Annotated in this window: 78 protein-coding genes, 4 pseudogenes and 3 CRISPR repeat arrays; of the genes and pseudogenes, 26 read left to right on the top strand and 56 right to left on the bottom strand. The window is 70.2% G+C overall.

All coding sequences use genetic code 11. The features are described 5' to 3' along the window. The first annotated feature begins 210 nt into the window (after positions 1 to 210). A complete protein-coding gene (locus ACIBSV_RS46195) occupies positions 211 to 351 on the top strand; it encodes a hypothetical protein (RefSeq protein ID WP_395873545.1) in 141 nt (46 codons plus the stop codon). A 2-nt stretch (positions 352 to 353) separates the two neighbouring features. Beyond that, positions 354 to 2,664 (top strand): annotated as a pseudogene (locus tag ACIBSV_RS46190) (Tn3 family transposase); the annotation flags it as partial. Positions 2,665 to 2,994: 330 nt separating this feature from the next. On the opposite strand, the gene ACIBSV_RS46185 reads toward ACIBSV_RS46190, so the two are convergent. Next, positions 2,995 to 3,393, bottom strand: a complete 399-nt coding sequence (locus ACIBSV_RS46185) for a VOC family protein (protein ID WP_395873544.1) — start codon at positions 3,391 to 3,393, stop codon at positions 2,995 to 2,997. A gap of 63 nt (positions 3,394 to 3,456) precedes the next feature. Here ACIBSV_RS46185 and ACIBSV_RS46180 point away from each other — a divergent pair, with 63 nt between their 5' ends. After that, complete coding sequence (locus ACIBSV_RS46180; RefSeq protein WP_395873543.1) at positions 3,457 to 4,422, top strand: helix-turn-helix transcriptional regulator; 966 nt, start codon at positions 3,457 to 3,459, stop codon at positions 4,420 to 4,422. 458 nt (positions 4,423 to 4,880) lie between these two features. Here ACIBSV_RS46180 and ACIBSV_RS46175 read toward each other — a convergent pair whose 3' ends face one another. The 4 genes from ACIBSV_RS46175 to ACIBSV_RS46160 all read right to left on the bottom strand — a co-directional run bounded on the left by ACIBSV_RS46175 (position 4,881) and on the right by ACIBSV_RS46160 (position 8,675). Further along, entirely contained in the window at positions 4,881 to 5,549 is a 669-nt protein-coding gene (locus tag ACIBSV_RS46175; protein ID WP_395873542.1) for a histidine phosphatase family protein, read from the bottom strand. A gap of 698 nt (positions 5,550 to 6,247) precedes the next feature. Further along, positions 6,248 to 6,544 carry a hypothetical protein gene (locus tag ACIBSV_RS46170; RefSeq protein ID WP_395873541.1) on the bottom strand — a complete coding sequence of 99 codons (297 nt, stop codon included), beginning with the start codon at positions 6,542 to 6,544 and terminating at the stop codon, positions 6,248 to 6,250. A 19-nt stretch (positions 6,545 to 6,563) separates the two neighbouring features. Further along, positions 6,564 to 6,899 carry a hypothetical protein gene (locus ACIBSV_RS46165; protein ID WP_395873540.1) on the bottom strand — a complete coding sequence of 112 codons (336 nt, stop codon included), beginning with the start codon at positions 6,897 to 6,899 and terminating at the stop codon, positions 6,564 to 6,566. A gap of 1,059 nt (positions 6,900 to 7,958) precedes the next feature. After that, positions 7,959 to 8,675 carry a helix-turn-helix domain-containing protein gene (locus ACIBSV_RS46160; RefSeq protein WP_395873539.1) on the bottom strand — a complete coding sequence of 239 codons (717 nt, stop codon included), beginning with the start codon at positions 8,673 to 8,675 and terminating at the stop codon, positions 7,959 to 7,961. Positions 8,676 to 9,367: 692 nt separating this feature from the next. On the opposite strand from ACIBSV_RS46160, the gene ACIBSV_RS46155 reads away from it, so the two are divergent. From ACIBSV_RS46155 to ACIBSV_RS46140, 4 genes are all read left to right on the top strand, one after another. Next, positions 9,368 to 10,390 carry a helix-turn-helix domain-containing protein gene (locus ACIBSV_RS46155; protein WP_395873538.1) on the top strand — a complete coding sequence of 341 codons (1,023 nt, stop codon included), beginning with the start codon at positions 9,368 to 9,370 and terminating at the stop codon, positions 10,388 to 10,390. Positions 10,391 to 10,682: 292 nt separating this feature from the next. After that, complete coding sequence (locus ACIBSV_RS46150; protein WP_395873537.1) at positions 10,683 to 11,153, top strand: hypothetical protein; 471 nt, start codon at positions 10,683 to 10,685, stop codon at positions 11,151 to 11,153. Positions 11,154 to 11,532: 379 nt separating this feature from the next. Further along, the gene (locus ACIBSV_RS46145) at positions 11,533 to 13,275 is read left to right on the top strand and encodes a PhoX family protein (protein ID WP_395873536.1); all 1,743 of its coding nucleotides are present in this window, start codon (positions 11,533 to 11,535) and stop codon (positions 13,273 to 13,275) included. A gap of 40 nt (positions 13,276 to 13,315) precedes the next feature. After that, complete coding sequence (locus ACIBSV_RS46140; protein WP_395873535.1) at positions 13,316 to 15,109, top strand: N-acetylmuramoyl-L-alanine amidase; 1,794 nt, start codon at positions 13,316 to 13,318, stop codon at positions 15,107 to 15,109. 105 nt (positions 15,110 to 15,214) lie between these two features. On the opposite strand, the gene ACIBSV_RS46135 is transcribed toward ACIBSV_RS46140, so the two are convergent. From ACIBSV_RS46135 to ACIBSV_RS46125, 3 genes are all read right to left on the bottom strand, one after another. After that, positions 15,215 to 15,484 (bottom strand): hypothetical protein, encoded by a 270-nt coding sequence (locus tag ACIBSV_RS46135; protein WP_395873534.1) that lies wholly within the window; start codon positions 15,482 to 15,484, stop codon positions 15,215 to 15,217. 785 nt (positions 15,485 to 16,269) lie between these two features. Beyond that, a complete protein-coding gene (locus ACIBSV_RS46130; protein WP_395873546.1) occupies positions 16,270 to 16,689 on the bottom strand; it encodes a PIN domain nuclease in 420 nt (139 codons plus the stop codon). A gap of 2 nt (positions 16,690 to 16,691) precedes the next feature. Further along, positions 16,692 to 16,898, bottom strand: coding sequence for a type II toxin-antitoxin system VapB family antitoxin (locus ACIBSV_RS46125; protein ID WP_395873533.1), 207 nt, complete (start codon positions 16,896 to 16,898; stop codon positions 16,692 to 16,694). Between the two features lie 406 nt (positions 16,899 to 17,304). Between ACIBSV_RS46125 and ACIBSV_RS46120 the strand changes: the two genes are divergently transcribed. After that, the gene (locus ACIBSV_RS46120; RefSeq protein ID WP_395873532.1) at positions 17,305 to 17,931 is read left to right on the top strand and encodes a hypothetical protein; all 627 of its coding nucleotides are present in this window, start codon (positions 17,305 to 17,307) and stop codon (positions 17,929 to 17,931) included. A 1,138-nt stretch (positions 17,932 to 19,069) separates the two neighbouring features. Here the strand turns inward: ACIBSV_RS46120 and ACIBSV_RS46115 are convergent. The 5 genes from ACIBSV_RS46115 to ACIBSV_RS46095 all read right to left on the bottom strand — a co-directional run bounded on the left by ACIBSV_RS46115 (position 19,070) and on the right by ACIBSV_RS46095 (position 23,108). Further along, positions 19,070 to 19,567, bottom strand: a complete 498-nt coding sequence (locus ACIBSV_RS46115) for a hypothetical protein (protein ID WP_395873531.1) — start codon at positions 19,565 to 19,567, stop codon at positions 19,070 to 19,072. A gap of 279 nt (positions 19,568 to 19,846) precedes the next feature. Then, positions 19,847 to 21,319 carry an ATP-binding protein gene (locus ACIBSV_RS46110; RefSeq protein WP_395873530.1) on the bottom strand — a complete coding sequence of 491 codons (1,473 nt, stop codon included), beginning with the start codon at positions 21,317 to 21,319 and terminating at the stop codon, positions 19,847 to 19,849. Positions 21,320 to 21,729: 410 nt separating this feature from the next. Then, positions 21,730 to 21,858, bottom strand: coding sequence for a hypothetical protein (locus tag ACIBSV_RS46105; protein WP_395873529.1), 129 nt, complete (start codon positions 21,856 to 21,858; stop codon positions 21,730 to 21,732). Next, positions 21,851 to 22,468, bottom strand: coding sequence for a hypothetical protein (locus ACIBSV_RS46100; RefSeq protein WP_395873528.1), 618 nt, complete (start codon positions 22,466 to 22,468; stop codon positions 21,851 to 21,853). Before ACIBSV_RS46100 ends, ACIBSV_RS46105 begins: the two co-directional genes overlap by 8 nt. Next, positions 22,458 to 23,108: a TetR/AcrR family transcriptional regulator gene (locus tag ACIBSV_RS46095; RefSeq protein WP_395873527.1), complete on the bottom strand. Its 651-nt coding sequence runs from the start codon at positions 23,106 to 23,108 to the stop codon at positions 22,458 to 22,460. The genes ACIBSV_RS46100 and ACIBSV_RS46095 overlap by 11 nt, the downstream gene beginning before the upstream one ends. A gap of 147 nt (positions 23,109 to 23,255) precedes the next feature. Between ACIBSV_RS46095 and ACIBSV_RS46090 the strand changes: the two genes are divergently transcribed. After that, on the top strand, positions 23,256 to 24,062 hold the full coding sequence (locus tag ACIBSV_RS46090) for a helicase associated domain-containing protein (protein ID WP_395873526.1): 807 nt from the start codon (positions 23,256 to 23,258) through the stop codon (positions 24,060 to 24,062). A 45-nt stretch (positions 24,063 to 24,107) separates the two neighbouring features. Here ACIBSV_RS46090 and ACIBSV_RS46085 read toward each other — a convergent pair. Further along, positions 24,108 to 24,698 (bottom strand): annotated as a pseudogene (locus ACIBSV_RS46085) (transposase); the annotation flags it as partial. A gap of 359 nt (positions 24,699 to 25,057) precedes the next feature. After that, positions 25,058 to 27,565, bottom strand: coding sequence for a hypothetical protein (locus ACIBSV_RS46080; RefSeq protein ID WP_395873525.1), 2,508 nt, complete (start codon positions 27,563 to 27,565; stop codon positions 25,058 to 25,060). A 1,604-nt stretch (positions 27,566 to 29,169) separates the two neighbouring features. Here ACIBSV_RS46080 and ACIBSV_RS46075 point away from each other — a divergent pair. The 3 genes from ACIBSV_RS46075 (at position 29,170) to ACIBSV_RS46065 (ending at position 37,340) form a co-directional block, all read left to right on the top strand. After that, complete coding sequence (locus ACIBSV_RS46075) at positions 29,170 to 30,522, top strand: FtsX-like permease family protein (protein WP_395873524.1); 1,353 nt, start codon at positions 29,170 to 29,172, stop codon at positions 30,520 to 30,522. Between the two features lie 932 nt (positions 30,523 to 31,454). Continuing rightward, positions 31,455 to 31,595 carry a helicase associated domain-containing protein gene (locus ACIBSV_RS46070; RefSeq protein ID WP_395873523.1) on the top strand — a complete coding sequence of 47 codons (141 nt, stop codon included), beginning with the start codon at positions 31,455 to 31,457 and terminating at the stop codon, positions 31,593 to 31,595. A gap of 1,023 nt (positions 31,596 to 32,618) precedes the next feature. Next, complete coding sequence (locus tag ACIBSV_RS46065; protein ID WP_395873522.1) at positions 32,619 to 37,340, top strand: DNA-binding protein; 4,722 nt, start codon at positions 32,619 to 32,621, stop codon at positions 37,338 to 37,340. Between the two features lie 819 nt (positions 37,341 to 38,159). On the opposite strand, the gene ACIBSV_RS46060 is transcribed toward ACIBSV_RS46065, so the two are convergent. From ACIBSV_RS46060 to ACIBSV_RS46000, 13 genes are all read right to left on the bottom strand, one after another. Next, positions 38,160 to 38,411: a hypothetical protein gene (locus tag ACIBSV_RS46060; protein WP_395873521.1), complete on the bottom strand. Its 252-nt coding sequence runs from the start codon at positions 38,409 to 38,411 to the stop codon at positions 38,160 to 38,162. A 26-nt stretch (positions 38,412 to 38,437) separates the two neighbouring features. Beyond that, positions 38,438 to 39,871, bottom strand: coding sequence for a peptidoglycan DD-metalloendopeptidase family protein (locus ACIBSV_RS46055; RefSeq protein WP_395873520.1), 1,434 nt, complete (start codon positions 39,869 to 39,871; stop codon positions 38,438 to 38,440). 127 nt (positions 39,872 to 39,998) lie between these two features. Next, on the bottom strand, positions 39,999 to 40,394 hold the full coding sequence (locus ACIBSV_RS46050; protein WP_395873519.1) for a hypothetical protein: 396 nt from the start codon (positions 40,392 to 40,394) through the stop codon (positions 39,999 to 40,001). 254 nt (positions 40,395 to 40,648) lie between these two features. After that, positions 40,649 to 41,302: a hypothetical protein gene (locus ACIBSV_RS46045; protein WP_395873518.1), complete on the bottom strand. Its 654-nt coding sequence runs from the start codon at positions 41,300 to 41,302 to the stop codon at positions 40,649 to 40,651. Continuing rightward, complete coding sequence (locus ACIBSV_RS46040; RefSeq protein ID WP_395873517.1) at positions 41,299 to 43,125, bottom strand: type IV secretory system conjugative DNA transfer family protein; 1,827 nt, start codon at positions 43,123 to 43,125, stop codon at positions 41,299 to 41,301. The genes ACIBSV_RS46045 and ACIBSV_RS46040 overlap by 4 nt, the downstream gene beginning before the upstream one ends. Beyond that, positions 43,122 to 44,729 carry a hypothetical protein gene (locus ACIBSV_RS46035; protein WP_395873516.1) on the bottom strand — a complete coding sequence of 536 codons (1,608 nt, stop codon included), beginning with the start codon at positions 44,727 to 44,729 and terminating at the stop codon, positions 43,122 to 43,124. The genes ACIBSV_RS46040 and ACIBSV_RS46035 overlap by 4 nt, the downstream gene beginning before the upstream one ends. Next, positions 44,730 to 46,211 (bottom strand): SCO6880 family protein, encoded by a 1,482-nt coding sequence (locus tag ACIBSV_RS46030; protein WP_395873515.1) that lies wholly within the window; start codon positions 46,209 to 46,211, stop codon positions 44,730 to 44,732. Further along, the gene (locus ACIBSV_RS46025) at positions 46,208 to 48,775 is read right to left on the bottom strand and encodes a hypothetical protein (protein ID WP_395873514.1); all 2,568 of its coding nucleotides are present in this window, start codon (positions 48,773 to 48,775) and stop codon (positions 46,208 to 46,210) included. Before ACIBSV_RS46025 ends, ACIBSV_RS46030 begins: the two co-directional genes overlap by 4 nt. Further along, positions 48,765 to 49,508: a hypothetical protein gene (locus tag ACIBSV_RS46020; protein ID WP_395873513.1), complete on the bottom strand. Its 744-nt coding sequence runs from the start codon at positions 49,506 to 49,508 to the stop codon at positions 48,765 to 48,767. The genes ACIBSV_RS46025 and ACIBSV_RS46020 overlap by 11 nt, the downstream gene beginning before the upstream one ends. Then, the gene (locus tag ACIBSV_RS46015; protein ID WP_395873512.1) at positions 49,505 to 49,891 is read right to left on the bottom strand and encodes a hypothetical protein; all 387 of its coding nucleotides are present in this window, start codon (positions 49,889 to 49,891) and stop codon (positions 49,505 to 49,507) included. Before ACIBSV_RS46015 ends, ACIBSV_RS46020 begins: the two co-directional genes overlap by 4 nt. Then, positions 49,888 to 50,742, bottom strand: a complete 855-nt coding sequence (locus ACIBSV_RS46010; RefSeq protein ID WP_395873511.1) for a MinD/ParA family protein — start codon at positions 50,740 to 50,742, stop codon at positions 49,888 to 49,890. The genes ACIBSV_RS46015 and ACIBSV_RS46010 overlap by 4 nt, the downstream gene beginning before the upstream one ends. 188 nt (positions 50,743 to 50,930) lie before the next feature. Then, on the bottom strand, positions 50,931 to 51,311 hold the full coding sequence (locus tag ACIBSV_RS46005) for a hypothetical protein (protein WP_395873510.1): 381 nt from the start codon (positions 51,309 to 51,311) through the stop codon (positions 50,931 to 50,933). A gap of 106 nt (positions 51,312 to 51,417) precedes the next feature. Beyond that, entirely contained in the window at positions 51,418 to 52,488 is a 1,071-nt protein-coding gene (locus tag ACIBSV_RS46000) for a hypothetical protein (RefSeq protein WP_395873509.1), read from the bottom strand. A gap of 765 nt (positions 52,489 to 53,253) precedes the next feature. On the opposite strand from ACIBSV_RS46000, the gene ACIBSV_RS45995 reads away from it, so the two are divergent. Then, entirely contained in the window at positions 53,254 to 54,234 is a 981-nt protein-coding gene (locus ACIBSV_RS45995; protein ID WP_395873508.1) for a hypothetical protein, read from the top strand. A 20-nt stretch (positions 54,235 to 54,254) separates the two neighbouring features. Here the strand turns inward: ACIBSV_RS45995 and ACIBSV_RS45990 are convergent, their stop codons facing one another. The 3 genes from ACIBSV_RS45990 to ACIBSV_RS45980 all read right to left on the bottom strand — a co-directional run bounded on the left by ACIBSV_RS45990 (position 54,255) and on the right by ACIBSV_RS45980 (position 55,740). Further along, positions 54,255 to 54,545: a recombinase family protein gene (locus tag ACIBSV_RS45990; protein WP_395873507.1), complete on the bottom strand. Its 291-nt coding sequence runs from the start codon at positions 54,543 to 54,545 to the stop codon at positions 54,255 to 54,257. Between the two features lie 46 nt (positions 54,546 to 54,591). Further along, positions 54,592 to 55,128 carry a recombinase family protein gene (locus ACIBSV_RS45985; RefSeq protein WP_395873506.1) on the bottom strand — a complete coding sequence of 179 codons (537 nt, stop codon included), beginning with the start codon at positions 55,126 to 55,128 and terminating at the stop codon, positions 54,592 to 54,594. Positions 55,129 to 55,245: 117 nt separating this feature from the next. Beyond that, positions 55,246 to 55,740 carry a hypothetical protein gene (locus ACIBSV_RS45980; RefSeq protein ID WP_395873505.1) on the bottom strand — a complete coding sequence of 165 codons (495 nt, stop codon included), beginning with the start codon at positions 55,738 to 55,740 and terminating at the stop codon, positions 55,246 to 55,248. 99 nt (positions 55,741 to 55,839) lie between these two features. On the opposite strand from ACIBSV_RS45980, the gene ACIBSV_RS45975 reads away from it, so the two are divergent. From ACIBSV_RS45975 to ACIBSV_RS45960, 4 genes and pseudogenes are all read left to right on the top strand, one after another. Beyond that, complete coding sequence (locus ACIBSV_RS45975; RefSeq protein WP_395873504.1) at positions 55,840 to 56,646, top strand: DUF4253 domain-containing protein; 807 nt, start codon at positions 55,840 to 55,842, stop codon at positions 56,644 to 56,646. A 237-nt stretch (positions 56,647 to 56,883) separates the two neighbouring features. Next, positions 56,884 to 57,336, top strand: a complete 453-nt coding sequence (locus ACIBSV_RS45970; protein ID WP_395873503.1) for a DUF4158 domain-containing protein — start codon at positions 56,884 to 56,886, stop codon at positions 57,334 to 57,336. 1,215 nt (positions 57,337 to 58,551) lie between these two features. Continuing rightward, positions 58,552 to 59,130, top strand: a pseudogene (locus ACIBSV_RS45965) (Tn3 family transposase); the annotation flags it as partial. Between the two features lie 79 nt (positions 59,131 to 59,209). Beyond that, a pseudogene (locus tag ACIBSV_RS45960) lies at positions 59,210 to 59,975 on the top strand (Tn3 family transposase). A 711-nt stretch (positions 59,976 to 60,686) separates the two neighbouring features. Here ACIBSV_RS45960 and ACIBSV_RS45955 read toward each other — a convergent pair. From ACIBSV_RS45955 to ACIBSV_RS45920, 8 genes are all read right to left on the bottom strand, one after another. Then, positions 60,687 to 61,316: a class I SAM-dependent methyltransferase gene (locus ACIBSV_RS45955; RefSeq protein ID WP_395873502.1), complete on the bottom strand. Its 630-nt coding sequence runs from the start codon at positions 61,314 to 61,316 to the stop codon at positions 60,687 to 60,689. A gap of 139 nt (positions 61,317 to 61,455) precedes the next feature. Further along, a CRISPR array of direct repeats spans positions 61,456 to 62,519; the repeat unit is 27 nt; unit sequence GCTCACCCCCACCTGCGCGGGGACTTC. 1,227 nt (positions 62,520 to 63,746) lie between these two features. Continuing rightward, complete coding sequence (locus ACIBSV_RS45950) at positions 63,747 to 64,685, bottom strand: endonuclease/exonuclease/phosphatase family protein (RefSeq protein ID WP_395873501.1); 939 nt, start codon at positions 64,683 to 64,685, stop codon at positions 63,747 to 63,749. A gap of 132 nt (positions 64,686 to 64,817) precedes the next feature. Continuing rightward, on the bottom strand, positions 64,818 to 65,711 hold the full coding sequence (locus tag ACIBSV_RS45945; RefSeq protein ID WP_395873500.1) for a formyltransferase family protein: 894 nt from the start codon (positions 65,709 to 65,711) through the stop codon (positions 64,818 to 64,820). Beyond that, positions 65,708 to 66,034, bottom strand: coding sequence for a hypothetical protein (locus tag ACIBSV_RS45940; RefSeq protein WP_395873499.1), 327 nt, complete (start codon positions 66,032 to 66,034; stop codon positions 65,708 to 65,710). The genes ACIBSV_RS45945 and ACIBSV_RS45940 overlap by 4 nt, the downstream gene beginning before the upstream one ends. Before the next feature lie 794 nt (positions 66,035 to 66,828). After that, positions 66,829 to 67,809, bottom strand: coding sequence for a hypothetical protein (locus ACIBSV_RS45935; RefSeq protein ID WP_395873498.1), 981 nt, complete (start codon positions 67,807 to 67,809; stop codon positions 66,829 to 66,831). A 178-nt stretch (positions 67,810 to 67,987) separates the two neighbouring features. Continuing rightward, positions 67,988 to 68,821: an SAM-dependent methyltransferase gene (locus tag ACIBSV_RS45930; RefSeq protein ID WP_395873497.1), complete on the bottom strand. Its 834-nt coding sequence runs from the start codon at positions 68,819 to 68,821 to the stop codon at positions 67,988 to 67,990. Positions 68,822 to 69,215: 394 nt separating this feature from the next. Further along, on the bottom strand, positions 69,216 to 69,905 hold the full coding sequence (locus ACIBSV_RS45925; protein ID WP_395873496.1) for a hypothetical protein: 690 nt from the start codon (positions 69,903 to 69,905) through the stop codon (positions 69,216 to 69,218). Positions 69,906 to 70,234: 329 nt separating this feature from the next. Continuing rightward, positions 70,235 to 70,591, bottom strand: coding sequence for a hypothetical protein (locus tag ACIBSV_RS45920; RefSeq protein ID WP_395873495.1), 357 nt, complete (start codon positions 70,589 to 70,591; stop codon positions 70,235 to 70,237). An 840-nt stretch (positions 70,592 to 71,431) separates the two neighbouring features. Here ACIBSV_RS45920 and ACIBSV_RS45915 point away from each other — a divergent pair. From ACIBSV_RS45915 to ACIBSV_RS45905, 3 genes are read left to right on the top strand one after another with little or no spacing between them, the layout of a single operon-like run. Continuing rightward, positions 71,432 to 72,301 (top strand): helix-turn-helix domain-containing protein, encoded by an 870-nt coding sequence (locus ACIBSV_RS45915; RefSeq protein ID WP_395873494.1) that lies wholly within the window; start codon positions 71,432 to 71,434, stop codon positions 72,299 to 72,301. After that, complete coding sequence (locus tag ACIBSV_RS45910) at positions 72,298 to 72,525, top strand: DUF397 domain-containing protein (RefSeq protein ID WP_395873493.1); 228 nt, start codon at positions 72,298 to 72,300, stop codon at positions 72,523 to 72,525. The genes ACIBSV_RS45915 and ACIBSV_RS45910 overlap by 4 nt, the downstream gene beginning before the upstream one ends. Then, entirely contained in the window at positions 72,522 to 72,743 is a 222-nt protein-coding gene (locus ACIBSV_RS45905) for a DUF397 domain-containing protein (protein WP_395873492.1), read from the top strand. The genes ACIBSV_RS45910 and ACIBSV_RS45905 overlap by 4 nt, the downstream gene beginning before the upstream one ends. A 67-nt stretch (positions 72,744 to 72,810) precedes the next feature. On the opposite strand, the gene ACIBSV_RS45900 is transcribed toward ACIBSV_RS45905, so the two are convergent. The 5 genes from ACIBSV_RS45900 to ACIBSV_RS45880 all read right to left on the bottom strand — a co-directional run bounded on the left by ACIBSV_RS45900 (position 72,811) and on the right by ACIBSV_RS45880 (position 77,765). After that, positions 72,811 to 72,984, bottom strand: coding sequence for a hypothetical protein (locus ACIBSV_RS45900; protein WP_395873491.1), 174 nt, complete (start codon positions 72,982 to 72,984; stop codon positions 72,811 to 72,813). 364 nt (positions 72,985 to 73,348) lie between these two features. Further along, positions 73,349 to 74,173: a CRISPR direct-repeat array (repeat unit 29 nt; unit sequence CGGCTCACCCCCACCTGCGTGGGGACTTC). A 238-nt stretch (positions 74,174 to 74,411) separates the two neighbouring features. Then, complete coding sequence (locus ACIBSV_RS45895; RefSeq protein ID WP_395873490.1) at positions 74,412 to 74,981, bottom strand: PKD domain-containing protein; 570 nt, start codon at positions 74,979 to 74,981, stop codon at positions 74,412 to 74,414. 230 nt (positions 74,982 to 75,211) lie between these two features. After that, positions 75,212 to 75,775, bottom strand: coding sequence for a hypothetical protein (locus tag ACIBSV_RS45890; RefSeq protein ID WP_395873489.1), 564 nt, complete (start codon positions 75,773 to 75,775; stop codon positions 75,212 to 75,214). Between the two features lie 141 nt (positions 75,776 to 75,916). Continuing rightward, a CRISPR array of direct repeats spans positions 75,917 to 76,371; the repeat unit is 29 nt; unit sequence CGGCTCACCCCCACCTGCGTGGGGACTTC. 249 nt (positions 76,372 to 76,620) lie between these two features. Then, entirely contained in the window at positions 76,621 to 77,136 is a 516-nt protein-coding gene (locus ACIBSV_RS45885) for an ATP/GTP-binding protein (RefSeq protein WP_395873488.1), read from the bottom strand. 299 nt (positions 77,137 to 77,435) lie between these two features. Then, the gene (locus ACIBSV_RS45880) at positions 77,436 to 77,765 is read right to left on the bottom strand and encodes a hypothetical protein (RefSeq protein WP_395873487.1); all 330 of its coding nucleotides are present in this window, start codon (positions 77,763 to 77,765) and stop codon (positions 77,436 to 77,438) included. 1,454 nt (positions 77,766 to 79,219) lie between these two features. On the opposite strand from ACIBSV_RS45880, the gene ACIBSV_RS45875 reads away from it, so the two are divergent. Genes ACIBSV_RS45875 through ACIBSV_RS45865 form a run of 3 tightly spaced genes read left to right on the top strand, consistent with a single transcriptional unit; the run spans position 79,220 to position 80,499 of the window. Then, positions 79,220 to 79,759 (top strand): DUF6879 family protein, encoded by a 540-nt coding sequence (locus tag ACIBSV_RS45875; RefSeq protein WP_395873486.1) that lies wholly within the window; start codon positions 79,220 to 79,222, stop codon positions 79,757 to 79,759. 15 nt (positions 79,760 to 79,774) lie between these two features. Further along, on the top strand, positions 79,775 to 80,071 hold the full coding sequence (locus tag ACIBSV_RS45870; RefSeq protein WP_395873485.1) for a helix-turn-helix domain-containing protein: 297 nt from the start codon (positions 79,775 to 79,777) through the stop codon (positions 80,069 to 80,071). Next, positions 80,032 to 80,499: a Scr1 family TA system antitoxin-like transcriptional regulator gene (locus tag ACIBSV_RS45865; RefSeq protein ID WP_395873484.1), complete on the top strand. Its 468-nt coding sequence runs from the start codon at positions 80,032 to 80,034 to the stop codon at positions 80,497 to 80,499. Before ACIBSV_RS45870 ends, ACIBSV_RS45865 begins: the two co-directional genes overlap by 40 nt. 185 nt (positions 80,500 to 80,684) lie before the next feature. Here ACIBSV_RS45865 and cyaB read toward each other — a convergent pair whose 3' ends face one another. After that, positions 80,685 to 81,248, bottom strand: coding sequence for a class IV adenylate cyclase (gene cyaB, locus ACIBSV_RS45860; protein WP_395873483.1), 564 nt, complete (start codon positions 81,246 to 81,248; stop codon positions 80,685 to 80,687). A 15-nt stretch (positions 81,249 to 81,263) separates the two neighbouring features. Next, complete coding sequence (locus ACIBSV_RS45855; protein ID WP_395873482.1) at positions 81,264 to 81,773, bottom strand: hypothetical protein; 510 nt, start codon at positions 81,771 to 81,773, stop codon at positions 81,264 to 81,266. A 424-nt stretch (positions 81,774 to 82,197) separates the two neighbouring features. Between ACIBSV_RS45855 and ACIBSV_RS45850 the strand changes: the two genes are divergently transcribed. Continuing rightward, entirely contained in the window at positions 82,198 to 83,790 is a 1,593-nt protein-coding gene (locus tag ACIBSV_RS45850) for an ISL3 family transposase (protein WP_395779205.1), read from the top strand. 1,596 nt (positions 83,791 to 85,386) lie between these two features. Here ACIBSV_RS45850 and ACIBSV_RS45845 read toward each other — a convergent pair. The 6 genes from ACIBSV_RS45845 to ACIBSV_RS45820 all read right to left on the bottom strand — a co-directional run bounded on the left by ACIBSV_RS45845 (position 85,387) and on the right by ACIBSV_RS45820 (position 94,225). Next, a complete protein-coding gene (locus ACIBSV_RS45845; protein WP_395873481.1) occupies positions 85,387 to 87,324 on the bottom strand; it encodes an ABC transporter ATP-binding protein in 1,938 nt (645 codons plus the stop codon). Between the two features lie 342 nt (positions 87,325 to 87,666). Further along, on the bottom strand, positions 87,667 to 88,749 hold the full coding sequence (locus ACIBSV_RS45840; protein ID WP_395873480.1) for a hypothetical protein: 1,083 nt from the start codon (positions 88,747 to 88,749) through the stop codon (positions 87,667 to 87,669). Between the two features lie 4 nt (positions 88,750 to 88,753). Next, positions 88,754 to 90,802 carry a methyltransferase, FxLD system gene (gene fxlM, locus ACIBSV_RS45835; protein ID WP_395873479.1) on the bottom strand — a complete coding sequence of 683 codons (2,049 nt, stop codon included), beginning with the start codon at positions 90,800 to 90,802 and terminating at the stop codon, positions 88,754 to 88,756. A gap of 48 nt (positions 90,803 to 90,850) precedes the next feature. Further along, complete coding sequence (locus ACIBSV_RS45830) at positions 90,851 to 91,924, bottom strand: lanthionine synthetase C family protein (RefSeq protein ID WP_395873478.1); 1,074 nt, start codon at positions 91,922 to 91,924, stop codon at positions 90,851 to 90,853. Continuing rightward, on the bottom strand, positions 91,921 to 93,960 hold the full coding sequence (locus tag ACIBSV_RS45825; RefSeq protein ID WP_395873477.1) for a lantibiotic dehydratase family protein: 2,040 nt from the start codon (positions 93,958 to 93,960) through the stop codon (positions 91,921 to 91,923). The genes ACIBSV_RS45830 and ACIBSV_RS45825 overlap by 4 nt, the downstream gene beginning before the upstream one ends. A gap of 82 nt (positions 93,961 to 94,042) precedes the next feature. Next, positions 94,043 to 94,225, bottom strand: a complete 183-nt coding sequence (locus ACIBSV_RS45820) for an FxLD family lanthipeptide (RefSeq protein WP_395873476.1) — start codon at positions 94,223 to 94,225, stop codon at positions 94,043 to 94,045. 258 nt (positions 94,226 to 94,483) lie between these two features. On the opposite strand from ACIBSV_RS45820, the gene ACIBSV_RS45815 reads away from it, so the two are divergent. After that, positions 94,484 to 95,776 carry a helix-turn-helix domain-containing protein gene (locus ACIBSV_RS45815; protein WP_395873475.1) on the top strand — a complete coding sequence of 431 codons (1,293 nt, stop codon included), beginning with the start codon at positions 94,484 to 94,486 and terminating at the stop codon, positions 95,774 to 95,776. On the opposite strand, the gene ACIBSV_RS45810 is transcribed toward ACIBSV_RS45815, so the two are convergent. The 4 genes from ACIBSV_RS45810 to ACIBSV_RS45795 form a co-directional block, all read right to left on the bottom strand. After that, on the bottom strand, positions 95,762 to 96,394 hold the full coding sequence (locus tag ACIBSV_RS45810) for an HAD family hydrolase (protein ID WP_395873474.1): 633 nt from the start codon (positions 96,392 to 96,394) through the stop codon (positions 95,762 to 95,764). The genes ACIBSV_RS45815 and ACIBSV_RS45810 overlap by 15 nt on opposite strands. A 117-nt stretch (positions 96,395 to 96,511) precedes the next feature. Next, positions 96,512 to 97,204 (bottom strand): helix-turn-helix domain-containing protein, encoded by a 693-nt coding sequence (locus ACIBSV_RS45805; RefSeq protein WP_395873473.1) that lies wholly within the window; start codon positions 97,202 to 97,204, stop codon positions 96,512 to 96,514. A gap of 152 nt (positions 97,205 to 97,356) precedes the next feature. After that, complete coding sequence (locus tag ACIBSV_RS45800) at positions 97,357 to 97,650, bottom strand: hypothetical protein (protein ID WP_395873472.1); 294 nt, start codon at positions 97,648 to 97,650, stop codon at positions 97,357 to 97,359. A 96-nt stretch (positions 97,651 to 97,746) separates the two neighbouring features. Next, positions 97,747 to 98,295, bottom strand: a complete 549-nt coding sequence (locus ACIBSV_RS45795) for a hypothetical protein (RefSeq protein WP_395873471.1) — start codon at positions 98,293 to 98,295, stop codon at positions 97,747 to 97,749. Positions 98,296 to 98,862: 567 nt separating this feature from the next. Between ACIBSV_RS45795 and ACIBSV_RS45790 the strand changes: the two genes are divergently transcribed. Further along, complete coding sequence (locus tag ACIBSV_RS45790; RefSeq protein ID WP_395873470.1) at positions 98,863 to 99,372, top strand: hypothetical protein; 510 nt, start codon at positions 98,863 to 98,865, stop codon at positions 99,370 to 99,372. Positions 99,373 to 99,961 lie beyond the last annotated feature (589 nt).

The following is a 99,961-nucleotide window of genomic DNA, read 5'->3' as shown; positions in this document are numbered from 1 at the left end:
GCCATCAGAAACTTCGGCACCACACTCGCCCCCGAGCAGCCGAAACAGCACTGTTTGACCACTACTTACCCACCCAAAGCGGAACTTAGCACTAGGGGTCGTGAACGGTGGCCGTCCCGGAATCGGTCGTTTCCGGGACGGCCACCCGGTCGGGTCATTGTGGGGTTCCTGCCCGGGCGGATCGGCGACACGGCGCTGACACTTCGAGACATGGGCACGAACGCGGAGCGGCGCGAGAGCACGGTCGCCCGGCTGGAGCTTCTTCGCGAGGCGGGCGAGTTGTCGGCCGCGCACGTGCGGCTCGCCGCGCGCGGGTGCGAGGTGAGCGAGCGGACGGTGTGGCGGTGGTGACGATCGAGCGCGCGCCCGAGCCGCGCAGAACCGCCCTGTTGACGGCGGTGGTGCGCAACCTGGAGGCGCAGGCGGTCGACGACGCGTTGGACCTGTTCGCGTTGTTGATGGCGACCCGGTTGATCAGCCCGGCCCGCCGTGCGTCGGATCGGGATCGGTTGTCGACGTTGCCGCAGTTGGAGAAGGCGGCGCGCACGTTGGCGCGGGCCTCGAAGATCCTGGTCCAGGAGCTGGAGCTCGTCGAGGAGGCGGGGGCGGATCTGGACGTCGCCGCGTTGTGGGCGGCCGTGGAGGAGGCCGTGCCGCGCGCCGCGGGGTCGGGTGCGGTGGCCATCGTCGAGGTGTTGGTGTCCGAGGACGACGGCTCGGCCGAGGCGGCGATGCGCGAGAAGCTCTCGTCCCGGTACAACACGGTCCGGCCGTTCCTGGGGTTGTTGGGCGAGTCGGACGCGTTGGGCGCTGCCCAGGCCGGCCGCAAGGTGTTGCGGGCGGTCCGCGCGCTGCCTGCCTTGTCGCGGCGCCGGGTCAAGGAACGTCCGCTGCTGCCGCGCGAGGTCGACGCGGACCTGGTGCCGCCGATGTGGCGGCGCGCGGTGTTCTCCAACGCTCGGTTGGCGCCGGGCGCGGTTGACCGCGACGCGTACGTGGTGTGCGTGCTGGAGCTGCTGTATCTGGCGTTGAACCGGCGCGACGTGTTCGCCTCCCCCTCGCACCGCTGGTCGGATCCCCGCGCGCGGTTGCTGGACGGGGCCCGTTGGGAGGCGATGCGTGCGGACGTGCTCGCCGGTCTGGGCCTGGGCGCCCCGGTGGAGGAGCATCTGGGGCACCTGACACGGGCGTTGGACGCGGCGTGGCGGCAGATGGCCGAGCGCCTGGTCGAGGCCGGGGACGCGGCGAGGGTGGAGATCGTCGTTCCCGAGGGCGGCGGGCGGGCCCGGTTGTCGGTGGACAAGCTCGGCGCGGTGGGCGAGCCGGAGTCGTTGACGTGGTTGCGGACGACGACGAAGGCGATGCTGCCCAGGATCGACCTGCCGGACCTGTTGTTCGAGGTGCACGCGTGGACGGGCTTCCTCGACGCGTTCACGCACGTGTCGGGCCGGACTACACGGATGGACGACGTCGCGGTGAGTCTGGTGGCGGTCCTGGTGTCGGAGAGCTGCAACATCGGGTTGTCGCCGGTGGTGGACCCGAACGAGCGGGCTTTGACGCGTTCGCGGTTGTCGAGCGTGGACCAGAACTACATGCGCCCCGACACGCTCGCTGCGGCGAACGCGCTGCTGATCACCGCCCAGGGGCAGGTCGAGTTGGCGCGGATGATGGGCGGCGGGTTGTTGGCGTCGGTGGACGGGCTGCGGTTCGTCGTCCCGGTCAAGAGCATCAACACCGCTCCCTCGCCGAAGTACTACGGGTACAAGAGGGGCCTGACCTGGTTGAACGCGGTCAACGACCAGGTCGCGGGGATCGGCGCGATGGTTGTGCGCGGCACCCCGCGCGACAGCCTGTACACCCTGGACACGTTGCTGAACCTGGACGGCGGCATCCGCCCCGAGATGATCGCCACCGACCACGCCTCGTACTCCGACATGGCGTTCGGGTTGTACAAGATGCTGGGCTTCCGCTTCGCACCGCAGTTTCGCGATCTGGCCGACCAGCGGTTCTGGCGCGCGGAGACGCCCGTGCCCGAGGACGGGCAACCGGCGGGGGGCTACGGGCCGTTGGAGGCGATCGCCCGCCACCGGGTCAACCTGGGGCGGATCCGCACGCACTGGCCCGACATGCTCCGGGTGGCCGGGTCGCTGATCACCAACCAGGTCCGCGCCTACGACCTGGTGCGGATGTTCGGCCGCGAGGGCAACCCGACCCCGCTGGGGCAGGCGTTCGCCGAGTACGGCCGCATCGACAAGACCATGCACCTGCTCGCCCTGGTCGACCCGATGGACGACACCTACCGGCGCCTGATGAACCGCCAACTCACCGTGCAGGAATCACGCCACCGCCTGGCCCGCGCGATCTGCCACGGCGGCCGGGGACAGATCCGACAGGCGTACCGCGAGGGCCAGGAGGACCAGTTGGCCTGCCTGGTACTGGTCCTGAACGCGGTCGTCCTGTGGAACACCCGCTACCTGGACGCCGCGATCACCCGCCTCCGGGCCGAGGGGCACGACGTCAAGGACGAGGACGTGGCCAGGCTGTCGCCGCTCAAGGATCGACACGTGAACTTCCTGGGCCGTTACCGGTTCTCCTTCCGTGGCGACGAAGGGCGGCGAGGGCCTGCGTCCCCTGCGCGATCCCGAGGACACCGACGAGGAGTGAACCTCGCCGCGGGAGATGGCCGCGATTCCCGAACACGCGAACCATAAAGACGACAAGAGCGGCCCCCAGCGCAGAGCACAGCGGCCTGGCCACTGGAGACGTTGCTGCACGGAGGTTCGCCTTGATCTAGTGACAACTGGCATACGCGCAGGTCGGGGCGGTCTGTGGGCTTGAGGCAAGTAAGGCACGTTGGCCGAACCTCGGGCCAAGGTGTTTCGACCGGAACGCCTGCGTTCATGTGACTGCAAACGTTTCGGTCGAATCGTTTCGCACGGGAGTTCGCCACCTTGCGTGGGCGCGCGGCCGTGGTCGTCGGCCGACCGGTGATGCTCAGTCCTGCGTGGAGATGCAGAAGGGGTGGCCTGCGGGGTCCAGCAGGACCCTCCGCTGATCGGGGTGCGGTTGGACAGGGGGTTCCATGGCGCCCAGTGCCAGCATCCGTGCGTGCGCGGCGTCCAGATCGTCGACGCCCAGTTCCATGTGAGCCTGCTTGCCCTGGGACGGGTCCGGCCAGGTCGGACGCCGGTAGTCCGCCACCCGGATGAAGCCCAGTCCGGGTGAACCCTCCCGGCCGAGCAGGATGAAGTCGTCGCTGGAGTAGACGACGGGCAGGCCGAGCGCGGTGCCGTAGAAGCGGGCCAGTTCGGCGGGTTCCGGGCAATCGAAGTCGACGGACAGCAATCGGATCGCAGGTCCGAATGTGGATTCGGATGTGGGTTCGGTACTCATGGGGAGGACGCTATGACGGGACCAGGACAGTTCCGGTCCTGGTCATGGGGAACACTTCGGGATGTGATCAGCACCTCCGCCCGCCTGCTGCGACTGGTCTCGCTGCTGTCCACTCGACCGACGTGGACCTGCCGCGAGCTGGCCGAGCGGATGGCGGTCACCGACCGCACGGTCCGGCGGGACATCGCCCGGCTGCGGGAACTCGGCTACGGCATCGAGTCCGACCCCGGGCCCTGGGGCGGCTACCGCCTCGGCGGTGGCACCCGGGTGCCACCGCTGATCCTCGACGACGAGGAGGCGCTTGCCGTGGCCGTCGCGCTGCGAGAGGCCGCGCTCAGCGGCGTCCTGGGCGGCGACCAGGCCGCGCTGTCGGCGCTGTTGAAACTACGGCAGGTCCTACCGCCCCGGATCGCGGACCGGCTGGGGGAGATGGATGCGATCTTCGAACACACTCCCAGGCCCGAGGGGCGTCAGATCTCGCCCGGCGTGCTGCTGGAACTGGCCGCCGCCTGCCGTCGTGGCGAGCGCACCCGTCTTTCGTACCGCGACCATGCGGGGAACGCCACCGTCCGGGACATCGACCCCTACCGCCTGGTACACACAGGCCACCGGTGGTACTTCGTCGCCCGGGACGTGGCCCGGGACCAGTGGCGGACATTCCGGGCCGACCGGGTGGTACAGGTACAGCCGACCGGACATGCCGTCGAACTCGTCGACCCGCCCGACCCGGCGCTCCTCGTCTCCCGATCCATCGCGGGCGTCGTGTACCCGCTCTATGTCACAGTCCGGCTGGCGCACCCCATGGACCAGGCACTACGGCTGGTCCCGCCCACGATCGGCACCCATCACCCGGACGGCCCCGATGCCACCATCGTCGAAATCGGCGGCAACGACGCCGACCAGCTCGCCACATACCTCCTCGGCCTGGGCACCACGCTACGGGTCCTGTCACCGGACCGCGTACGGGAGGCGCTGCTGCGCCGTACCCGAGACCTGTTCGAGGACAACGGGGGCGGTCAGCCCCGGTAGCGGGCGTTGCGCCGGGTACGAGGCCTCAGCCGCAACCGGTGTCAGAGGGGCGCTCAGCTCCTTCGGACGGATGTGATCAGCGGGTGCCTTCAGGACCGGCCCGGACGGCGGGTCCGCGATGGCCGACCTGTAGAAGTCCTGGGTAGCAGCTGCGGTGGTGAGGATCTGTGCCGGTGCGCTCACCGGCACTTCGGCCGGTCGGCCGAAGCGGGGCTAAACAAGACCTTGGTTAGCCCCCCTTCGGTGCTCGACGGGGCATCCCGGCGCGTGACGCTGCCGTCGCCCAGCTCCTGATTGAGTCGGCAACACCTACTCGCGTGCGAGGTCGCTTATCAACATGACGCCGCAGTCGCGGACCCTGGCCCAGACATGGGCGGCGCAACCGCCCTGATCGTTGCTCGGGGGCGGGAGTATCGCGGATCGAGCCTTCCGCCACGAAGCGAATGGGCCGTAGGGCGTCAGGCGCCGAACTGCGTCCTCGACGACGCCTCGGCCTTCGACGGCAGCAGGTCCTTCGCGGGCTCGCTGTAGCCGACGGACACGATGCGGTCGCCCTCGTACGTGAACGTCGTCAGCGACGCAAGCGAGCACTGCCGCTTGCGCGGGTCGTGCAGCAGGCGCCGCCCCTCGATGTACGAGCGCACGATCCACACCGCAACCTGGTGGCTGACCAGTACCGCCTCGTGCCCGCGCGCCTTGTCGCGCGCCGAGTCCAGGGCCGAGGTCATGCGCACGACCTGGTCGATGTACGGCTCGCCCCACGACGGCTGGAAGGGGTTGCGCAGGTACTTCCAGTACCGCGGGTTGCGCAACGCGCCCGCGCCGACGCCGAATGTCTCGCCTTCGAAGTTGTTCTTCGCCTCGATCAGGCGCGGATCGGTCGCGACCTCAAGGTTGTGGCGGGCGGCGATCGGCGCGGCCGTCTCCTGCGCCCGCTCCAGCGGTGAGGCGGCGACGTATGTGATGTCGCGGTCGGCGAGGTGGTCTGCGACGTGCTCCGCCATCTTCACGCCCAGCTCGGAAAGGTGGTAGCCGGGCAAGCGGCCGTACAACACGCCCTCCGGGTTGAACACTTCGCCGTGGCGTATGAGGTGGACGACGGTAACGTCCTTGTCTTTCGCGGACATACGTCCCTCTCTCGGCTCTCGTCAGGATCCCGTGGCCTGCGCTGTGGCACGGCCGGCCGGGGCAGGGCATCCACGATACGGATCACCAGGACCGCTCCCGTCACGCATCGCCTGCTCGGGGTCGGGGATCGCCGCCGACGGCTCGATCATGACATCCGCGACGGGGCATCCACCCGGACCTCCGAGGCCGGCATCCGATCTCCCTCCCGCTCCGACCACGGCGGGAGCGTTTCGCGCGGGCACAATCTCAGGTCGGCAAGGTCCGGATGCCGGCCCAGATTCCACAGCCGAAGTTCTGTGCCCCGCTGCCTGGGAACCCATCCGAGTCGGTGTGCACCCTCGATCACCGCGGCAACCACTCCCGGCGTGATCACAGCCGACTGCTCGAAATTGGTCGACAGGCGTTGCCCCTCCTCTTCTGCGCGTTCGACAACAAGGACGATTGATCCACTATCGGGTGAAACCGCCCAGCGATAGCGCTCCCCGTCGACCACGATGACCCGTGTGCCCTCTTCCCAGTAACGGGCTCTCCCGGATGGGTCGTGCGGCGTGTTGGCCTGGCTCCTGAGGGAAGCCCCGCTTCGCGGAGCTGCGCTAGCTAGAGCTCACCCAAAGATGACCCCCGTACGGCGCCCGGGGACGCCCGGGCACCGGATCACCTACTCCTCGACAGCCGTGGCGTGGTCACGGCCTGCCGGTTATTCGAGGTAGCTTTCGTACGCGTAGAGGCCCGAACTTCTCATGTACCAGTAGTTGCCATAGTCGTTGATGCAGTAGTAGGTGATCAAGACCGATCCGCCGCCCCTGGAGACGACCGGGCTTCTGCCGTAGGGCTCAGTGTGCCAGGGCGTGTTTGATGCGAACTGCTGGTAACCGTTCCACTGGTAACAGTTGACCTGCACGGGTTGCGCGGCTGCGGCGGGCACAGCCAAGGCCCCCATCATCAATCCGATCCCGATCACAGCGCTGGCTAGAGTGCGCCGAATTGTCGTCACGGCCCTCCCCCTCCCGAGGTCAGCAATTATCGGTAGCACTGGTGTTCCCGCACCAGATCCACCCCGCGGCATCTGTGGACGTCTCGACGTAGTACCACAGGTTGCCGTACTGGTTCCGGAACGAGCCGTGCACCCAGAGGGGGTCACCCGGAGACGTGTAGACGACCTTGCCGCAGGTGGCCTCGTAGCAGTTCTTGACCCAACCGCCGTGCGAGAGGATGACCGGGACCGCAGCCGCCACGTCCTGTGTCGTGGACACATGCTCTCCGGCTGCCTGCGCGGGCAGGACCGGAGCGGCGACCACGAGCGCTCCGCCGAGACTCAGGGCGATCAGGGTGTTGCGAAGAATACGCATGGATTTCCTCTCCTACGACGAGCCGCTCACCAGATGCGGCCGTGTGGCGCGCAACTCCGGCAGCTGGATAAGTAATTCGTCGACGCAGCGGGCTGTGCCGTGACGGCCGTTTGGCCGGCTGCTGGGCACTGCACAGACTGCTGACCCATCGACAAGCGAAGCAACGAAAGTCGGCTGTCCCGGACAGCCCCCGACTGTCCGTGCCGGTCAGGGCCTTGTCCTGATCGCGACCCGGATAGACCGGATGAGTGTCTGGTGTTCCCTTTCCTTGTGAGTGCTGCACTGACCCGGAACCGAGAGTGAACGAGTTCACGAAGGCCGGCCCGCAGTCGGGGGGAATCGATGCTTGCCCGCAACCAGCGTGCCGAGAAGCGTTCGGGAAGTCGTTGTCGTGGCCTGCACGGTTCTTGTCCGTTCTCGCACGGCGTCGGAATTGTGAGGGTTTCGGTGCTCCCCGGGAGGTGTGCTGTACGCAGTTCGAAGGGTGCGGCTGAAGTTGGCGCCGTCGGTGAAACCCCACCGGGTCGCAACGGCCAGGACCGGGCGGGAGCGCAGGGCGGGATCGGCCGGATCGTGTCTGCGGCGTTCAAGCCGACTTCTGCGTCCAGTCGGCCAGTGCAGAACCCCCGCCGCCAGTGAACTCGATGTGGCTCGCCCTCCAGTGCGGGCCGCCTCCGAGCACATCACCCGTGTGCACTGCACCGAACCGGGCATCGTTCTCACGGCCGCCGACCTCCCGTGGAAGGACAATCACCGCCAGGCCACCCCGCAGGAACCGACGTATCCCGCCACCGACCCCCACGGCGCCGGCGGAATCCGGGTGGCGGCCCGGCGAGCATCGCCTCCACTCCGTGCTCCGCGAGCGGGCGGGCATGACCGGCGTGTTCGGCAGGGCGCCCGTTCAGAACTGAGACGGCGGGTGGTGCGCACGCACCCCGCCGTCAGACGCCGACAGGGGCAACGCCCGCGTCCGCCATGGCGGCCTGGATTCGCCCGGCATCCTCGTCGAGGAGTTGCGGGACCGCCGGGCAGACATTCGGGTTCTGGTGGGTGGCGGTTTCAGTGGTCGAAGACGTCGGCCAGGCGTCCTTCGAGGGGGGCCCGGCCTCGGGAGGCGGCTCGGTCTGCGAGAAGGCGCAGCTGTGCGGGGGTGAGTCCGGCCAGGTCGCGGAAGTCACGGTTCATGTGTGCCTGGTCGTGGTAGCCGCACGCGGCCGCCCGGTCGGCGAGCGACCGGCAGGCGTGGGGCGGCAGGGTGAGTGCCCGTTGGAACCGCAGGATCCGGCTGACGGATTGCGGTGGTAGTCCGATCTGTTCGCGGAAGAGCATTTGCAGTCGCCGTGTGCCGCGGCCGGTTGCGGCGGCCAGGTCCTTGACGGACAGCCGCCCGTGGCAGGCACGCAGGCGGCTCCACGCCTCGGCGACGACCGGCGACGGCGTCGGAGCGTCCGCCATCCGCCGCGCGAGGGCGTTCTCGACGACTCTCCAGCGGCCTTCCCAGTCCGGCACTGCGGCGAGTTGCTCGGTGAGCCCGGTCGACCAGCCGGCTCCCAGCACCGCATCCGGGTGCATGTGGTCGTTCGTCAGGTGGTGCAGCGGCAACCCCAGGCACATGTAGGCGCCGAGGGGTGTGAACTCCACCTCCACCGCCTCCGCGATGCCCGCGTATCCGCCCCTGATCGACGACGCCCGCAGACCGGCGAGCATCGCGTGCCACGTCGTGCGCGCCGCCGGCGCGCTCCGGCTCTCGTGGAACAGGTGGAGGGGATCTCCCATCCAAGGATCAACGTCACGGTGGCCGAGGGGAGCGTGAGCCTGACCGGTCCTCGCCGCGCGGTGCGATGACCTCTGTACATCACAACCTGGTCCCGTAACCGTTCGGAGGGGAGACGCTCCACGTACTCGCCACTGTTCCTCGATTCCATGGACATATCGACGACCTCCGTCCGCGACGCGTGCCGGTGCGCGCGTCGGTCGACTCTGGTCGGAGAGTGCGCCTTCGTACAAGTCGACCGCGCAGGGTTCAGAGCAATGTGGACACACCGCGCGGCGCCCGGCACAGCCGCTCCAGGACGCATCGCCGTGGAAGGAATGTTGGGCGGGCATGACTGCCGACGAACAGCGGCAGCGGTCCGACTCCGCCTGGTTGTGGCTCGGATATCGGGCGAGTGCCTCTTGTTCGCTCTCGTGACAACGATGTACCGGGATCGGGCGGCTCGGATCACCACGGGCGCGATGCTGTTGCGGCGTCATGCCCGGCAGGTGGCGTTTGACGTGGTCGGCGCCGAAAGACACGTTCCCGAGCGCGGTCCGCGGGATGACCGGGGCGCCGTACCGCCAACGCAAGGACGAACAGCGCCATTCCCTCGAAGAAGCCACGCCGTTCGTCCTTACCGCGGATGGACGAACGGCGTGGTTCCGTTGAGTGGGCAGCGAGAGAGAAGCGGCTCGACCGAATGGAGCGGGTGATGATCGAGAACACCTTCAGTACCGAGGACTTACCCAAGGAGGACCGTTGGGCGAGCTGGTACGAATCCGGCACCAGGTCTCATCTGCCGACGTTGATCCGCACCGATCATCAGGACGACTTCCGGGGCTCGATACGCCTGCTCGATCTCGGCTCCGTGCAGGTATCCACACTCACCTACAGTCCGTTACAGGTGAGGCGGACCCCCAAACTGATCCGGCAATCCGACCCGGACATCCTCTACTTCGTGTTCCACCGGCGCGGGGGAATCGGGGTTGCTCAGGCGGGCCGTGAGGCCGTGCTCACCTCGCAGACGCTGGTCTTCTACGACACCTCTCAACCCTTCACCGCTTGGGCGACCGCCGAACACGGCTCGGTCGCCGGCTGTGTGATCCTGCAGGTGCCGAGGAAGCTCTTCCCCATCCGAACGGAGACTCTCGACCCGCTCCTGGCAGCTTCTTTGCCGAGTCGGGAAGGGTTCGGTGCCTTGCTCGCCGGTCATCTCGACCAACTGGTCACGAACGCTGCCGGCTATACCCCGGCGGACGCCGTCCGCCTGGCGGCCATCACCGTGGACCTGTCCGCCGCTCTGTGCTCACACGAGCTGGAATCCAACGACACCCTGCCGCCGGAGACACATCGCAGGGCGATACAAGCACAGGTTCACGCGTTCATCCGGGAACACCTCGGCGACCCCGACCTCTCGCCGGACACCATTGCCGCAGCTCACCAAATCTCCACGCGCTACCTTTACAAGCTCTTTCAGGATCAGGGTCTCACGGTGGCCGACTGGATCCGCAGGAGTCGGCTCGAACGCTGCAGGCGCGATCTGGCCGATCCCGCCCAGCGTTCCCGCTCGGTCCTGGCCATCGCGGTCCAGTGGGGTTTCAAGGACGGAGCCAACTTCAGCCGCGTCTTTCGATCCGCGTACGGCATGCCCCCCGGAGATTACCGAAACCATCATCAAAGCGACGCCGTGCGAGAACCGACAAGAACCGTGCAGGCCACGACAAGGACTTCCTGATCGCTTCTCGGCACGCTGGTTCTCGACAGGCATCGACCTTCCGAACCGCATATCGACCACGCGTCGACTGTGTACCGGCTCCTTACCGGGCTTCGTACAAGTCACCCGCAGGAAGTCACCGCAGCTGACCGCCGCCTTGGAAGAGGCGTCTCGCGTGGCGAGCCACCATGGGATGCCTCGGCTGTACCGACCGGGAATCACCGCGTGACTCCGCAAAGCCGGTTTCCACGGCCTGATGAGTCCGGCTCGATGTGTATGGCTGGAGAATTGCGAAGAATGAGACGGGGAATCCATGAAGATTCGTTCCATCCTGACGACACTCGCAGCCGCCGGGATACTGGTGTTGGCGACCACGACCAATGCTCAGGCCGCGGACGGGAAGCAATTGGCCACCGATTCCGTCGGCCCCAGTGACAGTCAAACTTGGTACTGCACGTCCGGGAGCGCAAACGGCCAGGGCTGCTTTGCGCCTCTGGGAGAGTGGTTCAGGATCAAGGACACCTGGGCCGACACTTATCCGGTCGTGATTCAGTGGCGATTCTTCGATGACGAGGTGAGCCCGACCGGAGCGATAGTGCGGCAGGGCACGATCTGGAACACCGCCGGTCAGGCTGCGGGCTGGCGGTACGTCAACAAGTCGTTCCCTGAGAACCAGCCCGGGGTGACTCTCAAGTCGGTGAGCTTCCGTGCCTGCTCCGGGAATTACCCCTCGGACAGCGTTTCCGAAGGAACTTGCTCCGACTGGAGGAGCATCGGCACCTGACACCCGGAATATATATCGGCCCTGATGCTCGGAATTCGGTGGCCCGTGTGGCGACCGCACGGGCCACCGTTGCTCCCGGCTCCCGGCAATGGCACGCGCTCGCCGATGCTCATTCGGCTCGGGCGACCCGGTATTCCCATCAGCCCCGAGCCAATCGCCGTTCGCCGATACCTCCCAGCGGTCGGGGATCCGTGGTGAGAGTGACCATCCACAGCCCTTCGGATCCGCGGCCACACAAGAATCATTGATTTCGCCCCTCGGGCACACCATCCGTCCTGCCACGGTGCTCCACCCTGCTGCGGGACACGCGCCACAGCACGACCTTCGAGTTCGGCAGATGATCGCCAGCGATCGACAGCTCAGTTGAGCGAGGTGACCTGTGTCAGCAGAGTTCGCATCCGGATCTCGTCCGGCCCCCACCCGCCGGACGCTCGTCGTCGGCGCGATCGCCTCGGCGGCTTGGATTCACACGGCCGCTCCCTCCGTTGCCGTACCCCAAGCCGCCGGTTCGGCGGGGACCGTCCCGTCCCCGGCCGACAGCCCCGACGCCGTGGTGGTCGATCCGCGGTACACGGCCGAGGCCATCGCCCCGTGGGGCGCAGCGATACCAGCCGGCAACCAGTCTCGTCCCGAGCGTGTCGGCACACACCACAGTGGCCTGCACTTCCAGCCCACCGGAATGGGTCGCGACGGTGAAGAGCGGGGATTGTTGATGATCGGTCACGAGTACGTCGGCGGCGTCGAGACGGCGCTGGGCCGGAGTGGACGGCCGCTGATCAAGGCCGACTTGGAGGAGATGCTTGCGGCCGTGGGTGTCACGATCGTCGCCGTTCGCAAGGATGGTGACGGTTCACGCACGACGACGGCACCGGCCAATCGGCGGATTACCGGGGTCACGCCCACAGCGTTCTCCGGGCCGGTGGGCAGCGACCGACCCGAGTTGCGCACTTCTCTGCCGGCGATGGGGGTTCTGGCGGCAAGTTTCCATGGAGCGACGCCCTGGGGCACCGTCCTGGCGTGTGAGGAGAACTTCAACCGGTTCTTCGGGACGGACGATCCGGCCTGGAGCCCCGACGAGAACGAGCGCCGCTACGGCCTGGACGCCTTCGGGTACGGCCATTGCTGGCACCGGGCGGACGACCGGTTCGACGTGTCGGCCAGCCCACGCGAGCCGAACCGCTACGGCTGGGTCGTCGAGATCGACCCGGCCGATGAGAAATCCCTCCCCGTCAAGAGGACCGCCCTGGGACGGTTCGGTCACGCGGGCGCGACCGTCACCGAAGCGCACGGTCGCGTCGTCGCCTACAGCGGAGACGACGAGGACGGCGGCTATCTGTACAAGTTCGTCGGGGATCGCCCCTGGCGGACACATGTCCGCAGCGGTCGAAGTCCCCTGGACCACGGAACCCTGCTGGTGGCCAGATTCGACGAGGACGGCTCGGGCCACTGGCTGCCGTTGATTCACGGTAGCGGTCCGCTCATTCGCCGCAACGGTTGGCGAGACCAGGCAGATGTACTGCTGCGCACTCGACAGGCCGCCGACGCCGTCCGGGCGACCCCGTTGGGCCGGCCCCAGCAGGTCGCGCTCCACCCCCGACTGGGAGACGGATTCCTCGCGCTGGCCGACGTTGCCTCGGTCAAGGGGTGCCACGCCTCGTCGTGCGCAACTCCCGCCATGGCTTTGGGCCCCGGCGCGGACACCGGGCGCATCCTGCAATGGCACGAGATCGGAAGCGATCCTGCCGTGCGGTCGTTCCGATGGCGATTCGCAGCGATGGGTGACGACGGTCGCGGGCGAGCCGGGGTTCCCGCCGCGACGCTCGGTTCACCTCGAGGGCTGCGGTTCGACCGGGTCGGACGGCTGTGGATCACCACGGGCGGTGTCTTCGGTGGCCACGAGGACTCGGCAGCCAGCGCCCTGTTGGCTGCTGATCCGGAGTCGGGCACGGTCGTTCGTGTGGCCACCGCGCCCCACGGGGCTCGTTTCAACGGGGTCTCGGGCAATCCGGACGGCCGCACCGTCTTTGTCAACGTTCGACACGCCGACCGACCGGACTCCCGCGAGCGCTCGGCCACCATCGCGGTCAGCCGCCGTGACGGCGCGGTGATTTCCCCGATATGACCTTTGTTCGATCGACCACCGGTACCCGGAGGTGCTGCGCGTGATCTACATCGTTCCGCGATCGGCCTGGGGCGCTCAACCACCGAAGGTTCCCATCACCGGGACGTGGAAGCCCTGGCTCGGCGGGGTGGTCATCCACCACCACGGCCCCGGTTCCGGCTTTCCGAAGACCAACCACCAGGAGTGCTATCGCCAGGTCTGGGACATCCAGGACCGGGCGATAAACGTGTCCCTCTTCGAGGAGTGGGTGCTGGACAGGGACGTCTTCGACGATATTCCCTACAACTATCTGGTATGTCAGCATGGATGGGTCTTCGAGGGACGCGGCGCCAAGACGCGATCGGGGGCCAACGGCACGGCGACGCCCGGCGCGAATCAGGACTATTTCGCCGTGATGGGGATGATCGAGTCCGGCGACACCCCGTCCTCGGCGATGCTGACATCGATCCGCGAGCTGATTGCCCAACTGCGCTTGGAGGAGAGCGCCGGGCCACTGATAAAGGGACACCGGGACCTGAAGTCGTCCGCCGAATGCCCCAAGAACCTCTATCCCTACGTCCTTGACGGAACCCTCGAACCGGGCACGCGGCCACAGCCTCCGGTCGTCACCGTCGGGATCCAACCTCGCAGCCAGTGGGGGGCCCGACCGCCCCGGGCGGTCAACCGGGTGCCGCTGTCGGCCCGTACCGGCTTCACCATCCACTATTCGGCGGCCCCACCCACCCAGACACCCCGGCAAATCCAGAACTACCACATGGATTCCCACGGTTGGGACGACATCGGATACAACTTCCTGATCGACCGCGACGGACGTATCTACGAAGGGCGCGGCTGGACCGCCGAAGGCGCCCATGCCACCGGACACAACACGACCCACCTCGGGGTGTGTTTCATCGGTCGTGACGGCGAGGCCACCACCAAGACCCTGCAAGCCTTTCGGGCGCTGTACCTCTACGCCAACCGACTGACCGAGAAAACCCTCGCCAAGACCTGGCACAGCGGGTTGCCCGGCCAGTCGACCTCCTGCCCCGGTTCGTCGTTGCGGGCATGGGTGCAGGGCGGCATGGTCGGGGACGACGTCCCGATCACCGACGGCTCCGGCGACGGTTCGAGCGGCGGGATGGCGTCGGTTCGGTCGGTGGCCTCCCAGCAGCGGGCGGTGAATGAGATGGGTTACTCGCCCGCCCTGGTCGCCGATGGGATCTGGGGTCCCAAGACAGACGCCGGCGTGCGATGGCTGCAACAGCGAGTGGGCGTCACCGCCGACGGGCTCTGGGGACCGAACACCGAAACCGCGTACGCCGCGGCCACCGGGGGCGGTGGTTCGGGCGGCGGAATGACCTCGGTACGCTCCGTGGCATTCCAGCAGAACGCGGTCAACGCCCTGGGGTACTCGCCGAAACTGCATGTGGACGGCATCTGGGGTCCGGCCACCAACGCCGGGGTGCGCTGGCTCCAGAGCAAGGTCGGCGTCGCGGCTGACGGGCTCTGGGGCCCCGGCACCGACGCGGCCCACAACGCGTATCTGGACGAGGGCGCGCTTCTCGTGGTCGACGGCGACTTCGGTCCGACGACGATCGCCGCCATCCAGCGAGTAATCGGCGTTACCGCAGACGGTCAGTGGGGACCGGCGTCGATCCGAGCCCTGCAGAACCACCTGAACAACTGGAGCGGAGCCGGCCTCACGGTCGATGGCGCGATGGGCCCTGCCACGATCCGTTCCCTTCAACAGCACTTGAACAAGATGACCGGGGCCGGCCTGACGGTCGACGGCCTCTGGGGGCCGGGAACGATCCGATCGCTCCAGAACGCGCTCAATCTCGCCAAGTTCTGAGTCGAAGAGACCGGTGGGGACACCACATGCGATCCGCGGCCCTCGACGTCCGTGGTCCGGGTCGTGCCGTCGGGTGGCCGGGTTGGTGCGGGCCACCGGTTTCTTTCATGCCGGTTGGGCGTTGTCGGCCGTCGCGGGGTCGGGGTCGGGTCGTGACAGGGGGCGGGCGGCCCGGGCGGTGGCGAGGCCGGCGAGGAGGCCCAAGGGGAGTGCCGAGATCCATACCAGGGCGAGTGTGGTGATGCGGGCGAGGGCGAGTCCGGAGGTGGGGCCGATCGCGGTGCCGATGTCCTGCGTGGTGGACAGGGCCGCCTGGTAGGTGGCGCTGCGTCCCGGTGGGGCGTGGCGGGTGATGAAGGCCGAGGCGGACGCCACATGGCGCGGCGCTGGCAGGGGCGGCTGGGCCGGCTCACCGCGGGCAACCCCGCCCTGACCGTGGACCCGGACGCCGACACGAACCCCACGTCGGATTCCGCCGGCCACGGGCCCGGTGTTCGACGACTTCCCGCCGCGCCCGTCACCCTGCGCCGGCTCCTGCCGGCCGAACCCGGGCGCAGCCCGACGACGACGTACCCGGAGACGGCACGGCCGCCGCCACCGGGTGCGAAACTCGCGCGTGGCTCCTTTCAAACCAGCCGGGGCGGAGCAAGCGGGAGGTGCAGCCCGGCCGGCATCCTCGGCGGGCGGTGTGTGGTCGATCAGTCCTCCCGGATCGGCCGCTGGTACACGCCGGTCGGGCGCTCCAGCGTGATCGTGACGTGCGTGTCCGGTACCGGGCCGCGGTCGTCGGGGTGGCGGAGCGGTTGTGGCGCGACAGTGGTGCCGGGCGGCCTCGGACGTTGCCCGCGGACGGGGCGTTCTGCCGCGAACTGGGGGGGTCGGGCGGCCGTGGCTGGGGCCGGTGATCGCCGTCGACTACGGCGGGGCCTTGTTCGCGTGGATGGGCGCCGTCATCCGCAGGCGCCGCGCCGTCGCGGGTGCGGATCCGGGTCCGGGTTCGGGTGGGTGAACGATCCGTGGCGGGTGCGGCAGGAGGACCGGCCGGCGACCACGGCCGGGTGGGGCAACCTGTGGGCGGCGTGCACGCGCCCATGGGCGTCTCGACGCGGCGCCGTCGGTGAACCGTCCTGCGATGAGGCATGTGCGCGGAGCGCTCGCTGTCAGTCTGCTGTTCCGGCGGGGGCGACCCATGGGGTGGGCTGGCCGGTGACGGCGGCGATCATGTCGTAGTCGCCGTCGTAGTGCAGGACCACCACGCCGTGGCGCTCCGCAGTGGCGGCGATGAGCAGGTCGGCCATGGACAGCGCCCGGTGGAAGCCCTTGCCCACCGTCAGGCGCTGGACGTCCTTGGCGCGGTCCCATACCTCGTCCGGGCAGGGAAGTTGGTCGAAGCCGGTGAGCAGGCGGTGCAGAGGGTCGGCCTCGTCGGCGTGGCGGGCGCTGTGCAGGACTTCCGTCTCCACCGCCCCGGTGACCGCGAGGAGTCCGCGGTCGGAGAGGTCGTCCAGGACGGGGCGCACGGCGGGTTTGCCCCAGCGGGCGAGCGCGGACTTGTCGATCAGGTAACGCTGCCGGTTCACGGTCACGAGACGTCGTGTGGGGCGGAGCGGTCCTCGTCGAGGAGGTCGAACTCGCCGGAGGCGATCGCGTCCGCCAACTCCCGGCGCCGGGCCGGTTTGACGGCGGCGAGCAGCGCCGCGTTCACCGTGGCGACCTTGGTGCTCGTCCCGGGATGTTCCTGGGCCTCGGCGAGCAACGCGTCCTCGAGGTCGATGAGCGTGCGGGACATGAAGGCCCTCCTCCTGGATGAGAAATTACCCTATGACATCAAACTTGCGCGGATTTGATATCAAGGTTGATCTCTGTGAGGTCGAGCAATTCGGGGGGTGGGAACCGGTATCGGCGGTGGGTCCGGGGTGTGGTCGACATCACGCGGCGGCATGTGTCCTTGGGTCGAACGTGATGCGCGACAGGTTGATGGTCCTCGACGGTGGTCGGTCTCGCCGACGGGATGGCCCGGCCGGTGACGGCGGGTTGTCGGACGCGGCTGATGGAATCCGGGCGTGATGCATTGGTCGCAACTTCATTGGCTGTACCCCCCGGGTGACGCCCCGGCGCTGTTCACGAGTCCGATTTCGGGTCCTCGCGAGCGGGCATGGCGAAAGGTCGAGGATGAGTTGTGCCTGCAGGAGGGCGTGGAGCCGCAGAGTTTCGCCGGGGTCCCGCTGTTGTGGGTGATGGCGACCGGTGGATGCGCGGTGGATCGCGACGCCGCATTGTCGGTCGCGGGCCGGCTCGTGTGGGAAGGCGGCCTCGACGAGGAGAACGTCCGCGCGAGGGAGGCGCATGCCGACCTGATCACGGAGTTGGCGGTCCTGGCGGATCGGCACCTGGGCGACCATGCCCGCGACGCCCGCTATATGAGCGCGCTTCGGGAGATGCTGGCGCTCGAGGGTCACCTCGCGTGGGTCTGGGCTCTGGACGATCCTACCGACGCCTTCCTGGGCGCCGACTGTCCGCGCTGTGGCGTGGAGGTGACGATCGCCGTGGGTGAGCACGGGGACTATTCCGCGATCCGTCACTGGCACCGTGGTGATATCGACCGCCGCCCGCTGCGGCCGGCCGAGCGCGCCGGGATGTCTCCCCTGGGTCTGCGTTTGACGGACATCGCGATCCGCGACGGCCGGACGGCGTTGTCTCGCAGCTTGCCGTACATGTTCGGGCAAGCCGAATGCCCATGCTGCGGGGAGGCATTCGCCATCGCCCCTGCGTTCGAAATTCGTGTCCGTGCTCGCAGCGGCCCGCAGTTGCCGGGCACGTGATCCCCGGATATCGGTCGCGCAAACGTGATCTCCACCGGCCCGGCGGCGGCGGGGTGCCACGGCAGGAGTACGAGCCGGGTCGGTGGACACCGGCCGAGCGGGAACGGGCCACGGCCGAGGAGTTGACGGCGCTGGGGTTCGGGCGGGTGTCGCGGACGACGGTGCAGCGCATGCGCGGCCGGTATCGGCGGCGGGGATTGTGGGGCCTGGTCGATCACCGCAACGACGCGTGCTTCCGGCGGGGTGGGGCGGGCACCGACGAGCGGGGTGGTGGCCGCGATCACGGACGTGGTCTTTGGGCAGCGGGGGCGTTCCAAGGGGACCGTCAAGGGCTTGATGCCGTTGGTCGCGCAACTCCTCGAGGATCGGTACGGCGATGCGGTGCCGATGCCTGCGCGGGCCACCTTCAGTCGGCTCGTCGATCGACTCGCCCGTCCCGCCGACCGTCCGGGGCGGCCCGTCCGCAATCCCCCGATCACCGAGGACGGACGTGGGTTGACCACGACGGTGGCGCCTCGACCCGGGGAACAGGTCCGGATCGACACGACCCGTCTCGATGTCCTGGCCCTGTTCGAGGACGGCACGGTGGGGCGGCCCGAACGCAACCATCGCCGTCGACGTCGCCACCCGGGCCATCCTGGCTGCGGTGCTGTGCCCGGGCGGGACCCGGGCGGTGGACGCGGCGCTGTTGCTCGCGGAGATGGCGGTGCCGCACCAGGCCCGGCCCACGTGGCCCGACGCGCCGCGCTTCGCCCATACCCGGCTGCTCTCGCGCGATCGGCCGATGACGTTGGACGAACGCCTTGACGGCGCGGCGGCGCGGCCGGACGTGGTTCCGGAGACGATCGTCGTGGACCGGGGGAAGGTCTTCCTGTCGGGGGCGTTCACCGCCGCGTGCGAGACGCTCGGGATCGGCGTGCAGCCCGCTCCGCCGTACGCGCCGACGGCGAAGGGCATCGTCGAGCGCACCTTCGGGTCCATCAACTCCCTGTTCCGCCAACACCTTCCCGGGTACACCGGCTCCGACGCCGGCCGACGCGGCACAGACGCCGAGGATGAGGCGTGTTTCAGCGTCGCCCGCTTGCAGGACCTGCTCGACGAATGGCTCGTGCACCGGCACCACCGCCCCCACGAAGGACTACGCCATCCGGTGATGCCCGGGGTCGCGTCGACGCCGAACCGGATGTGGGCCGCCCTGGTCGCGGCGTGCGGATACGTGCCGGTACCGCTGAGCCGCGGCGACCACCTCGAGTTGCTGCCGGTGCGATGGCAGGCCGCCGGCGAACGCGGGATCCGCATCGACCACCGCACCTACGACCACGAGATCCTGGGCCCGCTTCGCGGGCAGTCCTCCGGCGTCGCCGCCCGAGGCGGGAAGTGGGAGGTCCACCACAACCCGCACGACGGCCGCCAGGTGCGGATCCGCCTGCCCGACGGCGAGTCGACCGAGATCCCGTGGATCCACCGCGACCACGCCCACCACCCGTTCGACGAACGCACCCGGCAATACGTGCGTGCCACCGTCATCCCCCACACCGACGCCGACATCCACGAGGCGAACCTCGCGGAAGCCTTCGACCGGCTCATGCGCCGTGCCCGCGCCGGAGGGGCCACCCGCACCGAACAACGCCTCCATGGCGGAGCGGTTGTGGCGCGGCGGCGGTGCCGGGTGGCCTCGGACGTTGCCGGGGGACGGGGCGTTTTGCCGCGAGCTTGGGGAGCGGGTTGGGCGGTGGTGGTTGGGGCCGGTTGTCGCGGTCGACTACGGCGGGCCTTTGATCGTGTGGATGGGCGCCGTCGTCCGCCGACGGCGTGGGGGCGCGGGTGGGGGTGTGGGGTTCGGGTGGGGGGACGATCCGTGGCGGGTGCGGCAGGAGGATCGGCGGGTGTCGGCACTTGTCGGGCCGGGTGGGTGTCATGTCCGTCCGTAGAGCGTGTGGAGGTCTACGAGGAGGATGTCGGGGTCGGCGTGGGCTGCGGCGCGGGCCTTGTCGTTGAAGCCGGCTCCGCTGAAGCAGACGAGTCGGGTGTGGGTGGTGTCGTAGCGTCCGGCATGGCCGATGAGGGTGCGGATGGCGCGGAGGCGTTCGATGTGGGCGATGCCGATGATGTCGTTCCACTTGGCCTCGCCGATGGCGAGCATGGGTGGTTTGGTTCCCTCGGCGATGCCGATGACGGCGACGTCGATCTCGTGGCCGGTGCGGGCTTTGGGGTCGTGGACGGTGCCGTGGCCGACTCGGGCGGGCAGGCCTCCGAGGAGGTCGGGGTCGGCGTGGTGCAGGGCCCAGTCCCGGCAGACCTGTTCGAAGTGGGGGCCCAGGACGTTGCCGGCGAAGCGGCGGCGGCTGGCCTGCCAGACCCGGGGGGCGCTGCCGGGGCGCTCCAGTTGGTCCCAGACCGGTCGCATGATGGCGTGGTGGAAGCGGATGAGTGGTTCGGCGATGCGGTAGGTGGGTCGGTTGTCGCGGAAGACGTCGGCGTCGCGGTGGAGGAGTCCGGCGTCTTCGAGGACGTTGATGGGGTGTGCGATGTCGGTGGCTTTGCGTTCGAGGTAGCCGGCCATGCCGCCGCGGGTGGCGTTGCCGTCGGCGACGGCGGCGAGGACGGACAGGTACAGGGTGGTGTCGCGCAGGTCGGGTTCCTCGGCCAGGAGGTAGCGGGCCTCACGGAAGAGGGGTGTCTCGGGGTTGAGGACGGTGCGCACGACCCAGTCGTCGAAGTCGTCGGGGCCGGTGGGGCTGTCCCCGCGGGCGAACTCGCGGCGGTAGGCGGGGGTGCCTCCGACGACGGCGTTGACGCGGAGGGCGAGGTGGGGGTCGGTGATGTCCCAGAAGTCGGCGGCGAGGCGGTAGTCGAGGGGACGGACGAGCAGTTCCAGACCCGCGCGGCCGCGCAGGGGGGCGTTGCCGGACAGGAGTTTGCCCATGAAGGACAGGGCCGAGCCGCACAGCAGCAGTCGCGCGCGGGAGGCGGTGCGCTGATCGCGCAGGGGGCGGAACGCCTCCTGGATGATGGAGGGCAGCTCCGGATTGGCCTTGGCAAGGTAGGGAAACTCGTCGATCACGACGGGTACCGGCCGCTCCGTTCCGAGGGCGAGGAGCGCGTCGACCACCTCGAACCAATTCTCGAAGTGATGGGGGCTGGTCGGCCGGGTGTGGGCGGTGAGGCTCGCGCTGATCCGACGCAACGACTCCGCGTCGGCGGCCTCGGTGGCACCGAAGTAGAAACCCCCGGCGGCGCGGCAGGCGGCGTCGAGGAGGAACGTCTTGCCCTGGCGTCGCCGTCCGGAGACCACGCCGAGGCTGGCCCCGGATTGCTCGTCGGTGATGAATCGGGTGAGCGCGGACCATTCGTAGTCGCGATCGAACATCTCGGGGGGCTTGTCCATGGCGACCTTCACTTATAGAAGTACAGTTCCATAAACCATACCTCTATTCGCATGGAAGGCGTCACGGTCGAGGTCGATCCCGATCCGGGCTGCCGGGCACGTGGTGATCCGCACTCGCGGCCCGGCCACCCGCCGCCCGACACCCCCGCAGCGGCCGGGCCGGACGGGGTTGTCTCGGCGGCGCACACGACGGGCGTCCAGGTAGCGCAGGGTCCGGCCGAGGGCGCGCGGCCCGCAGCGCAGCCCGGTACGGGCCGCCCAGAGGGCGCGGGCGCCGGCGCTCGGGGTCGCGCCCGGCGGGGTGAGGACGGCCGTCGCGAGGGGTTGACCGTCCGCGCCCACGAGCGCGGCACGGCGTGCCCGGGCGAGGCGGGCGTGGGTGCGCAGGGTCGCCCGGAACCAGTGGGTGCCTACGGGGCCGAGCCGCCGCGGATCCAGGTGACGGCGGGCTCCCGGGCGAATGCGGCGGCCGGCAGGACGGCGCAGGCGACCGGGTCGGTGTCGGTTCGCCGGAATCCCTCGGCCCCGGCTTCAGGCATCCCGCGTCCGCTCCAGCGGCGCCTCGGGCACGAGGTGGCAGACGAGCAGCTTGAGGAAGAACAGCGGCGCGAACCAGGCCAGTGCCGCGGGCACCGACACCCAGAACAGGTTGACCAGGACGGCCGCCGTCACCAGGGCCATCGCCACCGGCCGCCTGACGTGCACGGGCGCGAACTCCACGACCGGTGCCCCGCCGAGCAGCAGCGCGGCGTTGGTCAGTATCCAGGCGAGGTCACCGGACAGGACGACCAGCCCCATCGCGGCGAGGTGGATCAGGTGCGCGGAGACGAACAGCAGCCGGGCGCGCCTGGCCCCGGGGTCGGCCCGGTGGTACCAACGCTTCGCGGCGTTGGTGGCGTTGGTCAGCACCCCGCCGATCAGGTCGAGCCCGGCCAGGACGACCACGACGAGCTGCGCGGTGGACCAGTGGTGTGCGGCCTCCGAGGTCCACAGGCCGGCCGCCAGGAGCGCGGCGCAGCCGAGGAAGCCGAGGGTCTCCACCACGGACTCGGAACGCGACTTGCCGGGGCCCATGAACCGCTCGAGGCGTCCCGCGAGGCCGGGCGGGGTGGCCGGTATCTCCCAGGAGATCCGCAGATCAGCGCGCATCGGTCGGGTCCTCTCCGGCACCTGCGGCGGGCGCACCGACCGCCCCGCCCCACAGGCCGTGCAGCAGGCTCCACAGTTGTGCCCAGGCCTCGTCTTCCGGGAGGTCCGCGGCTTCGGCCAGGGACTCGGTCGTCATGCGGGCCAAGGCCCAGGCATCGGCGGCCCGGACGACCGCCGCGGTCACCGACACCAGCAGCCCGTGGTCCACGTCGGTGCGGATCACCCCGAGCCGCTGCCCGTCGGTGACCAGGGCGCCGAACCAGTCGAGCCACCGGCCCCCGTCGGCGCGCCCGATGGCGGCATCGGCCAGGGCCAGGTCCTCGGGGTGGTCCCGCAGGTGGGCGGCGAGGGCGGCGGAGCCGGCGGCGAACCGGGACCGGAAGTCGGCCTCGTCACGGGCCGGGACCCAGGGGCCGATGGCGCCGAGCAATCGCTCGAACACCCCCTCGAGGACGACGGCGAGCAGGTCCTCACGGCCGTCGAAGTAGTGGTAGGCGGCGGTCTTGGAGACCCCCACGGCTTCGATGATCTTGTTGTAGGAGGCGCCCTCGGTGCCGTGCTCGGCGAAGTGTCGGCGCGCCACCCCCAGGATGAGCTCCCGGCGCTCGGGGGGCAGGCGATCGAATCGGGGAAGAGGCATGACCTCACGGTACCGCTGGGGTGTACCGACAGTACACCCCAGCGGTACACCTCTTCACGGGCCGGATCGGCCGACTCCCCGGCGAACCCGCCGATCCCCGCCGCGCGCACCGAAGCGGCGCTCGCGCCGTCGCGACGCGTCCTGGACATGCTCGCCACACCCGCTCCCAGCGGACCCAGGACCAGGGCGAGAGCGATCGACGTCGACGACGTCGAACGCCGAACGCCGAACGCCGACGACGGTGAGCACATTGAGGAACGGGACGACGTCGAGCCCGGTGACCGCGACGAACGCGATGACGCCGGCGTCGAGGAGCGGTTCCTGGTGCGGTTCATGACCGACCGCGACCCCACGCTCCTGCGCGACTTCACCAACCTGCGCGTCATCACCCCCGAACGCCGCGACTGGCGCCGCGGATACCACGCCGCCACACGCCGGCACACGGCCCACGGCCACTTGCGGGTGCCGCTGGAGAGCATCGACTACGACACCCAGACCGGGACCTCGTACCCGCTCGGGCAATGGATCGGGGACCAGCGGCGGGCCCGGGAGGCGGGGTCGATCACCCCGCACCGCGTCGAGCTGCTGGAGCGGTTGGGGATGGTGTGGAACACCGACGACACCGCGTTCGAGGACGGACTCGCCATAAGCCGCGCGTACTTCGCCGTCTACGGGCACCTGGCCGCGCCCAAACCCGCCGCGATCAACGGGTATCCCGTCGGGCAATTCCTCGCCAACTGCCGACGGCCGCTGGAGACACGCAAGAACCCCGAACGCTGGCGCGAACGCTGGCAACGCCTGGCCGAGATCGACCCCGACTGGAACCCCACCGGACGGCCGGATCCGGCGCAGCGGTGGTCGCTGGACTGGCAACGCATGCTCGCCGCCGTACGCCTGCACACCGAAGCCGGCGGCCACGTCGACGACCTGGTGCCCGGACACACGGGACTGTAAAATGTCCGGCTCTGTCCCGTAATCGGTGGTAACGCCTCGGGTTGATCACCGGAGCAGGATCCGTTGGCGCAGGAGCGGGAAGCCGGCGCGGCCGTGCATCTGCCTCATGATCTTCTTGGTGCGGGTGTTGACGCCTTCGGTGCGGCCGTTGTGGTACGGGAGGGTGAGGCTGGCGTCGATGGCGGCTCGGTCGAGCTCGAGGCCGTTCGCGAAGGAGTGCAGGTGGGGAAGGTCGACGGCGCGAACCTGGGTGATCCAGTCGGTGAGTTTGGCGTCGTTGCCCTCGGTCGGGGTCAGGAACTGGGCGAAAACGCCGACGAGGCGGGCGAGTTCGCTCATCTCGGGGCATGCGGCGGTGAGTTCCCGCGGGAGTTCGGCGTCCTTGGTGCGCAGGTTGTCGGGGCGGGTCAGAAGTAGCCGGGACAGACGCCGCGGGGTCGTGACGGGCTTGCCGCCCTCGGCGCGGCCCTGGGTGATGTACCGGTAGAGCAGATTCAAGCTGCCGGTGTAGCCCAACTCCCGGATCTCTCCGAACAGTTGCCTCACGGGAACGGCCGGGTCGGCGGCCCGGCGGGGGCGAAGGTGGTCGCGGTAGGGGTCGACGAGGGTAGGCCGGTACTGCGGTGCACGGCGCTCCAGCGTGGGTTGAGCGCGTCGACGTGCTTCCCGACCGCGAGGCCGCCACCCTGGAAGCCTGGCTGCGCAAGCATCCCGGCGTCGAGGTCGTGTGTCGGGACGGATCGCCCACCTACGCCGCGCCCGCCGCCTCAACCTCGCCCCGAACACCGTCAAGCGGTCTTGGACCTGTTGCCGGCGTTCCCCGGTGCCGGGCCGGGTCGGGTTCACGGTCGCCCAGCATGCGGTGTGGGAGCGGACCTCGGCCGGGGTCTTGTCACATCGGCAGCTGTGACCCTTCGTTGCCACCGATTACGGGACAGAGCCTAAATCCTGATACTCCCCTGTGAAATCACAGCGGCGTGGCTGCTGGTCCGGGGTCAGGACGTGGCTTTCGCCGCAGTGGTGATCAGCTCCGGCAGGGTGCCCTCGAAGTCGCGCGACAGGCGCAGCGCCACGACCCAGGCCTGTGGGTTGCCGTCGAGGTGTTCGCGGATGAGGTGTTCGAGGGTCGTGCGCGCGACGGGGTCCCGGTGTATCGGCTCCACCGGCAGGCCGATGACCGGGCGAGCATGGCGCAGGAGGTCGTCCGGGGTGATTGTGCCCTGATCCAGGGCGTCCTTCGCCCAGGCGTCGTCGGTGTGCAGTCTGCGGCGGGCCAGGCCTCGCAGCACCGCCGCGGGCGTTGGCGGGCGGGATTCGACGAAGGTGGTTTCGCGTGGGCCGGGACGCAGCGTTCGGGGGCAGCCGGGGAGTTCCGCGAGATCGGCGAGGATTTCGTGGTGCAACCGGCCGTGGGTGAACTCGGTCTCGACGGCAGCCCAGTCCCAGCGGTAGCCCTCGTTCAGCAGTTGGGGCAGTGAACGCGCGGTCGTGCTGTGCAGGCGCCGGGCGAGGCTCGTGGGTGAGTCGCAGTCGTGGACGTGTTCGCGCAACTTCTGCAGGGCGGCGTCCGGGTCGGGCTCCGCCCGCAGCGAGGTGATCAACTGCTTGGTGGTGTCCAGGGCCCAGTCGGGCAGCACGACCTGCTCGCGACCGCCGCGCTCCCATTGGCCCAGTGCCAGCTTCAATTGAAGGTGTCGGGTGTTCAGGCGCACACGTGCCAGTGCCGCCGCGATGAGCGCGGGGTCACCGGATCCCACGAAGGGGGCGAGCCATCGCCGGTCGACGAGCGTGTCGGGCGCGAGCAGTTCCGCGACCAGTGTCGGCGCGAGTTCGACGCGCGGGCGGTTCGCACCCGGGTGTCGTGGGACGCCTTGGACCAGGTCGAGGAGCAGGCGACCGTTCGCGTGGATCTGGTAGATCAGTCCCGCGTTTACGTCGGCATCGTCAAGGGCCGCCAGGGGTGCGACGGAGTCGGCCGGCAATCGGCGGTGACGGGCCGTCAGTGTGCGTTCGCGGCTCGGGGCGCCGGTGATCAGCTCGGGGAGTCGGGTGGGACGCCACCGGCCGTGCACGACGACGTCGTAGGCGGTGCGATCGTCCAAGTGTGGGAGCAACGCCTCCAGTGCGTCGTCGTCGGCGGCGTCGGTGAGCGCGACGAAGGCCGCGCGGCGCGCGTCGAGGCGTGGCGTCGCGGTGTGACCGGGCAGTTCTCCCGCGTGGGGCCACGGGGAGGATGGCCCCTGTGTCGTGCCCGCATGGTGCCGCGCCTCCTCCACCAGTTCCGACACCGTGCCACGGAATCGGTTCAGTCGGTCGGCGATCTCGCGCCAGACCGAGGGGTCGGTTCCCGGTCCGGTCCGGACGAGTTCGGCCAGGCGGGCGTGAAACGCCGTCCACACCAGGGAGGGCGACTCCCCTGCTCGGTGTGCGAGTTCGAGCGCGACCTTGGCAGGGCGCGCGTGATCGAACAGGTCGTCGCCGGACAAATCGTGCCCGAGGCAGCGCTCGACCAGGATCGTGAGTACCTTCGTCGTCACTCGTTTGGGCGGCAATTCGAGCAGAAGTGCGCCCGGAGGCGTCGTGGCGCTCACGCCCAGGAGCTCGGCGGGGCGAGGGTGGGTCATGCACAGCGCGGCCACCAACCGGGCCGGGCAGTCGGTGTGTTCGACGAGGGCACGGGCGGCCTCGGGACCGAACGGCAGCGCTTCGTGTGCCGCTCGAAGAGCGTCGCCGTCGATGTCCTCGCGGCGGCTCACGCTTCCCGCCGCGGCGTCGTACGTGTCCGCGTCGCGCAGTTCCGCGATGAGGCCTTGTGTGCCCTCGGCGTCGACGGCCGCGACGCGCAGGGCTTCGACGCCTGCGGGTGTGGCGATGGCCGCGTCGAGGAGATCGCGGACGTCGGCGTGGAGCGTGCCGGGCTCACGGAGGTCTTCGAGCGCCGTCCATAGGGCGTCGACACCGCCGTGGGTGTGCACGGACAGCAACGCTCGCAGTTGCTCGGCCCTGGTCAGGTCGGTGCCGCGCACACGCAGTACGTACTCCGGTACACCGGGAGACGGGCACACCACGGCCGACCTCAGGGAAGGGCTCTTGGCGTTCCCGAAGAGCCATTCGCATAGTCTCCTCCACGACGGTTCCCGCTCGGGCCGCAGATCCGCCGCGGCCAGGATTCGTCTGCGGTCACGTTGTGTCCACGTGGTGCCCGACAGCACGATGACGGCCACTCGCGGATCACCCGTCGCGGTCAACCGATCGCGCAGGTCCTGATCGGCTTCCACTGCCTTCGTGTTGTTCGCGAGCGCCTCGAGTCCAGGCGTCCAACCGGCATCGCACACGGCATGCACCAGGCTGGGTGGCGGATACTCCTGGACCAAGTGCTGCAGGAACAGCCCTGGTTCCCGTTCGAGGTTGTGGCGATGATCGGCCGCTCGACCGACGCCGATCAGCAGCGCGTTCGGTGACACCGCCCAATGCTTCGGCGCCTCGTCTAACGTGTACGTCATGTAGAGCCCCGTTTCGCCCAGTCGCTCGTTGCCCCCGTGTCAAGGAGGAACGCGGGCGACTGTAGCCATCCGGTGCGACAGTCGCGCGGTCGCCGCCGCGTCGGATCGGACGCACACCGGGAGCTTCCAGGCCTCACCGGGGTACGTACCTCGCCAGTGCTCCGCCAACGGTTCCGGGCCGGTGACCAGGCCAGGTCCGGTCGCCTGCGCACGAGCATTTCGATGGGCTGTCGGGAACTGCTCCCGCGACGATGCACTCACGCCCGACGAGCCGCCATCGCGAACTCCGTGACCGACCGGCCCTTCCATCCCACAGCGCGCGAGCGCCGGAGCACGAATCGGCGACGGCGATCCGGCCGCGGCCGCGCACCGTGGGCACGCGTAACGCTCGACGTTCAGGAAGTCCACCTGCTCGCGCAGCTTTTCATTCTCGCGCTCGGGCCGGCGGTCCCGCTTCCGTCACACCTTCGCCCGCACGCCCAAGCCCTCGGCCCGGCGGCTCGCCGAACCGGGCCGTGCCGGAGCACTGCGGCGCGACGCCTCCTGTGGCGGCCAAGCGTCAGGTGCGCTACCCCGTGCCGCCCCGTCATGCTCGCCCTGTCCGTACCGTATGGGCGCCGTGGCGCGGGCCCGGAGCCTTCTGGCTCGTCGCCGCGGCATGCGCGGCTGCGAGTGTGCTCAATCGGGCCGGTCACCCGAACCCGGATCAACTGGTCGGCTACCGACTGATCGGCTTCGTCCGGCTGCTGCCCACCCTCACCGTGCCCCTGCTCGTCGATCGTCGAACCTGGCAACACTCGCAGGCCCGGGCACGTGTGTGCGAAGCCGCCCCGCGTCAAGCTCGACCAGACGACTCCCCCCGGATCCCGGCGAATCCGGAGGATCGTGTCGAGTCCGACTCCGCGGCGGGTGGAACGACGGGCGCTTGGCTTCCTGAACCATGCGGCATGTCCCGCATGCGGCCATGGCCGGGAGGCAGGCGTCGGCGCGGCCATGGGCAAGTCGGTTCGGTATGAGCCGGTTCGGTTGACGCCCGTGCATATCGGTGCAGTGGCGTGGTGGTGCTCTCGCACGATGTACCGCGCGGCCGGGACCGGGAAACCCAGGGGACCGCTCAAGGTTGCCGCCGCCAGGCGGAACCGGCGGATTCGGCGCGCGTGAGGCGCCGTTGCCCCCTTTTGAGGAGTGTTCCGTAAGATGCCGTGCGTTCATCCGTCCCTGCCGTCACGGCCGCCCTGTGCCTGGGAATTGCCGTGGGAGCTGCCCTCGCACACGGACGGCCGCCACCCTGCGTACGCCAGGCCTGCCACGGACTTCCCGAATGGCTGGGCGAGTTGGAAGTGCCTCCACAACGTCGGCGCGCCCATCCGCGAGTCCGAAAGCCTGAACGCGGCGCTCGTGGGTGGATCTGCCGGGCGCCGGCTGAACGTCGACAACGGCGGATGGGTCTCCGGTTCGGCTGGAACGGGACCACCCGCGGCCGTGGGCACACCACGTCTCGGTTCCCTGGGTGCTTCGGCCGCGTCGGGGGTGTGGTTTCCCGAACCCCGATACGGGAGGCTGCGCCCTCGGCCGGGGGCCGGTCGGGCGGCCACGCTGGAGACATGAGAACCACAGCGATGCCCGGCCTCGCGTATGCCGGGATGCGGGCCCGTCCCATGACGTTCGCCGGAGTCGCCGCCGCCGTCTTCCTCACCATCGCGTCCGTGACGCTGTTCGGGACGCTCGTCGCGACCCCCGCACCCCCGGCCCCCGACGGCCGGGCCGGACTCGCGCTCCTCGGCGGCGCGTTCGGCGAAATCGCCGTCGTCGCGGCGGTGTTCGTGGTCGCCACCACCCTCGGCTACGCCACCCGCCAGCAGCAGCGCGAACTCGTCCTGCTGCGCGCCGCAGGCGCGACCCCCCGCCAGGTGCGGCGGCTCGTCCGGCTCCAGATCGCCGCGGTCGTGGCCGTGGTCGGTCCGCCGGCCTGGGCGACGGGAGCGTACGGCGCGCGGTGGTTCGTCGACGCTCTGGCCGCGCACGGGTTGGCCGCGCACGGAATCGACGTCCCCGCCGCACCGGTCCCGATGGCGACGGCGTCCGCCGTGGCGGTACTGGTGGGCGCCGTGGTGGTGCCGATCGCCACCCGCGGTGCCACATCCGGGCGGCCGGTGGCGCCGGCGCCCGCCCGCAGCCTGTTCCGGCTCGCCGCGGGTGTCGTCGTACTCGCAACCGGCGGTTGGTTCTGCATGTTCCTGCGCGGCCGATCGCCCGACGAGGCCGGCCAGGGCGCGCTGCTCGCAGCCCTGATCCTGCTGCTCGGTGTGGCGCTGCTCGGGCCGTTCCTGGTCCACGCCGCGGCCGCGGTGCCGCTGCGCCCGTACGCGCCGCGAGTCGGCAGACTCGTCGCGGCCAATCTGCGTGGGCACGCCCGGCGGGTGTCGGCCGCGGTGGTCCCGGTGGCCCTCCTGACGGGTCTTGCCTGCACGTTCCGATTCGTCTCGGACACCATCGATCACACGTCGCGTCTCGACGCCGGGTCCGCGCTCGCCGGCGTCGCCTCGCCCGGCGACGTGTGGCTGCGGCAGGCCGAACTCGTCCTGCTCGCCTGCTTCGGCGCCGTCGCCACGGTCAACTCGTCGGCGGCGCTGACCCTGGAACGCCGCCGGGAGTTCGCACTCCTGCGGCTGATCGGCGCCCCGCGCGCCCTGGTCGCACGCATGTTGGCGGTGGAGACGGCGCTCACGGCCGCCGTGGGCATCGCCGCCGGAACCGCCGTCGCGTGGGCCGCGGCGGCCGCGTTCGGCGCCACCCTGCCGGGCGCGCCGCTTCCGACGATCGACATGGGCGCGTACACGATCGTGGTCGCCGGCGCCCTCGGGATGACCGGCGCGGGCGTGGCGGGGGCAGCGGTGCGCGCGTTGGCCGACCCGGCCGTGTCCGCAGCGGCCGAAGGAACGGAGAGCGACGGCTGACCCGACATCCCGGGGCCGCGTCGCGCACGGCGCGGCCCACCCGCGCGCCGGTGACGGGCAGCTTCCGCGTGGCGTCGCCGACCCAGGATCCCACGTGTTCGACGAAACCGTTCTCGGCGAGGAACAGCAGCAGTTCGCCGAGAATGTCGGCGTTGACCCCCGTGGCGGATCCGGTCGTCACTCCGCCCCCTCGTTCTCCTTGGCCGCAGCCGCCTTCCCCAGCCCGGCAACACCACACGGCGCCATCGACAGGCCCGAGCCCCGGACCGATAACCCGACCGAAAGTCGCAAGGAAAATCAGACAGGAAAACGTGACCGGAAGCCGAGCGGCGCCGCAGGAACCGCCACACCGGCGACACCGCAGCGGCTCAACCGCGGCCACGACCCGTCGACCGGGCGTTCCAAGCCTCACCCACCGAGGCAGCCCTCGGAAAGGACACCGATCAGGAACGACACGAACGGCCACCGAGAGGCGACCTCGTCCACCGTCCACGGGGTTTCCCAACAGAACCGACCATCCGTCCCAGATCCTGCAAATCCAATGGTCGGCACATGGTCAATCGACAAGATCTTTCAAAACGGCCGGGACGGAGCAAACGGCACGCCAGGCATGCAGCCGACTTCCTGGCCGAACAGGGCGACAGAGCGCGGTCGGACGGCGTGGGCCTGGGCGTCGTGCACCGCAGGACGGCGATCGGGCGGCGGGTCGCCCGGCAGCGCTCCGGATGGGACGGCCTCAACCAGGCAACAACGCGAGCAGCTGCTCGCGCTCGGGCTCACCCCACTCACGTTGGTCAACGAGGCGGCCGAGGCCGCGGTGCCGGAGGGGCTCGGCCGAAGCGCACGCGCGAGCAGGCGTGGGCGATCGCGCTCGCCGCGGCGGCGGCGGCGTACCCAGCCCGGGTGGGGCACATGGAGGGGCCGCGGGCCCCGTGGAGACCGTGACCGCGTTCGACGGCTGGGCGGAGGACGTACGGCTCGGACTGTGGGTGAGCACCACCAGGAGCAGGAGGACGAAACTCCCGGCCGAGCGGATCGCGGCGTTGGACGCGCTCGGGATGCGATGGACGTAGCCGGCGACGCGAACGGGACTGGCACATGGCAGCTTTCGCCGACGCGGAAGCGGGCCATCGTTCCGATGGGGCGCCTGTGGGGCGCGGGACGCGTTGGTGTCACGAGCGTGTCACCGTCGGGGTGGAATCGGCGCTCCGGGCTTCGAGGGGGGTGCGGCCGTTCGGTGTTGCCGGGTGGTGTTCGGTGGCCCTCCAGTGCGCCCAGGCCGACAGTTCGGCGATGAAGTCGCGAAAGGACGGTGTCGGGCCGGCGGGTGTGCGGTCGGGTCGTCGGCGGGGTTGTTGGGGGGTGTGGCCGGGCAGGGCGGCAAACAGCATCCGCTCCACGCAGTGGTTGAGGTTCTCGATGCCGCCCTTGTGGTCCGACGGCGGTGGTGGCAGGCGCCTGGCGTTGTTCGGCGGCGAACTGCCGCTCGACGACCCACCCCCGTGGGTGGGCGGGGCGTTGCCGGTGGGGATCGGGCTGGTCGTCGTCGCGGCCGTTCGCGGGTGTGGCCTACGGCCTGTGGGTGCAGGCGTTGCGCGGGCGTCGGGACGCGATCGGTGTGGGAGCCGCGAGCGGGGTGGTGAACGTCGCGGCGGGAGAGGGTGGTCCGCCGGTGTCGTCGTACGCCGCGGACGCCGGATGGTCGGCGGCCAGCTCGTGCCCGACGCCCGGTTCTACGGAGTGGTCGTCGACGTCTTTTCGGTCGGGGCCGAGGATGCCCCGAGCCTGGCCCCTTCCATGTGGGTGTGCGTCGGAGACTCGTCCTGGGTGTACTCGCCCAGGGACGCGTCGAGGGAAAGGTCCCGGACGACCGGGTGCGCCGGCTGATTCTGGTCCTGGCACTGCTCGGCGGGATCGTCACGCCCGCCGGGGGGTACGTTCGTTGGGCTGTGACGCGTCGCCCCGCCCGCACCCGTGGGTGCCGCATGCCTGGGAGCCGCGTCTCGCGGGGGCGGGTGTCCGGAAGCACCCGTATGGTTTGCCGCGACCGGGCGCCGGTTCGCCGGCGCCGTACGATCACCGAGAGGTGTACGAGCGTGGGCACGCGAGAGTCGGCCGATTTCCCGGAGTGGATACGGCTGCACCATCCACACGACGCCGCGAAGGTGTTCGTGTTACTCCCCGACCTGGCCAAGGACCTGGCGAGGGCCCGCGATCGGGCGTGGTCCGCGCCCAAGACCGCGTTGGGGATCTATCAACGCATCGCCCACGAGCTGAGCGTCTCCTACCCGCACCTGCTACCCGCGCTCCACGAGTACGCCGGCCGGGTGTTCCTGAGCACGCGGCATGCGACGTTCGCGGCGCAGATGCTCGGCGCCGCGCGCCTGGCCGAGGCCGAGCACGGGTTGAGCGTGGACGACGAACACGTGGACGAGGTGTTCCTGGAGTTCGCGGTCGCCGACGCGCTGCCGGCCAAGGCGGTCGCGGAGTACTCGAAGGACCTGACGACCCGGTTCTCGGGTGCGGAGGCCTTCCGCCGGTTCACCCGATTGTGTGTACGACGCACGGAGGCGGGGTTGGCCCCGTCCGCGCAGATGGCCTCGGCGGTGCGCCGGCTCGCGCGCGCAGCGGGCGATCAGGCGGCGCGTGAACAGGCTTACCTCGCCGAGATGCTGGCCCTTCCCGCGGTAATCGACGCGCCGTCGGGTTGGTGGAGTGCGCACCGGCCGGCTCTGGTCGACCTCGCGCGGCGCGATCCGGCCGTCCGGGGGATGCTGCTGAAGCTGATGCCCGGCAGCCACGCCAATCTGACCGGCGACCAGACCCGGGCGCTGATCGTCGAGTGGCTGGCGTTGCTGGAGGCGTCGGGGGCCACCGCCGGATTGGGCGACGGCGCCCAGGTGAGCGCGCCGGAGCGGCCCGCCGACGGCACGGCCGGCTGGCTCGACCGCGTTCTGCGGGCGTGGGGCGGCGGATGGGGCGGTGACCCGCGACTGCCGCTGCTGCACGCCGTGGTGACGCGGGTGGCCGACCGGCTGCGCTCCGAACTGATCGCGTCGGGTCGGACGGTCGCGATGGGCAGGACGCTCGAATGCGATCTCGACCTGTTGGACCTGCTGTTGGCCTTGGACGTGCCGGTGGCGGACCCCGGGCCGCTTACCCGACTGGAACCGCTCCGATGGGCCGAACAGGCAGACCGGCGCGACCTGCTCTCGCTGGCCGCCGAGCCGCGGTTCGCCGGGGCGTTCGGCCGGGGCGCCGACGGCTTCTACAACGATGGGGACCATCTGCGCGCCGTGCGCACGTTGGCCGCTTCGCCTGGCGGGCGCACCCTGTTGACGGGATGGGTGTGCGACGTCGCGCGACGGTCCGCGGTGGCGGAGGGCTTGCCGCAACTGCCGGCCGCGCACGGACGACTCGCGTGGCTGCCGGACGACATCGTGGCGTTGGCCCCCGAGGAGGTGGCCGCGGCGGCGCGGGTCGACCTCGTGCGTGAACTCGTACGAACCCTGCGGGGCGGGCTGTTGGACGAGTTGAGTTGGCCGGACTTCGAGGACGCTACCGGCGGCGGTCGCACCCACACCAACCCCGTCATGGCGGACGCGTGGCCGCATCTGATCGTCGCGAAGGGGCCCGAGGTGCGCGTGCTCGGCCCCGAGGGCTGCGTGCTGCGCCACGAGGCACGGCTGCCGCCCGAACGCGACCGACGTGGCCGGCCCGCGTTCCACTTCGTGGATGGCGCGTTGCTCGTCTATTGGCGGACCTACCCGAACAATCTGTTCGGGTATTGGCACCGCCCCGACGCGGCGGAGAACGAGGTCGTGGCGCTGCGGGGGAAGCCCGACCCCGAGAAGTGGTCGCTGCGTACCGGCGCGGTCTCGCTGCCGGTACCGGGCGGCGGGCGGACCACCGGTGGCGGGACGCTGCGCCCCGGCGACGACGTGGTGCCCGACGAACTGCCGGTGATCGGCGACGGGACCACGTTCCGGGTGTGGGACGAGAGTTCGTCGTCCTGGCTCGGCCACGACCCGACGACCGGGGAACGAGGCGACCTGTCCGCGCTCGACTTCCCGACCGCCGCGCCGCCGTCCAGGCACGCTTGGGTACGCCCCGCCCCCTCGGCGGAGTCCACCCCGCTCGGGGTTCCGGTGGACGGGCTGCTCGCGTGGGAGGTGACCGTCCTGCCGGACGGCTCGATGCGCGGCCGGGACCTGGCGGGGCGCTCGGTGACGATGCCCGCGCGGCTGCGGGACGACTACTTCGAGAACCACCCGTTCGGTGCGTTGACCCTGCCCGGTGACGCTCGTCTCCGAACCCTGGTCCGGAACCGGGACGACCGGGTCCTGCTGCTCGACCCCGACGGCGTCGTCACGGCCGTGGCCGACGAGCGCTTCGTCGCGGGTCACCCGACGCTGCCGCCGACCGCGTATTGGTCCCACCTGCGCCCGCGCGACCCACAGGGCTCCGCCGCGCTGCGGGCGATCGACCACGAGACGGCGGCGGCGCTGCTCAAGGCGGCGACGGCCGAGGGCGTGGACCTGCCCGGCACGGTGCGCGCGTTGCTCCCGGGGATCGGCAGCGACACCCTGGCGGCCGGGGTGGCGGGCGTGGTGCGGTTCACCGCCGAGCGGCAGGCCGTCCTCGACGGCGTCGCCGACCGGCTTGTCGCGCATCGACGCCCCGAGCGCGAGTTCGGCGATCCGCGCACCGATCCGAGCGATTCCCTGCTGGGCAAGGCGCTCGCCGGCCTGTACCTGAGCCGATATTCGAAGGCGGTGGGCTTTCACGGGATTCAGGGCGTCCAGCTCGCGTTTCGGCAACTCCGCGCGCTGCTCGAGGCGCTGCGCGACGAGCGCCCGTCACCCGCGGCCGGGGAGATCGACGAGCGACTGCACTTCGGCGGGGCGGAACTGCGCAGTTCCTCGGTGCCGTGGGGCACTCTCCTGGGGGTGTGTGACGCCGTCGCCTTTCGGGCCGCGGCCCCCACGACGCCGCGGGAGGAGCGCGAGGCGCTGCGCCGGCTGTTGGAATCGATCGACGTGTTGGGTCTGGACTCGGCGCGCGACGGGCACTGGCGACGCGTCGAACTGCGGCTGGAGCACGAAGCGTTGGTCGCCGCGCGATGGCGGAGCGACTGGCACGACAGTTCGCGCGGTGTCCTGCGGCTTCCCGACGGCGCGTTCCTGGTCGTCGTGGCGGCGAACGACCCGGAGCACGGCTCACGCAGCCGCGATTCGGGCTGCGACTTCACCGCGCTGTTCCACGACCCGACGGGCCGGTTCGAGGTGCCCGCGCCGTACACGGTGACGGCCGTGGAACCGATCGGCGCCGACCGCGAGCCGGGCGCGCTGCGCGCGTTCCTGGCGGAGTGGGCCGAGCGTGGGCAGTTCGGGTGGAACCCGGCGGCGGCGGACGAGTTCGCCGAGGCAACCGGTGTCTCCCGCGCGCTCGCCCGGCTCGTGGTGGCGGGCCTGCCGGCAGCGGCGGGCAAGGACGCCCCGGCCGCCGAACTGCGCGAGATGCTCGGCCTGAAACCGGCCGACACCCGGGTCGCGGCGGCCGACGTGGCTCGACTCGCGCTCGACCGGATTCCCGCGGAGGTGGTCGCGGCGCTGTTGCCGGCGGACCCGGCGCGACTGTGGACCGACGGCCCGGACGTGACCGCCGCCATCGCGGTGTGGAACGCGCGGGTGGGTCGGCGGATGCCGCTGCCCGACGCCTTGCTCGCCGAGGCCGCGGGCGTACCCGACCCGGCGTCGATGTCACCCTGGCAGCAACCGTGGCCGGCGGACCCCGCACTGCGCGCGGTACTCGATCCGACCTCTTCGCCGGAGTTGACCCGGGATCTCGGGTGGCGAACCAAGCGCGGCGAGGTTTCCGAGGCCGGGCCGCCGGGCCGCGGCTTCTCCAACGGCGTCCTGGTCGGTACGACCGCGATGGCGGCCTGGCTGGCCCACCGGCTGCCCGCCGGCGACCCGTTGCGGAACGCCCTGTCCACCGCGTTGGGCCTGATCCGGGAGCGGCTGTCGGCCGCGGGCATGGTGCTCGAGTTCGGCCCGAACGTCCACTACGGCGCGTTCCGCGAGGCCGCGGGCAGTCCGCATGAAACGGGAGACGGATGGGAGCGGTACGGCGCGGTCGTGATCGCCGCGCTCGACTGGGACCGGTACGCAGGCATCGTGTCGAACCTGGTCGTACGAACCGACCTGCTCGACGAAGCCGGCAGCGACCCGTACCTGCGCGAGGTGTACGCGCTCGACGAGTGGACCCGCAGGTCGGAGCCGACCCGGGAGGCGCTGCGCCTCGCGTTCGATCCGGCCTTCGCCGCGCTCCTCGCCGACCCCGGTGACCCGGCGGCCGGTGGGCACGGTCCGGACGGCACGTGGTGGCCGCAGGACCCCACCCGGTCGGTGCCCGACCTGGTGGGCGAGCTCGGCAGCGTGTACGGACTGGGCGAGGACGCCGTCGCCATGTATCTGATGCTGCTGGCGATGCCGGATCCGACCGACCGCAACGTCGCGCGCTGGACGGGCTGGAAACCGGCCCGGCTGACTGCGGCGCGGGCCGAACTGGCCACGACCGAACTGGTTTTGCCGGCGCGGCGTGCCAGGGCCGGGCGTTCGCTGTTCGTGCCCGGTGAGTGGCTGGCGAAGAAGTCGCCGCAACTACCCCTGGAGGCGTGGAAGCTACCGCTGTTCGGCCTGACGGGTGGTCAATATCCGCCGCTGGGCGTGCTCGTGCCGCTCGAGCCGGCGGCGGACCTGTACCGCCGGGCCTGGCGACGCGTCCAGGAGGGCGACGCGCCGGACCTCGCGTAGCGCCGAACGGGCCGTGCGATCGTCCTCGCCGAGGCCCGGGTGGCCTCGGCGAGGACGGCACCGCCTCGAGAAAGGGTGCCCCGGTGAACGCGCACGCGCCCGATCGGGCGCGTGCGCGCGTCCCCGTACCGACGGTGTCCGCTGCCCGATACGGAGGTGGCTTTCCGCGCACCGTCGACAGCAGTGGGCCTGGGGGCGTTCCTCCCTTTGCTTCGTCCGCCACGCCTCATGGGCCCGCGGGGACGGCACGGGCGCGTCAGGATGGTTGCGCAGGTGGCGCCGGCAGGGGCGGTCGCAGTCGCCTCACCGGTGGCTTCGCGCAGGTACCACCGGATGCGGCCGAACAGCCGCGTCAGGCCCACGCGTGTCCTGCCGGCCGTCACGGTCGGCAGGACGCGGTGTGGCCTCGAGGGTCGCCAACGACCCGACAGTCGAGCCCGCGAACCACACACGGCGTGGTCTCCCCCCGTCGCGACCCGGAACGGTCCTCGACACGCCCGTGAGAACCCGGCTACTGCGCACTGCGGCTCCGCGCGTCGCCCGTCGAAGATCCGGAAGTCCTCCACCGGACACAGTGTCGTGCGGTTCGCCGACAGCGGGACGATGCCGAGACTGATCGAGGGCAGCGACGCGAGCGGGAGCAGATGACCGAGCTGGGCGTTCGACCGTGAGCGGGCCGACAACCGGCCGGTTGTGATCACACGCCGTGTCCGGGGCGCAACGGGGATGGCGAGACCCCGGGCGGGCCCGGCCGGGGTGTGCTCCACTTGTGCAGAAGCGCGGGGATGCCGAGGCAACCGGCTTGCTTTCGGCGGCTGTTCACGGCCGCGCGACCACCTGGGCCAGAGGGCCGTGGGTGGTGATGAGTTCCTCGACGCGTTCCGCGTCTGCGCTGGGGAGGGAGCGGAGGGCGTGGGTGTACATGTTCGTTTCGCGGGTCCAGTGGGCGATCGCGGTGCGGTCGCCTCGGGTCTCGACGTCGGATAAGTGGGTGCGGGACCAGGATTCGAGGATGGTCAGGATGCGGGCGGCTTCCGCTCGCCGACGGGTCACGTGGTCGGAATCGGTCATGGGACTCTCCCCCTGTGGTGGGATGTTCACGGTTTCAGGGCCTTGCCTTGCAGCCATGCGTACGGGTCGATCGGGGCGCCGCCGCCGGGGCGGACTTCGAGGTGGAGGTGGGGGCCGGTGACGTTGCCGGTCGAGCCGACCTTGGCGATGATCTCGCCGGTGGCGACGCTGCCTTGGGGGCGGACGAACGAGGACAGGTGGCAGTACCAGGTGAGCGTGCCGTCGCCGTGGCGCAGGACGATGCGGTTGCCGTACGCCCCCGCCCAGGCCGCCTCGACGATCTCGCCGCCGCCCACCGCGCGGACGTCGGTGCCTTCGCCGGCGGCGAAGTCCAGGCCGGTGTGGTTGTGGGCCCAGCGGTCGCCGGACTGGCCGAAGCGGGCGGTCAGTGTGTACGACGCCAGCGGTAGTGTCCAGCCGCCCTGTCCTTCGCCTCCTCCGGTCTTCGCGAGGGGGGCCACGGCCGCCAGTTGCGCCAGGACCGAGGGGCGGACCACCACGCCTTTCGACCAGTAGCCGGAGTCGCGGAAGTGCGCGTAGCGCACGTTGAGGCCGGTTTTGGGGGCCTCGATGATCGTGTCGTCGCCGAATCCGGGGATCGTGCCCACGTACATGCCCACGTGGCCTTCGTTCGGGAAGACCAAGTCCCCTGGGAGCAGCGGCTGTCCGGTCACCTTCGGGCCGGCGTCGATCTGGCCGTAGGTGTCCCGGGGCAGCTTCAGCCCGGCGCCGCGCAGGTATGCCATCTGCATCAGGCTGCTGCAGTCGCAGTGCCGCGCCATGTTCGGGCCGTGCGCGTCGGTGCAGTCGCCGCCGTAGGAGTACGACGTCCCCAACTGCTGCTGGGCCCAGGCGATGATGGCCGTCATGCCCTCGCCGGTCTCGGCCGACGCTGCCGCCGCGGCCAGCTCTGCCGCGGTGGCCTTGATGATGCGCACGTACTCCTGGGTCTGGGCGTACGGCGGGATGCCCTGGTATTTCCTGACCGCGCCCGGGCCGGCGTTGTAGGCGGCCAGCATCAGTTCGATCGGGTCGCCCGGTATGCCGGCGACCTCCTTGAGGACCACGCAGTCGTAGTTGGCCATCGAGTAGATGGCGTCGATCGGGTCGAACGGGTCCTTGCGGCCGTCGTTGTTGCCGTCGACGCCGTAGGTGGTCCAGGTGCCCGGCATGAACTGGGCCAGGCCCTGCGCGCCGACGTTGCTCACGGCGCGCGGGTCCCATGCGCTCTCCTGCTTGAGTTGGGCCGCGAGGAGTGCCGGGTTCAGTTCCGGGCACTTGGTCGCCGCCTGCTCGATGTGCGGCCGGTACTCGGCGGGGATCTTCGCGTCCTCGCGCAGCGCGCCTCCCGAGCCCGTGAGCGTCACACCACCGCTGTCGCCGCCCCCGAGCAGCAGCACCGGGACCAACACCATGAAGAGCAGCATCCCGGCGAGCACCGACACCACGAAACGCACCACCTCCGAACCCCCAAATCATGAAAGTGAAGACGAAGAACCCATGGGTGAACCCGCGACCGCGCTCCGCGCGACCGCTCAGTACGACAGATCAGCTGGACGGGTCAACGAGGCAGGTCAGTCGGACCGCTCAGAGCGACCAGGCCCGTGCGACCCGCCACACCCCGTCGTTCGCGCGGTGTAGTTCGACGCTGATCGGGGCCTCGTCCGCGCGGTCCACCTCGCCGTCGCGTGCCGTCAGCTGCCATGCGCTGACCTGGACGAACACCACTCCGGGGCCGCCCGGCGCGGCGGGGACCACCGCGGCGTGATGGACTCGGGCGGTGACCGTGCCGCGCGTGGCGACGAACGTGCGCCAACCCGCGCTCTCCCGGGCCGCGCCCGGCGCCGGCAGGTCCCGGATCCAGGCCTCGGTGGCGAACCGCGCCAGCTCCCGCCGCCACCAGGCCTGGTCGTGGTCCCAGCGGTAGGACAGGTACACCTCGGCGAACGCCGCCGCCACCGCCGCCGGGTCCGCGAGGTCCACGCCGGACCGTGCCGCGACCGGTGGCGGCACCGTGCGCGCGGGTGGGCGTTCGAACGGGACCGACGCCGACGGTGCGCCCGTCCCGGCGGGGGCCGGGGGCCGGGACGGCCCGGAAGTGACCGTCCGCGTAGCCCCCGTGGGCGCAGCCGCGGAGTCGGTACCCGGCGGGCCACCCGGGAACGCACACCCGCCCACCGTCAGGCACGCCCCCGCCACCACGATCGCCGCCACGGCGCGCAGCCCGATTACGTGCCTCACGCCCCCACCGCCGCCGGCCGGAAGCCCTCTTCGGCGTCCGTCCCCGGTGCCGCGGCCGGCATCGACGCCGGCCGCTCGTCCGCGTCCGCGAGCGCCCTCGCCCGGGCGTTCTCCGCCCACCCCGCCGCCCAGACCGCCTGCGCATGCCCGGACTTGTGCCGACCCGCCCCCGCGCACTTGTGTTGATCCCACATCCGCCAGCGCCCGTGCGCCCGCTGGAGGGCCTCCATCCACCCCAACGCTCCGCCGCGCGGCGCGTCGGGGACCTCGTACGCCTCCGCGAAGGCGAGGTGCAGGGCGGCCAACTCCCATACCAGCACCGGATGTTCGAACCAGCACCCGGGCAGTACGTCGGCCACCGGGAACACCGAGACCAGCCACTCCACCCACCCGATCAGGCGTTCCCACGCCGCCCGGGTCGCATCCGCGTCCAACACCCGCCAGTCGTAGTCCGCGGTGGCCGGACCATCCCCCTCCCCCGCCGCGTCCGTACCTCCCCGCCCGCCACCCGCCTCCAGCGCCTGCAGACGCGCCACCACGCTCTGCTGTTGCTCCGCCAACCGCAGCAACAGCTCCTCGAGTTCCGCCAGGTACTCCTCGTTGCCCCGGCCCTCGTCGCCCCGATCCGCCACCGCCGCCACCCCGCTCATCCGGCACCACCCTCGATCCCCATCCGGGCGTACAGCGCGTCCCGCGACTCCGCCAGTTCCTTCGCGTCCTCGCGCTCCCACCAAGGTGTGAGCACGGTCTCGATCGGCGGCAGGTTGCGGGTGAACAAGAGCGCGTGGCCGACCGGCAGTTGGCGGATCTCGGACTTCTCCAGCACCGGGATCCGGCGGACCGAGCGGCTGAACGTCATCCGGCCCTCGCTGAAGCTGTCGCCGGGGGTGTACTCGTCCACTTGGCCGGACATGTCCGCGAGGTTGCCCAGGTCGGCCGGGTCGGAGAGGCCGCCCAGGATCAGCTTGACCGAGCAGGTCTCCCACATCGCCGCGGCACCTGCCTCGTCCCAGCGGGCCCTGGCCTGCCAGCGTGACTGCATCGCGGCGATGGTGGTGATGCCCTTGCCGCCGCCGTCGGACATCAGGTTCGGGAGCGAGGGGATCGGCGCGATGTTCGTGCACTCGTCCAGGACCAGCGACAGGGGCGGGTCCAGGCGCGAGCCGACCGAGCGTTGGGCCAGGTCCTGGGCGACGCGCACGATGTCCTCGATGAACGCGCAGATCAGCGGCGCGACCGAGATCTGTGAGCTGCGCGAGCCCAGGATGTACAGGGTGCCCTTGCGCTTGAGGAAGTCGGCGGCGTCGAACGCCTCGTTGGATTCGACGTCGCAGCCGGCCAGTACGCGTGGGTCGGCGAAGGCGTCGAAGGCGCGTTGCACCACCGCCCACACGCTGCCGCGCAGGCGAGGGTCCGCGGCTTGGAGTTCGGCGAGTTGGTCGGCCCACATCGGCGCGGCGTCCGGGTGTGAGCGCAGGATGCCCACCGGGGTGCGATCGTCCGGGTTCATCGACCACTCCAGCACCGTGCGTACGGTGTATCCGCCCAGGTCGGCGGCGTGCAGGTAGGCGCGGAGCACGGCGGTGGCCATGCCGGCGAAGAACTCGCCGTTCTCGACGTTCTTGCCGCCGACGCCGGAGCCGGCGACGAACCCGGCCGAGCGCTGGATCGCGACCAGGGGGTCGGCGCAGCCGGCCACCGGGGACCAGCGCAGGCGGTCCATCCCGGAGGTGATGTGCTGTGGGTCGAAGACGTACACCGGGCCCAGGCGGGCGCGTGCGGCGTAGGTGACGGGCAGGGTGTCCAGGCGGGTGCTGGTGGTGATCACCGCGCCGGGGGCGCCCAGGATGCGGTCGACGATGTAGAACATCGTCTTGCCCATGCGTTCGGCGGCCACCAGCAGCCCGGACCACTCGTACAGTCCCCACAGCCGGCGTCGGGTGCCGGCCTCGCGGCCCAGCGAATAGGCAACCTGCCCGGGTTCGACGCCCTTGCGGCCCGCCAGGGAGGGTCGCACCACGGCGGCCTTGGCCAGCACGGCCTCCTCCGACAGCAGGCCCTCGATGTCGGCGGGGGTCGCGAATCCCGGGCGCCGTCCGCGCGTTCGACCCCGTAGTCGCCACACGCCCCAGCCCAGCGCGCCGACGAGCGCGCCCAGCAGGACGGTCAGGACCGCGTACACCGCCACCGGTCCGCCGACGTCGGCGCGGGCCGGCTCCGGCCAGGCCCGGGCGGGGTCGCCGCCGTGGGCGATCCAGCGTATGGCGGTCCCGGGGGCGTCGCCGGGGCCCGCGTCCGGCCAACTCCGGTGGGTGAGGACGCCGGCGAGTTGGCCGGCCAGCCACGTCGTCCACACCACCAGCGCGAAGAGCGTGAGCGTGCACAGGCCCAGCAGTACGCGGGCGCGGATCTCCTCGGGCTCGCCGGCGGTGATCTTGCCACTGGCGCGGGTCCGACCGCCGTCGCGGTTCACACGCCCACCCCCGAGGCCGTCGAGACGGCGTCGGTCCCCATGGCGGTCGGCGCCGGTGCGGGGGAAGGCGGTGACGACGTTTCGGGGGTGTCCGGGGTGTCGCCGACGTGGTTCATCCGGCTGTCCGTCTGGACCATCTCCTTCTCGATCCGGCTCAACCGGTGCTTGACCACGTGGTATTGGGTGCCGATGTTCCACACCGCGACGCCCTGCTTGAGCCGCTTGAGGAGGTCGGTGACCACGTCGGAGGTGCCCAGGAACTCGCGTGCCTGGGCCAGGCTGCCCTCGGACTGGCGGTAGGAGATCCGTACGCCGGTGTCCTCGATCAGGCCGCGTGCCATCCGCACGATCTCGCTGTCGCCGTCGCCGACGGCCGCCAGGTCGGAGAAGCGGTGGAATCCGATCACGTTCGACATGCCGTACGCGCGGGCGATCTTGAACTGTTCGCGCAGCCGGCGCACCAGCGGCAGGTAGCGGGCGATGAGGGCGAACTCGTCGTAGACGACGATGCGTTGCTCGCCGTCGGGTCGCGACAGCTCCGCCTCCAGCCAGGATTGGGCGCAGGTCATCGCCATCGCGGTCATCTCGTCGGAGGAGCGCATCGCCGACAGGTCCAGCACGGTGCCGTCGGCGGTGAAGTCCAGGTTGGAGGTGGACGCGCCGTCGAAGATCCCGGACAGGGGGCCGTGCACGATCCGATACAGCGCCATGCGCGCGTTGGAGGCGCTCTCCAGCAGCCGCTGCGGGTCGACGCTGATGCGGGCCGCGTCGGTGCGCCAGCGGTGCGGGTCGCTCATGCCCTCCAGGAGTTGGCCGAGGGTGGGTTCGCCGCGTCGGTCCGGGCTGGTGCCGTCGTGTTCGCGGGTGAGCGCGTCCATCCCGAAGGTGACGGCGGTGCGTTCGGCGTCGGTGAGGCGCTGGCCCTTCTCGATCTCCAACAGGCCCTCGACCAGCAGCAGTCGGCGGGTGCGCTGGTGGGCCAGCCACGCCTCCTCGGTCTGGCCCGGCGCGCGCCGTACCCCCTGGAGCGGGTTCATCCGCGCGGCCAGTCCCGGGCCGACCCGCAGCGGGGTCACCCCGGTCGCCTCGGCGAGCGGCCCGTACTCGCCCTTGATGTCGGCGCTGATCGAGAACTTCACCCCGAACGGCACGTTGCGGAACACCAGGCATTTGAGCAGCGACGACTTGCCCGAGCCGATCTCGCCGATGACCACCACGTTGGGGGCGGTCAACAGACCGGCCCGGTACAGCTCGTGGACCGAGAAGGTGAACGCGGTCCGGGAGAAGACGTCGAACCCGATCAGGGGTCCGTCCACGGCCAGGCCGGCGTCGTTGGTGAAGGGGAACCACGAGCGCAGGTGCGCGGTGGTGGTGGTGTGCGGCTGGACCCGCATCCTTCGGGCCACGCGGCCCGCGGCCCGGCCGTGGGTGCCGCGGCCGTCGGCCGGTGGTGGTCCGGTCAGCTTCCCCCAGGCCGACTCGGCGCGCGAGTGCCGCCGTTCCAGTCGTCTGCGGGCGCGTTCCTCGTCCCGGGTCTCGGCCAGGCGGCGCAGTTCCTCGCCCCGGTTGCCCTCGCGGACCAGGTCGTCGTTGCGACGTGCCACTCAGATCACCCCTCGCATCGGGGCCAGTCCGTACGCCAGCGGCAAGGCGCCCGCCAGGAACGCCTGGTCCTGTTCGCCGTACAGCACGACCGACTCGCAGCCCGCCTGCGACAACTTGCGTCGCACCACCCGCATCTCCTTCTCCAGCGCGGCGATGTCGACCGCGGTGACCGTGACGAACATCGAGTACCGGACCCGGGTGAACCCGGCGGCGACCTCCTCGTCCTCGCGCGAGGCGGCCCGCGCCTCCTGGCGTTGCCGGGCGCCCTCGACCAACTTGAGCTTCTGCCGGGTACGCCGGTCGCCCTCGTGCGCGACCATCTGCCGCCGGGACATCGCCTCGGCCTTGGCCGTCGACAGGGGCTGTGCGACCAGCGTCACCGACCGCCGGCAGGAGGTCTGGTTCAGCACCGGCGTCAGCCAGTTCCGGCCCACCTCGCGCACCGGCAACTGGTGCACCCACACCGTCTGGGACCAGCCCGAGTCGTGCCGGTAGTACGCCCAGTGCGACTCGGTCGCCGCCGGGCCCGCCAGCCTCGGGTCCACCCCCTCGGCGGCGCCCTCCCCGTCCACCCCACGTGCCTCCAGCGTGGTCAGGTCGGCGGGGTCGAACTGGGTGCGCAGCACACCGGCCAGGCCGCGTGGGGACAACCAGCCCTCGGTGCCCACGCCGGCGTCCAGCACGCCCTGTTCGAGCGCGCCCAGCGCGTCCACCACGACAGCGGCGATCGCCGCGTCGGTCCCGCCGGCCTCCTTGACCTGCGCGGACAGCCGCGACAGGTCGAACCGCACGGCCAGGTACACCTCGTGCCGCAGCGTCGAGGGGGCCGAGGCCGCGACGAGTTGCTTGAGCGACTGCGCGGCCAGGGTGTCCGGGCGCACCATCCGGGTGCGGATGAAGCGCTGCGCGCGGTTGGCGCCGTCGGGGATGGTGCGTTCCATCACCGACCACGACGCCAACGACTCGTCGTCGCCGAACGAGCGCATCACCGAGCCCCAGTCCACGACCCGGCGCTCCTGGAGCGAGGAGTCCTCCAGGATGGTGTTGGTCCCCTGGCAGCGCAGCACGGCCACCACCTGGCGGGCGTGCCGGTCGTGGATCAGCCCGACCTCGCGCTGCCCGTCGGGTGCGCGGGCCGGCAGCCATACGCACCCGGCCAGGGCGCCGGGCAGCTCCATGTGCTCCTGGACCGCGTTGCGGGCGAACGGGCCGCCCCGGTACAGGTTTTGGCGCAGGCCGCGCTGGGCCGCGTACGCCCAGATCACCGGCACCCAGGCGGTCAACGCACGACCGCTCCAACGCGCCAGGGCGATCACCAGAAACAGCGCCATGACGACGATCCAGACGATTCTCAGCAGCCAGTTATCGGCCCTGAGTACCGCGACCCCGCACAGCAGCGCCGCGACCAGCGCGCCGAGCCGCCCGAGTGTGAAGCCCATCAGGACACCACGCGACTCCAACGGCGAAAACTTGAACCTCATCGCACTCCCCCCCACGCCTCTTCGCCGCTGTAAATGTTGTGGCCGACATCCGGGACCGCCTCCACGGGTCCGTCCGCACCGGACGTGTCCGACGGCGCGGATGTGGACGGCGGGCCCACCATGGAGGTGGGAGCGGATCCACCGAAGAAGCCCGCGCCGGGCGAGGCAGCCGACCCGCCCGAACCCCCCGAGCCCCGCGAGCCGGCCGACCCTGCTCCGGCTCCGGCTCCGGCCAGCGCCACATCGGCGGCGATCTGCTCGTCGCCCGAGGAGGAACCGGGCGAGCCCGGGCCCGAGCCGCCGGTGGGCGAGCCCGCGGTCTCGCCCACCGGGTCGCCGCCCGGGTTCAGGGCACCGGGATCGCCACCGCCCTCGGGCACGCCCGGCGTACCGCCGTCGTCGGCGCCGTCCTCCTCCGCCTCGGGCCCGGTGCCCGTCTGGTCGTCCGCCCCGTCGGCGGTGTTCTCGGCGGGTCCGCCGCCCGGCGCCGAATCCCCGTCGTCCGCGTCCATGTCCGTGTCCGCGTCGTCGCCGCCGGTCATGCCCGACTCCACGTCCGCGAGGTTGGCGTCCATCTGTGACGCGGGCGAACCGCCCGGGGAATCCTGTCCGGCGCCGGGGGCGGCCGGGGCGGGATCGTCCGCGGACCCGCTGCCGGGCATCGCGGCGTCCTTGGCCTTGTTCATCATCTTGGCGCCGACGTCGTTGCCGATGCCGGTGGCCTGCGCGTCGATGAAGGAGAACATCTTCATCAACGCGAACGGCGCGTAGACCATCATCCAGATCATCCCGAGGCCGCTGAGGACCGCCACCAACGAGTCGCCCTCGCCGATCAGGCTCCCCGCCAGCAGCCACAGGGCCGCGATCACGAACTTGCTCCAGGCCAACGCCGTGAAGTTCCAGAACCACTTGCGCGCCCAGGTATGGGTGTGGGGGTGCGCCTGACCCACCATCGCGATGGCCCCGAACAGGGCGGCCGCGTACAGCTCGATGCCCCGGACGAACATGATCACCATCAGGGCGATCAGTCCGATGATCGCGAAGATGGAGGCCAACAGCACCACGATGACCATGCCGCCGTCACCCATCACTTCGCCCAACTGGTCGGCGAACGCCTGCGCACTCCACTGGGGTTTGTTCTCGTTGGACGCCAGGAGCGCAGTCGTGCACTGATCGGAGAGCTTGACCATGAGGTCGGCGACTTTGGCCGCGAGGCAGATCCCCAGCACAGCCCGGATCAGACCGCCCACCGACGCGGGCACGTGCCCGAACTTGTCGGAGACGATGTTCAAGAGCACCGCCGCGACGAAGAAGATGAACACCAACGCCAGCATCACCGTGGCCACCGAGTCGTACACCGAGGTGAAAGCGGTGCCGTGCAAATCGGGGGCGGTCTTGGCGAAGATGAACTCGGCCGTCTTCGCGAACAGCGTCGCGGCGCTCTCCGCGGCCGCCTTGACAAGCTGCTCGAGGCCCTTGTTGGCCAGCCATCCCGCGAATTTCCCGGGGAGTTTCAAGACCTTCCCGGCAGCCGAGACGATCGACTTGAAGGTGTCCGGAACATCCGGGACGAAGTCCCCGAAACTGATATTGAGCGTCTTGCCGCTCTTGTCGAGCAGTGATTCCTTGATCTTGACCGGATCGCATGTCCGCGACATGGGATCGCCCTTGGGGATCATGTCGCAGTGGATCTGACCATCGGCGCCCAAGAGCCCGGGGAACGTCCCGAAGTAGGTGCAGGTCATCCAGTCCGGCGTCGGCACCGGCATCCGCTCGCCGCACTCCATCACGGCGTCGTCCTTGATCCAGGTGACCGTGGGCCACGCCTTGCTCAGACCCTCGAAGACCTTGCGGAGCCAGGGCTGCGTGCTCGGCGGCACCACGTTGAGGTCGGTCGTGCGCCCGCCGGTGATCTGCACCCTGATCGCCGCGGGATCGCAGGTGCCCACCAACGGGTGGCCCTCGGGAAGCTTGTCGCAGTGGACCTTGCCGTCCCAGCCCAGGAAGCCCGCGGGCGTGAGCAGACCGTACGTACGGCACAGGTTGTAGACCTCGGGTGCGGAACCCGCGCAGTCGATGGTGTTGGCCTTGATCCACGACACGTCCGGCCAGGCGAGCGTGAGTTGGGATGCCGACACCGGGGCGTTGGGGTCCGGCGGGGGCTTGGGCGGGGCCGGCGGCGGCGGGTCGGTGGTGCGGCCTCCGGTGATCTCCTTGCGGATCTTTTCCGCATCACATTTGTCGAAGAACGGTTTGCCGTTCTTCGGGTTGAGGACTTCACAGTGGATCCTGCCATCCAGGCCGATGAACCTGGTCCCCAGCGTCTTCAAGCCGTACTTCTCGCACTGCTGCCGCGTCTTCTTGATCGACATCGAGCGGCAGTCGATGGGCTGGGTCATCAACCAGCCCACGTCCGGCCACGCGGATGCCAGGTGGGGATGCTCAGGGGGGTTGGGCTTCGGCGGCACATCGTCGGCGGATGAACTCCCCACCCCCAGCAGGCAAGCCACCAGGGCGAAGACCACGAGCAGACCCGCCCGCCGCCACACACCGTCACGGTCCATCGGCCGCCGCCCCCGGCGCGGCCAGCACCACCGTGAACCGATCCGCGGTGTCCGGCTGTCCCAGCGTCGCCGGTGTCGGGCCCGGCTGCGGCTCGTTCAGGACGACGATCCGCCATCCGTCGTCCACCCACCGAAGGCGGGCGCCCATCGTCACCCACGACAGTGTCGGCGTCGCCTCCGGTGTGCGTCCGTCGGTCTTCATCCCGATCAGGTTGATCGCCCACACCAACGCCCTGACCTGCCCGTCCGGCTCGGACTGGGTGACCACCCGCATCGGCACGAACTGGTTGACCGCGCCCGGGCGATCGGCGGAGAACGTCGACCCCGCGAGCCGGTCGATCTGCTCCTGCGGGGCACCCGCCAGGACGATCCGACGCGCGTACTCCACCCCGGCCGCACGCGGACCCGTACTCAGCGCGAAGACGTTGCGCAGGTACGCGGCCAGGGCCTGCCCCGCACCCTCCGTCGTGTTCGGATACGACGGCGCCTGGCTCGTACGCACCGGCACCCACGGCGTTCCGGCGGGACCGCTCGCGGCCCCGCCGCCGACTCCGCCCGCGCCCGACTGCGCGGCGGCGTCCGATGCGGCGGTCGCGGGCGCCGAACTGCGCCCCCAGTACCAGGCCCCGCCCGCGGCCCCCGCGACGATCGCCAGGACCAACAGCACCACCAGGACACGCGGCCGTCCCGCGTGCGCGGACGTGTAGCCCACACCCATCCGGCGCGCGCTCATCCCGCGATCACCGTGTCGATGACGAACTTGAGGATCGCGCCGGAGGCACCCAGGATGGCGACGCCGCCCAGCGCCTTCCACATGAACGTCTTGCCCTGCGCGGATACGTGGTGGCTGCCGAAGATCGGCCCGACCATCCACATGACCGCGCCGCCCGCCAAGGCCGCGATGGCCATCGAGAATCCGATCCACAACATGCCGTTGGCGATGGTGTCCAGCACTCCGCCCTGCGGGACGGCATTCTTGTCGGGCTTGAACCTTTCGTAGTTGAAGGTCGAGCCGGTGCCCGTGCCGCCGCTGGGGGGCGGGCTGGACACCGGGGTGTCGGCCGGGAACATCACCCGGGCGTGGGCACGAACCAACGCGTGCGCAAGAGAACTCATGTCGTGTCCTTCGAAGTCATGGGGTCCGCCTGCGCGGACGCGGTCCAGTCCCAACCCGCCGCCACCGCGGCGGCGATCTCCAACAGGGCGCCGCGGGCGGCCTTGCCCAGCGCCATCGGTCGCACCGGCTCCGGTTTGGCCAACTCGCGGTCGTAGGGCAGCCGCACCACCGCGCGGACCTGCCGCGCGAGCGTGCGCTCCCCCGCCCGCACCTCGCGCGGCGGATTCGGCGCGACCTCGTTGACCACCACCACCGCGCCGTCCACCAGCCGTTCGTGGCCCAGCGAGCGCCACCAGGCCAGGCACGCCAACGCGTACTCCGGGCCGTCACTGCTGGCCCGCACCACCAACACCGCCGTCGTCGACCGGCGCAGCGCCTGCTCGCACACCGCGTCGCCCGCGGCCGGGGCGTCCACCAGCACCAGCGGGTACGCGCCGCGCAGCCGGGCCAGTACCCGATACAGCGCCCCGGCCGTCATCGGCGGACGCGCCGCGTCGCGGCCGGACCGGGACTCGCCGGCGAGCATCTCCAGGCCCGTGGGGCCCACATGCATGCACGCCCGCGCGTCCCGACGCGACATCGCCTCCGGGCCTTCGAGAGCGAGCAGGTCGTTGAACGTCGCCTCGCACGCCGAACCCACCCGCGCGGGCAGCCCGCTCCACGCCCGGGTACCTGCGTCGATCGCCAACGGCGGGGCCTGCTCGGGTGCGGCCAGCGCCAGCAGGGACCCCAGCGCGGCGGTGACCGTCGACACCCCGACACCTCCGCCCGGCGCCGTCACGGCCACCACCGGGGAGCGGGCGGGCAGACGCGCCATCGCGGTCCACACCGCGCGGGTGTCCTCCGACATCGGCAGGCCCTTGGGGACCTGGCGGGCGCCTTGGATGGTCGGCGGCGCCGTCGAAGTCGCCCTCGCCACGGGGGATTCAGGCGCTTCGGGGGCGTGGAGGGCTCCCGGGGCTTCGAGGGCTTCCGGACTCGTCCCCGCGGCCCGGGTGGCGGGCGCGGTCCGTCGCCCCGCCAGGGACACCGTCTCGCTCACGATCCCTCCCCTTCTCCCTCTCCCCGACCCTGTTCGTGTCCTTGTCCCAGTCCTTGTCCCTGTCGCCGGGCCCGCCGGCTCGCGGTCAAGTCGTCCAGCCGCGCCCGCAACTGGCGTTCGTCGCGGGCCGCGACCGTCATGTACGCGACCTGGACCTCGGCCGCGTCGTCGAGAAAGTCCTCCATCACGTTCAACGTCTCCGGCGCGAACGGATCGGTGACCAGGCGATACGCGATCCGGTACGCCTGCTGCCTGGCCCGCGCCAGACACAGCTCGTCCGGGTCCAGGCCCTCCGCGCCCGCCCCGGCGATCCCGAAGTCCGGTTCGAACCCGTCCGGTTCGAACCCCCCGGGCATCGACCACGTCGGCTCGGCCATCACCACTCCCCCGCTGCGCTGGACGGACACCGACGAAGGTGCGCCCACCCACCGCGCTGTGACCGACACGCGCCCACCAACCTCGGGCGACCCGCGCCCACCGATTTCAGGCGGCACGCAGCGCGCCATGCCCGGCCTCCCGCAACCGCCGCACCGCGCGACTGTGCCGCTGCCGCAGCGACGCGTACGAGATCCCCCGGGACGCGGCGATCTCCGCCGCCGGCGGCGCCGACTCGCGATAGTCCTGCGCCAACATCCGCGCCTGCTCCACGGTGAGAACCCCCTCCTCCACCGCGCCCACCAACAACGCGATCAGATCCCCACGCGCGGCGTCGACGGAGTGCGCCCCCACCACCCGCCAGTCGCACAGCGCCGGATCCGAGGCGTCGATCACCCCCAACCGCACCCCGCGCACCAACGCCGCACCGGTGTCCAGACGCCGCTCCAACGCCGGAAACGGCGCCGACACCCCGGTGTCGCCGACCGGATCAGGCGTCAACACGAGCGTCACGTGCCCGCGCCGACGACCCGCCCCCGTCCCGTACACGACCCGGTGCAGCGTGTCGCAGGCCAGATTCGCCGCGACCCGCCCCGTACGCCGCCGATACGGATAGGCGCGAATGACCTCGTACAGACACCCCAGAACGTGCCCGGCCGCGTCGTCGAAACTCTGCCCCGGCCCCCGCCGCGCCGACGCCAACCGCACCGCGTGCGGCAACATCTGCTGCAACAACACCCGCCCCGCCAACGCAACCCCGGAGTCCGCCAGCGTCAACAACGCGATCAACAACGCGTCCTGCTCGGCCGGCGCCGCCGCGCTGATGCCCCGCTGAAGCTCCGCGAGCGTGCCGTACGCCCCCAACTCCGCGAAGTCCCGCGACCACGACGCCAACGCGTCTCCACCGCGCAGGCCGTACGCGATCTCGTCCCACTCGTCGTTCAGCCGCCCGATCACCCCGGTGCGCAACTTGCCGCCGGGCTCCGCCGACACGCTCCGGATACCGCTCCGCGCCGGGCTCTCGGTGCGCCCCTGTACCCGGGGCCACACCTCGTCCTGCGCCTGGTCTTGCGCCTGGTCTTGCACCCGGTCCTGCGCCCGGTCCTGCGCCTGATCTTGCACCCGGTCCTGCACCCGGTCCCGTGCCCGACTTCCCACCTGGCTCCGTGTCTCGTTCACCGCTGCTCCTCCCGTAGCCGATGCCGAGAACGTTGGCCGCGCGGCCTTGCCCGTTGTCTGGCCCAATCCGGCATCAACGCAGGTCAGGGAAGGGAAAGGGCACCGGGCGACACGCAGGCAACGTCGAGGCGAGGGACGGGCGAGGGCGTCCCAGGCGGGCGGGAGTCGCAGCGGAGACGATCGATTCGCGCGTCGGACGGGCGCGGCCGCCAAGGTGGGAGATGACCACGGGACAGATCGACGGTCGAAACGATCGGGCTCACGTTTTGAAGGCCATCACGCGAAGTTGTGGCCAGGGGTGGTGCATCGAGAGCCCGACCGGTGACGGCCGCATGGAAGCCGGCGCGTCCACTCGCGTGGGTACATCCGCACCGACCTACGGATTCACGGAGCCGCCGCCATTCCATGATCGAACAGCGGGTCGGGACCGGCGGTACTCGACGCGTCTCCCCGACCGTGCATGTGTCGTAGCGTCGCAGAATGCTGTACGCGGCCCCCTGCTTGAGAGACGACGACCTCCAAGTGATGGAGGAGATCGAGGCGTTGCATGCCGGGTTGCTCCACCGCCTCGCCAAGCACCGGTAGCTACCGGATAGTGGGTGGCCAACCCTTGAAACCCATGGTCGGTGCCCGGATACCCCTGCCGCCCAGGCTCGCTCGCCGTCCTCCCAGACGGCGGCACATGGCAGACCGCGGACTTCCCGAGATCATCGTCGGTGCCACCTGGTTCGATGTGTGCTCCCGACACGCACCTGGAGCCCGGTGATGACCCGCACCACGCCGCCACGCCCGCTCGACGTCACAGCCGTCTTTCCGGAACTGACCGCGCTCGCACGTACGACGACGCGTCTGCACCCTCGGCCGGGCACGCCGACGGTGCACGAGAGCTCCGTGGCGGGCCCGCTGCTGTGGCCGGCGGACGAGCCGTGGCCGGTGTGCCCCGACGACCACACCTCGTCGTACTACCGCACCCTGCAGTCCCTGGACGATGTGCGCCGCTACCGGCAGCTCCTCGACGACGCCTGGGCCCGGCCCCAGTTCACCGCCGAGGAACACGCCGAGCTCGATCGCCTCCGCGCCGGCCATCCGTCCGACCGGGTCGACCCGGCCGTGCCGCTCCTGCCCATTGCCCAGCTGTACGCGCGCGACACCCCGGGGTTCAACGGTCCAGACGGGTGCGACCTGCTCCAGGTGCTGTGGTGCCCCTTCGAGCACGGCGACGAGGCGTTGCCGGGCGTGCAGTTGCGCTGGCGGCGTGCCGACGACGTGGCTGCCTTGTTGACCGACCCGCCGGCGCCGTTCCTCGTCGAACATGACGACTACGTCCCCGAGGCGTGCGTCGTCCACCCCGAGCAGGTTCGCGAGTACCCGGCGCCGCACGAACTCCCGGGCGGGCTCCGCGAGCGGATCCGCGTATGGGAGGACGCGGAGGGACTCGTTTACCAGTACGAGCTCGGCGTCGCGACCGGTTGGAAGCTCGGCGGCTGGGCGCCGTGGAGCTTCCGCGACCCCTCGCCGGAGATCTGCGGCGTGTGCGACGCCGTCATGCAGCCCTTCCTCTACGTCGACAGCAGCGAATGGGACGGCAACGACAGCTGGCGGCCGCTCGAAGACGCCGACGAGCACCAAGCGGACCACCGCTACCCGCACATGCCGACCAGGGTCGAAATCGGCCGCAGCTACGGCATGCAGATCTACACCTGCCCCACCTCGCACGACCACCCACTCAGCACGGTGACGCAGTAGCCGACGAGGCGCCGGTCGCACTACCCCGGTTCGGCGTCGGCGAAGGCGCGGTACAGCGAGGCGACCGAGGGGTGCTGGCCGGCGTTCTTGCCGGTCTTGATCGTGAGTTTCCTGGCGATCTCGGGGACGGGGACGCCCTTGTTCTTCAGCGCCTGGGCGAACGTGGGCATGTCCTCGTCGATGACCTTGGGCCGTCCGCCGTGGTTGCCTTTCGCGGCGGCCGTGGCCTGGCCTTCGAGGGTCTTCTCACGGATGTAGTTGCGTTCGATCTGAGCGGCGGCGGCCAGGACGGTGAAGAACATGGCGCCCATGCCGTTGGGTCATGGATACCGGTGAGCGGGCGGTGAGCAGTTCGAGTTAAACGCCGGCGCCCTGGAGTTGCCCGGACAGCGTCATCAGCTCGGCGGCGTTGCGGGCGAGGCGCTTGAGCTCGTGGACGGTGAGGATGACCTCCTGGTCGGGGGCGGCCTCCTTGATGTCGTAGGCGAGCCCCAGCGCCCTCTCCAACTCGGGCCGGACCTTGATCCGGGTGCTGATCTCCTCGGAGAAGATCCGCTTGCACTGGGCGGCTTCCAAAGCGTCGAGCTGGCTCTGGAGTTCCTGCTGGGCGGTCGAGCAGCGGGCGTACCCGATCCTGATCGGTCGCGCGGCGGCGACCACGGGGGCCGGGTCGACGGAAGCGCGGGGTGCCCAGACCCGGCCGGGACCGCGGTCGTCCGGGACCGGGATCTGCAGTGCCTCGCGCATCGCGGGGACGAGGATGAACCGCGCGGTGTGGTACTTCGTCGTGGTCTTGCCGCCGCGGGTGCGGCAGGCGCTGCCCGCAGGGGCCTCGCACTTCGAACAGTCGTTGCGTTCCACCGCGTCTGCGGCTTGATCGGGCGTCAGATCCACCTCGGCAGTGTGTCAGAACTGCTCCGCAGAACACCGGAGTTCTCAGAGGAGTTCTGCGAACAGCGACCTGGGGAAACGCGACCCGCTCCGGGGGCGTCGCAGAACTCTCGCATCTGTTCATTTATGCGAGTGGTCGAGATCGCCACCCATCGCCGAAGTCTGCGGTTGATGCGCGCGGACGTGGCCCTGCCCGGTGCCGGGTGGCCAACTATGCCTGGCGTCGTGCAGCAGACTGAGCGCAGACAGGTCATTGGTCACCATCACCTGGGCCGGCCGGGCTGCCGCCGAGACCACGGCAGGCCAGCCCGGCGCATCCAGGTAGTCCGCGTCGCCGGCGTCGGCGGCGACCGCTTCCTGTACCGCGCTGTACGCGGCACCGAGGCGCACCATCAGGTCGACTTCCTCCTCAGTGCGCAACGACTGCCCCAACCACGGCTGCGGATCGTCCGCGTCGCAGAAGTCGTCGAACAGCACGTGCACGGTGTAATCGAGGTCCTCGAACTGGTTCGGATCGAGCCACACCTCGCGCTGCCACGTCGGACTGGCCAGCGCCACAACCGCAGGCACAACGTGCAGGCGGTAGACGGGCAGGGCGATTCCGTGGTCCCTCACAGGCCGAAGGTGCTCAACCGATGATCGGTCGGACAGCCCCCAACCGCAGCGCAGAACCCCGTCGGCCCCATTGTCGTAGCCCCGGTCTAGCATCCGTCCGTGTCCCAAGAGCTCCCACTGAACATCGAGTCCCTTCTTCCCTCGGGCCGGATGATCACCTCCGATGAGGGCGACGGAGACGTCCAACCCTTGTGGCTGAGCGACCAGTCCGCCACCGCCGGCCTGTGGGAGACGCTGCACGCCGAGCACGCACGCTCCGGCATGTGGCCGCTGCTGCTGGACGCGCTGTCACCGCGCGACGAAGAGTTCCGCCTGTGGGCATCGGGCGAGTTGTTTCCCCAGCGGATGTCCTCGCCGGCCACCCACGACCCAGCGGGACTGCTTGCGGAATGGTGGGCCACCTACACCGCCGTCGACGAGGACGGCGACATGCTCTCGGCCGACAAGCGCCTCGCCGTCACCGCACCGTTCGGGCAGAGGTGGCCCGGTACCGCGCCGAGCCCGCAGAGTGTGGCGAACGCCGACGCAGCGGCCGCCGTGTACGCCCAGACGTTCCTGGCCGCGCACCCACGTTCCCGCCTGGGCCTGGTGGCTGCCGCAACAGGCGCAGAAGCGCTCACCGTCGCGGGCTGGGACGGGCCCTGCAACTACGACAACGACACCGCCAAGTTCTCTGCGATCGTCGATGACTGGGAGCGTCGCTTCGGGGCGCGCGTTGTCGCGGTCAGCTTCTCCACCCTGCACCTCAGCGTCGCCCAGCCGCTGACCACCGACGAAGCAGCCCTCCTCGTCGCCGCCGAGCACTTCGCCTTCTGCCCGGACAACATCTGGCAGGGCAGCGGCTCCCTCACCGCATACGCCCATCAGCTCACCGGCGCCCGCACCTGGGACTTCTGGTGGGACTGACCCCACCCAGCGACACAGACGACGAGCGCACCTGAGGCCGTCGGCACACGTTCGAGCCACACGCAAACGACGCGGCGAAACGCTCGTCGACCAGAACTCCCGGTGCGGACTCCGATCTACCAGATTCGCGCCTACCGCCCGGGCACATCCGCCGAACCCGTCCGTTGCACCGTTATGCAGTTCTACGGTCGCGCCGATCACCGGTCGTAGGGGCGGCATGTCGAGCGGAACGGGGGCATGGCGATGGGCCGGGATCTGGGGCCGGACGGCGTCGTCGACCACTTCACGCTGGACGCGGAGCAGTGGGCGCTGCTGCGGAACAAGTCCGGCGGGACCAGGCTGGGCTACGCCGTACAACTGCTGTTCCTGCACTGGCGGGGCCGGTTCCTCAAGGGCCGAGGCGAGATCCCCGACGACGCGATCGCGCACGTCGCAAGCCAGGTCGACGTGGCCGCAGCCGAGATCGCCTCCTACGACTTGACGGAACGGACCGCGCAGCGGCACCGCTCCGAGATCCGCAAGCGCACCGGCTGGCACGAGTGCACTGTCGACGACGCCGCCGAGGCCACCGCCCATCTGGCCGGCGCCCTGTGGCACGACGAGCGCCGAGAGGAGGCCGTCTGCGCCGAAGTCCTCAAGTACCTACGGGCGGCAACCACAGAACCGCCAGCCCCGATCGGTTCGCGCTGATCGTCCGGGGAGCGCTGCACCAGGCCGACCGACTCGCCGTCGCCGAAGTCGCGGCCCGGCTGGCGGACGCGGACTGCACCGGCCACCTCGACGCGATGGTCGACACCGACGCCGGCGGAACGACCAGCACGGAGCAGCCACCAGCCGCCCGCCCGACCGGGGACGATGCCGCCGGGGAACGCACAGAAGACGCCCCGGAAGACGCCGAAGAGGACATCGAGTCGGTGCTCGGGCAGATCAAGGCGCACCCGGGCAACGTCAGCCTCAACTCGCTGTTGGCGGAGGAGTCCAAGCTGCGTCAGGTGCGCGCGGTCGGCGCGCCCGCCACCGCGTTCACCGGCATCGGCCCCAGGTCGTCGACGCGTGGCGCGCGCGTGCCTCCGCGTCGTCCCCGAGCCACCTGCGGCGCTTCGACCCGGAGGTACGTCACGTGCTGCTCGCCGCATTGCTGTTCCAGCGCGAGCGGGAGATCACCGACACCCTGCTGGCACTGGTCAACTCCACCGTGCACCGCATCAACGCCCGCGCGGAGAAGAAAGGTCACCGAGGCGTACACCGCGGAGTTCAAGCGGGTGCACGGCAAGACCGCGCTGCTGCGCCGCATCGCCGCCGCGTCCCTCGGCGCGCCGGACCGCACGGTTCGCAAGGTGGTCTACCCGGCCGCCGGCGGCGAGCAGACCCTCAAAGACCTGATCGCCGAGCTGAAGGCGACCGATGCGGCGTTCGCCCGGTCCAAGCGCGAGGTGTTCAAGTCGTCCTACACCAACCACTACCGGCGCGGCCTGATCAAACTCCTCGGTGTGCTGGAGTTCCGCTCCTCCAACGACCAGCACAAGCCCGTCATTGACGCGTTGGCGCTGATCAAGCGGCACAAGGACTCCACCGCCCAATACCTGCCGATCGGCCAGCGCATCCCCCTCGACGGCGTGGTGCGCAAGGACTGGCAGGAATTCGCCCTCCACACCCCCGTCCGCGGCCCGCAGCGCGTGGTGCGGACCGTGTACGAGGCATGCGTCTTCCAGGCCCTGCGCGAGAGGCTGCGCTGCAAGGAGAGCTGGGTCGTCGGCGCCGACAAGTGGCGCAACCCCGACCAGGACCTGCCCACCGATTTCGAGGCCCGCCGCGCGGAGTACTACGAGAAGCTGAACAAGCCGGTCGACGCGAAGGCGTTCGCCGGTCGACGCGAAGGCGTTCGTCGCCGAGCTCCAGCGCGAGATGCGCGACGCGCTGGGCACACTCGACACCGCCCTGCCGCTCCCGTGGGTGACCATCGGCGCGCGGCAGCGCGGCGGCGCGATCAAGTTCACCGAGCCGGACGCGCAGAAGGAACCCGCGAACCTCAAGCAGCTGAAGAAGGCGATCCGCCGCAAGTGGGGCATGGTCGCGCTCATCGACATCCTCAAGGAAGCCGCGCTCAGAACCGGCATGCGCAAGGGCCTCGCCCCCGCCGGCACCCGCGGCGCGATCCCCGAACCCGTGCTGCTGGAGCGGCTGCTGCTGGTGGCGTACGCGTACGGCACCAACTCCGGAATCGCGTCGGTCGCCGCCGGCGAACACGGGCACAGCGAAGAGGAACTGCGCTACGTCGCACGCCGCTACCTGACCGCCGTCGGCCTCAAAGGCGCGGGCGTCGCGATCGCGAACGCCACCTTCGCCGCCCGTAGCGAGGCGATCTGGGGCCAGGGCACCAGCACGGTCGCCTCGGACTCCACGCACTTCCGCGCGTGGGACCGGAACCTGTTCACCGAGTGGCACTCCCGGTACGGCGGCCGCGGCGTGCTGGTGTACTGGCACATCGAAAAGGGCTCGGTGGCGATCCACTCGCAGTTGCTGACCTGTACCGCGTCCGAGGTCCGCCGCCGCGGTCGAGGGCATGATCCGGCACGCCACCGCGATGAAGGCGGCCGGGAACTTCGTGGACTCCCATGGCCAGTCGGAGATCGGGTTCGGCATCACCCGGCTCCTGGGCTACGACCTGCTGCCCCGGATCAAGCAGATCAACAAGGTCAAGCTGTACCGACCTGGCCGCGAAGACCAGGACAGCTATGCGGGCCTCGCCGACGCGATCACCCGGCCGATCCGTTGGGACGTCATCGAGCAGAACTACGACCAGCTCATCAAGTACGCCACGGCCATCCGGCTCGGCACCGCCGCGACCGAGGCGATCCTGCGCAGGTTCACCCGCACCGCCTCCCGCCCCGTCTACCAGGCCATGCTGGAAGTCGGCCGCGCCCAGAAGACCATCTTCGTCGCCCGCTATCTGCTCTCGCGAGACCTCCAGCGCGAGATCCAGGAGGGGCTGAACGTCGTCGAGGGATGGAACGGCGCCAACGACGTCATCTTCTTCGGCAAGAGCGGCGAACTCCTCCAACCGCCGCGACCAGCAGGAACTCGCGATTCTTGCCCTGCACCTGCTTCAGACCCCGCTCGTGTACGTCAACACGCTGATGATCCAGGACCTGCTCGCCGAGCCCGAGTGGGCCGACCGGCTCACCGACGAGGACCGCCGCGGCCTCACACCCTTGTTCTGGTCGCACGTCATGCCGTACGGCGAAGTCCGGCTGAACATGAGCAACCGCCTGGCCCTCGCCGCCGTCGGCGCTCCCGGCCCGGAAGCCCCCGAGCCCGCGGCGGCCTGACGACGCGTCACCCAAGCGGATCCCTGCCGAGCCTCAGGCTGCGGTGGTGCCCGTCCACCACCTGGATACGCCGCCCAGGAGCGCCGTCGCGATCGCCGCGCTGCTGCCTCTGTAGCACCGCGCAAGGCCGACCGGCCTCACCAAGAACCGACGGAAGCTACTCGCGGGTTACTTGTCGGTCTATGTGCTGCTCGTTAACGACACCCCTGCGTGGGGACTTCCGGCGTCCAGGGCGACCACCAAAGTGACGAGGCGGCTCACCTCCACCTGCGTGGGGACTTCGGATCAATAGCGGATGGTTTCCCAGGTGGACTCGGCTCACCCCCACCTGCGTGGGGACTTCCGGATGAGTCGGTCCCATCGTCGGGTCGCTCGGCGGCTCACCCCCACCTGCGTGGGGACTTCCCGGATCGAGGGCCTGTTTTCGACAGGTTGTTTCGGAGCCACTCGGGCAACGTGATCGGGAGCCAGGTTGCTCCGTTCGTGGTGAGCGTGGACTGTTGTTCAAGTCCGGTTCGGGCAACGAGTTTGAGAGCCACCCCTTTCGGGTGACTTCGGGTGTGCCGGGATCGCGGTCGGCGTAGAGGCCCTTGGGTCCGCAATAGCGTGAGTGGGCCGGGCCCTCGCGCGGCCGTGTCCCTGACAGGCGTGGTGCGCGAGGGCCCGGTGGCACGCAGGTGGCAGCGCCTGTTCCGCTGCGAAGGCCATGCTCTAGCGGAGGCGGGCCAGCAAGTGGGCGTCGAGGAAGCCCCGCTCAGAGGCCGGGTCGTGGAGCAGCCGGGCGAACGTGACGAGCCCGGCCCGGGCCAGCAGCTCGGCGAACCGGTCCGCCGGCCAGCTATAGGCGGGCGTCACCTTGTGGTCGAAGCGGACCGGCTCGGGTCCGTCGGTCGCGAAGAACGAGGCCAGGAGCAGGCCCCCTGGTGCCAGGACACGCGCCTGCTCGGCGAGCAGCGCGGGTAGTTCCCCAGGAGGGGTGTGGATCATCGAGTAGTGGGCCAGCACGCCGCCGAGCGCGCCGTCCTCGACCGGCAGGGCCTCCATCCGCGCCTCGTCGAACCGCAGCGCCGGATGGGCCCGCCGGGCGTGGTCGACCATGGCCGGGGAGAGGTCGAGCCCGAAGGCGTCCAGCCCCAGGTCATGCAGCATGGCCGTCAGATGTCCGGGCCCGCAGCCGACATCGGCCGCCCGCGGGTTCCCCGTCCCACGCACCAGCTCGGCGAAGATGCCGATCATGTTCCGCGAGAACGGCTGCGTCTCCAGCCGATCAGCGAACAACGACGCATACAGTTCCACGACCCCGTCGTAGGCCGACCTGGTCTCCTCTTGATACTCCACCACGGGAAGGAAGCTAACACCCGCCGTTCGCAGCTGTTCTCCCGCCCTGTGCCGAATTCGGCGCCCGGCGCCGCGGACGCTCTCGGCTACCACGACAAGACCACCACCCGGCTCCGCAATGAGGTCGGTGGGACCTGCTCGCCGGCTCACCCCCACCTGCGCGGGGACTTCCGAAGGGGCGGCCCGATACCCGGGCCGGCCCCGGCTCACCCCCACCTGCGCGGGGACTTCCCCGGCCACATCGACATCGCCCCGGTCTCCGACGGCTCACCCCCACCTGCGCGGGGACTTCGGTACGGTGCTGATCAGCCATCAGATTCCTGCCAGCTCACCCCCACCTGCGCGGGAACTTCCCGTGCCAGGGGTGGGCGTAGCCGGTCGGCAACGGCCCGCCCCACCTGCGCGGGGACTTCGGACGGCGGAACGCGGCCCTGGTCCTGCTCGGCGGCTCACCCCCACCTGCGCGGGGACTTCGAGGGCCTGCGCGCCCTCAAGGGTGGTGGTCACGGCTCACCCCCACCTGCGCGGGGACTTCGGTAAAATTCCATCCACAGGCGCAGGGTGAGTGGGCTCACCCCCACCTGCGCGGGGACTTCGGTGCCCGTGGTTACCCCGGTCAGGTCTGGGACGGCTCACCCCCACCTGCGCGGGGACTTCCTCCAGATCCGCCACCTCCGCGCGGACCGCCTCGGCTCACCCCCACCTGCGCGGGGACTTCCTGGTTGTCCGCTTCAGCGGCTTGTCTGTCCGCGGCTCACCCCCACCTGCGCGGGGACTTCCCGTGGTCCTGGACAGCCCCGTCAGAGCCTGGAGGCTCACCCCCACCTGCGCGGGGACTTCGCCAAGCCCGCAGCCAGTCCGCCCAACTCCCGCGGCTCACCCCCACCTGCGCGGGGACTTCCCGAGCCGCTCCGGGGCCGGCGCCGCGATGAGCGGCTCACCCCCACCTGCGCGGGGACTTCCCCCGTCCGCGTGGATCGCCGGCGTTCGCCGCCGGCTCACCCCCACCTGCGCGGGGACTTCATGTACGGAACTCCATACACTCACTGTACGGACGGCTCACCCCCACCTGCGCGGGGACTTCTCACTGCGGCAGCAGGTGCTTTGGCCGTCACGCGGCTCACCCCCACCTGCGCGGGGACTTCCGGGCGCGGGCGGTCCGCCCGAGCCGCGCAAGCGGCTCACCCCCACCTGCGCGGGGACTTCCCTTCCCGACCTGCACGTTAGCGGAGGCGTTACCATCCCGTGATCGAATATCGAGGTAATCAGGCAAAGCCTTGCCTGATTACCCACGCCGCCGCTCTCCGCCATGTTCCCTTCATCGCGAAGAGCCTAGCTCGACGCCTTGGCCGGCTCTCGCCTTCTCGCCTGCGCAACGCCCACGCCAGCTCGCCCACGAACGTCCCAGGCCTGATGGGCAACGCCTTCATGAGCGTCCGGAGATGCGTCTTCAGCGGAACGGTCATCCAGGCAGCCCAACTTGCGAATTCCGAGCTCGTGGCCGATTCCGCGTGAGCGTTCCAGCGCCTGCATCGTCGGCCGGTCGACCCATTGAAACGGAGCAGTTGGGGGAACGGCCGGCCGCCGATGTTGGCCGCGCTCGACGAGGCGGGATTCGGTGACCTGCATCTTCTCCTCGAGTACGAACTTCCGGGCACCAACTGCGTCTGGACGCAAGGGTGCGGGGTCAAGCGCCTCCCGCACAGGGCGTCGCCGCCCTGGCAGTCGAGCTGAAGCAGTGGTCCACGCTGTACCCGTTCCGCGGTCGCCGGGCATGGTGAAGCCCTCCGGGAAGCATGTGCCTGGTCGCCACTCTGGGATCCGGTCTTCCGTCGGGGCTCACCCGCGAGCACAGCGTCGTCCTGCTCGACGAGGCGCACCGGATTCGACGCGACGGCGGCGTCCTGGAGGCGATGATCGAGCGCTGCCGCCACCGTCTTCTTTCAGGACAAACGTCAGATCATCCGACCCGGTGAAGGGGTCACGGTGGACGAACTCCGAGCCCTCGCCGCCGCAGAACTTCGTCACTTCGAACTCGCGGACCTCGAAGCGCAGTTCCTCGCCGTGTCTCCCAGCTGTACCAGGAATGGGTCGACGCTCTCTTCGACGCCGGCGGCCACGCCCACCCGTGGCCGGGCGAGGGCGAGGACTGCGACCTCGCCCTCGCCGATTCGACGGAGCAACTCGACTCTTGGACGGCCGCGCACGGGCATGAAGTGCGAGTACTCCGTCGTCATCATCGGGCCCGATCGTGTCCACAGGTCGGGCCCATCGAGGGCTACGTACCGACGACCTTCGATCGCCCTCGTTCTCGGTGCCGGACGGCCACGCCACCGCGAGGCAGGAGCACTCCTCGTCGCGGGGATGGCCCGGTCGGCTCCGCGACGCCGGTGACGCGGTGCACAGGGAAGGTGCGGGCCGTCCCCTTCGGGCTCACAGGGTCGCGCTCCGGGTCCGGTCCGAGGTGTGCTCGCGATCGGGGTGTGGCGCCGCGGCGCGACGCAGGACGTCCGCGAGGGTGCCGTGGTGGAATCGGGCGCGGACGGCGTGGTGGTCGGAGAGGCCGCTCATGTCGATGACGTCGACGTCGATCAGCGCGGGCAGGAGTGTCGTCGACAGCCAGAATCCGTCGACGGCCGCCGGGGGACCCTGCTCGGGCTTGGCGACGACGGTGGGGGCCAGCGTGGACATGCGTCGGTAGGTGCGGGCGATGTGGCGGGCTGCGTCCTCGGCGCCGGCGGCGAGCATCTCGCGGTCGGTGTGGGTGTCGGGGATGCGGGTGCCGTCGGGGCCGCGGCGGGAGCGGTGGGTCTGGTGGACCCGGTCGGTGAAGGACTCGACGGCGGGCAGGGGCGGCCCGCCGGGGATGGGTGCGGTGTAGCTGTTGCGGTCGCCGCCGAGGATGGCCGGCAGCTTGACCGTGGAGCCGCTGTCGGTGATGTGCGTCTTGTCGAGGAAGCGGGTCAGGTTCTCCCCCTCGATCGCTCTGGCGGTGCAGGAGGAGTAGGTGAGGTGGTGGGAGACGCAGATGATCGGCAGTGTCTCTCCGCCGGTGTCGCGCAGGCGCAGGGAGCGCGCGGTGGGCTCCAGTTGCCATCCTCGGTCGTTCCAGCCGCGCGGGGATTCGAACACGGCCGGGTCGGCGTAAAGGGCGGTGGAACTGCCGCTGCCGACCCATCCGCGCATGCCGAGTACCGTCTCCGCCGCCTTGGCGAGTTCGCCTTCGTTGTCGAGGGCGTCCCACATCTCCTGCCGGAAGAACGCGGCGGGCCGCAGGGAGGCGAAGTAGTCGTGGGCCGTCCGCCATTTCCTGCGGTCGCCTCCGCCGTTGTTCTCGAAGTTGCAGGTGATCAGGTCGATGGTGGTGGTCACGGCAGGCCTTTCGTCGGTGTCGGGGGAATGAACCCGTACGGGTGTGGTGCCGAGGGGGTGGGGCGCGTGCCGGTGTGGCCGTTCGGCGTGCTCGGCGCTGTGGAAAAAGGGGTGGCGGTGTGGGTGCTTCGTTCAGGTGTAGATGCGTGGATGTGCGGTGTTTACGGACGCGGGTGTGGCGTCGGCGACCCATAGGGGTGCGCCGTTCGCGCAGTCGACGCGCCGGTTGCACGTGGGCGTCGGGGTCGGGCTGGTGCGGGTGATGGTGTGCCAGGCGCCGTCGATGCGGATGTGGGGTGTCCAGCGGAGGTAGCGCAGGGCGCGGGTGAGGTGGTGGAGCGTGAGAGGTGACTGCCCGCGGTCCAGGTAGCGGTCGGCGTGGTCCATGAACCCGGCCCACGTGGCGGCGTTCGGGTCCTGGAGGGTTCCCGGTTCGCCGCGTAGGACGGCGGCCAGGGCTTTCGGTAGGACTCCCCGCACGAGCCTGCGGATGGCACGGGCGTGGAGCGTCGCGGGGTCGAAGTCGTCGTCGGGAGAGGGCAGCGTGTCCTGCGCGAGGACGGGGCCGGAATCGTAGGTGTCGCCGTTCATCCGGTGGACGCTGAGGCCGATCCGCGGGTCGCCCATCCGCAGGGCCCAGGAGATGGGCGAGGGTCCCTGCCATCGGGGCAGCAGCGAGGGATGGCAGTTGATGCCGCCCCCGGGCAGCGTGTCGACGACGAACGGCGGAAGCAGCGTCGGGTAGCCGCACACCACCACCATGTCCACTCCGAACAGGCGCAGCGCGTCGGGGAGGTCGGCCGCGGGCAGGGCGAGGACACCCATCTCCGGGGGTGTGGCGGCGCGTACCTTGGCCAGTCGGGTGGCGGGATCCGTCTCGCGGGTGCGCTCCCGCCAGAGCACCGGCGGGACGACGGCGAGCACCGGCAGGAAGCCGGAGCCGGCGCAGGCCTGCCGCATCATCTCCAGGGTGTCGATGCGTGAACTCGCCAACGCCACGCGCAGGGCGGGGCGTTGGGCCGTCACGGGGTCCCCGCTGCGGTGGAGTCGGGGGTGGGGGCCGTGGCGGGGGTTTCGGTGCGCTGCCGGGTGGCGGTGCGGGAGGGGTGCGCCCGGTACCGCTTCATGGTGTTGGCGTGGGCGGTGACGCGTCTCCAGTCGACGCCGCGCCGCTTCGCGAGGACGCTCAGGCCGACCAGGATGTCCGCCGCGACCCGGATGAACGCCGTGGGGCTGGTGGTGTCCAGGACGGCGTCGATGCGGTTGTGCAGGTACTGGCGCCGCCGGTGTGCCTCGGCGGACGCCGATTGCGGCTGCGCAACGGTCGAAGGGTGTGGGGGCGGTGGCACGGGCGGGGTTGTGTCGGTTGGTGGTGTCGGGTTCACGAAGGGCTCCTGGGAGAGGTCTCGGTGGTGGGCACGGCGGGCCGGCGGGTTCGCTCGACGGGTTCCTTGTTCGGGGCGGTGACCGGGGAGGTGGCCGCCGCAGGTCGCGGCTGCCTCGAAGCGCGGTTCGGGGCACCGGTATTCATCCATCGCAACCGTGGGGCCGGGGGTGCGCGGGCCCACCCCGCGTGGGCCGCGCAGCGAGCCGGGCGGCCGTGGCCGGCGCACACGCCCGCGGCCACCCCCGCGTTGCCGGGCCTCCGCCGGGTGCGGCTGCGGCGGGAGGGAGCGTGTGTCGGCGCAGCCGAGGAACGTGAAGCGCGGGCACCGAGCCGCCGACAGGGGAATCCACGGGTGGCCGGAGTCTTCTTCGTCGGGCGCCGAGTGCCGGTCCTCGTCAAAGTGCGGCAGCCGGGCGGGGCCGGAGCGAGGGGCTGCCGGGCGCCGGGCACGGCAGCGTGGCGGTTCGCGGGTCGAGCCTGGCCGGTGCCCGAGGAAGGCGTTCGCCGTGTCGGTGAGGCCGGATCGTGCGGGGCCTGGCCGAATGTCGGTGATCGCGGGTCGAGGCCGAGCACGCGCCGCGTGTTCAGGGCCGTCTCCCCTGGGCGGGTGAGGAGTTCGCGCCAAGTCGGTGGCTGTTGGTCCGGGTGTGTGGCCTCGGCGGTGAGGTCGTCGACGACCGTGCGGTCCGGGAGGCACGCCCGCGGATGGGCGTGGGCGTCGCGGAGACGGGGGCGTGCGAGTGTCGGACTCGCTGTTCACCGTTCCGCCTGGGTCGGGGAGGTCGCGACGGCGTCGCCGGTGTCGGTCGTGGTGGCCGAGGGGGTGCTGCGGTGCGCGGCCCTGGTCGCGGCCCGGTGCAGGTCTGCGAGCCGTGTGTGGAGTTGGGCGGCGGTGGGCCGGTCCAGGGGATCGATGCTCAAGGCGGGGGTGAGGATTTGTTCGAGCGCGGGCCAGGCGAGGGGGCTCGGGACGCGGGACAGGGGTGCTCCGTCCGCGATGGCCTGCCGGCGTTGGGCCGGTGTCGGCGGGCGCCCGCCGTAGCCCTTGCGTACGGCGACGGCCGGTTCACCCGTCCAGGACATGCGGAGGGTGGCGGCGAGGGCGTACACGTCGGCGGCGCGAGTGGCCGTCGGCCGGCGGCGGGCGAGAACGGCGGAGGCGATCTCGGGGGCGGCGCAGTCGACTCGGCATGTCGTGTACGGGTAGGCGGCGAGGAGGTCGGCGGGGATGGCGCCCAGGGGGCCGTGCGCGGAGGCGTAGTCGATCAGGCGGGCCCCGGCGGGGGTGTGGATGCATTGGGCCGGGTGGAGGTCGGCGTGGATCCACCGTTTCGCGTGGAGGTCGGCGACGGCGCCGGCCGGCTCGACCGCCCAGCCCAGGGCGCGCAGGCGCATGATCCCGCGCTTGGCGCCCCGGGCTCGCAACGACGCCCAGTGCTGTTCGGTGGTGGCTCCCCGATACCAGGGTGTCGCCGGCCACGAGCCGGTGGAGTGTTCACCGTGCCAGGGGCGTTCGCGGACCAGGTCGACCGCGTGGAGGGCTTCGAGGGCAGCGGCCTCGCGGTCGACGATGCGGGTGCCGAGGCCGACCTTGACGGCGAGGACGGTGTCCCCGCCCGTGATCCGCCACACCGGAACGCGCGAGGAGTCGGTGATCAGGGTTGCGGTGGGTGCGGGGCCGACCATGGGCCGGAGGGCGTTCGTGACGTCCGGGGGCAACGTGGCGGTGGTGGTCACCGGGACTCCGATCGAAGGAGGTGAGGGCGGGACGGACGCCCGCGAGGGGGCGGTGGGCGAAGAGGCCGTCGGAAGGTGTCGTCCGGGGCCGGGACGAACGCGGCGCGAGGGCGAGCGCGAGCGCGAGGAGAGCGGGCCGGCCGGCGGCCGAGGCGATGTCCGGTCGCCGCCGCGGCCCTCACGTGCCGATGCGTCGCGCCGGCGTGGAGGCGTCGAGTTCGCTGACGGCGGCGTAGCAGGCCACGGCCTCCTCGGCCGCGGGGCTTCGCGGGTCCGCGTGCCATCGGGCGGCCGGTACGAGGCCCGGGGCGATGGGTGTTCCGGGCACCAGCGCGAGGATTTCGTGCCGTGTGCGCGGGCGGAGCGGGATGCCGTGGATCCGGTACACGCGGGCCACCGCCGCCGTGCGGGAGTGCGGGCCGGTGTCGCCCGACAGGTGGGTCATCACGACGTGGCTGCCGGTGGGCAGGCCCGCGGTGAGGCGGTGGAGGACTCCACGCGGCCCGTACCGGTACGGGAGGTGCTGAAGGAGGGCGCCGACAACGACGGCGACGGGCTCGGTGAGGTCGAACATCCCGCGGACCCGGTCGTGCCCCCAGATGCCCTCCGGGAGCAGGGGTGACGCCCGAACACAGGCGACGAGGCCGGTGTCCGTGCTCGACAGGGCGCTCTGCAGGGCGTGGACAACCGGGTCGTCCTCGACGTAGACCACCCGGCAGGTGGCGTCGACCGCGTGGGCGACGTCGTGGACGGCGCGGCCCTCGAGCGGGACGCCCTGCGCGAAGTCGACGAACTGGCGTACTCCCGCCCGCGCGAGGTGGTCGACGGCGCGCCCCGTGAACAGCGCCGCGTCCCGGGCCGCCGTCCACAACCGCGGGTGGACCGCGAGCGCGGCGTCGGCCAGGGAGCGGTCGGCGGAGAAGTTCGTACGACCGCCCGCGAGGTAGTTGTTCACCCGGGCCACATGCGGCCGGTCCAGGTCGAGTTCGATGGGGAGGGAAGGCGCGTGCACGGCTACCGTTTCCTGATCGGGAAGGGGACCCCGGCCGAGCAAGGGGCGGGTGTCGTTCCTGCGCGGGGCTTGCTCTCGAACCAGTCGCGACCCGGCGGCCGCGGCACGGTGGGACACAAGGCGGGGGCGAGCCGCACACCCGGGTCGAAGATCCGCCACGGACCGGGACGCTCGCTGCCCTGCTGCCACAGCTGATGAAGCACCCCGGCCAGGCCGGGCCTGCGGGCCGCCGGCACCGCGTGCAGGTGCCGGGGCACACCGAGATACACGGCGCGCAGGGTCTCGACCGCCTGCCCGGCGGTGACGGTTCGCGTGCGCCCGCCGACACTGACGACGAACCGCAGTAATCGAGACCGGTGATGCCCTACACGCGGAATCGCGCTGCGCATCCCCCTCACCCGGCCACGGGAGGTGGGGTCCAGACGGGCGCGGTCAGACGACGCCGGGCCGGTGGGTCTCCCACAAGCGGCAGACGAGCCGGATCGTGGGCGACGGGCGCACCGCTGTCCCACGCCCGACGCAGACCGCGCAGCCAGTCGATCGCCCGTTGCGCCGACGGGAGTTCGTGATCGGGCATCAGCCACAGCCCGGCGCCGGTGGGTTCGTCTTCGGGGCCGGTGCGGATCAGGGCGAGAGCGAGTCCGGTGACCTTGGTGTTGTCGACGACGGCGAAGGCCGTCTCCGCGACCGTGCGCCTGCGCGAACTGGGTGTCCGGGGCAGGTCCCAGGCGTCGGTTTGACTGTCGAGCGCCGTGTCGAGGTCCGCCCGCAGGGTCTGCCACAGCGTCAGCGGCAGGGTCCAGACCCGCCCCACGGGCGCGTTCGGCGACGCGGGCCACCAAACCCGGGGCGCGTTGTCCACGGGAACGATCCCGAGAGCCGCGATCACCGCCGCGGCGTTGGAGGCCGGCTTGCACGGCCACGCGACGCCGCAGCGTGCGCATCGATCGCCGACGTTCCGGTGCTTTCGGCTCACCGCGTGCGTCAGGCGATCCTGCATGACGTACGGGTCCTCGGACCGAAAAGGGATCGGCCCCCTACGCGTGAGCACGTCCTCGCCCTGGGGACGGCGGCGCTTGGCCATCGGGAAATCCTCCGAACGGTGGGTGGGCTTGGGGTGTTCGCGGGTGGCAGACGAATCTCCGTTCTCCGTCGAGAGGCCCACCACCCGCCGTCGGAGTGCCGTGGATCCCCGTACGGGCGCTCCGGACCCCGGCTCCCTGCAGGCGGGGGCGAACGCAGGGATCGGGGCGAAGGAGAAACTGGGGGTTGGACACCAGCCCGCAACGGCGACCTGCGTCCGACCGGCCGCGCTGAGGGGTGAAGGCGCGGCCCGAACCCGGCGCAGGAGGCGGCGAAGCGTCAACCTGTGCCGGGAAAGATGGCGGCATCCGGTGGCACCGCCGAGGTCACTCAGAGATGCGTGAAGCGGATCGTGCCCGTCGTGCCTTCGACATCACTTCGCGCGAACTGGGCGTGATCCTCGCCCAGTTCGGCACTGATCGCCGCGTCCAACGCCGCCGGACCGAGACCGGGGAGAAGGGACGCGGCCTCGAAGAGGGCGAGCGCGGCGTCGTGCATGTGCGTTCGCTCGCAGTACGCGAGAGCCTGGACGACGGTGCGGCTGTCGAGCTCCAGCCGATCCCTGAACCACCACCGGCCGTCGGCGAGCCACACCCACCGCACGACGACGACGGCGCCTGCCGCGCGCCGGGGATAGGCGGTGAACGCCCGGCGTGGGGACGGGTCGGCGTCGAAGAATGCGTGCACGTGAGGTCGCCTTGGTCGCTGGGGTCGGGGACGAAGCGTGTGGCGGTTCAGGCCACGCGGTGCGCGAAACCGCTATGGGCGGAATCCGGTCTTGGCGGCTGGTTGTGTCAGCTGTCGACGTTGCGCGCCTGTACGACGCCACGGGAGCAGCGTCGTGCCAGGAGGGGCGCGTCAGGGAAACAAGTTGCCGCTTGGCGAGCGTGTCGAGGTCGGCGGCTTCCGGGAGGACGAACGCGGCCCGGATCCATTTGCCACCGGCCGGGGTGGGCCCGTAGGACAGCTCGTCCGCCAGGATCATGGCCATCTTCAGCCCACGTCCGTCCTCCGCGTTGGCATCGGGCTCCGGGTGGGGCGTGTTCCAGGCCAGCACCACGAACTTGTCGTCCGATACCGCAAACAGCAGGTGACCGTCCTCGACCCACCAGAACAGCGTGATAGGTCCGCTGGTGGTGTGTTTGAACGAGTTGGTGACCAGCTCGACGACCACGGAGAGAGGATCGTCGGGCGGCGCACCCACGGCAACGCACACTTCGCGAGTGTGCAGACGGGCGTTCTTGGCGGAGAACTCGGTTCTCGGCAGGTCCAGTCGTTGAGCGGGCAGTTCCATGATGCGCTTCTCCCTGCGGGTCGCACGGGCATCGCGGACAAGCCGTCTCGTGATCATGAAGATGCAGACGGTGACTGGAAATCACTGTGGAGCCCAAGGTGTCTCACGTCAAGCCTATGACTGGCATCATGCCAACTTCATTCCAATGGGGAGCCGAGCAGGTAGCCTGCCCTTGCCTCCGGAATGCTGTGCGCATACACCACCGTCGTGAGGTCACATCGGATGGAGATGCCATGGCTGCCGTCGAAATGAGCCCGCAGGTCGCACGCCGTGAACTCGGCAAAGAACTCCGCCAACAGCGCGAGCGAGCAGGCCTTACCGCTGACGAGGTGGCCGTGGAGGTCGACAGCAGCCAGTCGCAGGTCACACGCGTCGAGAGTGGCGACCGCACCTGCTCCAAGGAGATGTTCGCAAGGCTCCTCGCCCTGTACGAGGTGGAGGGCACGCTCCGGGATCGATTGGACGAGCTGCTGACTATCGCCCGAAAGCGCCAAGTCCCCTGGTATCGGAAACGGTACGGCGATCTGCTGTCCAAGAACTACGACCGAGTACTTGGCTTCGAAGAGGACGCCACGCACCGACTCGACTACCAATCCGTTCTGCTGCCCGCTCACCTTCAGACGCGCGAGTACGCGTTCGCGGTCACCGGCTCCGGGTTCGCGGCGCTCGGACCCGATCAGATCGACGGACTCGTCGAAATCCGCATGGCTCGGCAACTGCGACTCACCGGCGAGAACCCGCTCCACCTCGACTGCGTGATCACCCAAGCCGCCCTGAGCTTCCACGTCGGCGGCCTGGATGTGATGCAACGACAACTTCGGCATCTGCTCGAAGTCACCGAACTGCCCAACGTCAGCCTTCGCATCATCCCCTGGGAAGGCGGGGAGAACGGAACACAAAGCGGCAGCTTCAACATCTTCAAGTTCGCCGAAGGCGTCGATGACGTGGCGTTCGCTGAATCCGTGGCCGGTAGCGTCCTCCTGGACCAGCCCATGGACCTGCGGCGCGTCAACCGGCTCTACACGAACCTGGCCGCGAAGGCTCTCTCGCCGGAGGAGAGCCGAAACCTGATCACGAGTGTCGAGAGGGAACTGACCGTATGAACCCGAACAACTTGTACAGCGCCCCGCTGGACGGTGCCACCTGGTACAAGAGCAGCTACACCGCCAGCAACGACCAGTGCGTGGAGATCGCTGAACTCCCAGCGCTGCCCGCAGTTGCGATCCGAGACTCGAAGAACATCGAGTTGCCCGCGAGCCGCGTCTCAGCGACGGGGTGGACGGCGTTCGTGGGAGCCCTCAAGTCCGGCACCTTGGTCACAGCATGAGCGCGAAGTCGGACCTCTACGCGCAAGATCTCACTGGCGCGGTGTGGCTCACGGCCCCAGGATCCTCAGCGGACGATCGGATCGAGATAGCGGAACTGGAGGGCGGCGCCATGGCTCTGCGGAATCCAGCCGATCCCGTGGGCGCAATACAGAGGTACACCGCCGAAGAGTGGCAGGCATTTCTACGCGGTGTCCACGACGGCGAATTCGACCGATAGAACAGCGGAGGGCCCCAAGCGACGTGGGGCCCTCCGAGTCTTTGATACCACTCGCAACCAAGCAGAATCAGTGCCTGCCCGGCGCCTGCGGTCCAAGCGGTATCTCGCCCGCGAGTGCCTCATCGAAATCCTCCGCCGGGACCGTGGTCATGCGGCCGGTGTAACGGCGGCGCATGACCGAGTCGTCGGCGACGAAGCCGCAGCGAGTCAGGCGCCCGGCGATCGCGCGGACCAGCGCCACCCGGGGCGGAGTCGGGGCGCAATGCAGCCAGTTCGTTAGCTCACCCCCACTCGCGTAGGGACTTCCCGGAGAGGCAGCAGCGGCCTTGGCGCGCTCCGGCTCACCCCCCTGCGTGGGGGCTTCCTGGCTATGACGTCTTGAGTTGGCCCCACCCGGATGGCTCCACCTGGCGCCGACAGATGTTCGATGACGCCTCGAACTGGCCCCACCCAGCGGGTGTCCGCCCAGGTCAAGGGGTGGGGCCATTTCAGACCGTCCTTGAAGCGTCAACCATCTGGGGCCAATTCGAGCCGTCCGAGTGGGGCCGCTGGGAACCGTCATAGCCAGACTTCCAGCGGCACGAGGGCATCACACGTGCGCTCGCCGGCTCACCCCCACCTGCGTGGGGACTTCGATGTCGGCCATCTCCTGGTCGGAGAGCTCTCGCGGCTCACCCCCACCTGCGTGGGGACTTCCGCCACCGCGGCCTGAACTTGCGCAAGAGCTGCGGCTCACCCCCACCTGCGTGGGGACTTCCCGGCGAGGAGGAGGGCGTCTCCTTTGTCGGACGGCTCACCCCCACCTGCGTGGGGACTTCCGCGCCCTGGCGACGCCTTCGGCCAGAAACGTCGGCTCACCCCCACCTGCGTGGGGACTTCGGCCATCACACTGCTCGCCGACCTTGAAGCTGGGCGGCTCACCCCCACCTGCGTGGGGACTTCCGGCCGGCGGCGGTGATCATCCGACCGACGCACGGCTCACCCCCACCTGCGTGGGGACTTCGCACTTCGGCGGGATCATCCACGTCAACACGGGGGCTCACCCCCACCTGCGTGGGGACTTCGCGCGCGAGCAACGGGACATCGTGCTCCGCGACGGCTCACCCCCACCTGCGTGGGGACTTCCTCTGCTCACTACGTGATGCCATCGAGACTCACGGCTCACCCCCACCTGCGTGGGGACTTCCCGATCGTGCGGACCACCGCCTGACCGGCCGCCGGCTCACCCCCACCTGCGTGGGGACTTCCGAAGCCTGGGGATGCGGGCACCCACCACCGGCGGCTCACCCCCACCTGCGTGGGGACTTCCGCCAAGGCGCCCGACGCCGAGGTTCACGCGGCGGCTCACCCCCACCTGCGTGGGGACTTCTTCATCGACCCCGGCACCCAACAGATGGCGGTCGGCTCACCCCCACCTGCGTGGGGACTTCCTTCCTGACCTGCGGGTTCGTGGAGGCTTTGCCGATTCGTGATCTCAGTCGGGCCATTGCGGCAAGATCTCTGCCTGAATTCGCTTCGGGCGAGCGACTCCTCGCAGAGGGCGGCATTATCGAATGGTTCATCCTGTTCACGGCGTTGGTCGCGTGGATGGGTATGTCGGTTCAAGGTACGGGCACGGCACCGGCGGACAAATAGCCCGCACCGTCGGGGACGTGGCCTGAGTGCGAGTCAGGATGTCAGTGCCTGCATCTCGCCCGCGCGGATGTCGCCGACGGCAGTGGTACGGGTTGCGCCCAGGGTGCCGGTCTGCCCGCCGCCAGCCCAGGTGACGGTCCAGTGGGTGGTGGCGGTGACGGTGTGGACGCCTGGTCGCGTGTAAGTGTGTCCGCAGTCGGGGCTGGGCTGCGCGCTGCGGGCCGGCGTGCCAGGGGTAGTGCAGGTGACGACGGCTCCGTCGCCCATGGTCCAGGTGATGCGGTCGACGACGGCGGTCGCGGTGACCGACAGGCCGGGTACTGCGGCGGTGGCGGTTGCCGGTCCCCAGGTGGCGGGGGTGGCGTCGACCCACAGCCAGGTCGGCAGTCCGACCAGGCCGGTCTTGCCGGGGCCGGGGGTGAGGTGGACGGTGGGCGCGTCGAGGGGGATTTGCGCGGAGGCGCGGGCGCCGAGTTCGGCCGGGGTCGGTGGTGGTGGGGCGCCGCCGGGCAGGTTGAAGTCGATCGTGCCGCTGCACAGTTCCGCGTTCAGGACGGTGGGCGCACCGGGGCATTGGGTGTCGTCGGGGTCCTTCGGATCCACCGGAGCCGGGACAGACGAGTTCGTTCCGGCCGGGACGGTGCCGCCGGTACCGGTGGATCCCGTACCCCCGAATCCGCCGGATCCATCGGTCTCGACTTCGAGAGCGACGCTTCGCCCGTCCACCTGCACGCCCGGTGGGCGTGGCGGGGGGTTCGACGGTGGGGTGTCCGCCGCAAAGGCGGCTGGTGACGCGCCCAACCACAGCACACCAGCGGTGATGCCCAGGCGGGTCAGCATGTGCGGTCCCGTTCGGAACGCATGTCCGACACCTGCCACAGACCTGTGGTCTGAGTCAGGGTGAACGTCTTGCGGTACCGGGGCGATTGGGGCGGTGGTGTGTATGGGCTCCCGTCCGCCTTGGTCACGTACCGGCGGCTGATGTCGATGCAGTCCACGATCGTCACCGTGGGGACCGGCGGTGCGAGGGCCACGGTCGCCGTAGGTGTCAGCGCCCCGTCCGGCCCGTGTGTGGTGATCCGATCTTTGGCCGTGTCGACGGCGATCTGCCGAATGAGCTCCGCAGCCCGCCCTGTCGACAGCCGCGACACCGTCGCCTCGTCCAGCGGGTCACCCGCGTCGACCGCGAGTTGGAGAGCCCGCCACTGTCGATACACCTCCAGCGCCTGCGTCCGCGCCGCCTCCTCGGGGCTCGGCGCCGGCACTGCCTGGCTGGACGGTGGTGCCGGTGGCGGGGTAGTGCGCGCCGCGGTCGTGTCGCCGTCGTCATCGCCGCCGCACCCGGCAACCGCCAGCAGCACCACGGCTATCGCGGCCGTGGCCGTGCTCCGTCCCACGTGTCCCCCTCGGTCGGTTGTGATCACACACCGTACCCGGGTCGCGACCGGGGTGGGGAGCCGTTCGCCCCGGCCTCGAATGGCGTGCTCCACGTCGCGTGGGGACTTCTGGAGGAAGACCGGGACCACGATAGAGGCAACCGGCTCACCCCCACCTGCGTGGCGACTTCGACGCGAGCGGTAGTACGTCGTGGGGCAGTGGCGGTTCACCCCCACCTGCGTGGGGACTTCGCGATCGAGTCCGCGCTGAACTCGGTGCGCCACGGCTCACCCCCACCTGCGTGGGGACTTCGCCCGAGTGACCGATCCGCTCCCGGTCGTCGTCGGCTCACCCCCACCTGCGTGGGGACTTCGAATCCATCACTGGACGGCATCAGGCGTCCGCCGGCTCACCCCCACCTGCGTGGGGACTTCTCCGATGTGGCGTCCGCGTCGAGCACGGCGTCCGGCTCACCCCACCTGCGTGGGGACTTCCAGCGAGGAGAGGTCCGAGGAGCGCAGCGAGACGGCTCACCCCCACCTGCGTGGGGACTTCCCGTTGAGGGAGGGCAGGATGCGCCGGATGGACGGCTCACCCCCACCTGCGTGGGGACTTCACTTGCTGACCTGCAGGTTCTTGGAGGCTTTGCCGATTCGTGATGCGAATCGGGCTATTGAGGCAAGGTCCCTGCCTGAATTCGCTTTTGAGCCAACCCTTGGGCCAACGACTCCTGGTGAAGGCGACGTTATCAAGCGAATCATCCCATTAATGACGTTGGCCCGGAGAGGTGAACGTATAGGTTCAAGGTATGGGCACGGCACCGACGGATGCCCGCGCTTGGCCAGGGCCCTGGCTCGTGGGCACGTCAGGACGTCAGCGCCTGCATCTCGCCCGCACGGATGTCGCCGACCGTGGTGGTGCGAGTGGCGGCCAGGGTGCCGGTCTGTCCGCCACCGGCCCACGTGATGCTCCAATGGGTGGTGGCGGTGACGACATGAACACCGGGTCGCGTGTACGTATGTCCGCAATCAGGGCTGGGATGCGCACCCCGCGCCGGACTGTACGGCGTGCCCGGGGTGGTGCAGGTGACGACGGCGCCGTCACCCATCGTCCAGGTGATGCGGTCGACCCGAGCCGTCGCGGTCACCGACAACCCGGGAACCGCTGCGGTCGCCGTCGCGGGACCCCACGCCGCCGGAGTGGCATCGACCCACAACCACGTGGGCAGTCCGACCAAACCGGTCTTTCCGGGGCCGGGGGTGAGGTGCACCGCAGGCGCGTCCAGGGGGATCTGGGCGGAGGCCTGGGCTCCGAGTTCGGCCGGAGTGGGCGGCGGGACGACGTTACCGCCACCGCCGGGATTGGGATCGATGCTGCCCATGCACTGGGTCACGTTCAAAACGCGCGCCGCCCCCGGACACTGCGTGTCGTCCGGGTCCTTAGGATCCACCGCCACCGGAGCCGTCCCGGTACCCGTCCCCGCCGACACCGTCGAACCCCCACCCGAAGGCTTCCCAGGTGGTTTTCCGGAGGTAGCGGCTCCCAAGCTCAACTCACTGCCGTCACCGCCCAGTTCGATGTCCACACCAGGCGGCAGCGGCGGAGGTGTCGGGGTAGCGGCCCAGGCGTGAGCGGTGCCGGCCACCAAAATGAGCGCCGTAGCCGTTATGACTCGGTTGGTTAGCATGTGCGATCCCTTTCCGAGCGCATGTCCGCGATCACCCAAGAGCCTCCGGCGCTCGGCTGTTGGGCGATGAAGGTCTTGACGTACCTGGGCGACTGCGTGGGTACGGAGAACGGCTTACCAGTGTCTCGGTAGACCGGGACGCGTTGACTGGTGTCGATACAGTCCTCCACCGTGACCGAAGGCGGCGTACCGGTGAGCACTGTCATCACCACCTTCGGGGCCTTCACCCCCTGCGGCCCGCGCACCACCACCCCGTCGTTGTCGACCTGGGTCACCACGCCACGCAGGAGTGCGGCGGCACGGCCCGTTGCGACCTTGGCCAAAGCTCCTTCGTCAAGCGGGTCGCCGCCCTCCAACGCCGCCTGAAGAGTCCTGAAGCGGTCGTATACCTCGAGAACCTGGGTTCGTGCCGCATCCTCGGCACTCGCCGTGTGTGGGACTGGGCTCAATGGCGGAGCCGACGAAGGACGGGGCTTCGGCTTGGACTCGTCCGCCCCACCGCACCCTGCCACGGCCACCACCGACAGCAGCATGGCTATCGCGGCTGTTCCCCTACTCCGACTCACACGCCCTCCCCGACGATCCGATCACACAACGTATCGAGGAGGTGTCGCTGGTCCCAGACCCGTGACGACTTCAAGTCTCTTCCAGGAGGATCACGCACATGCAAAATGGCACTTTATCTAGCTTTACGCACTGTGAAATGTGAACGCGGGAAGCGCATGGAGCCTGCCTGTGCGGAGGGACGTTGCGATCTGGTGCGTGGGCTTCGCCAGCGCCTCTCACCGCCGCCGCCGACACTCAACCGTTGAGCTACGAACGCGCAACGCAGCCGACTCCACGGCGGCGCCTCGTAACGAGCCACCACCAGGCCGGGCTTCGGATCATCGCCCCCTCCCGCTTGGGAACTTCCGATGGCGCACGTACTGATTGCGCCCGCCGGCCGACTTTGATCGGTGGTTGCCGGGTCGTAACTCCCGCCTGAGGGCACGGGTTCGAAGTCCGGGCCAACCCCGCCTCCCAGTCAACGCACATCCGCGTCCGGTGAGCCTCGCGCCACCCCGTCATGTCCGGGATGACGCATGCTTCGTCTTCTCCGGACGGCCGCCCAGCCGGCCGTCAAGGTTCCGGGACGCTCGCATTCGACTCCGGGGGCCGCCGTCGCCTCGGCCGTCGGTTTCGTGCCGCGCTCACACCACTTCGATACGCTGCCTTCCGCCGTGATAAGGATCTCCAAAAATCAAGAGATTCTCATTACCACCACCCCAATCGGACGAAGCTGCAGATAACGACTGTGCCGGGTTGCCTGGATTCGTCCGCAGGGAGGATCGTGCAGAACATCGTGTACATCCGCCGATCGGGGGATCAGGATGCACCTGGAGTTCGTGGCGATCGACCCGGATACCCGGGATGGCAATTGCCCCACCGTCTGGGTCGAACGGGACGCCGGGGAACTGATCCTTCAGGGCTGGAACGCCCTGCCGGGACACGCGACCGAGCCCGTTCGTGAAGGGGAATCGATCGTCCGACTGCCCGCACGTATGACGCACGGCGTGCGGACGGCGTGTGACATCGCGGAGCGGTGCAACCCGGCTCCCGCAACCGACTCGGCTACCGCGCCGGCGGTGCGAGTCGACACTCGAACCGGGGAACTGGTCGTGCGAGGCTGGGACGCACCGGCGGACATCCTCGCGGGCTGCTTGGAGACGGGGCATCCCCGAGAGTGAATCGGTGGTGCGGCTGCCGATTTGGACGGTAGACGCGGTACGGAGGGCATGTGACATCGCTGACGGCCTGGTCTCCGGATCAGCCTGACTACCCGGCGCTGCTGGACGATTGCCGTTCCTCGGCAGTGCACATGGAGATGCGCGACGCGTACGCGGTCTCCCACGAGGACGAGGACTGGTCGGCGTGGTTGGCAAGGGACCGCGACCCCGCGCGCAACGAGGAACGATGGTCGCCGTTCTGCGAGGCGATGGCGCGGGCGACCGCGCGCGGCGTGGTGGCACGGCGGCTCCGAGTCGTCTCCACGCCGGTCACGGAGTACGCGAAGTTCGAATACGCCGGTACCCCGGCCAACGTGCGCGCCGGGGAACTGGATCGGTGGCTTCCCAGAGCCGATGCCCGGGAACTGCTGCTGCCCGCGCTGGACTTCTGGGTGCTGGACGGGCAGCGGGTGCTCCTGCACCACTTCGACGGCGACGGCGGATGGCTCGGTCACGAGTTCGACGACGACCCGGACCTGGTGGGGCTCTACGCAGGCGCGTTCGACCGGCTATGGCATCGCGGTACCCCACACGAGGACTTCAAGGTCTGAACCACCGTCTCGATCATGGCCAAGTCCCCGTCCTCGGCCGCGCAGCATGCCCGTGAGACACTGGCGGCCCGGCTCAAGGAAGTAATGCTCCGCGCCGGCCTGGACGGAGTGAAGGTGGCCGCAGCCGCCGGATGGCACGCTTCCAAGTCGTCGCGGCTCCTGACCGCGACGACGCTGCCCAGCGTGAACGACATCCGGGTGTGGTGTCGCGTCTGTGGCACCACAGGACCAGGTCGACGACCTCGTGGCCGCGATGTTCACGGTCGAGGTAGATGTACTCGTCGTGGAAGCGCCGCGAACGCGGAGGGCTGACCCGCCTCCAGAACTCCTACCTACCGCTGTACGAACGCACCCGGACGTTCCGCACCTACGCCTCGGACATGGTGCCCGGAACCCTACAGACACACGACTACGCGCAATCGCTGTTCGCCACCCTCTCGCGGTTCCGGGGCGTACCGGACGACTCCGAGCGAGCCGCCGCGGCGCGGGTGGAACGATCGCGGATCATGCAGCGTCCCGGACGGCGTACGTTCGCGTTCCTGCCCGAGGAGGCGGTGTCGCACCATCGAACCGCGGACGCCCAGGGGATGTCCGGGCAACTCACCCACTTGCTCGCCGTCATGACGTATCCGCAGGTGTCCATCGGGATCATCCCGTTCGCGGTCAGTCCCGTCACCGCGCCGGCCGCCGGGCGGTGTGGGCGATGGAAGCCTTCAGCCTGGTCGGACCGTCACGTGTGAATCATGCCTCTGACCTGCGTCGAAGCAATTTTTCAAGATCGATTCCGTTGACAGTGTTGCGAGCTTGGCAACGGTGACGTGCACCAAAGCCATCCCGATCACCCCTGTGCATCATCCGGAACAGCATTCCGAGCGAGCGCAAGCCCCCTCCCCGACGGAGAATTCCGATCTGACCATCGGTTGGGTTATCGCCCATCGGAGCGCCGGGCGGCCACAGCGTCCGTGTAAAGCTCGGTGGTCAACGCATCGTCACCGATCCCCAGACTCTCCAGCACGTCCCGCACTGTGGCCAAGGCGTCCGCGACCTGGTGGTCGGCCTCGACCAGGGTCTCGATCTCGATGAACGTCTCGTCCAACTCGGGGACGCGCACGAGCGTGGCGAGCAACCGGTGGCCGTCCCGCTCGAGGTCGTAGTTCCGGCAGCGCTTCTCGAACTCGATCGTCGGCGTGTACCCGAGTCCACGCAGCACGGCATGAGCGGCGGCAGCGTCCTCGACGCGCGTCTCGTGCTCCGGCTTCGATCCGGACGCCTCGTCGACCCGCGCGCCCTTGTACGTCATCATCGAGATGGTTTCGGCTCCGTGTACGGTCCTGATCCGCAGCTCGCGGTCCCCGGCCGTGAGCGTGCGTTCGGGATCGTCGTAGTACGTGTCCTGGTAGACCTCGGGGCGTCCGGCCGCCAGCTTCTCCAAGGCGTCGAGGACGTGTTCCGGGTCGCGCACGCGGGCCTTCAGCTCTGCCTCGATCATCAGGTGTCCTCCCACTCAGGCGGGCAACAGCGCGCCTTCATCCATGAGTCCGTTGAACATACGGCGAAACCCCCTGTACAGGGGGCCGTATGGCGTCTCCATGACCTTGTACAGCGCCGATTCGTGGCCCTCCCAGCCCGAGTCGAAGGCGGACACATACACGACCTTCCCGACCCGGATCAGACGCCATGTGGGGAGCGACCGGTACCAACGGATCTCAACGTCACACACGTCGGTCAGATCGCGGAGCCGGGCCGCGGTGAGACGCACTCCGTTGGCCATGCTCTCTGCGGATTCACCGATCTCCGCTGCTCGGTCGGCCAGCGCCGGGCACTCGGGATCGAGGAGGAGCACGCGCAGACGCAGGCGTTTGCCATCTGCTCGAGTCAAGGAGCTACGTAACAGCGAGTCGTTCAGGCCGATCAGGCCCAGCCCCCGGACTGCCAGCACATCCAGTTCGTCGGCCGTGCGCGCTGCGCGTTGGATCTCGTCGGCCGCGGCAGCCTGTTCGGTGAAGACGCGCACAACCTCCGGGAAGGCGGCCAGGTCGAACGCTCGGCCATCGCCACAAGCTTCACGCCGAATCGGGCATTTGCGGCAGGCATTCTGCCTGAATTCGCTTCGTAGGACAACGATCGCTCGCGCTTGGTATCAGCATGTGCGCTCCCGTTGGGCGTTGACATCGGTCACCCGCCAGCCAGCGGCGGCCGAGTCACGCGTGACGACGACGCCCTGGACGCTTCTGGACGCTGTCGTCACGACTTCTGCGGGCGTGCCGTCCCGGTTCGTGGCCCGTCGACCGCTGACGTCGATACAGTCCTCCAGCGTCACGGTGGGTACCGTCGCGGCCAGCGAGACGCTCACTGTCGGCGTCGTGTGAATCGTGGTTCTGGATCAATTTCCGTGCCAGAGCCACGGAGGGTCACCGGAGCCGCGATCATGAACGGTCGTGGCTGACGATCCCCTGCAAGACCTCTGGGTCCACCAGACCGCCGACGTCGCGGTCAACACCTTGACCATCCGCGCCGACCGCGTGACCGTCCACGCCGCCACGACCAACGACGAGGCGGGATGCCCGTCGTGCGGAACTGTCTCGACCCGGGTGCACAGCAGCTACGTACGGCGGTTGGACGACCGCGCGGCGGGCGGGCGCCGGGTGGTGGTCGAGTTACGGGTCCGCAGGTTCCGCTGCCGTGAACGAGCGTGCCCCCGGGCCACATTCGTCGAGCAGGCAGCGGGGCTGACCTTCCGTCACGGACGGCGGAGCCAGGGCCTACAGACCGCGCTCCAACAGCTCGCCCTGGCCCTGGCCGGGCGAGCCGGCTCCCGCCTGGCGGAAACCTTCGCGGTCCCGGTGAGCCGTTCCACGCTCCTGCGGCTGATACGAGCCCTGCCGGATCCGGCGCACGCGGTGCCGCGTGTTCTGGGCGTCGACGAGTTCGCCCTGCGCAAGGGCCACGTCTACGCCACGATCCTGGTCGACATCGAGACCCGCCGCGCAGTCGATCTGCTGCCCGACCGCAAGGTCGAGACCGTCCGCTCCTGGCTCGCCGACCACCCGGGTGTGGAGGTCGTCTGCCGCGACCGGTCGGCCTCCTACGCCGAAGCCGTCCGGCTCGGCGCCCCGGACGCGATCCACGTCGCCGACCGCTTCCACTTGTGGCAGAACCTCGCCGACGCGGTGGAGAAGACCGTCCTCCAGCACCGGACCCTGCTACCTGAGCCCGCCCCTGCGGCCGAGTCGGTTCCGGCTGTCGTCCTGGCGTCCGTCAACTCCGAGCCCCGCCGGACCGGCCGGCTGTCCGACCGGGTCCGCGAACAGCACGCCGCCGTCCACGCGCTCATGGACGACGGGTTCAGCCTGCGCGCCGTCGCTCGCAGACTGGACCTGGCTCGCGGCACAGTCCGCCGACTGGCCCGCGCGAAGGACCCCGACGAACTGCTCGTCGGCCGCTGGACAGGACGCACCAGCATCCTCGACCCCTACAAGCCCTACCTCGACCAGCGGTTCGCCGAGGGCCACACGATCGCCCGGCGTCTCTTCCAGGAGATCCGGCAGCGTGGCTTTCCAGGGCAGGAGCAGATCGTCCGCGAGTATGTCCGCCGACTCCGCGCGTCGTTTCCCAATCAGGACCCGCCCCGACGCAAGCCCTCTGTCAGGGACGTGACCGGCTGGATCACCCGCCGGCCCGACCGCCTGCGCGATGAAGAGGCCCAGCAGCTCAAGGAGATCCTGGCCCGCGTCCCGGCACTCGCCACCGCCGCCGGGCACGTCAGGGCCTTCGCCGAGCTGATGAACGACCGCCGCGGACGAGAACTCAAGGACTGGATCACACGCGTCCGGCAGGACCAGGTCCCGGCCCTTCGCAGCTTCGCCAACGGTCTCCTGCAGGACCTCGATGCGGTCGTCGCCGGCCTGACCCTGAGCTACAGCTCCGGCGCGGTCGAGGGCCACAACAACAAGATCAAGATGATCAAGCGCCAGATGTTCGGCCGCGCCGGCTTCGACCTCCTGCGCAAACGCGTCCTCCTCGCGGCATGACGTCGTTGGTCGTGGCGGCGTGGACGGTCACGCGGTCGGCGCGGATGGTCAAGGTGTTGACCGCGACGTCGGCGGTCTGGTGGACCCAGAGGTCTTGCAGGGGATCGTCAGCCACGACCGTTCATGATCGCGGCTCCGGTGACCCTCCGTGGCTCTGGCACGGAAATTGATCCAGAACCCGATTTCACACGACGCCGACACTCACGCTGCGCGGGGAGTGGACGATGGGCCCTCGGACCGTGATCCCATCGTCTGAGGTAGCCGAGGCCAGCCCCCGAATTACGGCGGCTGCCCGACCGGTTGCGATGCGATCCAGCTCCGCAGTGTCCAGCGCGGCCCCACCGGTGACCCGGATCTGGAGATCCCCGTACCGCCCGTACACCTCGAGCGCAGCTGTCCGGGCAGTCTCCTCGGGGCTCGGGACCGGCGTGGACTGGCTGGACGGTGGAGCCGGCGGCGGAGTGCTGCGTGCCGCAGTCGTGCCGCCGTCATCGCCACCACACCCGGCAACCGCCAACAGCACCACGGTTATCGCAGCCGTGCCCGTGCTCCGCCCCACGTGTCCCCCTCGGTCGTCAATCACGCACCGTACCGAGGAAGTACCACCACGACCACAGCCGTGACCACCGAACGAACCCTCGAAGCCGAAGCCGGCCGACTTGAGACCTCGCCCAGCGCGAGTCCACGGCGAACGAGAGCATGCCGACGGGCCGGACGGTTACCGAGCATCGGCACCGGAAATCCCCACGCAGGTGGAGGCGAACCTCGAACCCGAGCTCTGCTGCGTCAGGCGACCGGCTGCAACCGTCACGAAGTCGGCACGGCGCTGTGCCGCTACCGATCGTCGGCCGGTCCATGACCCATCGCGGCTCGCCCCACCTGTGTGGGGACTTCGGTGTCCCACAACGGTCCGGTGGTCGCCAGGATGGCTCACCCCCACTGGCGTGGGGACTTCGTGCGCGTCGTGCCGTTCGCGGCGCGCGAGGACGGCTCACCCCCACTCGCGTGGGGACTTCGCCGGTGGTCAGGTCGCTGCCAGTGGACTGGGCGGCTCACCCCCTGGTCGATCTCCATAGCCGAGAACGACGTGCCGGTACGCGGTCGAGCCGTACGCGCCGGGCCGAGCCCGGGCAAGGTCGCCCTGGGGTTCGTCGGTGGGCGGTGCGAGGTCGGGCCAGTTCACCGATCCAGAATGCCCGAGTTGCGTTTGAGGGGCGCGGCGCCTGGATCGAACTCGCCCACCTGGGGAGCCTCGTCGACCCCGCAGCACCGGGAAGTCGACCCCATCGCGCCCGCTGGGACGCCACCGCCACCGCATATCTGCTCGACCACCTCATGAGCCGGGACCCGAACCTGACCGACGCCCCGCTGGACCGCCTCAGCGCGCTCGCCGGAATCCCGATGACTCCGGACCCGCCCGTTTCCTCCCCTGTTCAGGACAGCCTCTGGGAGTAAGCACATGAACGTCACACCCACCGTCGGTCCGACGCTCCCGTCGGTGGGTTGCGCGAGTCGGGTACGAGGGGCGAGGCAAGCCGGGTCGCCGGGCACGATCGGGGTCGGCGCGCACGCGAGAGGTGTTCCGATGCATTTCGGTCACGAGTCTCCTGCGGGTCGGTAGGCGTCCCTGTCCTGTTGGAGGCGCCACAGGTCGCGCATCAGGCCGGGCCGGTTGATCAACTCGTGGAAGGTACCGGACTGCACCACGCGTCCCTTGTCCAGGACGACGACGCGGTCGGCGATCGAGGTGTTCGCCAGGTTGTGCGTGACCAGGACGACCGCGCGGTCGCCGGCAAGGTCGCGCAGACCGGTGAAGATCCGGTGTTCGGCCCTGGGGTCGAGGTCCGAGGTGGGTTCGTCCATGACGAGCAGGCCCGCGTCGCGGTGCGCGGCTCTGGCGACGGCGATGCGCTGCCACTGTCCGGGGGACAGGGCCACCCCGCCCCACCACTCCCGGGCCAGGAGGGTATTCAGCCCCGATCGCAAAGTCTTGAGGACGTCGTCGGCTCCGCCGGCCCGCGCCGCACGCTCCACCGCGCGGTCTCCGTCCACGCGTGGCTGGCCGAGTGTGATGTTCTCGCGTGCGGTCATGGGCCAGCGGGCGAAGTCCTGCGGGACAACCGAGGTCTGCCTCCACATCGCCTGCGGGTCCAGGTCGGTGACGCTGACCCCGTCCCAGGTGACGACGCCGGTGGTGGGCAGGTTGAGCCCCGACAGCAGTTTCATCAGGGTCGACTTTCCGGATCCATTCTCGCCGACGACGGCCACGATCTCGCCTTGGCGAACCTCGAAGTCAACGCCGTGCAGGGTGTCCCGGTCGGCCTCGGGGTAGCGGAAGACGACGTCTCGGAGGGCGATGTGCCGCGGTCGGTCCGGGACGATGTCGCCGCGGTCCAGGCGTTGTCCCGCCGCTTCGGTGACGAACCGTTCCCAGTCGTCGAGGTACAGGCCGGTCCGCAGCAGGTCGCGGCCGTAGCCGACCAGTCCCTGCAGGCCGGTGCTCGCCGAACGCAGGGCGAAGATCGCCGTGCCGGCGGACGCCGCGGAGATCCGCCCGGTTCCCAGCAGCAGCATCACCGCGCCCCACACCACCGCGGACGCCACCCCGGTGGCGAGGGCGCCGACGACGCCGATCTTTGCCCGGTCCCAGGCGGCTCGGTTGTTGGTGGCCTCCACCCGCACCGCGCTGGCCTTGTACTTGTCCAGGAGGTAGGGGGCCAGGGTGTCGGTGCGGACCTGGTCGGCCTGTTCCTTCGCGATCAGGTGCCACCGCAGCATCGACATCACTCGGCGGTCCTTGTGCGTGGCCACGACCGCCAGGTACGTGACCCGTTCGCCCCGGATCGAGGCCATCGCCTGCGGGATGGCTGCCAGCAGGAGCAGCGGCAACAACAGCGGATGCAGGCTGGCCAGTACGACGCCCGCAGCGATCAGCGTGGCCAGGGCGGAGATGTAGTTCTGGGACTGCCCGATCATGTCCCGGCTGACGTCCACGCCCCGCTCGGCCGCGTCGAAGCGGTCGTTGAAGCCCGGATGGTCATAGGCGGCCTGTTCGGCGTTGGTCGCCGCCTCCAGCATCTTGTACTCCGCCTCGCGGCAGATCCGGGGCGAGAGCCGGTTGGACAGGCCCTGGATGACGATGCCCAGCAACGCCCGCAGGCCGGCGGTAGCGGCCAGCACCGACACCGCCGGGACCGCCGCGCCCAACCGGCCGGGGTCGTGTGCCGTCTCGATCAGCACGGAGAACGCGGCCGTGGTCGCGAACAATCCCAGCGCGGCGGACACTCCGGACACGAGTTGGCAGGCCAGCAGCCACACGACCGCCTTGCGGTCGACCTCCCACGCCAGGGCGAAAGTTCGGCGGACCAGCGACGGGAGGCGGCGGGCCATGCTGCGACCGGTCAGCAACTCGGCCAACTCCAGGCTGTCGCCGCCCGGGTGGTCATAGGCCAGCCGCTCCTCGGCGGCGTCCTCCGAGCCCGGCTCCCCTGCGTCGCCGTCCTTGTCGCGCAGCTTGGCGGCGGTTTCCGTCACGCTCCGGCCCTCTCTTCGACTTGGCGTTCGGTCAATATCCGCGCGGCCATCTCGGGCAGTGCCGGGCCCGCGTCGAGGATCACGCGCAGCGGGTCTCTCGTGGTGTGTCGTACGCGCTCGGATCACCGGGGCGTTGCGCGTGCACGGAGAGCCGAGCGTCGGCCCGGTAGGCATCGAGCCCGGCCCGAGCGATGCGCGGAGAAAAAAGGGACGGCCTGAATCTCATCACGCAAAGTGTAAAGACCCTTACTGAAAGGCACCGTCGTGCGGAGTCGTCGGAAGGAGACCCTGCGTCGTTCTCCGGGCCGGCGACATCGTGCGAACGATCGGCCACTGGGCGGGTCAAAGCTGCCTGCGGAGTGTGATTTCGGCCTGTTCCACGGCCGCGGTCAGGGCCTGCGCGTGGGCCGTGGAGAGACTTCCGGCGCCGAGCCGCGATGCGGTCAGCACGGCATGGAGTGCCTGTGTCTGCCCACCGGTCAGATGGGAGCACACCGGGTGGTGGTTCAGGACGTCGCGGGCGGCGTAGGCATCGAGGGCGGCTACGTCGACGAGAGCGTCCCGCACGAGGACGGCGTCGGGGCTCGTGGGTTCGCGGCTCAGGTCGAGCGCGGTGAGCCCGACTCGCACCTGGAACGCGGCGGTCGCCGGGTCGGGCGGGGCGATCGCCGGGAGTGCCTCCCGCAGGGCGAGGTCAGGGTCCGGTTGCCGGGGCCGGCAGCAGGCACGCAGGAGGGCCGCGACTGCGTTCTCCCACGGTTCCGCAGGGATGCTGGTGTCGATCATGGCGCGGGCCTGCCGGTCGAGGCCGCGGTCCATCAGCGAAATGATCATGATCTGGCGGCCGTCGAGCAGTCGGTTGCCGACGCCGCGGTGGGCGGCCATGGTTTCGGCGGCCTCGGTCCAGCGGCCGATCCGCGCCAGGGCCCTGGCGCCGTCGATGAGCACGGTCACCCACAGTTCCTCGCAGACCTTGCGGTGGTCCGCGTCCGTGCCCGTCAACACCGACAGGTCGACCGCTTGGTCGCGGATTTCGGTTGTACCGCGCCGCTGGGCGGCGCGGTACAACCGCTGCAGGACCTCGTAGGCGCCTTCGCCGTCGCCTTCGCGGATGAGCAGTCGGGCGATGTTCACCACGGGCATGAGCGCCATCACGGCGATGTCCCCGGTGAGGCGTCCGGCTTCGGCGAAGACGCGGTGCTGTCTCCAGCACAGTTGGGCGGCGAGGTCGGGCATCCCGACGTCGGAGGCGATCAGCGCGGCGTAGTTGAGGACTCCGCTCGCGCGGGCCACCAGGTCGCGGTGGCCCGCGTCGGCGGGCGGGACGGCCAGCGCGGTAAGTTCGGTGATGCGCTCGGCCAGGGGTAACCCGGTTGCCTTGGGTCGGCGCACCAGGGGGATGCGGCCGGCTATCGCGGGGATCATCGGCTCAGCTCCTGCGTGGCCAGTCGACGACGAGGCGGCTGTGGGTCTTGTCGACGACGAAGCGCGGGTCGGCGGCCGTCAGTTGGTCGCGGGCGTCGCCGACGGCCATGCGGAAGCCGGGTTCGGGCGCGTTGTTGCCCCAGCCCCGGTCCCACTCGCCGATCTCGCCAGCCACCTGGTCGGCGAGCGCGGCGGCGCGTGGGCCGTGGCCGATGACGCCGATCTCCCAGAATCTTCCCTGCTCGTCCTGGCCTTCGCGCACGGTCAGGTAGGCCAGGGTGTCGCCGTCGAGGGCTGCCATGGAGCCCCATCCGAAGTGCGGGGTGAAGCCGGGGCGTGATCCGGGCATGCGGGACAGGCCGTTGGGCAGCACGGACGCCAGGTACAGGTAGAGCCACTCCCAGGGGTCGCCCTGGCGGAACTTGACGCCGGAGTAGACCTTGGTGGAGGGCTGGTCCAAGACGGTGCGGATCGCCTCGCGGTCCACGTCCTGTTCGCTGAAGGTCTCCAGGCGCACGTTGCCTTCACCGGTCATGGGCACGAGGGTGTAGACGTCGTCGCAGACGCCCTTGCGCAGGGGCACGAAGGTGGCCATCTCGCACGAGACGGTCTTCCAGGTCCGGCCGTCGCGTTCGAAGGCGAAGCTGCGGGAGATGCTGCCGCGGATGCGCATCGGCAGGACCAGGCGTCCGCCGGGGGCGAGCTGGTCGAGGATCCGCACGGGAACATCGCCTGCGCCGACGGTGAACTGGATGCGATCGAAGGGCGCGTGTTCGGGCAGGCCGGCGGCGCCGTCGGCCAGTTCGACGCTCACGTTCGTAGCCCCGGCCTGGGCGAGGTTCTTTCGGGCGCGGTCGACGAGGTCCTGGTCGACGTCGACGGTCCACACGTGGCCGTCGGGGGCGACGAGTTGTCCGAGCAGGTGGGCGTTGTATCCGGTGGCGGCTCCGGCTTCCAGGATCTTGTGGCCGTGCTCGGCGCCGAGCTGCTCGATCTGGGTGGCGACGATCGAGGGTGCGGAGATGCAGGAGATCATCTCGCCGCTCTCGTCGTACTTGATCGGCACGGCGTCGTCGACGTACGCGGCCTGAAGATCAACGCCGGGAAGGAACCGGTGGCGCTCGATGTCCCGGAAGGCGGTGACGACGGCCGAGGTGCGCAGGTGGCCGCTGTCGACGAGGCGGGTCACGAGCGCTTCGCGCAGTTCGGCGGGGTCGGTTGTGGGGGTCAGGGTGCTCTCCATCCGAGTGAGGCTAGGGGCCGGGGAGGTATCCCGGCGGGTGGACACGTCGGCTTCATTCCTGTCGGTGAAGGCGACTTGCCGGCCCAGCCAGGCCGTCGCCGCCTGCTCGTCGACGGGTACTCCGGCGCGGTTGAGGGTGAAGATCGCGTGGTGGGCGAGTACCGCGCGCAGGCCCCGTGTCAGTCGCCCGTCGGCGGCCAGTCGCCGCAGCCGGTAGCCGGCGTCCTGGAATGCGGCGACGCGCTCGACCCAGCCGGGCTCGGCGTCCGGTCGCCGGGCGGCGTCGGCGTTGATCAGGCGCCGCATGGCCGTGATCGCCCGCTCGCGTGGGGGGCCGGTGGGCGCGTCGACGGGTGGCCGCAGGGAGCCGAGCTTGGCCCAGACGTCGCCGACCTCGAAGGGGTCCAGGCCGGCCGCCCGGTTCAAGACGGACAGCAACAGGACACAGCGTTCCCTGGCGCCCGGGTTTCCGGTCTCGGCCAGGGCGGCACGGCTGTCCGCGCAGAACAGGTCGTGCGCGACGTCCATGCTGTCGGAGCCGCCGAACGCTTCGGTCTCCGGCTCGTAGACGCCGCCGACCCAGCCGGCGACCAGCCGGTCGGCGACGAGCCCGTCCAGCAGGCAGGCCACGGAGTGTTCGGTGCGCAGTCTCAGCCCCCCGTCCTTGTGCAGGAAGTGGAATCGTCGGTCGCGCAGTGCGCACGACAGAGCTCGGGCGGCCTCCGGACTCACCCCGTCGCTGACCGGGAAGGACACGGTGGCGTGCCACCAGCCCTTCTCGGTGGTGAGGTATTCGTCGTCGATGTCCATCGTCGTGGGCGCTCCTTGGTCGTGGGGCTCGGGGCGGATGAGGGCAAGTCAGGAGATCAGCAGGGCCCGGGTCCAGCCGGTGGTGTTCGTGCCGTCGAGTGCCAGGTGCGCGCCGGCCCGGCCTTCCATGAGGCCGGGCTTGGACAGCCGGTCAAGGTCGGCGGCCAGGCGCTTGCCCAGGTCTTCGATCAGCGGCGTGAACCGGGCCGAATCGGGGCTGTCGTCGGCGACGGCACGGGCGAGGGTCAGCAGGCCGGCCCAGCCGTGGCACAGCGAGGCGTCGGTGATCCGTTCCAGGCGGTCCGGGTCGGCCAGCGCTCGTACGAGGGTGTCCTCCGCGGCGAGTCGGCGGGGTTGGTCGTCCAGGGCAATCGCGGCCAGTTGCCGAGTGCGCGCGATGCCGGGTTCTCCGTAGCACCAGGACGGGCGCACGGCCACCGCCGCAGGCGGCTCGTCGGCGGACAACTGGTCGCGAGTGGTCCAGTAGCAGTGGCCGTGCCTGTCCAGCCAGCGCGCGAACACCGCGATGGCGTCGAGCTGTCCCGGCACGTGGACGCCGTGCCGGGTGGCGAGGGACAGCACCGCCAGGGGGCCGGCGATGCCGTGTGCGACACCGTTGTTGCCGTGTCCGCCGTCCATCTCCTCGCCGGCGGGCCCGGTGTCCGACCACCAGCCCGGAAGTTCCCGGCCGTCGACACGGACCGGCCGTGACAGGGAGACCAGGTACGTCAGCACCTCCTCCAGCAGCGACGTGCCGTCGTTGCGGGTCAGCAGCAACGCACCCAGCCCGCTCAAGCCCCGGATGAGGTCGAACTCCGCGAGATGCGGCAGCGCTCCGCAAGCCTGCCGTCGACGCGCCGCAGCCAGTCGGGTGGCGACGACGCGGTCGACCGCGTCTCGTACGTCGCGGTCGGCGCGACCGGCACGGCTGAGCACGAACTCCAGTGCCGGGGCGCCGTGGAACAACGACGCGTTGCCTCCGGCGCTGACGCCGCCCGCGACTGCTTGTGCCAGGCTGCTTCGCGCGCTGGCGAGGTCACCGCGTTCGAGGCGCAGCAGTGCCACTCCCAGTGGGCCCTCGGACAGGTCCTGCGTCCTGGGCGGGATAGCCGTCGCCTTCATGGTCGTGCCCGCAGCGGGATGACGATGCTGTGGGCGCGTCCGCCGATCCAGCCGTCGGCGTCCGGCGGCGGGGCGTCGTGCAGGACCGCGACGCCGGTCGGGGCGGCGGCAAGGTGGGTGCGCAGCAGGTCCAGGTGCATGTCCTGGCGCAGGTCAAGCGGGAGTTGCTGGTCGTCCTGGACCAGGAGCACGCGGTCCGGCACGCCGAACCGGCCCCTCCAGGCGTGCAGTTTCCCGGCCCACTCGTCCAACGTTGCGGTGGGGCCGGGCAGTGTCCGGGCCGGCAACTTCCATCGGGCGGGCGCAAGGATCGAACGCCGGTAGTGCAGTGCCGGGGTGAACGGCAGGGTCCAGGCCGCGCCCCAGTCGAACCACGTCACCTGTGGGGTTCCGGCGCGGCTGATCTCGGCCAGGAACCGGGCCAGGGGCGGGGTGTAGTTGTTCCACAGGAAGTTGATCGCGGTCGGCGCGAGCAACTCCAGGTGCGTCCCGGTGGCGGCCTCGGCCAGATGGAGGCGGCCGTCGCGGACACCGACGACCAGATCGGACGGGAACAACACCCCGGCTCGCCGGTGACGGAACTCGCCGACACTGACCAGCCGGGGCAGGACCTGTGGGGCACGCGTGAGCAGGTCGGCCGGGACGCGGCCAGCGTGGAAGGACAACTGGGTCGCCTCCGCGTCAGGCTCGACCGTGGGCAGGCTGGCATGCATCCAGCCGGCGGTCTGCGGGAACAGGTGCCAGAACCGGCCCGTCATCGACCCGGCCGCGCGAGAGACGGTGGCCACCCGAAGGCGGAAGTCCCCACGGTCCAGGGCCCGCGTCGAGGCGGCCTGGACCTGCACGCACAGTTCGAGGTGGGGCGGGCAGCAAGTGCGCTCGCCTGCCGCAGCCTCCAACCGCTCGATCATCGCGCCGGAGAGCACCACCGATCTGTTGCCCTCGACGGCTGCGGTGCCGGCCAGTTCCAGAAGCAGCCGATCGCGGCGGGTCATCGGACGGGGCGGCTCAAAGACGTGGTCGAACCCCTCGGGGAAGCCCAGGCCCCGGTCGGGGTCCGTCACCAGGTCCAGCGGCACCTCGACGCCCTCGCCGAAGCGGTCGGCGAACCGCTCGGCGTAGCGGCGCCATGCCCCGGTCCCCGTTGGGTGCGTGGCGAGCCTGGTCAGGACGGTCGCGGCGGTCTCCGCCTCCGTCTCCACCGCCGCGGGCAGACGGACCGAGGCGTCCAGTCGCAGGTCCGGTGCCGTCGTGCTGGTGCGGGTGTGCTGGCGCAAGTCGGGTGGCAGGGGGTCGGTGGGCTCGACGACGGTGGCGGGTGCGCGCAGCGACGACCGCAGCAGCCGCACCCGCAGGAGCTGTCCCAGCAGCCGGATCCGGTGGCGTTCGTCCGTGTCCGGGAATTCGGCGGCGAGCTTGTCCGCCAAGGCGGAGTATCGGACCGGTGACCGGGCCGCGTCGAGGACCAGCGCGACCGCGGGTGTCAGCGCGAGTGAGAACTCCGAGGCGCCCTCGGACGGGATGTGGACGCGGCCGTTCCGCAGACGGGCCAGGTTGTTGGCGCACACGTCGACGTCCGCCATCCTTGCGCCGTCCGCCTCCCACTCCCCGATCGCCGCGTCCAGCGCCACCGGGTCCGGCCGGGCGACAACCCGGTGCCGGTCGCCGAAGCTTGCCTGTGCTGCGCCCCCGAACTCGACCGGGGCCAAGCCGGCGAACAGCCCGAACGGGGTGGAGCGGTGCGCGTACCTGATCGCGTATCGGGCGGTGGCCAGTGCCGCCCGGCGTGCCCGGCGTGCCTTCGCGGGTCGCCCGTCGAGGATCGCCCGGACTTGGCGGTCCAGATCGGGGCTGGCCTCGGACACGGCCTGCCGGAAGGTGTCGTCGGCCCACACCGTGGTCAGCCACGAACGCCAGTCTTCGAGCGGGGCTGCGGGCCCCGGCCAGGGCGGCATGTCCGGCCCGGTGAGGTTCACCGCGGCGCGCAGCATCCCTGCGCCGGCACCCCGGTACAGGCTGTGTCGTAAGCGCGTCATCGCCCACGCTCCGTTCGTGGAGGAGGGGCACGCGGGCCGGACGGGAGGCTCCGTACGGCCCGTGCTCCCGGGCCGGCCTGGGCTATGAGGTGGTGCAGGCGCTCGGGCAGGAACTCCCGCAGTTGTCGCCGGTGCTGCACATCAGCACCGTCTCGGTCGCCGGCGTGTTCTCGACGATGGTGATGTCGAGCTGGAACGGGTCGTCGGCGTCGTCGGCGTCGTCCTGGCGCGGCTCGATGCTCGGCGCGATGGTTTGCGTGCTCATCTGTGCTCCTGATCCTTGTCGGAGGAACCCTGACGGGACGTGCGGCCGGCGGCCTGGTGCCACCGCGTGGCCTGGTATCTCCGGGCGCGGGCTTCCACGGCGTCCGGTGACGGACTCGGGATCGGCCGCACACGCACGGCCAGCGGATGGGCGAAGGCCCTCGCTTTATGTCCCGCGTCGAGCACACACCGCCACCGAGCGAGGGACAATGGCGGGGCCCGATCCAGGGCCGATCCCAAGCGAGGGAGGCTGTCCCTGATGTCCGATCAGCTCCGCGACGATATGCGGGAGGCGCGCAAGGCATCCGGCATGGTTTGGGCGAGACTCGCACGTGAGGCGGGGTTCGGCGAGGCGTACCTGCGCAATGTGGAGAACGGCAACCGGTCCGTGACCGTCGCCGTCGCCGCCGCCTACGACAGGGTGCTGGACACCGGCGGTACCTTCGTGGCGGCGCTGCACGCAATCGGTTCGACGATCGGCAGGGACGTGCCGTGGGACCGTCCCGGGAGCTTGACGGTTCTCGCCGAACTGCTGAATGGAAGCAGCGTGGATCGCAGAGGTTTCCTCTCGGCCGGGGCGGCGCTCTCCGTCTCGGCGAGCAGCTGGTCCAAAGCCCTGGAGCCGTTCCGGTCACCCAGGACGTCCGCGCCCCTCCCCGGCGGCCCGGCCTTGTTGGCCCATGTGGACGTCCGGCTTGATCACTTAAGGCATCTCGACGACGAACTCGGCAGCGGCGAGGTGTGTCAACTTGCCCGCGGCGAGTTGTCCTTGATCGTGAGGCTGATCAAGTCGGGTCGCTACGACGGGGCGACCGTGGACCACTTGCATTCGACGGCGTCCGAAGCGGCTCGGCAGGTGGCGTGGAGCGCGTTCGACCAAGGCCGCCCCGGCGTCGCCCAGCGCTTCTTCGACGCTTCCCTCCGCGCCTCCGTCGAGGCCCGGGATCCGATCAGCGGCGCCTATGCACTGTCGTTCGCCGCGATCCAGTGCTACTCCACTCCGGGGCAGGCGGGCAGGGCGATATCGCTCCTGGAGGCGGCGCAAGAACAGGTGAGGTGGAAGGCGACTCCGCGCATGCACGCCATGCTGGCCGCCCGCACCGCTCGCGCGCTGTCGAAGACCGGCGCGAAGAGGGAGTGCGCTCACCAACTCGGCATCGCCCGTGCGGCGTTGGACAAGGGAACCCACGACGACGACCCGAAGACCCTCTACTGGGTGGACTACGGCGAGATCGAAATGATCGCCGGCTCGGCCGCCTTGCAACTCGGCGACCCGGCCGAGGCAGTACGCCGCTTCGAGGCCGCCACGAGAGCCTCATACCCCGGCGACGACGAATACCCGCGAACCCACGCGATCTACCTGGCCCGTGCCGCCGAAGCGCACCTCGCCATGCATGACCTGGACGCCGCGGTCGCCAACGCGCGCCACGCGGCCCGATGCCTCGGCTCGGTCGACTCCGCACGCTCGGCCTCCGAGCTGAAGGGACTTCGCGAGCAGCTGGCGACACATACCTCACACGCAGCAGTGCGCGAGTTCCTACAGGTCGGATAGACCCAGCACTCCACGCAGACGGGCGGCCACGACCTTCTCGTCCAGCGCCAGGAGCGGCGTGATACCGAGCCTGTAGGCGGCAGCGAGGTTCTCCTCGCTGTCATCGACGAACAGGCACCGCTCGGCCGACACTCCGAGCTTGTCGAGCACCAGGCGAAAAATGGCGGGATCGGGCTTGCGCACTCCGTGTTCCGCGGAGAACACGACCTCGTCGAAGGTGCCGTGCAGATCGAACCCCGCGTAGGGGTCGTACGGTTCCCGCCCGAGGCTGTTCGACAACACCGCGGTTTTGATCCCGGCGGCCCGCGCCTGCCGGGCCACTTTGAGCACTTGGTGAGCAGGGAAGGCATCGTGGAGATAGCGGGCGATCAGGTTGTCGGGTGCGACGCCGATCAGGGCGGCGAACCTTTCGTTCCAGTCGGTCTGGGTGATCGCACCGAGTTCGAGCTGTCGGAACAGTTCCTGCCCCCGCGGGTCGGCCCAGGCACGAAGGAAAGTCCCCCGCGCGAGTTTCTCCCGGTCCTCGAAGCATGAGATCACCTCGACCATGTTGAAGGTCAGGACCCCGAAGAAGTCGAAGATCAAGCCGCCGTACTTGGGCTCTGCGGTTTTCGCCATCCCCAAAGCCTACGATCCGTAAGGGAGTTGCAGCACCGCTCGTGCGCACGTAGTTCTCGACCCACGACAGCGCCTGATCCGATCGGAGGCTGTGGGGCGATCGGCCATCGTGGGACGCTACCGGTCGGCGTCGGATCCGTCCGTGACTTCGTGTCGCGCGCCCGAAGCGAAGTGCGGCGCTCGGAAGGTATCGACGGAATACACCTCCACATCGAGCGCCACCGCGAATCGGGCGAGAGTGCCGAGGTCGGGCAGCGTTTCGCCCTTGAGGGCCTTCCGCACCGTGGCGGGATGGACGCCCATCGCGGCGGCGAGAGCGTGCGCGGTGACATTCCTTGCCGCCATCGAGGCGCGCAGGTTGCGGGCGAGGGCCAGTCCGTAGTGAGCGCGGCCTGCGGGCAGCAGCTGGTCAGGGGTGCCGGCCGGGTACGCCTCGATGCGTGCCCTCGCCGACCGGTGTTCGCGGTCCCAGGTCCGAATCTGCTCGACCAAGCGCTCCGCGACATCCTTCGCGTTCGGTCCGTGGCCGATCACGCCGAATACGAACAGCTCGCGCGCCGGGCTCGTCGGCCGCGACATGCGGTAGGCAGAACTCGCGCCGTCGACCACTGCTCGGCGCGGGCACAGCCGGCCTCGGAGGACACAGTGGAACAAGCCCCACCCGCAACCGTTGCCCGCAACACCTTTCACGCAACGATCCTGCATCTGGGATGGAACGCCGAGAAGGCGGCGGTGTGTGGGCTGGAGGCGGTGGCCGACCAAGAACTTCGACGCCAGGTCTTCGCCGCAAGGCGCCTTCCACAGCGCCATCCGGGGGCCGCCGATGCCGGAAGGACTCGCCGGGTTCGACGCACCGAGCCGCCCGTTCGACCCTGGCGGCCAGCCGCAAGGTGTCGGTCGGACCGCGCAGCCACGGCAGGTGTGGAACGCGCGCTCGATCGATGGCTGGCCATGGGACATGGTCAGCCGGAGGTGTCGTCCGCCCACTGGTGGTAGGGGTCCTCGACGCGTGCGGCGCCTTGGGGCGACCAGCGGAACTGGGTGTCGCCGGGGCCCTCCCGTTCCTCCACCACCCCGATCTCGACCAACCGTCGCAGGATGTCGACCAGTGCCGAACACAAGGGGTTGTCCACCTTGAACAGGTGGGAGTGGTGGGAGAGGTCGTCCGGCGGCCCGAAGAACCCGAGCGTCAGGCCCACCCTGCACAAGGCATCGTCGTAGTCGCGCCAATCCGCCAAACCCTCGGAAAGATCCATGCGCGCATCCTGCCGGCGCGATCGGAGCCGACAGGCACCGCCCGCACGCGAACCGCTGCCGGGGTCGGTCGGTTTCGGGTCTGCTCGGGAGGGCGGCTACAGCGGTTCGACGCACTCGTCGAGAAGCGCGGACATGGCGTGGCGTTCCACGAACCGTCCGCGCAAGTGGGGCAGATGGGCCGGGGTGTCGTCGGTGGGCAGGAACACGCCGTCGCAGCGGCGACAGCAGAACAGGCGTGCCCACGTCAATCGGCGCCCGCGCCAGGCCGGATACGCCACCCGATAGCGCCTCCGGTAGGCGACCAGGAACCAGGCGGCGAACCCAAGTCCCGCCCACGAGGCCGCGGATCCCAGGGTCGCGTTGATCACCAGGGCCGACACGGACATGACCACGAATGCCGCCACCAACGCCTGCCGCCACCCGCGCGCCGCCCACGGACGCCGCGGCGGCGCCAGGGAACGCGACAACGATGTCTGCGCCCTCCCTGAGCCGCGCACCGAACCGGACGCGCTCGCGAAGCCGTTCGGGCCGTCCAGGCGTATGGACGCCGTTCCACGGCTCTTCGTCACCGTCACCCCGCTCTCGTACAACGCCCGGACTTTGACGACCTGGTCGACCTGACGGCACCGTGGACAATGGATCACTGTCGTCTCCTTTCGTGGGGATACTTCGAAAGACGAACGCCTACCGGTCCGCCCCAGGCAACTCGGACACCGCACGGCAACCCGCATCCGTCCGGCGGTGTCCGGAACTGTTTTTGCTCGGTCGCGCAAACGACATCCGAGGTGGAGTCGCTTGGAGTAGGCCGCCCGACGAACATGGGGCGGGCCGAAGGGCGCACCGCGCCGTGCGGAGGCCGACCGGACCCGACCGCCCCGGACCAACCCCCGCGCTTCGGGCCCGGCCGGACCGGTGCGCCGTGAGCGCCGGCCGCGAACGGGCCGACCACCGACGCGCATCGATCGGCCCGGCGGCCCCGGGCGCCGCACACACGGCGCTTTGGGAGCGACCGGCGAAACCTCATGCCGCCGATGCCCTTCCCCCGTATTCACGCCGCCTCGACCGTTCCGCATCAGTCAACCACCCAAGTACCCTCGCCCGCACGGAGGTTCGAACACATGCTCGTACTCCCGGCAGGCCGACACTGCGGCCGAGGGCCGGTCGCGGGCAAATCTCGGCCGGTTCCCGAGCGTTGCCACAGGATGGGGTTCATGACCATCAAACGGGGTGCAGCGCACGTCCACGTCGATCACAACACGTTGGAATTGGTGGATGCGGACCCGTCCGGCCATGAGCCGCGATCTGCTACGCGCGACGGTTTGGTCACCTACGCCCCAGGCACAACGCACATCGTCGTGGGAACGCAAATGGGCTCACCGTTGGTCACAATCGAGGTGTCAACAGTCCCTCCTGTCGAGGTCGACATGGACGCCTGGGACGAGATCGTCGAGTTCAGCCAGACGACGTTCATGGGCGAGGTTGTCATATTCGATTCGGTGGTGGGTACGAGGCGCGACCTGCCGAGCCTGATCCTGGAACCGGGGTCGTCATTCCGGGTTCGATGTCATGCGCGCGGCCGGGACGAGGCGTGTCGTCCCGCCGTCAACCACTCGCCCGAGGACAGCTATCTGATTCAGATGTGGCCCGCGCCAACGGCGCCCGAGAAGATCCACAAGCTGACCGACGACTTCGGCAAGCGGGATCGCGCCTCCTTCCACTGACCCACAGGCGCGTCCCCCATCCGGATCGACCGAGGTTCTGACGGACGGCCCCGCCCTACGCTCTATTGCGGGGTGGGGCCGTTGTGGTGTCTGGACTGGCAAGGGGCCGGTCCTGGGAGCGGTCGGGGTGGGTGACCGGGCAGGGCCGGGCCGGTGGAAGGCCGTCGATGAACTGTTCGCCGTCGGGGCGCAGCGGCACGATGTGCAGGGTCAGCCTGGGGCGCGGGCTACCGGCGTGAGGTCGTCGCTGGGCTGGAACATGAGGGCTCGACTCATGTCGGGGTTGCGGTGCTCGTCCAGAAGGGCCAAGCGCAGGGACGAGCCGGGAGGAGCAGCGGGGCGGGTTCGTTGTCGGGCACGGCGGGTTCCGTTCGGCGCGGGGTGGTGGGTCATCGGCGCCGGTGGGGGTGAAGGTGGGCCGTGGGGCCCGGGTGGGGCGGCCGCGGCGGGGCGAGCTGCGGTGGCGTTGCCCAACTGCTCCTGGAGGCTGCCTAAGAAGCCGTTGTCTTATCGAACGTGGTCGCTGAGTTTCCTCTGGTCGGGCGTGAACTCGGTTGCTGTGCGGGAGGGATGACGCATTGTGTCGTCT

Origin of the sequence: Embleya sp. NPDC050154 (assembly GCF_044460165.1) — a bacterium.
Taxonomy (GTDB): Bacteria; Actinomycetota; Actinomycetes; order Streptomycetales; family Streptomycetaceae; genus Embleya.
The sequence above is the reverse complement of the archived record's forward strand: the minus strand, read 5'-3'. Positions and strand labels throughout refer to the sequence as shown.

Excerpts from the sequence above, each read along its gene's own strand:
- ACIBSV_RS46110 (WP_395873530.1), bottom strand. The coding sequence starts at position 21,319 with ATGGACAAGCCCCCCGAGATGTTCGATCGCGACTACGAATGGTCCGCG.
- ACIBSV_RS45810 (WP_395873474.1), bottom strand. The coding sequence starts at position 96,394 with ATGGCGAAAACCGCAGAGCCCAAGTACGGCGGCTTGATCTTCGACTTC.
- ACIBSV_RS45970 (WP_395873503.1), top strand. The coding sequence starts at position 56,884 with ATGGCGATGGGCCGGGATCTGGGGCCGGACGGCGTCGTCGACCACTTC.
- ACIBSV_RS46075 (WP_395873524.1), top strand. The coding sequence starts at position 29,170 with ATGAGAACCACAGCGATGCCCGGCCTCGCGTATGCCGGGATGCGGGCC.
- ACIBSV_RS46010 (WP_395873511.1), bottom strand. The coding sequence starts at position 50,742 with ATGTCGGAGGACACCCGCGCGGTGTGGACCGCGATGGCGCGTCTGCCC.
- ACIBSV_RS46015 (WP_395873512.1), bottom strand. The coding sequence starts at position 49,891 with ATGAGTTCTCTTGCGCACGCGTTGGTTCGTGCCCACGCCCGGGTGATG.
- ACIBSV_RS45815 (WP_395873475.1), top strand. The coding sequence starts at position 94,484 with ATGTCCGATCAGCTCCGCGACGATATGCGGGAGGCGCGCAAGGCATCC.
- ACIBSV_RS45905 (WP_395873492.1), top strand. The coding sequence starts at position 72,522 with ATGAGCGCGAAGTCGGACCTCTACGCGCAAGATCTCACTGGCGCGGTG.
- ACIBSV_RS46090 (WP_395873526.1), top strand. The coding sequence starts at position 23,256 with ATGCTCGCCACACCCGCTCCCAGCGGACCCAGGACCAGGGCGAGAGCG.
- ACIBSV_RS46095 (WP_395873527.1), bottom strand. The coding sequence starts at position 23,108 with ATGCCTCTTCCCCGATTCGATCGCCTGCCCCCCGAGCGCCGGGAGCTC.
- ACIBSV_RS46115 (WP_395873531.1), bottom strand. The coding sequence starts at position 19,567 with ATGGAGGCGTTGTTCGGTGCGGGTGGCCCCTCCGGCGCGGGCACGGCG.
- ACIBSV_RS45915 (WP_395873494.1), top strand. The coding sequence starts at position 71,432 with ATGGCTGCCGTCGAAATGAGCCCGCAGGTCGCACGCCGTGAACTCGGC.
- ACIBSV_RS45885 (WP_395873488.1), bottom strand. The coding sequence starts at position 77,136 with ATGGGCAGCATCGATCCCAATCCCGGCGGTGGCGGTAACGTCGTCCCG.
- cyaB (WP_395873483.1), bottom strand. The coding sequence starts at position 81,248 with ATGATCGAGGCAGAGCTGAAGGCCCGCGTGCGCGACCCGGAACACGTC.
- ACIBSV_RS46025 (WP_395873514.1), bottom strand. The coding sequence starts at position 48,775 with ATGGACCGTGACGGTGTGTGGCGGCGGGCGGGTCTGCTCGTGGTCTTC.
- ACIBSV_RS46020 (WP_395873513.1), bottom strand. The coding sequence starts at position 49,508 with ATGAGCGCGCGCCGGATGGGTGTGGGCTACACGTCCGCGCACGCGGGA.
- ACIBSV_RS45830 (WP_395873478.1), bottom strand. The coding sequence starts at position 91,924 with ATGAAGGCGACGGCTATCCCGCCCAGGACGCAGGACCTGTCCGAGGGC.
- ACIBSV_RS45790 (WP_395873470.1), top strand. The coding sequence starts at position 98,863 with ATGACCATCAAACGGGGTGCAGCGCACGTCCACGTCGATCACAACACG.
- ACIBSV_RS45840 (WP_395873480.1), bottom strand. The coding sequence starts at position 88,749 with ATGATCCCCGCGATAGCCGGCCGCATCCCCCTGGTGCGCCGACCCAAG.
- ACIBSV_RS45800 (WP_395873472.1), bottom strand. The coding sequence starts at position 97,650 with ATGGATCTTTCCGAGGGTTTGGCGGATTGGCGCGACTACGACGATGCC.
- ACIBSV_RS46185 (WP_395873544.1), bottom strand. The coding sequence starts at position 3,393 with ATGAGTACCGAACCCACATCCGAATCCACATTCGGACCTGCGATCCGA.
- ACIBSV_RS46045 (WP_395873518.1), bottom strand. The coding sequence starts at position 41,302 with ATGAGCGGGGTGGCGGCGGTGGCGGATCGGGGCGACGAGGGCCGGGGC.
- ACIBSV_RS45865 (WP_395873484.1), top strand. The coding sequence starts at position 80,032 with ATGTACTCGTCGTGGAAGCGCCGCGAACGCGGAGGGCTGACCCGCCTC.
- ACIBSV_RS46105 (WP_395873529.1), bottom strand. The coding sequence starts at position 21,858 with ATGCCTGAAGCCGGGGCCGAGGGATTCCGGCGAACCGACACCGACCCG.
- fxlM (WP_395873479.1), bottom strand. The coding sequence starts at position 90,802 with ATGGACATCGACGACGAATACCTCACCACCGAGAAGGGCTGGTGGCAC.
- ACIBSV_RS45925 (WP_395873496.1), bottom strand. The coding sequence starts at position 69,905 with ATGGCCAAGCGCCGCCGTCCCCAGGGCGAGGACGTGCTCACGCGTAGG.
- ACIBSV_RS45805 (WP_395873473.1), bottom strand. The coding sequence starts at position 97,204 with ATGGCGCTGTGGAAGGCGCCTTGCGGCGAAGACCTGGCGTCGAAGTTC.
- ACIBSV_RS46005 (WP_395873510.1), bottom strand. The coding sequence starts at position 51,311 with ATGGCCGAGCCGACGTGGTCGATGCCCGGGGGGTTCGAACCGGACGGG.
- ACIBSV_RS46060 (WP_395873521.1), bottom strand. The coding sequence starts at position 38,411 with ATGACCGATTCCGACCACGTGACCCGTCGGCGAGCGGAAGCCGCCCGC.
- ACIBSV_RS46125 (WP_395873533.1), bottom strand. The coding sequence starts at position 16,898 with ATGTCCCGCACGCTCATCGACCTCGAGGACGCGTTGCTCGCCGAGGCC.
- ACIBSV_RS45870 (WP_395873485.1), top strand. The coding sequence starts at position 79,775 with ATGGCCAAGTCCCCGTCCTCGGCCGCGCAGCATGCCCGTGAGACACTG.
- ACIBSV_RS46030 (WP_395873515.1), bottom strand. The coding sequence starts at position 46,211 with ATGAGGTTCAAGTTTTCGCCGTTGGAGTCGCGTGGTGTCCTGATGGGC.
- ACIBSV_RS46150 (WP_395873537.1), top strand. The coding sequence starts at position 10,683 with ATGAAGATTCGTTCCATCCTGACGACACTCGCAGCCGCCGGGATACTG.
- ACIBSV_RS45820 (WP_395873476.1), bottom strand. The coding sequence starts at position 94,225 with ATGAGCACGCAAACCATCGCGCCGAGCATCGAGCCGCGCCAGGACGAC.
- ACIBSV_RS46100 (WP_395873528.1), bottom strand. The coding sequence starts at position 22,468 with ATGCGCGCTGATCTGCGGATCTCCTGGGAGATACCGGCCACCCCGCCC.
- ACIBSV_RS46195 (WP_395873545.1), top strand. The coding sequence starts at position 211 with ATGGGCACGAACGCGGAGCGGCGCGAGAGCACGGTCGCCCGGCTGGAG.
- ACIBSV_RS45910 (WP_395873493.1), top strand. The coding sequence starts at position 72,298 with ATGAACCCGAACAACTTGTACAGCGCCCCGCTGGACGGTGCCACCTGG.
- ACIBSV_RS46155 (WP_395873538.1), top strand. The coding sequence starts at position 9,368 with ATGATCGAGAACACCTTCAGTACCGAGGACTTACCCAAGGAGGACCGT.
- ACIBSV_RS46165 (WP_395873540.1), bottom strand. The coding sequence starts at position 6,899 with ATGCGTATTCTTCGCAACACCCTGATCGCCCTGAGTCTCGGCGGAGCG.
- ACIBSV_RS45825 (WP_395873477.1), bottom strand. The coding sequence starts at position 93,960 with ATGACGCGCTTACGACACAGCCTGTACCGGGGTGCCGGCGCAGGGATG.
- ACIBSV_RS45995 (WP_395873508.1), top strand. The coding sequence starts at position 53,254 with ATGACCCGCACCACGCCGCCACGCCCGCTCGACGTCACAGCCGTCTTT.
- ACIBSV_RS46160 (WP_395873539.1), bottom strand. The coding sequence starts at position 8,675 with ATGGGAGATCCCCTCCACCTGTTCCACGAGAGCCGGAGCGCGCCGGCG.
- ACIBSV_RS45990 (WP_395873507.1), bottom strand. The coding sequence starts at position 54,545 with ATGGGCGCCATGTTCTTCACCGTCCTGGCCGCCGCCGCTCAGATCGAA.
- ACIBSV_RS46175 (WP_395873542.1), bottom strand. The coding sequence starts at position 5,549 with ATGTCCGCGAAAGACAAGGACGTTACCGTCGTCCACCTCATACGCCAC.
- ACIBSV_RS46080 (WP_395873525.1), bottom strand. The coding sequence starts at position 27,565 with ATGACGTACACGTTAGACGAGGCGCCGAAGCATTGGGCGGTGTCACCG.